The organism is Bacterioplanoides sp., assembly GCF_965219715.1.
Lineage (GTDB): Bacteria > Pseudomonadota > Gammaproteobacteria > Pseudomonadales > Oceanobacteraceae > Bacterioplanoides.
In genome coordinates this window covers 4646436-4761778 of the sequence record NZ_OZ244785.1, presented here as the reverse complement: position 1 = coordinate 4761778, position 115343 = coordinate 4646436, and the positions used below count along the sequence as shown (strand labels likewise).

Below are 115343 nucleotides of genomic sequence, written 5' to 3'. Positions count from 1 at the left end.
GAAACCAACCCAGTTGATATTACTCGAACTTAATGAATTCAGTTTGTACTCCATTGAGCAGGAGCTCAACCGAATCAATGATGAAGAGCGACTCAACGTTAAATTGATCTCTATCCTTGGGTCAGTACAGCGCCAGAATCGTTTGGAAACGATATTCAAGACCTTCAAAGTTCAGACGATCTACCACGCAGCGGCGTATAAGCACGTACCACTGGTAGAGCACAACGTAGTAGAAGGCGTCCGTAACAACGTATTCGGCACCTGGTACTGTGCTGAAGCCGCAATAACCGCCAGCGTGGAACGATTTGTATTAGTATCAACGGACAAAGCTGTGCGCCCTACGAACGTGATGGGAACATCAAAGCGCTTAGCAGAGCTGGTATTGCAAGCATTAAACGAACGCCAAAGTGAAACCCTGTTCTGCATGGTTCGCTTTGGCAACGTGCTAGGTTCTTCTGGCTCGGTTGTGCCTCTGTTTCGTAAGCAAATAAAGAGCGGCGGCCCACTTACGGTAACACACCCGGACATTATTCGATATTTTATGACGATCCCAGAAGCCTCTCAGCTGGTTATTCAAGCCGGAGCTATGGGCAAAGGAGGTGATGTATTCGTGTTAGATATGGGGGAGCCAGTAAAAATTACCAACCTTGCCAAAAAGATGATTCAACTATCAGGCTTAACAGAAAAAACAGAAGAAGATCCTAACGGTGATATTGAAATTCTATTTTCAGGCCTTCGTCCAGGAGAGAAACTGTACGAAGAGCTATTAATAGGAGCTAACGTAGAAGGCACCAACCACCCACGTATAATGACAGCAAACGAAGTATTCCTGAGCTGGCCTGAAACTCACAACCTACTCCATCGATTAGATAAAGCCTGCCATGAATTCAGGGTAGAAGATGTGATTAGTTTATTGCTAGAAGCTCCAGCGGCTTACAATAAACAGGGCGATTGTCCTGATTGGGTGATGAATGCAGGAAAATAAGGGAAAAGGCAGCGTTCAGCTAACTTTAAATCTGCTACCAGCCCCTATACAATTCAATAGCTGCAAAAAATTAAAATAATTTATGGTGGATAATGCCTAAATAATTTCGACGTCAGTTTGCGCCAGCAACTATGACATCGATACATCACCCTCGTTAATCTGGGCCAACACCATATACCAAGTCGCATGTCATAAACACTCAACGAATCTCGTGCTTCGATCAAGCTATACCAATTAAATGGCTCAAACTGGGCTCATTTCGCCTTTTAATACGATCCACAGCTGCGAAAAGTCATTTAGCTTGGTTTTAATAATAGATACCATGAACGCAAAATGGGCTTCCAACTGAGGGCACATCAACTTTTATTGCACGAAATTAAACAGAACAAACGACTTTTTATTACGCACAACCCGATCCCGCTTGAGCAAAAAAGATCCACTATCGGATATACCGATAAAATATTTAATTACAAATATAGGAAAACAGAAGATCTGCCTATATAAGGGAAAAATAAAATCAAACACTCGCAACACATAACTATTTCCTGCTATTAATATCAGCAACGGTCGCTTTAATGCCTTCTTCAATCGTGCAAGGTGGCCTCCAAGCAAGTAACTGCTGCGCTTTGGTACTATCCACTTGTAAGTTGCCCACTAGGCGATCCATAACAGCTGTTTTACCGATCAGCCTGCCAGCCAACTTAAACAACCAAACAGGTACGGGAAACAACAACGCAGGTTTATTTATGGCTTTACGAATGGTTCGAATCAGATAACTTAGGGACAAATCTTTCCCGTCCGAGATGAAAAAGGTTTGATTAGCGGCATTAGGGTGGTCAACACACTGAATAATAAAGTCCACCAAATTCTCCAAGTAAACCATACTTCGCTGATTATTCACTAAAGCGAATGGGAGAGGAACGGACAGCTTGCATAGTTTAAACAAACTAAGAAAGTTAGCCTTAACGCCCGGGCCATAGACCAAGGGTGGGCGAATAATTACCAGTTCAATCCCAGTTTCTGCAGCAATTCTTTTTAACGCTTCTTCAGCTTCATACTTAGATTGCCCATAAGCGTCTTCAGGCGCAGCAGCCATAGATTCATTGTAGGCATTCTTTCCGCTGGTGCTTTCTCCCGATACTTTTACAGAGCTGATAAAGATAAAGCGCTTAACACCAGCAACTGCAGCCTGGCGAGCGAGATTTTCACTACCAGCAACATTTATTTTCCGGTATTCGGTTAAAGGATCTGCCACTTCTTCTTCCATAATATGCGCACGGGCTGCGGCATGTATAACAACGTCAATACTGGGTAGCACCTCGCTAAAATCAGTATTAGAGTCAATATTGCCGACAGCTCTAGCATTCTTGGGAGAATATTTATTTATTTTACGGACCATTGGTATGAAGCCGTAATTCCTAATATCGAGCTGTTCACTAATAGAAGTTCCGAGAAAACCATTAGCACCCGTTAGTAGAACTTTCATTCAGTCCCTCTTATTAAAAAAGCATGTATTTAGAACACCCCAACTTCAGCAACTAAATCATTGACAAACTACTGATTGGCACGCACTCCAATATATAAACGTAACAGCGGCTCTGTATTCGAAACCGGATGTCCATACACCACTCCGATAATTCAAGACTACACGGGAACACTCATACGTTCCGCCAACCAGTAACAACGGAATAATACGGCTATCACAATAAGCAAGTCACAAAAATAATGGTGATTATGCCCCAGCGTATTTGTCTTTTAAACGAACGATATCATCTTCACCTAAATATGAGCCCGACTGAACTTCTATTATCTCCAAAGGAATGACCCCTAGGCTTTCCAGAGCATACACCTGCTCAATCGGAATATAAGTAGATTCATTTTCTGCGACCAGGTAAGTTTCTTCATCATGAGTCACACTTGTTGCTCCAGACACTACAATCCAGTGTTCTGCTCTGGTGATGCATTTGTACCGACAACTTTCCCCCAGGATTAACCGTAATGCGTTTGACCTGGTAACGCTCGCCATTGTCAATGGAGTCGTACTTACCCCAATGACGATACACTTCACGATGATTATGATGTTCCGTTCTACGCTGTTTTTTGATATCTGCGACGATATCTTTAATATTCTGGACTTTACCTTTATCTACAATTAATACGCATCGGGAGTATCAACAACAAGGTTTTCCACCCACCAATGTCGTAACTAAACGCTTTTCAGAAAAACAAAACTATTTTTTGTATCTTTTAAAACAGTATGATTCTTAACGTTTTTACCCAGCAGAGCGTTGCCGTCTTCGCATTTTTCTGCGATTTCCCATAATGCAGCCCAGCACCAACATCACAGGAGTTTCTTCAGTGTTAGCGTTTAGCAAATGCAATGCCGCCAAAGCAATCGCGGGAGCGGTATTACGACCAACAGGCTCTAACAAAATATCTGCATCGGACTTCTGCTGCCGCATTTGCTCAGCTACCAAAAAGCGATGTTCTTCATTAGTAATAACAATGGGCTTACCGGAGCTTAAGCCATCCAGTCTCGCGGCTGTTTGCTGTAACATTGTGAGATTGTTTCCCAATGCCAGAAACTGCTTAGGAAAAGCTGTTCGTGACATAGGCCATAAACGTGTGCCTGATCCGCCAGCCATAATGACAGGAATAATCATAAAAAACCTTTGTCCTTCTGAAAGTACCATTTACTGTGTATATGTACTTCTGGATTCGTTAACAACTCGGCTTCGCTCTGCCAGCAATAATCATTATGCTGCTGCTCTGGCAATGACATATCAGCAGAATCAACCACTATTTCAAAACCATTTACAACGTAGTGTGTGGAAACAAGCTTGCCTGCTTCGGTAAAAATACTGTCGTCATAAAAATGTTCGTATAAACCGAGATAGGTAGCACTACATATCTCCGACTCAATTCCTATTTCGTCTTTGGTTAGACGTGTGAAAGCAGATTCAAGAGATTCATTTTTACGAATACGCCCGCCAGGAACGAACCAATATCCCTGAGCAGGCCGGTTGTTACGCCGACCTAATAACACATGTCCATTCTGATCTCGTACGACCAGATCGATGGAAACCAAAGGGGCCGCATCAACGATAGCTTCAAAGGTTTCAGCAGGTAAAAAGTCGTGAACAACCCTCCCCCCGGATACATCAGCCACGGAAGTTATCCTGGTTATTTAGGAACCACTTATAAGTCATAGACAAACCATCTTTTAAACTGATGCTATATTGCCAGCCCAGCTCTTTTAAAGTAGAAACATCCATTAACTTGCGGGGTGCGCCATCCGGCTTAGTACTGTCGAATACCACCTCTCCCTCAAAACCTACAACCTCAGCCATAGTCAATGCTAATTCCGCAATGGTACAGTCTACTCCGGTACCAACATTGATGTGAGATAACATGTCTTCGGTGCAGTTTTTATATACCTCATCGCTGGCATTCATGACAAAGATACTGGCAGCTGCCATATCATCGACATGTAAAAACTCTCGCATCGGTTTACCAGAACCCCATACCACCACTTCTTTATCACTATTCAACTTTGCTTCATGGAAGCGACGCATCAATGCCGGGATAACATGTGAGTTTTCTGGATGAAAATTATCATTTTCACCATATAGGTTCGTAGGCATCACACTCCGGTAATTGCGACTATACTGACGGTTATAGGATTCACACAACTTGATGCCAGCAATTTTAGCAATTGCATAGGGCTCATTGGTTGGCTCAAGAGTCCCCGTTAATAAAGCACTTTCCTTCATTGGCTGTTCAGCCAATTTTGGATAAATACAGGAAGATCCCAAGAACAATAAATCATTCACACCAGCCTGATGGGCTGCATGCACAATATTGCATTCCATCATCAGGTTTTCGTAAATAAACTCAGCTGGGTAGGTATTATTTGCAACAATACCCCCCACCTTTGCTGCTGCCAGGTACACTTCATCAATATTTTGTTGCTGAAAGAAATTGTGAACCTGTTGTTGATCCAGGAGATTAAGCTCGGAGCGGTCACGGGTAATCACTTCAACATCACGGCCAGAAGCACGTAACTGGCGAACAATCGCCGAACCGACCATACCCTTATGACCAGCAACAAAGATGCGTACTGTCATAACTATTTAGCCTTCCAGAGATACATTTACGTCATAACCATGCTCTTTTAACAGAGCGTGCTGTTTAGCCTTAGCCAGGTCAGCCTGTACCATCTCAGCGCACATTTCTTCAACGGTAATCTCTGGCGTCCAACCCAGTTTTTCTTTGGCTTTAGTTGGGTCGCCTAACAGAGTCTCTACTTCTGCAGGACGGAAGTATTTGGGATCAACACGCACGATAACATCACCAGCAGAGACTCCCGTACAGGTATCACCGGTAATCTTAGTGATGGTCGCTTTCTCTTCTACGCCTTCACCGGAAAATTCCAGCTCAATGCCTAGTTCTTTGGCAGACAAACGCACAAAATCGCGTACAGAAATTTGCTTGCCGGTGGCGATTACAAAATCTTCGGGATTATCTTGTTGCAGCATCATCCACTGCATACGCACGTAATCTTTGGCGTGGCCCCAGTCACGTAAGGCATCCATATTACCGAGATATAAGCACTTTTCGACGCCCTGGGAGATATTAGCCAATGCGCGAGTAATCTTGCGGGTAACGAAGGTTTCACCACGGCGTGGAGATTCGTGATTAAACAGAATGCCGTTACAGGCGTACATCCCATAAGATTCACGGTAGTTAACCGCAATCCAATAGGCGTACATCTTAGCAACGGCATACGGAGAACGTGGATGGAATGGAGTAGTTTCCTTTTGAGGAATTTCCTGAACCTCACCGTACAATTCTGAGGTAGAAGCTTGATAGAAACGAGTCTTCTTCTCCATACCCAAGAAGCGAATCGCTTCCAACAGACGCAGAGTACCAATTGCGTCGACGTCTGCCGTGTACTCTGGAGACTCGAAAGAAACGGCTACATGAGACTGCGCACCAAGATTGTATACTTCATCAGGCTGAACTTCCTTTAAAATACGGGTTAGATTGGAGGTGTCTGTCAGATCTCCGTAATGCATAAAGAAGTTAACATTTGACTCGTGGCGATCTTGATAAATATGATCGACACGCTCCGTGTTAAAAGAAGATGCACGACGTTTGATTCCATGAACTTCATAGCCCTTCTCCAACAAAAACTCAGCCAGGTAAGAACCATCCTGACCAGTAACCCCTGTGATAAGTGCGCGCTTCATATGTCAATTAACTCCTTTAAAGCTCTTATTCAAATAATTTGAGATTGAAAAAATAGCAAGCATCCCGACAATCATAACCAGAGAAACTTCAAGATAATACTTATATTCAACCAGAAAAACCTTCGTACATATAAAAACCAGAAGATAAGCAAGACTAGCAAGAACAACAACGAAGTTAGTTGAATCCGTATAATTGCCGTAGTATGAGTATATGGCAAAAAAAAGTTTCGCCATATATATACCTGCAAAAAGAGCCACCTGCCAAAAACCCAGTAGATACAAGTAAGCTAATAGCAAAGCAACAAATATTATCGAAAAATAAAAAAAACTAGTTCTGAGATCAACTCCTCTACTATGAAACACATTCAATGCGACATTAATAGGAAACATTAAAGCGGCATAAAATTTTTCAGAAAAGTCGAGAAACACAAGCTCCTCACCAGATAGATATGCCAGATCATATCTAGTACCAAAATAGACTAATAAAACACCATTTAGAAAAAAAAGGAACTTAGGAACTAACTCTAAAGAGATACCATAGACTTTACTATTTAAAAAGGATCTAAGATGGAATGCAGAAAACAAGTAGGCCACTACAAATATCAAAAAATAGAAATATTTAAAATTCCAAAAAGCCATCATGAAAACCAAGACCTGCGCCAGCACGCAAATAAATATTGCTGCTAGTGAGATGGGAACTACAACCCCATTCGCTCTGCATATTGAGTCTACGGTATTAACAACGACAACCGAAAAAGAAAATATGAATATAAGAAAGAACAATACTAAAGACTCATCACCGGTAAATACAGCCACAACACTTTCGTAATATATATAAGTTGTGCAATAGCTCGCAAGTAGACACAAAGCAATACTAATATAAAAAGAAGGCCTCTTCTTTTTAACAGAAGCAATAACAGATAAACCAAAATCAGCGATTAGTATCGCCTGTAGAGGTAGAATCATCAGTATCGACTCTGCACTACCAAAGCCGTACAGAGCTCCCACAAATATTGACAATAAAGTTAGCCAACCAAACTTCGTTAGGGTATATATAACTCTAATAGAGTAATCTCTGAACACTAGAAAAACCGTTTCCGTAACTTAAAAACAATACGATGAATTGGGTAAAAAACGTTATATAGCATACTAAAGTTCACATGCCCGGCAGGCTCGCAATTAAAAGCTACATAGCGAAGCAACAAATACCAGTCGTACAGTCGACCAAAGCTAGTAAACAATAATGGGTGAGCTTCCCATAGCTGAAAACGCCCTTTCAGAACATTAGCCAAATTACGCGATATTCCATCATCAGATTTACTGTAAAATACATCTGCATTATAAACATGAAAAAAAAATCCATTTTCTAGCGCCCTAATCCACATATCCCAATCTTTACAAGAAGCTAGCTTTTTACTTTGCCCCCCTAGGCTAACATAGTCCTCTCTATTAAAAATCACGCCACTCTGAGCACCAAAAGTATTTTTCCTTAGCTTGCCAGAATAACTAGAAATAGAGCTAGTACGCTTAATAACTCGTCCTCCTGATATTGCTATACTTCTTGGAAGTAATATCTGTTTAGATTGAATACCGTCAAGTTCTTTTTCAAAACGCTTAACATCATCGATCGTGATAAAATCATCTGAGTCAATCAACATGATCTTATTTGTATCTACTATATCTATACCTTTATCTGTAGCCAGCGCCTGACCTACATTCCTTTCAAGATATATAATATCAGCGCTTTTTTTTATGTCTGATAAAACTCCCTTGGGATCTTCAAAAGGACCATCAACTACTACAATACATTTGATATTATAGCTTACTAAACCAAGGCATAGCTTATTAACTTCATCAAAGCGCCCGACTGTTGGAATAATTGCTGTCAAATCAAGCATTACAATTCCTCTTTCTACATATAATCAAAGCCAATGGAAACCAACTCAACCCTATAGTTGAGGATATAGACAACAGAAAAATCCCCAAATACTTAAAATAAAATCTTATTATAAAGATAAAGAACAAAAAACCCACTCCTCCTATGGAGTATATAATATTAGAAAGAGCTGAAGTTGACCCCAAACTGTCTTCCCGAAACCGGCCAGGGTAATCGAGTGAAAAATTTACCATCATACTTTTATATTCGGACATTCCTATAGGATTTTTAGTGAACGAATAATATATCTGACCCACATCGTAAATCCTTACCTGCTCTGAGCGATGAAAGTATTCTATAAAAACCATGAAAAGATCAGGGAACAATAGAAAGCACGCACCAAACGTAAACAATATAAAAAAAGAAGCCAAGTTTCCCAAAAAGAACAGTTTCTCTTTAGTGAAAAACAATAAACTTAGCTCTACAGCTACTGGAATTAACAGCAATAATAAGGCCAAATCACTTCCAAGTATGAAAGTCACAATAGAAGTTATAGCATACATTACCCTAAGCTTATAGTCTCCAAACCAAACAATTGCCGCATATATAGCAATCAACTGTATATAATACATACTTGGCTCTGGCGCAAATTGCGAATAATACTCATAATTTGAGTTCCGCAAAGATAGAGTTTCTCTGACCTCTCCCCAAAAATTCAAGTCTACATAGTGTATCAATGCTCCAACTAACGTAATAGAAAAATAAACCCACAAAGCTCTGGACAGTATTGCAAAGTCTACTCTACGGAAAACTTCAAATGTAACGACATATCCAATTATTGACACCAATACCTTTATTGTTAATTCATCAAAGAAAAGAATTGAGTAAAACAATAAAAATGTTAGCAACAGCATTGGCACAAATAACACCCGATCTGAAGATACAAAAAAGCAAATAGCACCGACAACAATAAATAAAGGCTGAATATCAGATACAAGGATTCCAGGGATAAAAGGAAACAAAAATGTCAGTATAAATATAAATCGCAAAAACGCCATCAAAGAAGAACATCCCAGCTATTAAATCTGATATCGTTCAAATATTTTAAATAATTATAAATCCTATCCTTAAGCTGTTCGCGCTCAACTTTTGAAGAATACTTGCTTCGTAGTAAATTCAAGCAATCAACATAAGCCTCTGGGCCTGAGTCAAACGGAACAATCATATCCTTATCAATTTTACTTAGTATATCGCTCGGACCATGTGGCGCATCTCTTGCTACAACCAAACATCCATTAGCTAAAGCCTCGATGATAACTAACCCATACCCCTCATAGTTTGATGTAAATAACAAAGCACTTCCTGCTAAATAAGGCTGATCCAGCCAACCAGGAAAATCTATATTTAAAGTGGAAGCTTTCTGCTTTATTTTATTTGTAAGATGGCCCTCTCCAATCATAGATAATTTAAGCCCAGTATCCGTTCGACTAAATTCTCGAAACACGTCAACTGCAAAGATTGGGTCTTTCTGATGGCTGATACGCCCAACAAAGGACAACCTTGATATATCATTAAAAGCTCTTATTTTATAATCGTCCAATACATTAGGGGAGAATGAAACAGCATTATAATTTGACAACTTATAACCTCTGACCTCATCAGCCAAAGACTCAGACACACAATATACCTTAAAGCGATAGGTACAAATAGCAACCAAACTTTTGAGAATAATTCTTTTAAATTGCTTTAGCTCATTATTTCCTTCAAGCGTGCAGTGCAGCTGATAAACAGCGTTAACTCTAAAAGGTATAAGCAACATACAAAGCAACGGAAATACACCATTGATAACAAACAAGGTCTGTCTTCTATTCTTATACCACTTTAATACTGAAAAATATATTTCAGTGAGTGACAAAGTTTCACAAGAGTTGCAAATGTAAGGATTATTATCCCCCCCCCCTTTTTGCACATATGCAGATACAGTTACCGAAAAATTACGTGAAAAGTAGTCCATAAGTTTCTGATTAGAAACCTCCATTCCACCGTAGTACCTCTTAGGCAAAACAAAAGTAACGTTATCGATCATCTTATACTTTCCGCTCTTTAACCCAAAGATAAACATCACCAATTACTTGTCGTATATCATCCATCGTGATTTTGGCTACAAGTCTGCTTTCACCTGCCGCCACTGATCTACCAATATCTCCTTCTGGTTTAGTCAGATCAAAATCCAAAACATACTTACCATCTGTTTTCGATAACAATATTTCAGCCACCTCTCTTATTGATGTACAAAATTCTGGGCCAACTTGGTTCCTTTTTTGGATTTTCTCCAAGCTTAAAGTATTCAAAATTGACTCAACAGCTAATTGAACTGGAACCAATGCCCTTCCCTGCTTACCACTCCCCCAAACCGTCAAAACCTTAGGCTCATCATCAGGTAAAGACAACAACCTATTAACAATGCTTGGCAACATTTGTGATCTCTCACTCCAAAAATCACACGGAGTTCCAATTAAATTATGAAAATATATTACACCTACATTATCTGCCTCATCATACAAATTAAATAAAGCAAGCTCACCAAATAATTTTGCCCAGCCATATGTACTTTCTGGATTAGCTGGAAATAAATCTTTTGAGATAGAAACTTTCGCATCCAAGCTCCTCTGACTTGCTTGATTGAATACACATGCAGTTGAGGCATACAATACTTTACTAGCATCAATCATCTTGGAAAGCTTAAATGCTGCAATATCTATACTTGTATTTTCTTCCAATATCGAAAACTGATTATTAAAAACATATCCAATACCTGCAACAACATCGGCCAGATGAACAAAATATATATCTCCATGCTTACTTAAAAGCTTATCAACATTATCCTTAGAAATCTCTCGAACATCCTCTTCTATTAAATCGTATTTATTCTCTCCCCAGAGATTAATTGCATAATCTTTCATTCCGCGAATGTTAGAATCAATGACAGTAATACTATCAAAGCGAGAAAAGCTAGCATTGACTAGATTCGAACCCAACATCCCAAGACCACCAGTCACGACCAAATGTTTCATATATCATCTCCCATCAAAACATCATCCAAAGATACATTATACTTGTCTGCCCAAATACAAACTCCACAAAGCAATTGCGCCCAACCTGGATAAGTTTTTGCAAGCCTATAATTTAGAGACACAAATTTCGACCTATACTTATAGACCGATAGCAGTGCGTATATACTTTCACTATCCCGCTGAAAAATTGAATCCATTCCTTGCTTTCCTCCGGGAAAACCTTCGTAGTCCAAGTACTTATTTAGATACTTCCTGAGGTATTCTTTATTTCGGCCCGGAGTAAATTTTTCGGCCAATTCCAATCTAGATAAGTATGTTGCAATATCTTTATCACAAAAAGGGAGGAAGACCTGCCCGCTCCCTTCGTAAGAAAAAGTTTTAGTATATATTTGAAAATTATCTAGAAAACGCCCTCTGGTATTAACCTTGTAGTCCTCTATACATTTATCAGAAAATCTGTTATCTACATAATTCCAATATTTTTCGTATTCAGAAGTCATATAACTATTTAGACCACGCACTTCTGAAGAAACCGGAAAGTAATTGTAAGTAAATATCAATGATGCAGGCCTTGCCAGAAACCGAAAACGAGCAGGAAGGAACTTATGCAAATATTTGAGTTTATTGCCAACTAAACGCTTTAAGTAATATTTAATCATATCGTTTCTAGAGGGAATATGGCCTGAATATAGATCATTTCCTGAGCCATCAAAAATGATACTCGACCACTTTTCTGCTGCTTTCTGGGCAACAATGTAGTTAGGTGCACTCAAGTCGCCACAAAAGTAAGTCATTGAAGAATATGCATCTACCGCCCCCTCCCAATCAACATCAATGACTTCCATTTCATAGCCCAAGCTATCAGAAAGAGCCTTTGCCCTTTCATACTCATCGGGATTATTCAAAAAGAAAAGTTTAACCTTTACGTCTGACCTCAACCTACTTAACAATAGAGCAATTGCTGTTGAGTCTTTCCCACCGCTATATAGTATTGAAACTTTGGATTCAACAGGCACATTGACCTTGAAATATTCGTAAAATATCTCTTCAAAGCGTGACATATTGAATTTGCAACCACTTTTTGAAGACTTCGGAAATAAATCAGAATAGGAATAATCAACTTTCATTTCATCAAACGGTGCTATTGATTTAACACCATCAATTAGAGAATATGGTGGCGGAACGAATCCATTCAATAACAAATGAGTAAAGCCCAGCTTACTATACCGAGAGTGCGGAAGAAATTTTGGCAAAGCCTCCTCAACCCCATCTGTGTAAACGGGTAAGTAATTACTATTTCTCATTATAGCCTTCTTATAAAAAACAACTTTAGAAATGAAGAAATACAGTATTTAGCCACAGCTAATGGGACTCCTGAACCGTGCCTTCTAATCTTCTTTTCCATACTCAATAGATTCTTAAGAGGCGACAACAAACTATTATTAGAAATACCACCTGCAGCCATAACAAAAGATTGATCATTGGTATACTTCATCTTTAACTTATCAGTATCTAAAGTATAAAACCAAGCAGAGTCAGCTCCAACATTACCGCCTACAGCGAAGTCTCTCATCCTACTAGAGAGCAAAACATCTCTTTTGTACACGCTTCCAAAATGTGGAGGTAAAACCACCCCTGCTTTAACAAAAAAGCCCGGTGGCCATAATCGTACTCTCGATTCTCCAACAATTCTAATTCTCTCGAAATATATATCTGGCTCAGAAGCTAAGGACTTGAAGCGAGAAAGAAAGTCATTATCAACTAACAAGTCATCAGCACCTTGGAGAAAATAGAAATCGTATTTATATTTATCAATACACTTATCTATTCCGTCAAATAGCCCCTCATCAGTTTCATGATTTACAAAAATAGAATCGCAAAGCCCCTCAAGATGAGAATATTCACCTAAAGGATCTTGAATAATAATTTTATCAAATCTAACCTTCTGCTTAAGCAAAGCTTTAACAGCGTCTACAATCCGGTCGTCTCTAAAAACCGGCAAGATAGCGCAGACAGTAGCGCCACTCAGTCCACCCATAAGTTCACCCTCACCTCTAAAAATCGTTCCACAGCGCTTCCAGCAACAAAGCACTAAGACTTATTCTTAACTAAAAAACCAATACAATTATACTTTATATCAATCACTACCAAACAAGTCACGAGCATAAACTCTACCAAAGACATAGCTAATTTCTTCGCACGGGCGATTCGCTCCAATAACATCCGATACCTCTAAATCAGTGATCGTTCGGAAATGAAAAAGCTTGCCTCCTTCCAGTACCGGCTCGCACACCCAACCTCGACACCTATAGTCTTAATCAGTTTTATCACACCTTGGATTGTGGATGCACGGTAGTTATCCGAACCACTCTTCATCACTAAACTGTAAGTACTCAGTACTTTCAGGCTACGCTTAAGAGCCAAGCCCATAATAAGGACTTTTCGTTTGGTATTGGGATCTATAATAGCGCGCTACATTGTCATCACTGTCGTCGAAATTAACCAATAACTGTTTGGTGCCTTTCGGCAAACAATGATCACCAGTTATAGGATCTAACCTCATACATTCAATACTCTGCTTCGCGTTCAGTCCATGGATTTCAGTGCAACTCTCCAGCTCATTAAAATACCTCACTCGCATCGTCAGATAAGTATTGGAAAATAATTTAACAACTTCGGCTTCCGTACTGTTAGTAAACAGAATATCAATATTTGATTTTACTACACCTTCGGCTAGTAGGTTTACAGAAATCCATGCTCGCTCGCTTCGTGAGCCAACATTAATCCGGGACGGGTTTATCCAATCAAATGAGACCCCTCCCTTCCGCAGAAATTCTGGCGAGAACATCAACCATTCACAGTTTAGCTCTTCCCTAATACGCCATGTATACCCAACCGGTACTATGGAGTTAATAACCATTACTGCCTGTGGGTTAATAGTCATTACATCTTTGAATACCGCCCCAACTGACGGAGTAATGAAGTAGTTCGTTTCTACGTAGTAATCCGCTGGGGTCGCAATCACCACATAATCACCACATAATCACCACATAATCACCACATAATCAGCATTTTGATAAGCATCCCGCTTGTCCAGAGTTACCGCAAAGTTCAACTCTCTACAGGCCAAGAAATCGTTCATTTTCCAAATAGACTATCGGTGATTACTTGCTGCTCAGCAACCCAGCCTTTTCTGCGAGCAGGTCAACTACTACCACTTCAATATGCCGTGCAAGCAACATTGATTTAAAAGACTGACATAGCCGGTTTCGGCACTTGCTATTTTCATTTCATTAAAGGCGAAGAGCAACCAGTAGTTCAACAGACACGCTACCGCCCTAAGGTTCGTCGCGAACTTTCCCTGTTGTCGCATCAGAATTTACATTGTCATAAACCTTATGCAGAGAGCTGCGTCAGCTCTACTGCAAGTTCCTGTTGCTGATTAAGCAAATTCAATAAAACAATGGCGCGTTTTTCACCATCGTATTCTTTAAACATCGCAAGATAGTCTTTAAATGGACCAGAGCTAATGCGAACATTTTGATTTTCTTTAAATACTTCTGCAGAAGCGTCGCAAAAACATTTGCTCTTCAAGCTTTCAATCAACTCTTCATGCACTACGACGGGCTCAATACCAAAGCGCAATAATGAGCGAGCGCCTGGCGTGGAGCGGACTTTGTTTAATAGTGGGGAACTACTACTGGTCTTAAGAAATAAGTAACCAGGAAACATCACATTCTGTTTTATTGTTAATGCACCAGAGCGTATTTTTTCTAGTTGTATATATGGAAGGAAAACCTCTCCCCCCTGCTCATGCAAATGCTGAAGTGCGCGCTCTTCCTGGCGTGGCTTAGTTAATACCACATACCAGTTTTCTTGTGCTTCCGTGCCAGACACAATCAAATACCAGTACTTAAACTTTCCAGAATATCATTACAGGCCAACGCAGGATCAGATGCCTGAGTAATGGGTCTGCCAATAACCATATAATTTACTCCAACAGCCAATGCTTGCTGCGGAGTTAATACCCGGCGCTGATCGCCTTGCTCTGAGCCTGCAGGGCGAATTCCAGGAGTCACCGTCAAAAACTCAGGGCTGCAATTATTGCGAATTAACTCGACTTCCTGCGCAGAACAAACAACACCATCTAAACCTGAATTCTGAGTTAGCAAGGCCAAACGGCGCACTTGCTCTTGTGGATCCAGATTCAAACCAATTCCAGCTAGATCATTCTGCTCCATCGAAGTCAGAACAGTCACACCAATCAACAAAGGCTGATGCGATTTTTTATCCAATTCGTTACGGGCAGCTTCCATCATACGACGACCACCTGACGCATGGACGTTTACCATCCAAACGCCAAGATCAGCTGCAACACCAACGGCTTTGGCGCAGGTATTTGGAATATCATGGAACTTAAGATCCAGAAATACGTCGAAGCCCAAAGCGTGTAATTTTTCTAAAATTACCGGACCAGAAGCAGTATACAGCTCTTTACCAACTTTCACGCGACACTGAGTCGGATCAAGTTGCTGAGCCATGTTTATCGCTAAATCCTGATTCGGGTAATCCAGTGCTACTACAACTGGTGACAAAGTAGTCATATATCCAATTTCACTTTTTGAGCCGTTGGTACAAAAGAGGTAACCGTTGCCCAGTTTTTACAACTCGGGCAGCGCCAATGAGGCTCTTTTGCTTTAAATCCACAATTCTTACAAATGAACTTAGGTTCATCTTCAACAATGCGCCGCAGAATATCATAGAGTATTAACAACTGCGACTTATCGAGCTGCTGTTTGTGACGCACAACCATTTCTACAAGAGAGAAAAAACCTGAGTTAGAAGGTTGGTTTTGTAGCTCCTGAAGAAGAGAGCCAATGGCCATTTCTGGCCCCTGCTCTTCAGCCAGACAATCTATTTTTGCCACCAATGCGGGAACGTAATGAGTTTCTTTCCAGTGCCTGGATAAATGATTCAATAAACCACTGGCATCACCGACATGCTTAAAAGAATCGACCAAGGGATCAAGAATGGATATCAACGCCTGAGGATCAATTTCCACCGCACGCAAATAACAACGAATAGCCTCATGATATTCTTTCTGACCAAAAGCCATATTCCCAGACACAACAAAGGCCCTGGCACAGGCATTGTCGATTTTTAACGCTGCACGAGACAGTTTTTGCGCTTCCAGAAAGTCACCGGCAGCGACGGCAGATTCTGCCAATTCACAAACGGCATGAGACACTCTTCTGGCTAACCCGGGAGAAATATGAATTTTTTTATTCAGATATAGGTCGTATATTTCCTGCCACTCACCTTCCTCCTCATACAACTCCACCAAATGAGAGGAAGCTTTTTCCCTAACACGCCCTTTTGCATCCAATAGCTCGGTGAAAAGGCGTTCAGCACGATCCAGCAAACCGGCATAAGAAAAATCGATCGCAAGCTCTAATTCAAGAGTTTGTAAAGTTGATTTTGAAAGATCAGTGCGGGCAAATAAAGACTGATGCAAATGGATCGCTCGGTCGACCTCTCCCTTTTCACGCAAGGTTTTGCCAAGCTTTAAAAACAGATCGATAGAATCATCATCAAGACTGGAAACATTTAAAAGGCGCTCAAGCGAAACATCACCCGCCTGCGCCAACAAATCTTCGACACTTGGCATCCAGTCTTCGGGCGTAGACTTCTTTACCTGCTTGGCAAAACGGTACCCCAATGTCCAGCCAATGGCGATACCCAATAAAAGCAGCACATAAACCAGTGCAGAATCCATCATATTCAGGATACCCGATCGAGACGCCGCTTGGTTTCTTCTAACTCTTTATGCAACTTACGTAATTTCATTTTCTGCGAAGCATTGGTTACACCAGTAATCAACCAGGCCAACAAGGCTCCTGCAGAAAAGAACAGCCCTAACCACAGAGCCATAGGCATAGCGACCTGCAAGCCCGCTAAGAAGTTGATGCTGATCGTGTCACTATTGTGCGCAGCGAAAGCCAATGTATAAGCCAACACCGCAAGAAACACTGCAATGCTCAGCACTAACTTAATCTGTTTCATGTTACTTCCTGCAGATTAATGCTCTTCAATCAGGCTATCGTTAACCTGATCCCTGAGTTCCTTACCCGGCTTGAAGTGTGGAACAAACTTTCCTTTCAGATCCACCGTCTCCCCTGTCTTCGGATTACGCCCAACACGAGGAGCACGATAATGCAGTGAGAAACTACCAAAACCACGAATCTCAATCCGCTCACCAGACGACAACGTCTGCGACATATGGTCAAGCAGGGTTTTTACCGCCAGCTCTACATCCTTAGATGATAACTGCGGCTGCCTGGATACAATTTTTTCGATCAGTTCAGATTTTGTCACCGTCATTCCCTCCTTGAGAACGTGCTTTTGTTTGTAGCATGACAATAAACCTAACTAAATCATGCAGTTAGGCGATTTTATTTGCAACCCCAGATGAACATTATTTAAACAATTGCGAAAATTAGACCACTTTCCAGCCCCGCTAAACGAAAAAACCCGCCAGAAGGCGGGTTTTTCTTAAGCTGATTTCTCAGAACAACGAACAATTACTTGTTCAGCTGCTCCTTGATCAGGTCACCAATAGTGGTAGGACCAGCTACTTCAGCATCAGCTTTAGCGCGCTGCTCTTTCAGAGCTGCTTTGTCAGCTGCATCGTCTTTAGCCTTAACAGACAGAGCTAAAGTACGGTTCTTACGATCAACAACAGTGATAACTGCTTCAACTTCGTCGCCTTCATTCAGAACGTTACGCGCGTCTTCAACACGGTCACGGCTGATGTCAGAAGCTTTCAGTACTGCTTCAACACCTTCAGCCAGCTCAACAGTAGCGGCTTTAGCGTCTACAGCAACAACTTTACCAGTTACCAGAGCACCTTTGTCGTTCTCAGCAACGAACTCGGAGAATGGATCGCTTTCCAGCTGCTTAACACCCAGAGAGATACGCTCACGCTCTGGATCGATAGACAGGATAACAGTTTCCAGCTCATCGCCTTTCTTGTAGTTACGAACAGCGTCTTCGCCGTTGTCGTTCCAAGAAATGTCAGACAGGTGAACCAGACCGTCGATACCACCGTCCAGACCAATGAAGATACCGAAGTCAGTGATAGACTTGATCTTACCGCTGATCTTGTCGCCTTTGTTGAACTTAGTACCAAACTCTTCCCATGGGTTCATGGTGCACTGCTTGATACCCAGAGAAATACGACGACGCTCTTCGTCGATATCCAGAACCATCACTTCTACTTCGTCGCCCAGTTGAACAACTTTGCTTGGGTGAATGTTCTTGTTAGTCCAATCCATTTCAGAAACGTGAACCAGACCTTCAACACCTTCTTCCAGCTCAGCGAAACAGCCGTAGTCAGTCAGGTTAGTAACGCGCGCTTTAACACGTGCGTTTTCTGGGTAACGCTCATTGATGTTAACCCATGGATCATCACCCAGTTGCTTCAGACCCAGAGATACGCGGTTGCGCTCACGGTCGAACTTCAGAACTTTAACGTCGATCTCGTCACCAACAGCAACGATTTCGCTTGGGTGCTTGATACGCTTCCAAGCCATGTCAGTGATGTGCAGCAGGCCGTCAACACCACCCAGATCTACGAATGCACCGTAGTCGGTCAGGTTCTTAACGATACCCTTAACAGACTGACCTTCTTGCAGGTTAGCCAGCAGCTCTTCACGCTCTTGAGAGTTAGCAGCTTCCAGAACAGCACGACGAGAAACAACAACGTTGTTACGCTTGGCGTCCAGCTTGATAACTTTGAATTCCAGCTCTTTGCCTTCCAGGTGCAGAGTGTCGCGTACCGGACGTACGTCAACCAGAGAACCAGGCAGGAATGCACGGATGTTTTTCAGGTCAACAGTGAAACCACCTTTAACCTTACCATTGATGATACCGGTAACCAGCTCATCAGCTTCGAAAGCTTTTTCCAGTTCTTTCCAGCTTTCAGCACGCTTAGCTTTTTCACGAGACAGTTTGGTCTCACCGAAGCCGTCTTCAACTGCTTCCAGGGAAACCTGAGTTTCGTCGCCGATAGCAACTTCTAACTCGCCTTTTTCGTTCAGGAACTGGCTGCGAGGGATAACCGCTTCAGACTTCAGGCCAGAGTTTACTGTTACCCAGTCGCTGTCGATATCAACAACAGTACCAGTAACAATAGAACCAGGCTGCATATCCAGTTCTTTTAAGGATTCTTCAAATAGTTCAGCAAAGCTTTCGCTCATGGTCATGATATATACCTATCTCGTTACGCGTGCTTCAAACTTGACCTTTGTTGATTAACGGTCAGGAAGCCGAAGTTAACGCTTGCCGGATAGCCAGTTATCCGGGGTTAGTTTATTTTCAAAACAAAACACTGTTGAGCCAGTCTTCAGCGATGTTTGCGCTTGTGACTGCACGGCCCACTGGCCAGTGTTTTATTTCAATCTCAGAGTACGCTGCTCTGTATACACACCTACTCAGGCCAATCCGGCTTTATTCACCAGATCCAGTACCTGATTGCAGACTTCTTCAATGGTCATAGAAGTACTGTCAATAACAGTGGCATCGTCGGCAGGCTTCAGGGGAGCCACAGCACGGTTGCTGTCTCGCTCATCCCGGGCACGTATGTCTTCGATAAGGGCGGGCAAACTAGCATCAAAGCCCTTTTCAGTCAACTGTTTATAACGGCGTTGGCCGCGCTCTTCGGCACTGGCAGTCAGAAAGACTTTTACCTGCGCCTGAGGAAATACTACGGTGCCCATATCCCGGCCGTCAGCAATCACGCCTGGCAGAGTCTGAAAGTCGCGCTGGCGCTGTAATAGTGCCGTGCGAACTTCAGGCAATGCTGCCACCTGAGAAGCCAGACTACCCACCTCTTCGGTACGAATCTGGTCAGTCACATCATCGCCTTCCAGAATCACTTTGACGCCCACCGGAGTCGGCTCGAAGCGCACATCCAGATTAGCAGCCACATCAGCAACGGCCGGCTCATCATCAAGCGCCAGCCCTTTACGATCAGATGCCAGGCCGGTAATACGATACAAAGCCCCACTGTCTAACAACTGCCAGTTCAATTCCTGAGCCAGGCGAGCACAGACGGTACCTTTACCGGCACCGGATGGACCATCAACTGTGATTACCGGAGCATCTGGATTAGCAACAGCCATAATTACACCTCTTCCACAGTCAGATTCATGCCAGCGCCATTAGCCAGCTCAACAAAGTTCGGGAAAGACGTTGCAACATTGGCACAATCCAGAATATTGATCGGCGCTTCGCTACCACGCAGAGAGGCAACGGCAAAGCTCATGGCAATACGGTGATCATGATGCGTAACGATCTCTCCACCACCAAAGCTGCCATCAGAGCCGAAGCCCTGGATGATTGCGCCGTCTTCAGTGCCTTTTGCATCAACGCCCAACGTGACCAGACCATCGACCATGGCCTGAATACGGTCGCTCTCTTTAACGCGTAATTCTTCTGCACCAGTCAGAACGGTTTCACCTTCGGCACAGGCAGCTGCAATAAACAGCGCCGGGAATTCATCAATCGCCAGCGGCACCTGATCTTCCGGAATATGAATCCCTTTCAGCTGAGCACTCTGAATGCGGACATCCGCCACCGGCTCGCCGCCCACTTCGCGTTCGTTCAATACTTCCAGATTGCCACCCATGGCTTTCAGAATATTGATCACACCGATACGGGTTGGGTTAATACCCACGTGCTCCAGAGTAATATCGGAACCCGGCATAATGCTCGCCGCGACCATAAAAAAAGCAGCAGAAGAAATATCAGACGGCACATCGATATTAGTCGCGGTTAGTTCACCACCAGACTTCAGAGTAACCTTATTACCCTCAACCTGAACGTCGTAGCCGAAGCCTTTCAACATACGTTCTGTGTGGTCACGGGTTGGTGCCGGTTCAGTCACAGAGGTTTCACCCTCGGCATACAAACCAGCCAACAGCACGCAACTTTTTACCTGAGCACTGGCCATTGGCAGATCGTAATGAATGCCTTTCAGAGAAGAGCCACCTTTAATCACCTCACTGCCTTTAATAACAAGAGGCGGACGGCCATTTTCAGCGGTTTCTACAATAGCGCCCATCTCTTTTAACGGGTTCGCCACGCGACCCATTGGACGCTTAGATAGAGACTCATCACCACTCATTTCAACATCAAACTTCTGGCCAGCCATCAGACCAGACAACAAACGAATCGTGGTGCCCGAGTTACCAACATATAACGCATTGGGTGGTGCCTGCAGACCATGTAAACCAACACCGTGAATAGTTACGCGACCACGATGCGGCCCCTCAATAACCACACCCATATCACGGAATGCCTGCAACGTTGCCAGAGCATCCTCCCCTTCGAGAAAGCCGGTCACTTCGGTTGTGCCGTTCGCCAGCGAGCCCAGCATAATTGAGCGGTGAGAAATGGATTTATCCCCCGGCACTCGGAAGCTGCCGGATAACGCCTTGCCCGGAAGGGCACGGTAAGTAATAGATGTCGCTTTCATAGGTTCCACATAGGCCCTGCGGGCGAGTATTTTTGAGAAGTGGTCACGCGCAACTTTGGCCCGGGTCAGAACCCCCATCACCTGAGTGGTATCGTCTTCCTCGATAGCCTGGCGCAAGAATTTGAGATCGTGCTGAAATAAATCCAGCGTTTTTAAAATCTGGTCTTTATTGGCAGAAAATATATCCCGCCACATTACCGGGCTACTGGCTGCAATGCGGGTAAAGTCGCGAAAGCCGCCGGCCGCGTAATTAAAGATTTCTTTATTTTCATGACTGTTCGCCAGCGTGTCCGTCAGCGAATAAGCCAATAAATGAGGCAGGTGACTGGTCGCAGCCAGCACCTCATCATGGTGCTCCACTGCCATATATTCCACATCGGCACCCACCGCACACCAGGCATTACGCACTAACGCCAGGGCCTGATGAGACGTATGATTTTCCGGTGTAATAATAACTTTGTGGTTGAGATACAGATATTCATCCGCAGCAGTCACACCACTGCGTTCGGAGCCTGCAATCGGATGGCCAAGGACAAAACGATTAAAATCAGCACCAAAGATTTTCGAGGCTGAAGCAGCCACCGAACCTTTAACCGAACCTACGTCGGTTAACACGGTATTTTCACCAATAACCGGAGCAATGGATTCCAGCACCGAATCAATCGCCAAAATAGGCACAGAGACAATCACCAGATCAGCACCACGCACAACCTGCTGGATATCCTCATCGTAGGAATCAATGATGCCGTGCTCTTGCGCCAACTGCATGGAGTCCAGGTTACGGTCATAGCCCGAGACCTGCTGCACGCAACCGCGCATACGCAGGCCCTTAACCCAGGAACAACCAATCAACCCCAGGCCAATCACCGCAATTTTGTTAATGCAAAAGCCTGGATTGACCTTTGTTACTGAACCGGTAATCGACACACTCAAGCGTTCACCTGCTCGGCTTTCACCTGAGCTAACACTTTTTCTAATGCAGCAACAAAGGCCTGGTTTTCTTTTGCAATACCAATAGAAACGCGCAGATATTCCGGCATTTCGTAATTGGCCACCGGGCGAATAATAACCCCTTCTCGCAGAAGGCCATCGTTCACCGCCATCGCATCAACACCGACTGGCATTTTCACGCTGATAAAGTTACCAACCGAAGGAATAAAATCCAGACCCAAACGGTTAAACTCACCTTCAAGATAAGCCATGCCGTTGTTATTTACCGCAATGCTTTCAGCAACGTAGTCTTCATCCAATACAGCTGCTTTTGCAGCGGCTAATGCAAACGAATTCACGTTAAACGGCGGACGCACACGGTTTAATAAATCGGCAATTTCCGGACTGGATACACCATAACCCACGCGCATCGATGCCAGGCCGTAGGCCTTTGAGAAAGTGCGAGTGACAACCAGGTTTGGATACCGGCTTAACAGTTCAATGCCGTTCGGATAGTCAGCTTCATCTACGTACTCGAAGTACGCTTCGTCCAACAACACCAGAACACGCTTTGGCACTTTATCCAAGAACGCAATCAGCTCGCCTTTTGTAATCCAGGTACCGGTAGGGTTATTTGGATTGGTCACAAACACGATACGGGTTTTATCGTTAATGGCAGCCAGCATGGCATCCAGATCGTGAGCAAAATTATTAGCTGGAGCAGCAATGGTTTCTGCCCCCACCATTTTTGCTACCAAACCGTAGATCGCAAACGCATGCTGAGAAACAACAATATTGTCGCCGTCATTCACAAACACACGAGTGATAAAATCTAAAATATCGGACGAACCATTACCCAGCGTGATTTGCTCTGGCTGAATATTCAGTTTTTCACACAGAACTTTTTTAAGTTCAAATCCTGCACCATCCGGGTAACGGGTTAATTCTTCCAACTCACCCTGAATTGCCGCCAGCGCTTTAGGGCTTGGACCGACCGGGCTTTCGTTACTGGCCAGTTTAACAATGTCTTTCTCGTTTAAACCCAGCTCGCGCGCCAGCTCATCAATTGGCTTACCTGGCTGATACGGGCGCAAACTCTGAACACCTTCAACCGCCTGACTTTTGTAATCTGTAGTCATAATTTAAAGCACCGCTTTTGGGTAAGAACCCAGACATTTAAAATCAACAGAGATATTGCGCAGATTTTCCAGCACTGGTGCGATATGCGCGTCGTCTGCATGGCCTTCAAAATCAATAAAGAATACGTAATTCCAGGTACCAGATTCAGAAGGACGACTCTCAATACGAGTCATGCTGATGCCCGCCTGATGGAACGGCTCCAGCACCTGATATAAAGCACCTGGCTGATTGCGGCTGGACACCAGAATTGAGGTTTTGTCTTCGCCAGAAGCCATGGTTTTTTGCGGACCAATAATCAGGAAACGCGTGGTGTTATCCGGACGATCTTCGATCTTGGCATTTTTCATCACCAGATCGTACAACTCCGCCGCGGCCTCTGAAGCAATAGCAGCTGCAGCTGGCTCTTGTGCTGCGCGCTTAGCCGCTTCGGCATTTGAGCTCACCGGAATACGCTCTACGTTCGGATAATTCTGATCCAACCATAAACGACACTGACCCAGTGACTGGGCGTGAGAATAAATCTTTTTAATCTCACTTTCTGTTTCGCTTTCTTTGACCAGCAAATGATGGTGAATGCGCAGAGCAACTTCGCCGCAGATATTCAGATTGGAATGAACAAAGGTATCCAGCGTATGAGTTACGACACCTTCAGTCGAATTCTCCACCGGAACAACGCCGTAGTTCGCATTACCGCTTTCTACTTCACGAAACACATCAGCAATAGAAACCTGACCAGTACACTGAACAGCATGACCAAAGTGCTTCACTGCCGCTTGCTGAGTAAAGGTACCTTCCGGGCCTAAATACGCCACGTTTAAAGGCTCTTCTAACGCCAGGCACTGAGACATAATCTCGCGGAATAAACGTGCCATTGACTCATCAGCCAGCGGGCCTTCATTACGATCCATGACTTTACGCAAGACCTGAGCTTCACGCTCAGGACGGTAAAACACCACATGCTCACCAGGAGCGGCGTATTTTTGTTTTACCTCTGCGACTTCCTGAGCACAGCGTGCGCGCTCATTAATCAGCTTATGGATTTCTTTATCCAGGCTATCGATTTTATTACGTAAAACCTCAAGTTCCTGCTGTTCACCCAAGACGGTTTCGCTCATGCCGCTTCCAATCCCATCCAGGCAGAGGAAGATGGTCTGTTTTTCATAGCAGCAACATGGATGTTGCGTGCTCATCAAAGGATGCAGGGACGCTCCTTGTGATGAGTGCGGCCGAATAACAGCCCACCTTTCTCGCCAATATTTATCTGATTATTCGCCACCAGCCATATAATTCTTCAGCCGCCGGATCAGTGTCACGTCCATGTGCCTTGATCCTAACGCGACATCCTGTCGCTGCTTTTGAAGAACAATATGACTAGGAGCTAAAATTTCTTTAATTTAAATCTATGAATTTTTAGCCGCAAACTCAGCCATAAATTCAATTAACGCATCCACGCCAGCTTCCGGCACTGCGTTATAAATACTTGCGCGCATACCACCAACACTGCGGTGACCTGCCAGATTTAACAAACCTGCCGCTTCGCTTTCTGCCAGGAAGGTTTTATCCAGCGCATCATCTTTCAGCGTGAAAGGTACATTCATGATCGAGCGATTGTTTTTAGCAACCGGGTTAGCATAAAAACCACTGCCATCGATATAATCGTACAACTTCTGAGCTTTGCGCTGATTAACTTCAGCCATAGCAGCAACGCCACCCTGCTCTTTTAACCACTCAAACACCAGACCAGCCAGGTACCAGCTATAGCTTGGTGGTGTGTTGTACATAGAGCCATTGTCAGCAGCAACCTTGTAATTAAACATGGTTGGTGTGCCTTCAATTGTTTCGCCTAATAAATCTTCGCGAATAATAACGACACACAGACCAGCAGGGCCGATGTTTTTCTGAGCGCCGGCGTAAATCATACCGAACTTAGAAACATCTACTTCTTCCGAAAGAATGGCCGAAGAAAAATCCGCCACCAGCGGCACATCGCCAGTTTCCGGAATATAATCGAACTTCACGCCACCAATGGTTTCGTTCGGGCAGTAATGAACGTAAGCCGCATCAGCGGATAAATTCAGCTCATCCTGGGTTGGCGCAGAAGAAAAACCATTGTCTTCGGTCGTCGCTGCAATATTGACGTCGCAATAACGTTTGGCTTCAGCAATCGCTTTTTTAGACCATTGACCGGTATTAATGTAGTCAGCTTTCGACTTGCCGCGTAGCAGGTTCATCGGAATCATCGCGAACTGACTGCTGGCACCGCCCTGCATAAACAGAACTTTGTAGTTATCCGGAATCTGCATTAAGTCGCGCAGATCCTGCTCGGCTTTTTCAGCAACAGAAACAAACTCTTTGCTACGGTGGCTCATTTCCATAATGGACAGGCCCTTGCCATGCCAGTCTGCCATTTCCTGCTGAGCGCGTTCTAAAACTGCTGTTGGCAAAGCCGCCGGGCCTGCACAAAAATTAAATGCTCGGGTCATATGCTCGATCTACAAATAGTTTGTTTGTATAAATTTTTTCACAAGAAGAAAACACCCGCTGTTGCGGGTGTTTTTCGGATGCTTACTCAGCGACTGGCGCATCGCCTTCAGCATCGCCATTGCTTTCAATATCAGGAGTATTTTCTACACCCTCTGCATTTTCAGCATCCAGATTTTCTTCATCTTCGTCAGCATCACAAATACGCTCAACACCCACCAGCTTCTCTTTTTCAGACACTTTAATCAGAGTCACACCCTGAGTATTACGGCCCAATTGAGAAACCTCATTAACGCGGGTACGAACCAATGTGCCCTGGTCAGAAACCAGCATCACTTCGTCGTTTTCGAATACCTGAACAGCACCCACCAGAGAACCATTACGCTCGCTGGTTACCATAGCGATAACACCCTGAGTGCCACGGCCTTTGGTTGGGAATTCAGTTACCGCAGTACGCTTACCGAAACCACGCTCAGAAGCCGTCAGAATGGTGCCGCCTTCTTCCGGAATAATCAGAGAGATTACATTCTGATCATCGGCAAGCTTGATACCACGAACACCACGTGCGGTACGACCCATTGGACGAACCGCTTCTTCGCTGAAACGTACTGCCTTACCAGCATCTGACATCATCAGAATGTCTTTCGAGCCATCAGTAATGGCAACGCCAACAAGGTGATCACCATCATCCAGTTCACAGGCAATCAGGCCTGTAGAACGTGGACGTGAGAACTGATCCAGAGAGGTTTTCTTAACCGTGCCTTTAGAAGTCGCCATAAATACATAACGATCAGCGCTGTATTCATCCACCGGCAGAATTGCGGTAATTCGCTCGCCTTCTTCGGATAAATTCAACACGTTAACAATCGGACGACCTTTGGCGTTACGGCCCGCTTGCGGAATATCGTAAACGGTTAACCAATAGACTTTACCGGCATCGGTGAAACACAACACGGTATCGTGGCTGTTCACCACCAATAAATGCTCAACAAAATCTTCGTCTTTCACCGAAGTCGCCGACTTACCTTTACCACCGCGACGCTGCGCCTGGTAGGTATCCATCGGTTGAGTTTTGGCGTAACCACCGTGAGACAGAGTCAGAACCAGATCTTCTTCCGGAATCAGATCCGCCATGGTCAGATCACGTTTTTGCGCGATAATTTCAGTACGACGGTCATCGCCGTATTCTTCACGAATCGCTTCTAATTCTTCACGAATAACCTGCATCAAACGCTCAGCGCTACCCAGGATTTCCAGATACTCAGCAATTTCCGCTAATTTAACCTGATATTCTTCGATCAGTTTTTCGTGCTCAAGGCCGGTCAGTTTTTGCAGACGCAAATCCAGAATCGCCTGAGCCTGAACCGGAGATAAGTAATAACGACCGTCACGGAAACCATACTGCTCTGGCAGGTCATCCGGACGACAGGCATCTTCACCGGCACGCTCCAGCATGTCAGACACATCACCCGGCTCCCAGGCGGTGTTGATCAATGCTTCTTTTGCTTCGGCAGCCGTTGGAGAGCGTTTGATCAGTTCGATTACCGGATCGATATTCGCCAGCGCTAATGCCAGACCTTCGAGAATATGACCACGCTCACGGGCTTTACGCAGTTCGAAAATGGTACGACGAGTCACCACTTCACGACGGTGTTTAACAAAGGCATCCAGCAGCTCTTTAAGGTTCAGCGTACGTGGCTGACCATCCACCAGTGCAACGGTGTTAATACCAAAGACCGTTTGCAGCTGGGTTTGTGCAAACAGATTGTTCAGAACCACTTCCGGCATTTCGCCACGACGCAATTCCACAACGATACGCATACCGTCTTTATCGGATTCATCACGCAGCTCGGTAATGCCTTCGATTTTTTTGTCTTTGACCAGCTCGGCGATTTTCTCAATTAGACGAGCTTTATTCACCTGGTAAGGAATTTCGGTGAAAATGATCGAAACTTTGTCGTTCTTTTCGTTTTCTTCGAAGTGGTGCTTGGCACGCATATAGATACGGCCACGACCGGTACGGTACGCATCAACAATACCGTCACGACCATTAATGAATGCACCGGTTGGGAAATCCGGGCCCGGGATATATTCCATCAGGCCATCAACATCCAGATCCGGATTGTCGATCAGCGCCAGCGTACCGTTCAGTACTTCGGTGATGTTATGAGGAGGAATATTGGTTGCCATACCAACAGCAATACCAGAAGAACCGTTTACCAGCAGGTTCGGAATACGGGTCGGCAGTACTTCCGGAATCTGCTCAGTACCATCGTAGTTTGGCACCCAATCAACGGTTTCTTTTTCAATATCACCCAGCATGCTATGGCTGATTTTCGCCATACGTACTTCGGTATAACGCATCGCCGCCGCAGAGTCGCCGTCGATCGAACCAAAGTTACCCTGACCATCCACCATCATATAACGCATGGAGAAGTCCTGAGCCATACGCACGATGGTGTCGTATACCGCAGAGTCACCGTGAGGGTGGTATTTACCGATTACGTCACCCACCACACGGGCGGATTTTTTGTACGGCTTATTCCAGTCATTGCCCAGTACGTTCATGGCATGTAACACACGACGGTGTACCGGTTTTAAACCGTCACGCACGTCTGGTAATGCACGGCCAACAATTACGCTCATGGCATAATCAAGGTACGACTGCTGCAGCTCGTCCTCAATGTTAATTGGCAGTACTTCTTTGGCTAACTCACCCATAGATATCCGACCTGTTCCTTTTTAAAGGGTTAACGCTCTGCTTGAACGTTAAATACAAAGCATCGGAGCATATCACAGTTGCCAACCAAAAACCGAAGAAAAACAAGGAAATACCCGCTGAGAGCTCCTGTATCGCGCTCTCAGCGATTTTTGCTTTCAGACACCTGTCTAAATCGCTCAAAAAACAGACAGAAAATTCCTTTCCTCCAGAGCCACAACAAGCTCTGAGAGATTGGTAAAAATCGGATATACTCTCCCACCACTTTGATTAGCAGATCCGGAACCCTGATACATGCAGGCCGATATTCAGATTAACGCACGCTGGGTCGCACCATTAAGTGCATCCCACAGCCGCACCGTACTGCACAACCAGGCGGTATTTGTGAAAGACGGTAAGATTCTGGCCATTCAGGATCAACAAGCCACCAGCCATGAAGCTGATCAGGTTGTTGAGTTAAATGACCATATTTTATTGCCAGGCTATGTGAACGCCCACGGCCATGCAGCGATGTCATTATTCCGTGGTTTGGCCGATGACCTGCCGCTAATGACCTGGTTAAACGAACACATCTGGCCTGCGGAAGCCAAATGGACAACCGGTGAGTTTGTTCTGGACGGCACACGTTTAGCTATTGCAGAAATGCTGAAGTGTGGCACGACCACCTATTCCGATATGTATTTCTATCCGCATCAAGGCGCACAAGCGGCGGTCGAATCCGGCATCCGTAATGTCAGCTTTACGCCGATTCTGGATTTCCCGACGAACTTTGCTCAGAACGCCGACGACTACATTGAAAAAGCCGTCGCTGCACACAAGCACTATCACAACCAACCGCGTATTACGCTGGGTCTTGGGCCACACGCCCCATATACCGTTTCCGATGCGCCATTAAAAGAAGTCACCACACTGGCAGATCAGCTGGATATTCCGGTTCAGATTCATTTGCACGAAACCGCTTTTGAAGTCGCACAAAGCCTGGAAGAAAAAGGCAAACGTCCAACTCAGCGTTTAGCCGACTTAGGTTTTTTAACCGAGCGTGTCAGCTGCGTGCATATGACGCAGATTTCTGACGACGATATTCAGATTCTGAAACAAACCGGCGCTTCGGTTGTGCATTGTCCGGAATCCAACTTAAAACTGGCCAGTGGTTTTTGCCCAACCGCCAAGCTGTTAAGCAATGGCATTAATTTAGGTTTGGGAACCGACGGTGCCGCCAGCAATAACGATTTAAATATTCAGGGCGAAATGAAAACTGCCGCAATGCTGGCCAAAGCCGTCGCTGAAGATGCCGCAGCCCTGCCCGCCTGGCAGGCTTTGGAAATGGCCACCATTGGCAGCGCCAAATCTTTGGGCATTGATGACCAGGTTGGTTCGCTGGACGTTGGCAAGTGGGCTGACATGCAGGCAGTGAATTTATCTCAGCTGGGCCAGAACCCACTGTACGATCCAATTTCGCAGCTGGTTTATACCGATTCGAGTCGTGCCACCGAGTACGTTTGGGTTGAAGGCAAAGCCTTGTTGGAAAAAGGCCAGTTAAGCGAAGCCAGCGGCCTGGATGAAGAACAGTTAATTGCCAATGCAGTGCAGTGGCAGAAGAAAATTTCGCAAAATTAAAATTAATTTAAGGAGTTCAAAGCAGACACTTTTTCTACCGTCGCCCAGAAGGCACGTCCATGTACCTGCCGGGCGATCGCAACATCCTGTTGCTGCTCTCGAAAAAGTCTCTGCTTTAAACTCTGAAGATATGTTCCCGGCGGCTTAATTACTCCGGCGACTTATTCCTGAGAATTAGGGAAAAGATATGAGCACTGAAAAAGCGCAGAATGTAGACAGCGCAGAAATCGCTAAATTTGAAGCTCTGGCCACTCGTTGGTGGGACCTGGAAAGCGAATTTAAACCGCTTCACGAAATTAACCCACTGCGGACTAATTACGTCGATCGCATCGCTCATCTGGCTGGCAAAAAGGTGCTGGATGTCGGCTGCGGCGGTGGCATTCTGTCAGAAGCGATGGCTCAACGTGGTGCTGATGTTACCGGTATCGACATGGGTCAGGCTAATCTGAACACCGCGAAACTGCATGCGTTAGAAAGCGGCGTAAAAGTGGACTACCAATGTATCCCGGTAGAAGAACTGGCAGAACAACAGCCGGAATCCTTTGACGTGGTGACCTGCCTGGAAATGCTGGAACACGTTCCAGATCCGCTTTCCATTATTAAAGCGTGCCACAAACTGGTTAAGCCTGGCGGCAAGGTGATTTTCTCCACCATTAACCGCAATCCGAAATCTTATGCCTTCGCGATTATTGGTGCAGAATATTTACTGCGCCTGGTTCCAACAGGCACCCACGATTATCACAAGTTTATTAAGCCAAGCGAAATGACCCGCTGGTGTCGTGAAGCCGGTTTAGCCGTTACCGATATGACGGGTATGGTTTATAACCCAATCACTAAGATTTACAGCCTGAAAGATAATGATGTCGATGTTAACTATCTGATGGCCACGGAAAAAGCGGAATGACACCTTCTCGCATGAAACCTGAGGCAATCTTATTCGATTTAGACGGCACCCTGGTTGATACCGCCCCGGACTTTTTTGCTGTGGTTAATGGCCTGCGTAAAGATCAGGGCAAACCAGAACTGGCGGACGAAAAAATCCGCGAGCAGGTTTCTAACGGCGGCTCTGCCCTCACCCGTATCGCCTTTGACTATCCGGATCAGGCCGGTCGTGATTTAGCGACAGCTTCCAGTGTTTTTATTGAGCACCGTCAGCAATTACTGGATCGCTACTTCGACAATATCGGCACACTAAGTGGCTATTTCCCGGGTTTTGAGACAGTCATTGCTGAGCTGGAAAAACAGGAAATTCGCTGGGGTATTGTGACCAACAAGCCCCGCCTTTACACCGACGAGCTATTAAAGAAACTGAATATTCAGTGTGATGTGGTGATTTGCCCGGATGACGTTTCCAAAGCAAAGCCTGATCCGGAACCACTATTAAAAGCCGCAGAAATCTTGGGTCTGAAAGCCGAGCAATGCTGGTACGTTGGCGATCATATCCGCGACATACAAGCAGGCAAAGCCGCTGAGATGTTCACCCTGGCAGCCAGCTTCGGTTATATCGAAGCGGACGATAGCGCTGAGAACTGGCAGGCGGATGCCATTATTGAAACGCCCGAGAAACTCTTAAGCTTCATTAAGCTTTAACCCAAATAAGAGGGTTGTAGCGTCGGAATGTTTTTCTGAGCAGCGACAGGATGTCGCGGTAGGATCGAGGGCCATGGATGGCCCACCGATCCGGCGGGAAAAATATTCTGATGTTGCAGCCCGATCAAATATTTAAATTACGAAGCAAGCACAATGATCGATATTAGCCAATTAAAGCCTGTTGCACAGGCACAACAAGAACAGGTTTTAAAAGGCCGCGTCATTCTGGTGACGGGTGCGGGTTACGGCATTGGCCGCACCGCTGCGTTAACTTACGCTCGTGCCGGGGCAACTGTTCTGCTGCTGGGTCGTACTCAGGAAGCATTAAACGACACCTACGATTTAATTGAAGCAGAAAACCTGCCTCAGCCTGCAGTACTGCCATTCGATTTAGAAGAAAGTGACGAAGATAAATTCCGCGAACTGGCGAATTTAATTGAAGAAAACTTCAACCACTTAGACGGCGTATTATTAAACGCCGGCGTTCTCGGTCAACGTACCCCGTTGGACAATTACGACTGGAACACCTGGCAAAAAGTGATGCAGATTAATGTGAATGGCCAGTTCGTATTGATGAAGCACCTGATTCCACTGCTGCGCCAGGCACCCAACGATGCTGCGGTTATTTTCACCACCTCCAGCGTGGGCCGTAAAGGCCGTGCTTATTGGGGTGCTTATTCGGTATCGAAATTTGCCACCGAAGGTCTGATGCAGGTTCTCGCAGAAGAACTGGAGAACACCTCCGATGTACGCGTGAACTGTATTAACCCGGGCGGTACCCGCACACAAATGCGCGCTTCAGCCTATCCGAACGAACATCCACACAGCGTTCCGGAAGCGGATGAAATTATGCCGCTGTATATGTACCTGATGTCGCCGGATTCCATCGACGTTAATTGCGAAAGCATTGACGCTCAACCGAAGAAGGCTCCGGGCGCACGCAGCGGCGAATAAGCGGATCTCGTTATTACTGGAACGCTCTCTGGATAAGGTCGTTCCCGCCTGCACGCTTTACCCGTGCAGGCTTTTATTATCTAATCGACTAAACTTTTCGTTTTTATTTTTACCAATTTGCAGGAGACAGCATGGCTGGCTTACTTCCGGATCTGGATCCAAACGGCTTATTAGAATATTCCGTTGTATTTACCGATCGCTCTCTGAACCACATGTCACAACAGTTCCAGACTGTAATGAACGATATCTCTTCCACTCTGAAATCAGTTTATAACGCTGATGCTGTGGTTGTAGTGCCTGGTGGCGGCACCTATGGTATGGAAGCGGTTGCTCGTCAGTTCGCCCAGGACAAAAAGACTCTGGTTATCCGTAACGGCTGGTTCAGCTACCGCTGGACTCAGATCTTTGAGATGGCCAACATTCCGGCTTCCAGCACCGTATTAAAAGCCAAGCGCATCGAAGAAGGCCCACAAGCACCTTTCGCTCCGGCTCCAATCGACGAAGTGGTTGCCACCATTAAAGCTGAAAAGCCTGAAATGGTATTCGCGCCACATGTAGAAACTGCGTCCGGCATGATTCTGCCAGACGACTACCTGAAAGCCGTTGCTGACGCTGTTCATTCGGTGGGTGGTTTATTCGTTCTGGACTGTGTTGCTTCCGGTACGCTGTGGGTTGATATGAAAGCCATCGGCGTTGACGTATTAATCAGCGCGCCACAAAAAGGCTGGAGCTCTTCTCCGTGTGCCGCTCTGGTGATGATGAACCAGGCCGCTCTGGATACAATGGAAAATACCACCAGTACCAGCTTCGCAGCCAACCTGAAGCAATGGCACATGATCATGCAAGCCTACGAAAACGGCGGCCATGCTTACCACGCCACCATGCCAACCGATGCCCTGACTAAATTCCGCGATACCATGATGGAAACCAAAGAATACGGTTTCGACAAAGTACGCGAAGAGCAGCTAGAGCTGGGCAAACGTGTACGCGAAATGCTGGAAAGCAAAGGTATTAAGAGCGTTGCCGCAGAAGGCTTTAAAGCCCCAGGCGTAGTGGTTAACTACACCACCGACGGTGAAATGCAGAGCGGCAAAAAATTCGCTGCTCAAGGCATGCAGGCTGCAGCCGGTGTACCACTGATGTGTGACGAAGGCGACGACTACCAGTCTTTCCGTATCGGCTTATTCGGCCTGGACAAACTGCACGATGTTGAAGGTGCGGTTAGCCGTCTAGAAAAAGTGATCGATCAGATTCTGTAATTCCTGATCGATACAGCTTAAATAAAAAAGCCGGAGATGAATTATTCAACTTATCTCCGGCTTTTTTATATCTGAATTACAGCCCAAGAAACAGCCGCCGGTTCAGCATAATCAGATTAAGACAACTTCACATTCATAGTGATATCAGCACAAAACACTTCTGTGCCTTCGGTATCAAATGCAGAAACATGCACCGGAATTTCACCACCCTGGGAGAAATCCACATCTTCAACGTTACTCACCACCTTTAAATCGGTTTTCGCTTTAGCCAGATATTTCACCGTCATCCCCTGCGGAATCCAGCGCGCACCTTCAGGCACAGACACATCAGTGACAACACCCGCCGCCAGCTCCGCAGCATTACACATGGCAATGGCGTGTACCGTACCAATATGATTTTGCACCTTGGTTTGTTTCTTCAGAAAGACTTCGCAATAACCTGGCTTTAAATCAACCACATGCGGGTCAATCGTAGAAAAATACGGCGCCACCTGGCTGATGCCTTTAGAAAACATCTCAGGACCCAGCTGGTTAAACATTTTCAGATACTGGCTCATTGTTATTCTCGCTCTGTTACTCTGCTTGGTTTTACTTAATTGTTGCTTGGTTAATACTTAAAATCGTCAATCATTACGTTCAGAAAACGTGCGACCGTTTCCAGCTCTTCATCACTGAACTGAGCGCTGATTTTATGATTCAATTCTTTAATCAGAGGAAAAACCTCCAACAGTTTTGACTGCCCTTCAGCGGATAAATACAAACGTGAAGCACGACCATCCTCTTCGCAGGCGCGCCGATCAATCAGATCGTTTTTCTGCATACGACCGATCAACCCAGTAATCGCAGACTGGTTCTGCCCCACTACAGCCGCCAACTCTTTCTGCAAACAACCTTCATTCTTGGCGATAAAAATCAGCGCCGTCGCCTGGGTGACCGACAACCCCAGACGCTCCTTACACTGCACATCGGCAAACTTAAACATCCGATGTTGGGCCATATTGATCAGAAAGAAGAATCTCTTATCCATCTTCGCAACTACTTCACATGTGAAGTATATATTTTTAACAGCGACCCCAATCCTTTGCAAGAGAAAAATAAAATCCCACAGAGAACCCTGCGGGACCAACAAGCTGTCAGATAAACGGGATGTTGGATACAGTGAGATACGAAGAGAACAGCAGAGCCTGGTACAAACAGGCTCTGCCCTGATTTAAGCCAAACCTGCGCTGGCCCGCTGAGCAAGCCAACTGACACTGATCAGCAAAACACAGCTCAGACCAAACATCGGGAATAAGATTGCCAAACCAGCAATCAGCAACAACAGAATCTGCCCGACCCGGAAGGATTCCGGTACCTGAGGCAATCCCCAACGGCCTTCGGGTTTACGTTTCAAATAACTGATTAATCCTGCCAACGTACTTAACGCAAATAATGCACTGGCAATGAATACGATCCACCAGTTCCAGCGGCCGTACTCCCCCTGATGCAAACGCATAAATATCTGACGTAATTCCATCAGAATTCCCACATCATCCCAGGTATGACGCTTTACGATTTCACCGGAATATTGATCAAAGTGAATTACCTGCTGATCTTCCAGCCAGAAAGCGCGATTACGTAGCGTAAAAACGGAATCCGTTTTTTGCGGCAATGTTAATACTAACTTACCCGCCAGTCCCTGCTGCTGTGCCACTTCAACCATCTGATCCAGAGTCAGTGGCGACTTATTAAAGGCCAGGCCATTGTCTGTGTTTGAAAACAAACCCGAGTCACGACGCCAGGTTGTCGGATAGCCGCTGTCGGTGTGTTTTTGCACCCACTTTAAACCACCACCAAAAACATCGGTCCAGGGCATGGCACCGGCAATAATGATCAACATAATCACCGACATCCAAAACCCGAAGACCACGTGAAGATCGCGCCAGAGAATTCGACTGCCACGGTTAAAGCGAATGGTAAAAAAGCCCGCTGAAGAAAAGCGCCGTGCCGGCCACCAGACATACATGCCGGTAATTAATAACACCACAAACCAGCTGGCTACCAGTTCAACCGTCAGAGTGCCCGGCTTATGCAACAACAGCTCTCCGTGTAATTTACGGATGTCGTACATCAGGGTATCTTTCTGATCGATTTCGCCGGTAATTTCGCCCGTATACGGATTGGTATACACCATGTGCCGGGCATGACCTTTTTCAAGCAGACGGAAGCCCAGCGGCTGGTCAGGCTGTTGTGGCAAATACACCTGTTTTACCGCCTGATTACTGGCTACCAGCACCCTATCCAATTGCTGCTGGTAGCTAACGGTTTCATCAGAGATTGTCACCGCTGGCAGCTGCAACACTGACTGGTAGCGCCAGTCGATATAGTCCTGCTTAAACAGATAAATAACGCCGGTAACACACAACAAAAACACAATGGGCAGTGTCGCCAGGCCTGCAATAATATGCCAGCGCCAGAACCAGCGATTCAGATCTTTGGATTTAATTAATGGCCGCATCAGAACTGATACCCAACACCGGCGTAATAGTTACGACCCGCCGCGGTACGGAATTTCAGCTTGCCACGGCTATAACTGGCGCGGTCTTCCAAGGTATCTGTGAGGTTCATCGCGTTAAACCAGAAGCGCCATTGCTGCACTTCGTAAGTTAACCGCAGATTAATACGTTCATCACGGGTAAATTTCCCGGCACGGCTGTTGGCATCGTCGCTGTAATAACTGCTGTAGAAATCGCCCTCCAGTTCTGCGGTTAAACCAATAACCGGCAACCAGGCCAGGCGCACGTTAACGTGGTTGAGTGGCGAGCGACTCATGCGGTTACCGGAAAAATCGCCTTTTACGCTATCGAAATCGTCGTATTTATTGTACGCCAGGGTGTGGGTAAATCCGGCGCGCCAATTGGCACTGGCCGGAGCGTATTCCAGTACGGTTTCAATACCCTTGACCGTTACCTGACCAGCGTTGGTGGTCCGTTCAAATTCGTTACCGTCTTTTTCGAATTCCTGAGTCACCAGGTAATCACGAATACGGTTGTGATAGAAACCGGTATCGTAAACAAAATCTCCGCTAATACCACGCACGCCCAACTCGATATCCAGTGATTTTTCCTGCTTCAGATCCGGGTTGCCGTTATCTTTATCGAATAAATCATCACTGTCCGGCGCATAAAAACCCTGAGCAATGTTGGCCCATAACATATGGTTGTTATTGATGGCGTAATTCAGCCCCAGCTTGGGCGCAAAGTTTTCAAACTCCGCTTTTTTATCGTAAATACTCGATTCATGGCGAATCTCTTCGTATCGCCCCCCCGCAGTCAGCGTTAACTGCTCCGTGGGCTGCAACCGATATTGAGCAAAATACGCATTAATCGAAAATTGCGTATCAAATGTGTCAGCATCACCGGTTAAATTTACGTCTTTGCGATCATATTGTTTTACGTCGTTTTTACCGCGATAACTATCCAGACCCAGCGTCAGATCAGACTTCGCCAGCAGCGTATTGCTGTTGTGAGCTTGGGAAAAATCGTAGTTATATAACAACCGGCCCTGATAGTTTTTATCCACGGCATCCTGCGGGCCACGAAAACGCGATAAACCAATGGTGTCTTTCTGGCGAACCACAAACACCGCATCCAGATAATGCTGCTGATTACGATGCTCCAGCTTCAGCGCTGCAGACTTCTGATTCAGTTCCGTGGCCGAACTCAGACCAGCCGCCTGGGTTTTATCGTCTTTTAATTGTTGCTTGGTTAAATCGCCCCGGGTTTCCTGATCGTGTTTAAAATATTCCAGCCGGGTCAGAATCCGTGTTTTCTGATCTACCGCGTACACCAACTTGCCACTGAACTGATTACGGTTATCTTTTTCACCGTCACGTAAACCGTTTAATCGCTGGCGGTTAGCGTCGAAGAAATACCCTAACCCTTGAGCAGCACCGGAGTTCACCGTACCTGACGTATTCACCCCGCTGCGATGACGACCCAGATTACCCGCTTCCGTCCACACCTCGGTTTCTGAAATCGGCGCAGGCTCACGACTGATCACATTCACCACACCACCTAAAGCGTTATTTCCATAGAGTGCCGACGACGGCCCTTTAATCACCTGAATGCTGTCGATGTCTGCGGTGTTTACCCGGTCCAGCCGCTGAGTTGCTCCCTCATACGGGTTTTCCAGCGGTATACCGTCCACCATCGGAATGGTGTACCCCTTGCCACCGGCGGGAATGCGCAAATTACGCACCTGAGTCTCACCCGGAATCCGATCCAGCACATCATCCGGATCAACAAATTGCAGACGCGTAATATCAGAGCGATTAATCACATAAGAATTCAGCGGTAACTGGTACAGCGGGGTGCTGCCCAACGAAGACGACTGAGAAGCCGCATCACCAATAACCGTTACCGAGCCAAGGGGCACTTCACCTTCTGCGTTCAGCACCTGATCTTCAGCCTGTGGTGCTTTATCTTCAGCCTGTGGCACCTGATCCTCAGCGTATAAATGGGTTGTTGCCACTAAAGACGTTAACACCATGGTTACTGATAAAGCCGAGCCGTAATTCATCACTCTCTCCTGATTCCGCTTTTTGCTTACGCTTAATGCACCTGTTATTTCAGGCGGCGCGGATATTAGGAAAGTTAAAAAAGACTGTCGCGAGGCAGATTGTCACGCGTGGCAGAATGTCGCAGCCAACATAAACGCTTGGTTAATATAAACGCATAGCTAACATAAACACACCGACATAAAAAAACCGCCATCGTCATGACAGCGGTTTTAAAAAGAATCACACGGCTTAGACAATAAAGCCGGAATCAGTAATCAGAACGGTACGTCGTCATCAAACGCAGGACCGGAAGACGACGGAGCAAAACCGCCCATATCAAAGTTCTGAGCCGGAGCGGCATCACCGGCGCGGTCTACTTTCCATGCCTGCAGACTGGTGAAGCATTTTTCCGGCTTACCTGGCGCATTCCAGAGGCGACCAGACAGGTTAAACGTCACCATCACCTCATCACCTACCTGATAGGCATCCATCAGTGCACACTTGTCTTTAATCAGCTCCAGCGCCACATAGTTCGGGTAATCCGGGTTTTCACCTTCACCGCTCAGCTTGATGACAAACTCACGCTTGGTGAAACCGTTCTGACCGTATTCGCGGGTCTGATCGATGGAGTGAATGATTCCCTGGGCTTCGAAGCTCTTAGACATATGGCTACCTGATGGCTGATAAATTGAATGGCCGCCATCATACCACCTTACCTTCCTCTTGTGGGTGGCCTCTTAGCTTCCCACCATTTGTGGGTGGCGCTGCGCTTACCCACCCTACAAAACAAAACGGTCCGTAGGCCGGATAAGCGAAGCGTCATCCGGAAATGCTTGATAAGCGAAGCGCCATCCGGAAATGACGATAACCGCTGTAGCTGCGAGATTCCCCAAACTGCCTTACAATGCCGGCCTTTCAGAATCTGAGTTGTATCTGAGCCCAATATGTCATCTTTGTATGCCCTGATCGTGCTGGCAATCAGCACCCTGCTGTTCGTTTCCCAGGCTTCTGCCGAGCCGCTCACCTTCCGTAAAGCAAAAAAACAGCTGAAAGCCCTGTATCAGGACGAGCACCAAACCAGCTTTTATTGCGGTTGTGACTTTCGTTATCAGGGAAAAAAACTGATTCCAGACCTCAACAGTTGCGGCTATCAGGTACGCAAACAGCAAAAACGCGCCAGCCGTATTGAATGGGAGCACATCGTCCCGGCCTGGGCCTTTGGGCATCAGCGCCAATGCTGGCAAAACGGCGGCCGCAAAGCCTGTAAAAAAGACAGCGTATTTCGCCTGATGGAAGGAGATATGCACAACCTGGTGCCCACCATTGGTGAAGTGAATGGCGACCGCTCGAATTATCGCTTCAGCGATTGGAACGGCTTCCCGCAGCAATATGGCCAGTGCGCCATGGTGGTCGACTTTAAGGGCAAACGCGTACAGCCAACGCAAGAAAGCCGCGGCGCCATTGCCCGCGCTTACTTATATATGGCAGAAAAATATTCCCTGCGATTATCGAAAAAAGAACGCAAACAATACCAGGCGTGGAATAAACAACAGCCACCAAGCCGCTGGGAATGTCGCCGCAATCGTTTAATTGAAAAAATTCAGGGTAACTCGAACCAATTTATTGGTGAGTGTTAAGCGGGAGCCACGTAAACGATCAGAACATCGACAAATCCAGCGCCACCGGATCTCCCAGCCAGTAGGCATAAGTCGTATGATCAGCCAGGTCATTACCCGTTAATGCATGAACCAGCACACTTAAATTGCCGCGCTGCTCATCCAGCCAGGGAATAAACACATCAAACGACTTTTTGCCAAAGGTAATCTGGCAACTCCAACGGGTATGAGGACCGATGGGCTTGCGATGAACGCGACCCACCCTCAAACCAAACAACTCCCCTGCTTGCTGGCACAGCTGAGTGGCGAAATCGACCGTCGCTTCATCGAAATACACATGGGCGTGGTAAGCCTTGTGCCGGTTTATAGGAAAAAGTACAGGGCGTTGCACCTGGCCTTCCGTGGGAAATTGAGAAGCTGACATTAACGACCGCCTTTGATTTTTCGCCATAGCCACATAAAAGGATAGCCAATAACCACAAACGGATACATCAGCGGCGGGTACACAGAGAACACCACCGCCATTAATGGCAGACAGAACAGCACAACCACATTGAAGGTACCAAGCTCAGCAAATACACCGTTGATACCACCCGGGGACTCTTCCAGGTACAGAGTGAGTTTACTGGCACCAATGGTGAGTAGAATGAGTGCAGCGAAGTAAATCAGGGCTTTGGAGAGTCTCATAGGAGTTTAGGGAGAAATGAAGAGTAGCGATTTAAATTCTACCACAGCTGAGATTAATCAAGGTAAGGCTCCATAGCAACGTTAAGGAAGTATATTGTGCTGCGAGGGGAGCAAGTAATAACACCTAACAAGCCAGTACTGCCTCTGCTAAAGCCAAATATGCAACCCTTTTCCAGTGGTTCACGAATTCAACCTCTATCCAAACTGAAAACGCATCATCAATGGCTTCTTGAATCGTTAGTGAAGGATTCCTTTCTCGATATTTCTCAAACAGGCGAATCCCCCCTGCGACTTCGCGCTCCGCTCTCTTTCGTAATCGTTGTTCTAACTCCAACTCTCGGAAATGATAGTCGACTCTTCTTTTATCATCTTCATTCCAACTATCTGGAGGATCAACAAAGTACTCCAGATCACCTGCTCCCATGTTATATGTCGCAAAGAGCCACTGATTCTGAAAAAAATGATCTGCATCTGTATAAGGATGTAAAAACTGCTCTCCAAGCTCATCCGAGGAAGCGGCTTGCATTATACGATTACAACTAGAGCAAGAAGGAACAAGGTTTACAGGAAGAATTGAGAAACGAGGATAAACTTTCTTAGGTAAATAATGATCAAGTGTATCAACATCTGAACTAAGTCCCGCACAATATGGACATTCATCTTCAGCTAAATTCTGGATCGAATCATAAATAGCTCTAGGCTCAGTTTTTTTTCGAAAGTAATCCTCATATAGAGCAATCATATTGCTTTTCGTCAAACTACCCAAAACCCCCTGAGGATTTTGATTAGTACCGACATTGCATCTGTGCAAAGTAGTTAAATTCCCTTGATTGGCTGAAGTAGTATAACTATTTTCGACTAACACCCATGTTCGTCTTTCCAACTCATCTTCAATTATTGGCCGTAAAGTACTCCTATCGATATCCATAGAATCCTTTACGACTTGCGCGACATGCTGATGACTATATGGAGGGCGGTTCATTCTCTTCATTATTTATTTGAGCTCCTAGAGCTAATTAATGCTTTAAGAACTAAGCGGGCCTCTACACCTAACTGATCATCAAACTCAGAAACAATCTGATCAAATGATTCACCTTCACTTATAGCTTTCTCAAGTTCAGCAATAAAACCAGACTTATTGACATCCAACCCGAAAACCTCCTCTGTCAAAGTTCCGATATTTTCGCCATATGTTTCTATTTTTGGTCTATTAGCAAGGAAAGAATCTCCAGTTCGATAAATTTTCCATACACAAGACTTTGGGAGCTCCTGCAATACGACAGGAGAATGAGTAGCGACTACTGCCACTCCATTTCGCATATGAAGGATTTTAGAAATTATCCTAATCAATGCAGATAACAAAGGAGGATGCAAATGTGTTTCGGGCTCATCTATTAAGACCAGTGTTTTAGTCTCTATACGCCTCAGTAATTCAACAACAATGCGAATCACAATAAAATGACCTGAACTTAAAGATTCTAACAATGGTCTAATTTCACCTAGAAATTTCGTCGAGAAGCCATTTTCATCATTGTCCAAATAGCCGTATGCACCACCTGCACGTTCAAAAGCATTGAAAATCTCCTCAAACTCAAAACCATTAAAGTTATTTGACTTAGACAGGTCATCGGATACGTCCCGCCACTCGCCCAAACTAGCCACATCCGAAAACATCACTGAGATTGACTGGACAAACTCCGTATAAATCTCATCATGAGTCTTTAGTCTTCGACCTCTTTGGTCGATCAAGCCGAGATATGAATAGCATGGACCTTTTGCTGGAAAGTCATCATCTTCTGGATAATTAAATGTATCGAATGCGCTAAATGAAACAGACAATACTCTACTAAAATAACCAACCTCTAATCTTTGGTTTTCTTTTTCAAATATTGAAATTCCTTGTAGATTATAGAAATAGCTATTTTCCGACTCATCCCGACCAACCGCAGCTTCGACCATGCGATTAAATAAAGTCGTCTTCCCTACACCATTTTTACCAATAACAGCATGTACATTACTCGGTGGTAATGATTGCTTAATTACATCAAACTCAAGTGAATAAGAGCTTTCATTATCTCCTTCGCAATAAAATCCAAATTTAAAGTCGGTTAAAATTGGTAGGCCTGCCAATACACGGGGGTATTCTTCCTTCACTGTAGTAATTGATGCTGAACGAAGTAAAGAAACGTTCAATACATCTTCATCACTATATTCATCAATAAGCTTAGGATTTAACACAATATCATTTAACTTCGACAATATTTCTTCACATTCAAATAACTCACCTGAATTTTGGTAGTATTCTGCTGAAACACCTAATGAGAAATAGCCGGCACCTAGCTCTGAAAAACATTCAGGCAAGACATCAAATATTTTCTGACTATGGGTCTGCCCCTTAAAACCTATCCTTACCCTACCAATTTCATGTTCAACTGATTCGTCATCATAATATTTGACTATAAATGTTGTGTAGAAACCATAGTCATTCCAATCAATAGCTTTCAGTACTACTAAATCTGACAACCAATCATTCGATTCCCCTGGTATCGATATAGCCTGCCCAGGTTTAAACACATAGAAATCCATAAAGATCGTCCAAATCCATTAAAATTAAGCCATACAACGTAATAATTAAAACCAACTAATTACTATATTTCCCTTTCAATCATCACAAGACAACAAGAAGCTCACCTATCACATTTAAACTATCGATATCGTTTTCAACAACAATCGATGAATAACCATAAGCATTGGTTTCTGGTTTTAGGAATATATGCTGATTAACCAACATACCAGCTTCTTCTATTTTTTCGCTGTGATACTTTTTAACTGTATATGTGCCACCGTGATCCGGATCTTCAATATCGCGATGCTGTACTAATACAATTTTCCCATTGCGAGTGCCGCCAGGATTGGCTTTAAACAAGCACCAAGAACCGTTGATAATTCGTTTATTCATAGACTCACCTACTACACGTGTAACAAACATCCCTTGTGTAGTTTTGATGTGTTCTGGTAACTCTACCCAGTCATGCTCTTCTTGGTTATCCAACCCTTGTTGATCACTAAAGCCACCAGCAGCAACTTCTAAGTCAAAAATAGGTACATAGCCTTCGTAAGGAATTGCTTTTTCAAAACTTACAACAGGTAGATCTAAACCTTTATAAGTTGTGTTTTCCTCTACTTCTAATCCCTCATCGCCGTCGATTTTTCGGCTAGCTATCTTATGGAAATACTCTCGGGTTTCTTGGTCTGTGCAGTATATAAAGCAGCCTTTCTGACCACGAGTCATAAGTGTGCGGTAGGTATTCTTAATCACTTCCGTTGCCGCAGCCAAAGCTGCTTTAGGTTCTTCCTTAAGCCAACCACGAATACCACTCAGAGCTTTGTCTCGACTAGGGTGCTCCAATGGTTGTATGATGACTTCACCGTTTCGAATTACAAAGTCGTCACCTATAATCACGCCAATGTAGTCCAGTTCTAAACCTTGGCAGGTGTGAATACAACCAATTTGTTCTACAGATTTCTCAGCAATCAACCACAAACTGCCATCATCGGTTAAATTCCATTGCGCTTCAAAACGATGCTCGGGAATGAAGATATCCATAGCACCTTTATCTTTTTTGCTAGCCCACTCCCAGCAATAACCAGCAACCATGCGTGCTTTGTTATTCAAACGGTTTTTCTTAAATATGGCTTTGCGTAGTTCATTGGGGTCATCGAAGACTTTTACGTCGTAGTCTATGTCTTCTAAAGTTGTGTTTGCGGTTTCTCGAATTTGTAGGGTGTTATCAATCCAAGCTAAGTAACCATCGCTGCCATTGCAGCGAAATTGCGATGATAGATCCAGTTCAGTGACCGTAGATTGAAGCTTATCTGCCCAATAGTTAATAGTTTCGACACTGCCTATGTCTTTTAGCGTGACGCGTTGTGCTTCATCGATAAAAAACACATTGAAGTGGCTGGCGTTGATAAGCTCTTTTATCTGATTTTCGCCGAGGTTGCTGTAAAGGCCAGATTTTTCGTTTAGCCGATGAGCTTCGTCCACCAGCAATGCTGCAAAGGTGTTTTTAGTTGTGTCTATGTAACTTCCCGAGCCTTTAAATAGGTTGTCGATATGAGTTTTCTTACGGCTACCAGTGAGTACTTTTTTAAAAACTTCCCGAGGGGCAGCATTTTTAGACACGTATTGGGTTAATAATTCACGCTTGGTAAGTTCGGCCAATAAGTTGATGGCTACGACGGATTTTCCTGTTCCAGGCCCACCTTTCACGATAAGAGTTTGCTTGTTGCCATTTTGGGCTTTATGCGCAAGATCAAGGGCAGTTTCATAGACTAGCTTTTGCTCGTCTATCATCAGAAATTCCGGATTGCCGTCCAGCATTGAAACTAAAGCATCAGCCAGGTTTTTACTAGGTTTTATTTTGCCGTGCTCGATGCGATACATGATGTTATCGCTATCGCCATACTTTACTGATTGTTTTAAAAACTCCGCTAGTTTTAGTGCATCAGGCGAGATAAATACCGGGGCTTTAGAAGTATGTTCGGCGTAGAACTTATCGTTAATAGCATCAGCGGATTTCATATTGTGCAGATAAGCACAAGGTTGCAAGGAAATGGCCTCGTCACGCACAGTTTGGTTGTAGTCTTCTATCAGCGCAGCATAAGACCAAGCCTGATACGACGGATGATTGGTTTCCTGCTCACCGTGCTGAAAGCGGGTTTTCACGATGGCGTCTTTGTTGGTAACTTTAGCTTCTTGCCACTGTTTTAGTTCGACAATTACAGCGGTATCTTGGCGATTTTCGTCTTTACCAGTAAGGATAAAATCGACGCGCCGATTGGTTAAAGGAATATTGTATTCGATAGATACCCCAGCCGAGGCTGGAATATCCGGGTCGTGCAATACGTTGAACATATATTGCAGAGAATTCTGCCACGAGATGAACTCATTTCGTGGCGAGTTACGGTTCAGCTTTCGGGCCACCTCACCTTCTATGATGTCAGCAATGGCATTTGCACGAACGTCATCGACGAATTGCTGTTTCGTAGCTGAATAGACGATCATGTGCTTTTATCCGCCAAAGGATCAGCTTTTGGTTCATTCACCTGCTGGTATTCGGTGTATTTCTTTGAGCTGCCCTTCACCTTATCTGCTGGGTACTTGGCTTCATTCTTTACTGTTTTCTGCGCAATAGCATCACCGATGTCGATATTCAGTTTGTCTGCTAACCTCGCCAGGTATATCTGTACATCCGCAATTTCATCAATCACGGCTTCTCGTTGCTTATCGTCCAGCGTGTAAGACTGTTCTTCAGTTAACCACTGAAAGTTTTCCAGCAGCTCACTGACTTCAACACTCAGAGCCATCGCAAGGTTTTTGGGGGAATGAAACTGATCCCAGTCACGTTCTTTGGCGAATTGGCGCAGGTACTCCTGCAACTGATTAAGATCTTGCATGGTAGCTACCTGACAATACTTCTGATGGGGACACTTCGCTTCCTTACGACTGCAGATTCCTTAAATGACACGATTTCAGGGCTCTGCTCCTGAAATCAGTGAGTTGATTATACGAATTAATAACTAATTTAATAGTGTTAGAAAGGTCAGTTTTATCTGATAAAGGTCAATCACGGCCAACAAAAAAGCCGCCATGGCTCTCACCAAAGCGGCTTATCATCTCGCACTCAGCGGTTATTCCGCCACCATTACCCATTCGTTGGTGACTTCATCCATCATTAACACCACTTCGGCATTTTCGCAGCTGGTGTACAACACCTGCTTATCGCGATCCACGGCAATCCCCTGAATGCGCTCCGCCCAGGAGTTGGTGGAGGTGTTGGCGTCGTATATTAACGCCTGGCGAGCACCGCTCTCCAGGTTCACTTTAAACAACGCCGAGGCGCTGTTATCACCCACGTACACGTGTTTGCCATCGCTGGCCAAAGCCAGTGCTTCCGGGTCTTTTAAGCGCAGGGCGTTGCCATCGTCCGGCGTGGTGCTATCGGTAATTACCCGTGCTTTGCCGCTGGCGATATCAATGGCGTACACCCCGGCATTGCTCGAATCGTCGGTGACGTACAGCGTGCTGTTGTTCTGGCTGATTTCCATGTCTTCCACTTCTAACCGGTCCGGCACACCACTGAGGTTAACGTTGATTTCGCTGCGCTGGCCGCTGCTCAGGTTGGTGCGGTAATAACGCGATGGCGAGCTGGTATCGTCGACCACTATGCCGGATTCTGCGTCCAGGCTTACCCAATCCCACGGGCGATTTAATTCTGAGCCAGTGTCTTTGGCGTTGTCGGTAATGACTGTTTTTGTGCCATCAACAGCGCTGTATGCCCAAACATAGCCAGTGGTTTCACGAGTATTATTGTCGCGCTGATAACCGGTAATAATCAGCGCATTTTGTTGCGCATCAAATCCCATCGAATCAATGGCGTTGCTGGAATAATGCTCGTCGCTTAACGCAAGGTTATCGATAAACACTTCACGTGCGCCGCTAGCCAGGTTCACACGCACAATCTGCTCATCGTCCGTTTCCAGATACAACTTGCCGTTTTTGGCATCCAGCGCGTTACGGGATAATTCATCGAATAATTGTGGCTGTTGACTGATTGTTGGATTGGTATTGCTGAATAACAGCCGATAATTTTTCTGCGAAATATCTACCGCAACTATCGATTTTGCGCGATCGGCAGAAATTAACAGTCGCTGTTTTGATGGCTGATAAAACGTCCGCGCTTCGTCTTTAATGGCACGTTGATTTTGCACCGTACTGCTATCAACAATCAGATTTAATGACTTGTCTTTAATGTTCAGCTGATAAATTCGCAGCGCACTGTTGTCCGGATTTAAATCGGTAATTAATGCGGTAGTGGCGTCCTGCAGGCTGATGTCCTGAATACGATTCAGACCTTTGTCCGTCGCCAGCAGAATTGTGCGCTTACCGAAATCAGCACTTTTAGCATCGATATTGACGGCCAGCACCTGACTGCCATCACCACCATTACCGTCGTCCGACACAATTAAACGCTGGTTATTGCTGTCGAGCACCATGCGTAAATTGGCATAACGGCTGAACGGGTTGGTGGCATCAGGAGTGCTGCCATCCGATAACAGCTGCACCTTGCTGCTTGGTGTTGCACTGGTCCAGTAAATCGCGCTCTGGGTCGACAGATAAAAACGCTGCTGTTGGGCGTCGTATACCAGGCTATCGACATTGCGAATTAAATCGTCGCTGGAGGCAGCAGCCTGAGGGTCGAGAATTAAACTGCGACTGCCGTTTTTCAGATCAACGGCCATAATGCCGCTGTAACTTTCGTTACTGCTCAAACCTTTGATATAGCGCGAGGTGAGATACAGCTTTTGGTTGGTTTCATCCAGTACCAGCCCGGCCATATTGCCAAAGGCATAGTTATCTTCGGTGGTTGCAGCCGACAATAATTTTCGTGCACCGCTGGCCATATCGATCTCCAGCACCTGACGACGGGAATCGTCGATCATATACAGAATGCTTTCATCGCTGCTCAGTACGATGTCTGCCGGACTGTAGAGTAATTCGTTGGATTCTATTTTTGCCAGGGCTAACTGCTGGCTTTGCTCGCCCTCGGCAATGGTGGCGGTGAGTGTGTTCAGCCCTGCGGTTAACGGCACTTTTACCTGCCAGTTGGCAAAGTTGTCGCTGCTGGTTGCCGCAACCCCGTTCACTGTTAACGCGGTGATTTGATCACAGCCGCTACGTCCCCGCAGTGTGATACTGCTGGCTGAAGTGGCGCTGTATGGCGCCGGAAAAATCAGTTGGGTATCTGCACCACAAGGTTTAGGCGTTTCCACCACCGGTGGTTTTTCGCCGCCCGTTTGATCATCAGGCTGACCAGCCACCGGATTGCTGTTGTTTTCAGAGTCGTCACTGCCACAACCGCTCAGGCCTGCCACAGCAACCAGAATCGCAAAAGAAAGAATCGACGGAGAGAATACGTTTTTCATATCGGACTGCTTAACTCGATTTAAATTCAGATACCAATATCAGGACGGGTTCCCGATTTCTGCCTCAAGGGTAAAACAGTCGGCCACAGCCAGATAGCCACAATCAGGACAAATTCGTCGATTAGCGCACAACTGTGGGATTTATTTTGCAGAAACAAGACATTGTCGAACGTTTGTAAGAAAATGGCGCCAAACTTTTTGGCCGCACGATTCGACCTGTCATAACCGGGTCAACAAGATCACGATGCAGGCCACACGATTTAAATACTCCAAGGAATGAAGATGTTTAACGATTCTGTTCTTACCCTGTTTGCCGCCAGCGAAATCAATGGCGAAGCATTAAAACCGGTAAAGTTTGGCACCTCTGGCCATCGCGGCACTTCCCTGAAAGGCAGCTTTAACGAACAACATATTATTGCCATTGCCCAGGCGGTGGTTGATTACCGTAAAGAAAACCGTATTAACGGCCCGCTGTTTGTCGGCCGCGACACCCACGCCCTATCCAAACCCGCCTGGGAGATTGTGGTGCAGGTTCTGACTGCGAACGACGTTGATGTCCGCATCGCCCAGGACAATGAAGTCACAGCAACACCACTGGTAAGCCATGCCATTCTGACGGCAAACACCACCGCCACCGAGCAACTGGCCGACGGCATTATCATTACTCCATCCCACAATCCGCCGGAAGACGGTGGCATTAAATACAACACCCCGGACGGTGGCCCGGCCGACGGTTCGGTAACTGGCTGGATCGAAAACCGCGCGAACCAGTATCTGCAGAAATTACAGCAAAATAATGATGCCGACATTCAGCGTCTGACACTGGATGAAGCCCTGGCCAAAACCAGCACCTATGATTTTGTTGGCATTTATGTTGATGATCTGAAACGTGTGGTGGATCTGGATGCCATCGCCAACAGCTCCCTGAAACTGAGTGCCGATCCGATGGGTGGTACTGCATTACCGGTATGGAACAAGCTGGCGGAAAATCCGGCGTTTAACCTGAAAGTGGTGAACGATCAGATTGATGAATCCTTTGCTTTTATGCCGCCAGACCACGATGGCCGCATTCGTATGGATTGCTCCAGCACCGCCGCCATGGCCAAGCTGCTGGATATTCGCGATCAGTTTGATCTGGCCTTTGGTAACGATCCGGATGCTGACCGTCACGGTATTGTTGATGCCGCAGGTCTGATGAACCCAAACCACTACTTATGCGTGTGTGTCGATTATCTGATGAAGCACCGCCCGCAGTGGTCGCGCGATTTAAAAATCGGTAAAACCCTGGTGACGTCATCAATGATGGACCGTGTGGTATCCGCTAACGAGCGTGTGCTGTACGAGGTGCCGGTTGGCTTTAAATGGTTTGTTCAGGGTTTGTTCCATGGCGAGCTGGCGTTTGGTGGTGAAGAAAGTGCCGGTGCCAGCTTATTAACCTTCGACGGTAACGCCTGGAGCACGGATAAAGACGGTGTGGTGCTGTGTTTATTAGCGGCAGAAATTACCGCCGTGACCGGTTTAACGCCATCGCAATATTATGCTGAGCTGGTGAAGCAACACGGCAACCCGCATTACAAGCGTGTCGATGCCGCCGCAACCCCGGAGCAAAAAGCGGCCTTTAATCAGTTAACCGCCGAAAGCGTAACTGAAAGCGAACTGGCGGGTTACGCCATTACCTCGGTTCATACCAATGCACCGGGTAACAACGCAGCCATTGGTGGTTTAAAAGTGTGTACCGAGCAAGGCTGGTTCGCCGCCCGTCCAAGTGGTACTGAAGATATTTATAAAATCTACGCGGAAAGCTTCCAGGGTGAAGCGCATCTGCAATCGCTCATTGAAGAAGCGCAGAAGCTGCTTAGCCAGATTCTGTAGTTCCCTTTTCACGATTTGCAATAACGAGGTAAGAAGGATCCTTTCCTGCCTCAGATCAAGACATCAAATCGCCACTCGCGGTTTGATGTCTTTTTGTTTGTGGATCTGCCATGCCAACACCATCCGGTTTTTCCATCTGGCACATTGCCTTCCGCCCCTTCTTTCTGTTTGCCAGTCTGTTTGTATTTGCTGCCCTGCTGTTGTGGTTGCTAGTGCTCAGTGGCGAAGTCGGAAACTTTCAGCCTTACAGTGGTTGGTTTATCTGGCATGGCCATGAAATGGTGTTTGGTTTTGTTCAGGCGATTGCCGTCGGTTTTCTGTTAACCGCATCGCGCAACTGGACCGGACAGCCTGGTGTGTCCAAACGCTTTATTCAGATTCTGTTTATCGTCTGGTTATTAGCGCGTCTTGGCTGGTTGTGGGCCGGCATTCCTGCCTGGCTGTTAGCATCGCTGGATGTTATTACGCCGCTACTAGCCGCTGCCGGACTGGCGAACACCTTATCTGCCGGAGAACAGGCCAGTCACAGCGACAACCAAAGCCACAACTGGCCGTTTGTTGGATTATTACTGGGGCTGGCAATCTTTCAGGCGATTTATCATTACCTGCTGTATTTCCACTCTCCTTATATCGCCACACTGCAGCGGGTTGCGGCTCTGATCATGATGGCCATGACCTTCTGGGTCAGCGGTCGTGTTGTACCTTTTTTCACCCGGCTGCGATTAAAAACACCGGTGGTAGCGATCCCTGAATTGCTGAAACACACCACCATGACACTCACCTGGCTGCTGGTGCCGGTGTACTTATTACAGGCACTGTTGCAACAAATGGGCATTCATGAGATCGCCCAATTACTGGAATATGCTCTGGCGTTATGTGCAGTATTGGCGGTAACCGGGCACCTCGGACTATTGCGCTTGTTTTATCAGCGCGGCGTTTTCTCCGAGCCGATGCTGTGGTCCTTGTATCTGGCCTACCTGTGGCTAATGGTTGGTTTGCTGTTACTGGCCTTAACGCCCTGGGCGGCAACGCCGTGGCTGCATGCGATTACCATGGGTGGATTGTTTGCCATGATCCTGGCGATGATGGCTCGCATCAGCCTTGGCCATACCGGCCGGAAAATAACCGCGCTCAGAGGTATGTCGCTGGTGTTTGTAGCCATTCAATGTGCGGTGGTGATTCGTTTATTGCCCGATCTGGGGCTGGCTGCGGTTATCGACCACCTGACGGCTTACCGCCTGGCAGCCACTCTTTTGCTGGTTGGCCTGGCTACTTTCCTCTACCACTATCTGCCGATTCTGTTGCGCCCGCGGGCCGACGGCAAACCCGGCTGAAGCAACCGGCAATAGCGGCAACCCGCAACGCCTGTTATTGCCGCTTTTACGCTGTCGGCCTGGTGATTGCCGCTACCTGGGTATGAATTGTTGGTGTTTAGCGCGGATGAAACTCAGTCTGACAGCTTAGACAGGTCAGGTTCGACGGATATCTGCCACATACCTAAGTGTTACAAGTCATTTTCTTGGCTAAACAACTGATAAACTGATCGTCAAATATCCAGCCTTTCCTCTGAAACTCTGTCACAAATATTTAACTTGTTGTTTTTAAAGGAAATTATCTTCAGGAAAACTCTGGCACAGAAATCGCTTAACAGCTGATATGAATTTTTTGCCAGAACGAGGTGGCTCATGGTGAGTCCATTACACAGCAATGGTCGTGCACAACTACGAGAAGAAAAATCAGTTACCACCATTGGTGAGTTAGCACTGAAGCCCGATCTGCGCCCGGAAGTGTTGCTAAAACTGTCCGGCAAATTGCAGACCACGCTGGAATTATCACAACTGCTGGAAATCTTCTTTGAGGAAATTCAGCAGGCAGTACTGGTCGACGGCTTAACCTTCAGCCACCCGGCGAACAACCTGCTGATCAGCGAAGGCAAAACGTCGCCGCATTCAATCAGCTACCGGTTACAGACTCAGCAGGATTATATGGGTGACCTGACGTTCCATCGCTCTACCCGCTTCCGCGAGCATGAGCTGGCCAACCTGGAAGGATTACTGTCGACGCTGGTGTATCCGATGCGTAACGCGCTTCGGTATTTCGAAGCACTGGCGGCGGCATTCCGCGACCCTTTGACTGGCGCAGGCAACCGCGTTGCTCTGGATAAAACACTGGGCCGTGAAGTGGAACTGGCAAAACGCCACGGCCAGCAACTGTCGGTACTGATGATTGACCTCGACCACTTTAAACAAGTGAACGATGAGTTTGGTCACAGCATGGGTGATAAGGTATTAAAAGACGCCGTAAGCTGCATTACCGCCTGCATTCGCCAAACCGATATGTGTTTCCGCTACGGCGGCGAGGAATTTCTGGTGATGTTATCCAGTGCCGATCAGGCCGGAGCTTTACGCATCGCTGAGCGTATTCGCATGGGAATTGGCGCGTTACAGTTTGAAAACAGCCGCGGCAAATTACAGGTAACCTCAAGCATTGGCAGCGCAACATTGCGCGGAACCGATTCCATGGACAGCCTGGTACAACGTGCCGATAACGCGCTGTACGAAGCCAAAAACGGTGGTCGCAACCGGGTAATCAGCGATGCCGATACCGCCTTTACTGCGCTGGAGCGTAATTAATCTGAATTAATCGTTCTCCACAGCAAGCTTGCCGATTCCGAATGCACCCCGGAATCGGCTTTTTTATGCCTGTGTTTTATTAAAAATAACAGACGAAAAAACCGCGTTTTGCCTGCTCGTCGCCGAGCGCAAAACGCGGTTTTTATTTTTCCGGATTAATTGTTAGCAATTAATCCAGGAATGCAAAATGCTCTTCTTCCATCTGCATCAGCGACTTAGGATCACGCACCATCATTTTGGCGTGGCCTTTGGCACGAGGCAGAATGCGCTTGAAGTAGAATTCAGCGGTCTGAATCTTAGCCTTGTAGAAGTTCGCATCGCCTTCGCCTGCTTCGATTTTGGCGTAAGCGGTTTCAGCCATCAGCGCCCAGTAGTAAGACATGGCGATATAACCGGCGTACATCAGGTAATCAACCGAAGCAGAACCAACCATGTCGCGGTTTTTAGACGCTTTATAAGCAATGCGGTAGTTGTTCAATTTCCACGCCAGCATGTTGCGCTTCAGTGACTTAACCATCTTCTTCATTTCCGGGCGCTTGTTCTCTTTGGTGAACTCGCTAACCAGATCTGCGAAGGTGTTGAACGACTTAAACTTACCTAACAGCATCTTACGGCCTAACAGGTCGAGTGCCTGAACGCCGGTAGTACCTTCATACAGCTTGGAGATCTGAGCGTCACGAACGATCTGCTCCATACCCCATTCTTTAATAAAGCCGTGGCCACCGTAAACCTGAACACCATGGTTCGCTGCTTCATAGCCCAGCTCGGTCAGGAAAGCTTTCAGGATAGGCGTCAGGAAGCCCAGCTCATCATCGTATTTGTCATACAGTTTCTGATCGCCACGAGTGTGCGCAGCGCCCATCAGATCCGCCAGACGTGCAGCGTGATAAACCATCGCACGACCACCTTCCGCAATTGCTTTCTGAGTCAGCAGCATACGACGTACGTCTGGATGAACCATCAGAGTATCAGCCACTTTATCCGGATCTTTAGTACCGGTTAAAGAACGCATGGAACGACGATCTTTGGCGTATGGCAATGCGCCCTGGAACGACAGCTCAGCAGAAGCAACACCTTGGATAGAAGTACCGATACGTGCGGTGTTCATGAAAGTGAACATGCACATCAGGCCTTTGTTTTCAGGGCCAATCAGGAAACCTTTAGCGCCGTCGAAGTTCATTACACAGGTCGAAGACGCGTGGATGCCCATCTTCTCTTCGATCGAACCACAGCTAACCGGGTTGCGATCGCCCAGAGAACCGTCTTCGTTCACGTTGAACTTAGGCACAATAAACAGCGAGATACCACGAGTACCTTCTGGTGCGTTTGGCAGACGTGCCAGTACGATATGCACGATGTTTTCGGCCATGTCGTGCTCACCGGAAGAGATAAAGATCTTCTGACCGGTGATGCTGTAAGAACCATCTGGGTTTGGCTCGGCTTTGGTTTTCACCTGACCCAGATCAGTACCACACTGAGCTTCGGTCAGACACATGGTGCCGGTCCAGCGACCTTCCGACAGAGGTACGAAGAATTCTTGCTTCTGAGCTTCGGTGCCGTGCATCCAGATGGTGTTCATCGCACCCAGAGAAAGACCCGGGTACATGCCCCAGGACCAGTTTGCGGTACCAATCATTTCAGACTTAGCCAGTGCCAGAGACATAGGCAAGCCCTGACCGCCGTATTCAACCGGCGTCGCCATCGACTGCCAGCCGTTTTCTACGTACATCTGGTAGGCTTCTTTGAAACCTTTTGGCGTTTTAACTTCGCCACCTTCAAAAATACAGCCTTCATCGCCGCTCTGGTACAGAGGTGCGATCACTTCTTCAGAGAAAGAAGCCGCCGCTTCTAAAATCATGTCGACCATTTCGTCGGTCGCTTCTTCACCACCTGGGATGGTTTTGTAATGATCCTGGAACTTGTAAACGTCGTTCATCAGGAATTTGATGTCTTTAACCGGAGCCTTGTACTGAACCATGGTGCTTCCTAATCAAATAAAAACTGAATGTTATTGTTAGTTGGAACGGCGCCATTCTTACAATTGGTTACATAGGGGCCATTGGCTTAACGGCCGGTTAGCCGTGTCAGTTCGGTCTTTTAACGTGGAAATTGATGGGAATCAGGATTTAAAAGGATCGGGATTTAAGTTATTCCGGGGTAGCAAAAACAAAAACGCCCGCTAATCAGCGGGCGTTTTTAATGATTCAAAGAAACAAGCGATTATGCAGGCTCAGCTGCGCGCTTGGCTTCCTCTTCGTCTTTCAGTTCACGACGCAGAATCTTACCAACCGGAGTCATTGGCAGTTCATCACGGAACTCAACGTAACGAGGTACTTTATACGCCGTCAGGTTTTCACGACAGTAGTTACGGATCTCGTCAACGGTAACGTTTTCGTCGGTTGCAACGATAAACAGCTTCACAGCTTCACCGGTTTTCGCATCCGGAATACCAATCGCCGCGCAGTTTTCGACAGCTGGGTGAGCCGCTGCTACGTCTTCAATTTCGTTCGGATATACGTTGAAACCGGAAACCAGAATCATATCTTTGATACGGTCAACGATCTTAACGAAGCCATCTTCGTCCATTACCGCAACGTCACCAGTACGTAACCACTTACCATCAGCAGTGAAAGAATCGGCAGTTGCTTCCGGACGGTTCCAGTAGCCTTTCATTACCTGAGGACCGTTAACACACAGCTCGCCACGCTCGCCCAGTGCGACTTCGTTACCTTCGTCATCGATACATTTCAGTGCGGTACCTGGTACTGCTTGGCCTACGGTGCCCATACGTTCCAGGCCAGCTGCCGGGTTCATGGTTACTGCAGGAGAACATTCGGTTAAGCCGTAAGCTTCGGATACACCAACACCGGTCACTTCTTTCCAGCGCTTAGCGGTATCGTCCATCAGAGCAGTACCACCAGACAGCGTCAGACGCAGCTTGGAGAAATCCATTTCGCGGAATTCTTTGTGCTCCAGCAGCGATACGAACAGAGTATTCAGGCCGATGATGCCGGTCAGCTGGTGTGGCTTCATCATACGCACGAACATGTCGGTGTCACGCGGGTTAGCAATCAGGATACTGTGGTCACCGGCTTCAAACAGCGCCATCAGGTGAACAGTGAATGAGTAGATGTGATACAGCGGCAGCGGTGCAACAATCTTGGCGCCGGTTTCCGGCTTCATTGGCTGACCCTGATCATCGGTCTGCTGCAGCATCGCGTGTGCCTGCATCATGTTGGCAACCAGGTTACGGTTGGTCAGCTCAGCACCCTTAGCTACACCGGTAGTACCGCCAGTGTATTGCAGAATGATGGTGTCGTTCGGGTTCTTGATGTAGTTCGGTTCGAAGCTGTTGTACTTAGCACCTTGTGCCAGTGCCTTACGGAAAGGAATCGCTTCAGGCAGGCTGTATGCCGGAACCATTTTTTTGATGTACTTAGCAGCACTGTTGATCAGAGTACGCTTCAGGAAAGGCAGCATGTCTGCCAGAGACGTCACAATGATATGCTTCAGACCGGTTTCATCTTTGATGTTCTGTACCGATGCAGCAAATACGTCCATACACACCAGCGCTTTTGCACCGGAGTCGTTGAACTGGTGCAACATCTCACGTTCGGTGTACAGCGGGTTGGTGTTTACCACAACCATACCGGCACGCAGTGCACCGTACATAGCAATCGGGAATTGCAGAATGTTTGGCATCTGAATCGCGATGCGATCGCCTGGTTTCAGGCTGGTGTGATTCTGCAGGTAAGCAGCAAAAGCAGCGGAGTACTCATCGATCTGACGGTAAGTCAGAGTGTAACCAATGCTGGTGAAAGCCGGACGGTCGGCGTAACGCTTAAATGAGTTTTCAATTACCTCAACAACGGCGTCGTATTCGTTCAGGTTAATGCTGTCAGGCACGCCAGGTGCGCGCTTACCATCCCAGAAAGATGCTTCCACGTGTAGTCTCCCCAAATGCGGATTTCGAAGAAAAAACCAAACACCAACCCGATTCACCGCGTTATTTTTGGCTTGGTGAGGGTTAGCAGAAGGTCTGCTTGTTTTTTTATTGGCCCGAACTATGAACGAAAGTGCAATTGAGTTAAAGAGGAAATCGTGACATGATTCCGGTCATTCTACGCCAGAGAGCAAAAACTGCCTGACCATTATGTCTAATATCAGCGCAGCATCGCGCCCCTTTATTGCCACCGAATACCTGTCGCAACTGATTGATTTGTTAGCCCAGCAAGGCATCAATGCTGCCCAGCTGGCACACGGTACCGGCCTGAGTGCCGCGACACTGACCTCCCCTCAGGAGTACATCTCTCCGCTGCAGTATCACAAGGTGATTGAGAACGCACTGGCATTGAGCGGCGACCCGTTACTGGGGCTGGAACACGGCAAACGGATGAATATTTCCAGCCATGGCTTTCTTGGCTTTGCCATCATGGCTTCCGACACATTGGGCGATGCTCTGTCTCTGGCCATTCGCTACGCCCGCACCCGCACGCTACTGGCAGACATTCGTTTTATTCAGGAAGACGACACCGCGATTATTCAGATCAATCGTCTGGCGGCGATGCCCACCACCTTTACCTTTGTGGTGCAGAACATTATCTCGACCTTTGTCACCATTGCCCGCTTCCTGACCCAAAGTCATGATGAGTTGACTGCTGTTGTTAAATTCACCGATTCGCCGGCCCGACCGGAGTCCTGTTACGAAGGGTTGATCGGTTTACCGGTGATGTTTCACCAGCCGCATAATCAGTTGTGTTTACCGGCCTATCTGCTGGATACGCCGGTATCCACCGCCAATACGACTGCGCGCCGAATGGCCGAAGCTGAGTGTGAGAAATTGTTGGCGGAACTGGATCGGGGCCAGGACCTGGTGACTCAGATCCGCCGCCATCTTGAGCAGATGAAAGCCTTCCCAACGCTGACGGTGATGGCCGATAAACTGCAGTCAAGCCCACGCACCATTAATCGCCAGCTGGCCCAGTTAAATACCACCTACCAGAAAATCATCGATGAGGCGCGCCGTGAACAGGCTATGCAATTGCTGCTGGAAAGCAGCACGTCGGTTGAGGAAATTGCTCACCAGCTGGGTTACAACGACCCATCGAACTTTGGCCGGGCCTTCCGTCGTTGGCTGGGGATCTCGCCACGGGCATTCCGTAAAAAAGCGCGTGAGCAGAACGAAAAATACGTTCCCGACCTGTAACAGCACGGCATTTGCTCGTGCTTGACTGATCTGACGCAAGTTATAAGTTGTACGAACGTTTTATCAGCGCGTTTTTTCCGTTAGGATTAAGCCGATTTTACGAAGACTCAATAATAACAATGAATTCGATCCACTTTCCAAGCGGCCAGCGTGCCGTATACCAGGGACTGTCAAAAACGGTTAACCAGTATTTTAAAGATCAGAGCAGTGCAAAAACCGGTAACCCGGCTCTGTATCGTAAAGCGTTAACCATCGCCACCCTGTTTATTTCCAGCTTTGCTCTGATATTCATATTGCCGCAGGACTACAATTGGCTCGCCTGGATTGGCCATGGTCTGGCAACGGCGCTGGTTGGTTTTAATATCATGCACGACGGCGCCCATGAGTCGTTCAGCAAATCACGCAAAATTAATCGCGTTGCCGCATTAACGTTTAATCTGATTGGTTCAAACCGTTTTTACTGGGCACAAAAGCACAACCGTAATCACCACACCTTTACCAACGTCGACGAGCTTGATGAAGACATCGATGCTTTTGGCCTGTTCCGTATGAGCCCACGGCAGAAACGATTCCCCTTTCATCGCTGGCAGCACATTTATGCCTGGTTCCTGTATCCGTTAACCAGCCTGTTCTGGTTTTTTGCTCTCGATTACAAAGCCTATTTCACCCAGAAAATTGCCAGCCGTGAGTTCAGTCATAAGATGAGTCTGGCGGATCATATTGAGTTCTGGTTTTCCAAAGGCTTATACATCAGCTTGTACCTGCTGTTACCAGCGAGCGTTTTCGGTTGGGAGAACACGCTGACCGGCTTCTTTATGATGCATGCAATTCTGGGGTTCTTATTTGCCGTGGTGTTTCAGCTTGCGCATGTGGTGGACCAGGCGGAATTTCCGGCACCACAGCAAGGTGGCGATCACGACGGTGAAATGGCCGATGAGTGGGCCGTACATCAGTTACGTACCACGGTCGACTTTGCCACCGATAACCGATTTGTTACCTGGGCATTAGGCGGGCTGAATTTTCAGGTCGAGCATCACCTGTTCCCACGCGTAAGCCATATCCACTACCCGAAACTGCACAAGATTCTGCAACCGGCTTGCGCCGACACAGCCTACCCGATTCGCAGCTATGCCACGGTAAGCTCGGCACTGAAAGGCCACTATCAACATCTGAAAAATCTCGGTCAGGCATAAACGCCGGCCGGGATTCTGCCATCTCTCGCCAATAGTAAACATTTGTTAACCGCTACATTCATATCTCGTAATCCCTGCTAAACTTTGTACTGATTGTCATGTAAATAATGGCGGTGTATTGCCAGTACCTGTTACACGACAAGGTTGTTCAATCACAAGAGAGTGAGCATGCATCGAGTATTGAAACAGCAGATTGCACAGTATCTGGCTGGGGAAATTCCTGACCATCTGTCGCCGCTACTGGATGCCGTGAATGCCGCCTACGAAAAAGCCGACCTGGACAGCGCCGAGTTAAAACGCTCACTGCGCACCACCTCCAACGAACTGCTGCTGCAAAACAAAAAACTCAATCTCAACCTGGAAGAACAAAAAGCCGCTCAACGCGAGCTTAGTCGCTCTTTCAGTATCATTAATGCCACCCTTGATGCGTCGCAGGAAGGGGTTCTGGTAATTAACCACGATGGCATTCCGATTCTATTTAACGACCGCTATCTGCAAATTAATCAGCTGACTGAGTCGCGTCTGATGTCGATGACACATCAGGAATTGTTACAGAACTCAATGGATCGGATTACCGAACCCGAGCGACTGAAACTGCAGATGACGTCATTGGCGGGAGAATCTGGCGGTGATAATCGCGGTATCTATCAAAGCCATGATGGTCACTGGGTTGAAGCGTATGCCTGTAACGACCCGGTGGCGGGCTTTATCTGGGTGTTGCGCGACATTACCGAGGTGCGCGAAAAAGAAGCCACCATTGCTCATCAGGCGCAACACGATGCCTTAACCGAGCTGCCCAATCGCACTCTGCTGCTGGATCGAATGGAAAACGCCATCAATCGGGCGCATCAGAATCATCAGCGCTTTGCTGTCTGTTACCTCGACCTTGATGCCTTTAAAACCGTGAATGACAGTCTGGGTCACGACGCTGGCGATCAGCTGTTAATTAAAGTCAGTAAACGCTTAAAAACACGTATTCGTGAAGGCGATACCATCGCTCGTATCGGTGGCGATGAATTTGTGATTGTGCTGGATGACATCAGTCATCAGGAAGAAGTGTTGTATATGGCCGAGCGCCTGCTGATGGCGCTGAACGAGCCCATTATGTTGGCTGGCCGTAAATTTTTTGTTGGCGCGTCCATGGGGATCGCCATGTACCCAAACGATGGTGAAGAGCCCGGAGTATTATTAAAAAATTCCGATATTGCCATGTACCGCGCCAAGCAGAATGGCAAAAACCGCTTCCACTTTTTTACACCGTCACTGGAACGTGTCGCTCAGCACCGGCTGGCGATGGAAACCAAGTTACGCAAAGCGATGGAAAACGAAGAGCTGGAATTGTACTACCAGCCGAAGGTATACCTGGCCGGCGATGGTAAACAGCAAACCGGTACCCTGCACAGCTTTGAGGCTTTGTTACGCTGGCCACAACCCGGCGGTGGTTTTATATCACCGGAAAGCTTTATTCATATCGCAGAAGACGCCGGTATGATTGGTCATATCGGCAACTGGGTACTGGAACACGCGGCGGTTCAGGCCAAAGCCTGGTATCAGCAAGGTCTGAAAACCAATATCAGTATTAATATTTCGCCGAAGCAGTTTCTTATTCCGGATTTCGAACACGACATTATCGATACGCTTAAGGCACTCGATACACCTGAGAATCTGATATCACTGGAAATTACCGAAAGCCTGTTAATGCAGGACCTGGAAAGTGCCCGCCATGTACTGGAGTTTTTCCGCGAAAATGGCGTAAAGATTTATCTCGATGATTTTGGTACCGGCTTTTCTTCGCTGAATTATTTAAAAAACCTGCCGGTAGACTCAATTAAAATTGACCGGACGTTTGTCAAAGACCTGAGTAATAACCCAGCCGACCAGGCAATTGCTTCTTCGATTATTGCTCTGGGTAAAAACCTCGGCATGAGCATTGTTGCCGAAGGTGTGGAAACACAAGCCCATGCGAATATTCTGATTGCCCACGGCTGTGATCTGGCACAAGGCTATTATTACGGTCGCCCGGTCAGTGCCGCTGAAGCGGAGCAGTTTTTTCCGAGCAGGCTGTAAGAGTCTTGCCAAGGTGCTGATCAGACCTTACATTGCGCTCATCTGTAAACCGCGTAAAACCAAGATTGAGGTCTGTTATGCAATATCCACACTTTCTTGCCGTTGATGGCAGCTCCTGGGAAGAACAGGCCCACCCGATTGCTATCGCCTGGTCACTGGCCGATGGCAGCATCAAAACCACCATGATTCAGCCAGAAGACGACTGGGATGACTGGGATTTCGCTCTGGAAGATCTGCACGGTATTAATCAGGACACTCTCTACCAGCGTGGTGAAACCTGTTATTCCGTTTTGCGCGAGCTGGAGCACGATCTGGAGCAACCTCGTGTTGCCACAGATGATCGCGAGCGTTGTGAGCTGCTGCTTGAAAAGTTGTATGAAGGTTGCGGCCGGGATGTCAGCCTGGAAATCGATGATTATCTCGATGATGTTCAGGACACATCACGTATCGAAGAAGTACGTGACCAATTGCAATTATCACAACAAATGTGCGAAGACCGTGTGCGGTTAATGCTGGAAGTGTGGGCCAGAGAGAACGGTTAAGTTCTCTCTTTTAATTATCAAAAAAATCTTATCGCTGAAATTTTATCGATCAATATCCGGCTCAGCCTGCAAACTTTCTATCACTGCCGCCATAAAACGTGCAGCCTCACCACCGGTGACCACTCTGTGATCAAATGTCAGAGATAACGGCAGCGCTTTTCCGGCGAATAATTCTCCGAGCTGAGCCATGGGTTTTTCCATGACTTTTCCCGCGCCCAAAATCGCTACCGTTGGCGGCACCACAATTGGTGTGCCGTAACGCCCTGCCAACGCGCCATAATTGGATAAGGTAAAAGTGGCTCCCTGCAATTCTTTTGGCGGAATGGTTCGCGCCTGAACATCTTTTTTCAGACGATTTAATCCGGCCCGTAAATCATCGGCGCAGCGGTTAGCAACATCACGTAGCACAGGTACAAATAAACCGTGCTCGGTATCTACCGCAATGCCTAAATCAATTTTTTCGATTAATCGCCGGGTTAATTGTTCGCCATTAAACCAGACATTTAAATCCGGTTCTTTGCTGCAGGCGTAAGCAATCGCCTGAACCAATCTCACCGTGGTATCTTCACCATCATTCCACTGGCTGACATTCGCTTCATCAAACAAAGTAACGGGAACCACTTGTTGGTGTGCCATGGCCATATTTTTCGCCATGGATTTACGCACGCCGGTTAATCGTTCACCGCTGCCATGTTGCTGATTTAAGCGACTGGCTTTTTCAACATCGTCGGCAGTTATACGCCCTTCCTGTCCGGTAGCCACTACCTGTTCAATATCGACGTTAAGGCGTTTTGCCAATGCCCGGACACTGGGCGTTGCTTTGACCTTTCCGGCAGCTGAAGCCTGTGGAGCTAACGAAAACTGATCCTGAGTAACGGTTTGCGCCTGGGGAATATCACCCACAACCGTGCCGCTGTCTGTCGCAGGCGCGGCCGTAGCAACATGATCAGACTGGTCATCGGTAATAAATTCCACCAGCGGCTCACCAATGTTTACTGTATCCCCTTCATCACCAAAACGATGAAGAATTTTTCCGGCACAGGGAGACGGCACTTCAACAATGGCTTTGGCGGTTTCGACCGACACTAATAACTGGTCGACCTGAACTTCATCCCCTTCCGCCACATGCCATTCAACAATGTCGGCTTCCATTAAACCTTCACCTAAATCCGGCAATTTAAAGTAACGCATCGGCTATCCCCTGCTCAGTCATTAAATCGATTTTCTGATCGTTATGAGTCATAAATTCGTTATGGCTAATTAGCGATAATTCAGCGTGGCCTGGACCGCCGCCATCACATCAGCCGCGTTTGGCATATAGAGATTCTCCTGGCGAAAATACGGCATTGGCGTATCAAACCCGGTTACCCGACTCACCGGCGCCTGCAAATATTCCAGACTGTGCTCTGCCAGTTGCGCGGAAATATCAGCACCAATACCTCCGGAGCGAGCCGCTTCATGAACAATCACACAACGACCGGTTTTCTCCACCGACGTACGGATACTGGCCATATCCAGTGGTGAAACCGTCGCCACATCAATCACTTCCGCACTGATGCCTTGCTGCGCTAATTGCCCGGCAACCTCCAGCGTTTCCTGCACACAGGCGCCCCAGGTCACCAGCGTGATGTCGGTGCCTTCGCGCAGAATAAAACAGCGATCCAGCGGTAAGCGTTCACCGTCATCGGCGATGGGTTGTTTCACCGCACGATAAATCCGTTTTGGTTCAAGAAATAACACCGGGTCCGGGCTGTCTATGGCACTCAACAACAGGCCATAAGCTCGTTTGGGTGAAGACGGAATCACCACGCGAATACCGGGAATATGGGCAAATAACGCTTCTGTACTTTCGGAATGATGCTCTGGTGCATGAATGCCACCACCAAATGGCGCCCGAATCACCATAGGGCAATGCAAACGCCCCCGGGTGCGGTTGCGCATCCTGGCCGCATGCGTCACCAGCTGCTCCATCGCCGGGAAAATAAATCCCATAAACTGGATTTCCATCACAGGTTTCAGTCCGTGCACCGCCATACCAATTGCGGTCCCGGCAATCAGGGTTTCGGCCAGTGGCGTATCCATCACCCGTTGCTGACCAAATGCTTGCTGCAGGCCAACGGTTGCGCGGAACACCCCACCATTAACACCAATATCTTCACCCAGCATCACCACCGAATCGTCGTGTTTCATCGCATGGTGAAGTGCCAGATTTACCGCTTCGACCAGGGTCAGATCCTGAGTCTGAACTGTATTAACACTATTCATCACTCTGCTCCTATATCCTGATTTATTGGCCTGAAGCCCGGCTTTGTTTGGCGGCAAACAGGTCAAGCTGATCATCAAGGTTGCCCGGCCATTCGGCGTACAAATGATCAAACATGGCTTCGTCCGGCTGTGGCGGAACCGCCTGATACTGTTCAACGGCTTTGCTGACGGCGGTATGACAATGATCCTGCCAGCGTTGCTCCATGGTGTCGTTCCAGGCGCCCTGGTGTTGCAGGAACTGGCGCATACGCAGCATAGGCTCACGCTGCCAGGCGGATTCCACATCCTGCTGATCGCGATAGCGGCTGGCGTCATCGGCCGTCGTATGATCACCGAGACGGTAACTGATGGCTTCAATTAAGGTTGGGCCCTTACGATCCCGGGCCCGCTCCAGTGCGTCCTGAACCACATCCAGCATGGCAATCATGTCGTTGCCATCAACCTGAACACTGTGAATACCGGCACCGATGCCTTTCTGGGCCAGGCTGGCCGCGCCACTCTGTAAATGACGTGGCACCGAGATCGCCCATTGGTTGTTATTGATGATAAACACCACGGGTAAATGCCAGGTGCCGGCAAGATTGAGCGCCTCGAGAAAATCTCCTTTGGAGGAACCACCATCACCAATGGAGCACAGCACCGCTTGTTGTTCGCCACGGATTTTCATCGCACTGGCAATGCCCACTGCATGACCAGCCTGGGTGGCAATCGGAACGCAAATCGGCAAGTCCTGAGCTGGTCCGGCATTACTGCCACGCTCATCACCGCCCCAGTACAACAGCAGTTCATGAAGGTTATAACCACGCACCAGCTGAGCACCATGATCGCGGTAGTAAGGCACCAATACGTCGTTATCATCCAGCGCCATACCACAGGCCACCGCTATGGCTTCCTGACCGAGACACGACGGATAAGTACCAATCTGACCGGTGCGTTGTAATGCCACGGCTTTCTGGTCAAAGGTACGGGTTAACATCATCCACTCGTACGCCTTCACCAGATATTCCATATCGTGGGCCCACATCGGAACTTCCCGGGTAGGAACGCCATCGCTGGCGAGATACTGCAACATACCGGAATTGGCTGAATACGGATTCATAACCTTGCCTCCTGGCCGAACACAGATAAAAGGATCGGATGAGTTAAGCGGTGAGTTTCAGATGATCTCTGGCGAGTGTTTCGATGGCCTGATCAACGGCAATCTGATGCACACCACAACCACGACTCTGGGCCGCAACAAACAACCGCAACAGACTGTAGTAAATCTGCTGCAGACGCCGTTCAATCTGATCGGCATTGTGCTGGTCATAACGACTGGCGGCATAAATCAGCCCACCGGCATTAATGACAAAATCCGGTGCGTAGAGAATATCCCGTGCAACCAGCGCATCTCCCATGGCGTTATCCGCCAATTGATTATTGGCACAGCCAGCAACGATTTTGCAGTTGAGCAGAGGCAGGGTTTCAGCGTTGATAACCGCTCCCAGGGCACAAGGTGCAAACACGTCGGCGGGGAGACGATAAATATCCTCCAGCTCAACCACTTCGGCGCCCATTTCAGCGGCTTTATGACAGGCCTGAACATTCGGATCAGTGACCCAGACTTTGGCACCGGCGCGCATTAACAGCCGCGCCAGCTCCAGGCCGACATGGCCTAAGCCCTGAATCGCAACACTGGCATCACGAATTTCTTTATGCAGCCGAAATTCCAGTGCGGCGCGAATGCCGTGTAAAACGCCCTGTGCGGTAAAGGGGGATGGGTCACCAATTGCGCTGTGGCTGGCAACGTGTTGTGTGCGGCTGGCGATTAAATCCATATCGGTCACCTGAGTGCCGGCATCCATAGCGGTGATATAACGGCCATTAAGACTATCGACACAATCGGCAAACCAACGAAATAACGCCTGTCGGTCGTAGGGCTGTTTGGGCTCGATAATTACCGACTTGCCTCCGCCATGGGCGATATCGGCCAATGCGGCTTTGTAGCTCATGCCTTGTGCCAGGCGCATGGCATCGTTGAGCGCAGCCTGCTCATTGCTGTAAGGCTGCAAGCGACAACCTCCGAGAGCGGCACCCCGGTCGGAGTTGTGCAACACGATAAAAGCGCGGAATGGTACAGACGATTGAACAGAACTGAAGCAATGCACGGATTCGCATTGCATTTCTTGCATGCGTTTAAACATAGCGTTTCCTCCGGCTTGTGGCCCTGGGCAGTTTCACTGCTGGCACTGACGATGGGCTTTTGGCCCGTCAGCACAATTAACGCGAATGTTTAACTAATTAGCGGAAGAATCGTAAAAAAGGAAAGTAAAAACTGATCTTTAGATATTAAAAAAATAAAACCAGCATTTCTAAGACAAAAATCTTGGAATTACTGGCACGTATTTTTATGTATCAAAACAATAAAGCACGCTTTAATGTTTAAGACGAATCGACAATGTCAGATCCACAGCCGCAAACAGCGCTGTTGGATTATGGGTAATTTCCAGCAACGGGCTGTCTTCATCCGGCTCCAGCCCTTCTTTCATCAGGTATTTTCCCATCGCCTCCCAGGCAGAGAAATACCCCAGAGTCGAAGTCAGGCTGATACGGGTTAACAGGTAGTTCCCTTCCGGCATAACAAAGTTCTGTTTCGCCTCGTCACAGGCATCCCCCACCCAGACGTCCATATCTTCAAACGCCATGGACTCACCTTCGGCAAAAGTCAGTGCAACCATTTCACCGTTTTTATCCGGAGTGTTGTTTTTCCAGACTTTATAGGAATTATCAAACGTCGCTTTTTCAACTTTTTCGCAGTAGAAATAGCGGTCCGGATAATGATGAACTTTAAATTCCAGCTGTTCGGCCATTTTCTGCTCCTGGCTAAGAGTCTGATCACTGCTGCTTGGACGACCAAGGCGACTGTGCAACGTCATCAGTACATCCATTCCCGGCTGTGACTTGGCCTGACGAATTTCCGTCGGCGTCATACCGGTTTGTTTTTTCAGAGCTTTGGCCAATGCCTGTGAAGACGAAAAACCACAATCGAAGGCAATGTCGGTAATCGCGTCTTCCGTTTCCATCAGGTCAGAGGTCGCTTTGATTAACCGGGCACGACGAATATAACTGCCCAGCGACTCTCCAAAAGCAGAGCCAAACATGCGATGAAAATGGTAAACGGATAAATGTACCTTTTCCGCCAGCTCCTCTACCGGCAATGGCTGATCAAGGTGTTCCCATATATACATTGCAAGGTCATCAAAACGCTTGCTCCATAATGGTGACACCTCATCGAGCACCTTAAGCTCCGGGCTTAATAACTGAGCTTCCGAAAAGGGATGTTCACTCATAGCAGACTCCAGTAACAACTGCTATCAGTGTATCACCCCGTTCTATTTTTTCTCAGCGAAACGAGATTTTCTGCATCAGTAGCTGATACGTAATCCCAGACCAAGAGTTGAGTGGCTTTTGTTCACCTTAATACGCTCTTCTTCCATAATGGTCGCGGTTGGCACCAAAGCTACATTTTCGTTGATGTAAATAGGCAGATTCAGATCGAGCGCCACCTGGTCACCAATGCCCTCCACCCGTGCTTCGAACTCCAGACCTTGTTGCCACATCGCCTTACGCACGCCAAATTCCCAGGCGAATTCAGTCTCTTTCACATCCAGGTCATCTTTGCTTCTGTTGCCGTTGATTTCCAGTGAACTGTCCTGGCTGAGACCACCAATACCACCAGCAATAAACAGATCAAGACCGTCAGCAACAGCAAAAGCACCACCGATCAACACTGAGTAATTAATTTGAGTGGTATCCAGTTCAAATTCCAGCGGGCCAAAGCGTTTATCACCATTACCGTTGAGGTAATTAACATCCAGCGTGCTGTAAATATTGTCGGTGATCATTCCTGACCAGCGTCCGGCAAAATTGGTGGTGCGAATATCTTCGCGGAAGTCGTTATTTCCTGCCGGTACTTCAACTCCCAGCTTGCCAATACTGCCGTTAAGTTCAACATAATCGTAACCGAGAGAGGCTGGCGCAGCCTGAACACTGCCTGCAATTAATAACGCGGATGCGATAGTACTGATCTTTTTCATCTTTCATCACCTGATATTCACAACATCTGAGCCGGTTTGTCCGCTCAGCAGATGGGCTCAATATATCGCTGTGCCGGATTACCAGCGTGTCCAGAATTGCGGGGCCAGACAAAAGCTCTGAAATGTGGCGTCAGCTGTAATAAACTGACAGCTTAGCCATCTTATTCAGGACATCTTATGGCCTTGTCTGCCACCGTTTTTAAGTGCCAACTCTCGGTTTCTGACCTTAACCGCCACCACTATCAGGATTACAACCTGACCATTGCGCAGCACCCATCCGAAACGGAAATGCGGATGATGGTGCGTATTCTTGCTTTTGCTTTATTCGCCCACGAACAACTCGAATTCAGCCGTGGATTGAGTAATGACGATGAGCCGGATCTGTGGCAAAAGAACCTCACCGGAGATATCGAAAACTGGATCGAACTGGGGCAACCGGAAGAAAAGCGCATTCGCAAAGCCAGCGCCTTATCCGATCAGGTGGTTGTGATTAACTATCAGCAAAATGCATCGGATATCTGGTGGCAGCAGAACTCAGGAAAGCTGGCACGGTTTAAAAATCTGCAGGTAATATCGTTATCGGAAAATGCGGTTGAACGGCTGGCGTCGCTGTGCAGCCGGGGAATGCAACTGCAGGTAACCATTGAAGACGGCACCTTGTGGGTAAACAATGGCAGCGAAAATCTGGAAGTGGAATTCTCTCAGCGCGACTGACATCGCCAACTCTGTAAATGTTTCAGGCTCACGGCATCAGCAATGAGCCTGGATCACAATCAGTTCAGTGGTGGCCACCAGCTGACATCATTGTCGTCGCCACTGGTCTTATCGTTATAATCTTTAACACAGTCGTCGAAATCTTTGCCCGGGTTTTCATCACATTCAACCGCAGAAACAAAAACTTCAGTGCCCTGTACATAACCCACCAGCAACAACAGGTTATCACTGTCTATGGCCGAGTTAATTGCAGCGCAGCGGCTGTCACAAGCCAGAATCTGACCACCGTCGTACATAGCAATTTTATTGTCGCTGTTGGATTTACTCAGGAATGTACCATTTAAAACAAAGGCAAAACTGTTGGCAGTATCGAGTTTGTCTTCCGGTGTTTCGTCATTTGTTTTTAATTTTGCCGAGACTAACTGGCCACCGTTACTGACGGTTTTTTCCACCTCAATATCGTATTCTTTACCCCAGTCAGGAGTGAAGCCACTGATATTGCCATCATCGGTACGCAACAGTTCCCAGTCGTCAGAACTGTTGACCCGATAAATCAAACACAGGTTGCCACTGGATTGATTGCAGTCACTCTGGAAATGAGCAATACGCCAGGTTGAAGTACTGGTTCCTTCACAATTCGCTGCGAAATTATCTTCCGCCGCAGAACACTTCACCTTCGTCAGGGTCAGATTATTATTCGCGGCGGTAAATTCCAACTGAACTACTTTTTTATCACTGACCGCCGCTGCAATCGCACTGCCTTGTTCTGCAGTGGCAGTGAAATTTTTCTCGCCGGCTAACGACCAGTTAGTCTGATCAGAGGAGGTCAGAATATTCGTTGCGGTATACAAGGTCAGAGAGAAAGCGTTGCTGTCCGCCTGTTCACTGGCAACCGAGCGGAACTGATACTGGTTTGGTTTGCCATTTTTATCGAAAGAGGTTTCAACTTTCAGGCTGTAGCGGGTGCCCCACTGAAAAGAAGAAAAGCCGTTCAGGTTTTCAAAAACCGTGTAATCACTTTTTTCATTTTCGCGGGTCACAAAGCACAGTGTTGCTGATGTTTTATTACACTGCTGCTTGTAATGACCCACTTCGATGGTTTGATTTTTGTCGCTGTAGCTGACCCCCAGGTCGAGGCAGCCAGCCAAAGATAATGCAAACAGTGGTATCAGCACGGCTGATACGCCCTGGAAGATAACACTCATATACAGAGTTTCCCTGTTAGGTTTTATTGGCCTCCAGTAACAGAGGCGCGGCATAATTTTCCAGCAATCGTTGTTGTACGGCGCTGCTCTGATCAGCAATACGTTGATTAAGGGCTTCGATGTCTTTACTCAGATCCAGGCTGGAATCAACCGGATGCTGACGGAACTGGCCGTTCTGCTGCTGCAATAATTGCAACGCCGCATGATGTACCGGTAGCACCTCAATCATGTCGCGAAGTTGCTGATCAATCTGGTTGGCCATTATATCAGCATCCTGCAATTGTTCAGCGATTAACGGCGTACCGAAATTAACTTTTACTTTACCTTTAGCTCCGGTAAGGCCAGTGAGGATGCTGCGCACATCTTCTTCATCATCTTTTTGATAGTCATCGGCACTGGCACGACTGACCAGTTCCTGGGCTTTCATCAGGTCACACGGATCCCATTCATACTGAATCGAAACCGGAACCGGGTTTAATGCCTGCATGGTTTCAGCAAAGCTTTCCTTGCGCTCTCGTCCGTGCAGCGCCAGCATCTTTAACACTGCGGTATCGGTTTTATCGATATTGTCTTTGGCACGCCCTTCGCGCTGGGCAATCCAGATCGATTGCCCTTCTTCGACAGAATGGCGGATATACCCGGACAATCGCTGCAATTCGCGCAGTTTCTGGCGCTTGTTTTCGATGCTGCGCTTCACAATAAAACTTTTGTTTAACCGCATGATGTCGGCCACATCCGGGTTATTCAGCAGGTTATCGCCTATGGCAATACGGCTGGTAGGCCAGCCAGCCAGGTGCAGCGAGTAATTAATCATGGTCGGGTCCATCGCAATATCGCGATGGTTCGAGATCCAGACATACGGCGTTGCCGGATCAAGCTGATCAAGCCCTTCAACAACAACCTCTGTGGTAGAACGTTGCAGCAGCTGCTCAACTTTAGGCTCCAGCCACAGCTGAAATGCTTCAATGGAGTCGACCTGAGAAAACTCTTTTTTTACCCGGGCAGAAAATACCGGCTTGGCCAACGGCTTAACGATGCCAGGCAATGAGGGAAAACGATAATTCAATAAAGCTCCGAGTAACTCATCAGAAGTCAGCAAACGCTTTAACACAGCGGTTACTTCGTCATCGTTAAAAGGACGAATATCAGAGTAATTGTCAGTCATATAACTTCTCGTGTTCCCAATCTGGCCATTATCCATTATCTAACCGCTATGACGGCGACAAGTCTGGCCATTTTCCTGTCTGTTTTGGGCCGTTCGCAGCCTCAGTCGCTTTAGTATATCCTTGCCGCTTTCTCAGAGCGAACAAGGTAATTTGTAATGGTTGATACATGGCAACCTGCCGGTGGTGGAACCACAGCACCTGACTTGACAGTACTGAAAACTCTGGCGGAGCTGCACCAGCAACTGGAAACATCCACGGATCTGAGTGCCGCAATCGATGACCAGAATCTGGCACGAGCCCGCAGCTGGATTCAGCTGGCGGAGGATCAGTGGCAAACCGTAATTAATGAACTGGAGCCACAGGAACGTCTCAATCTGGCTACCTTTTATACCCTTGCAGAGATGAAATTAAGCGGCTGGGAAGCCCGGGATAAGAACCCGGCTATCTGGATTTACCGTTTTCTGAAGAAAACCAAACAACTTCCGGAAAAAGACATTATCAAAGCACTCAAAAGTAAAACGGATAACCGCTTTATTCCATACGGCAGCGTGTTGTAACTTCACCGCTTTATCCGCCCGCCATTATTGAGTGCGAGCTGGGTGTTATTCACGCCAGGTACTGCTGCAGCGCCTGGCGCAGCTCATCAAATTTAACCGGTTTAGCCAGGTAGTCATTCATTCCGGCTTCAACACAGGCTTTTTTCTGTTCGGCCATCACGTCCGCCGATAACGCCAATACGGGCAGATCAAGATTCAGTTCGTGACGAATTTCCCGTGTTGCCTCGAGACCATCCATAACGGGCATATGGCAATCCATTAACACCAGATCAAAGCTCTCAGACTGCAATTTCTGCAACGCTTCTTCACCGTTATTGGCGATGATGATGTCACACCCCATGCGTTTCAGCATATGACTGGCGACCTTCTGGTTAACCGGATTATCTTCCGCCAGCAGAATGCGCTTACCATTCAATAGCTCATCATCCTGAAGCGCCGGTTTCACAGCCCGGCGATAAGGACTGATCAGTTGTTGCCGATCCTGATTCAGCGCCATATTGGTTAATAATTGGGCTAAATGTTTCTGGCCAATTGGCCAGTCCCAATAAGCGCTGATGCCGTTTTTCAGCAACTCACTCGGATCGAAGTTAATCGTATCCGGATAAGTCACAGCAATATGGATCTGCTCTTGTTGCAGTAACGCCCAATCATCCTGCAAAGACTCAAATAAACGTTTCGACAGAATCAGAATGGCAGGCCGCTGATTCTTTAATGCCTCCAACAACGTTTCTTTATTTGAAAACTCTTGCTGCGGTGCGCCAAGGCCGCGAGCGACCGACACCACCAGCGCGCGATTGACCCGTAATTCATCGGCAATCCAGATGGGAAGTTCTGCAAACGCCACCGGACTGTCGGTGCTGGCTCCAATCACCTCACGACTGGCAACATCCAGATGCAGGTCCAGCCAGAAATTCGAACCAACTTCGGGGGTGCTGATCACACCAACTTTGCCACTCATTAACTGCGCTAAGCGTCGGCTAATACTCAGGCCCAGTCCGGTCCCTCCCTCCATCGTCGACAGCTTGCCATGGGCAAAGGTGTATTCATCAAACAGGTGCATCGCTTTGGAAGCTTCGATACCAATACCACTGTCTTCGACGGAAAAACGCAGATGCACATTCTCCCCCTGACGCGACACCACCACCAGGCGTAATAACACATGACCGTGGTTGGTAAACTTGATCGCATTGGTCAGAAAGTTCATCAGAATCTGACGAATTCGCACGGCATCTCCCATCAGAACGTCAGGCATGCCATCTTCCACAAATGACTGCAACGCCAGCGATTTTTCCTTCGCCTTGGCAGACACCATGCCTAGCAAGTCATCCACCATGGTGCGGACGTTAAACGCCTCTTCTTCAATCGCCAGTTTGTTGGCTTCGATTTTGGAGATATCGAGAATATCGTTGATCACAGCTAACAGGTGATCCGAAGACGACTGAATGACTTTCAGGAAACCCAGCTGTTCTTCATTCAGTGATGTCTGCTCCATCAGAGACACCATCCCCAGTAAGCCGTTCATCGGCGTACGGATTTCGTGACTCATACTGGCAAGAAAACGGCTCTTCGCCAGATTTGCCTGTTCAGCATCATCACGCTGCTGCTCAAGCACTCCCCGGGCCTGAATCTGTTCGGTCACATCGGTACTGATCACCAGCAAGTTCTGTAACTCATTGTCCACCACCACCGGTATCAACTGATTCGATAATACCGCCCGGCTGCCGTCGGCCACCGGAATACTCATTTCGTAAGATTGTGGTTGACGGGTTTCAATCGCACTCTTCAGGCGAGCAAGAAATACTTCGGCAAATTCTGGGGAAAGATGATCGGTACTCAGACTGCCGATCAGACGCTTACGTTCGTAACCATTGATGATGTTGTTCACATCGAGAATACGGCCGTCGCAATCAATTTCAGTAACAATATCGGGGAGGTGTTTCCAGAGAAGAACAAAACGCTGGCGTTCTTTATTGACCTGTTCCAGCTCTTTGCGGGCCCTTTGTAAGAACCCGGCAATCGTGACACAGAGCAGCGCCATTAACAGCGTCGACAATTGCCAGATCAGATCCATTCACTCGGCCTCATGTCATTAATCGCGCTTACAAAGAGTGCCTGTTATTCAGGCGGCGACATCACTGGTTAATCCGTTAATCAGCTCTTGCTGATCCTGAGGCCAGTTATAGTACATCCAACTGTGGCTGTTTGCTGCTTCTTTATTAACAGGCACATCAAAACACAGACACATAATGTCGCGGCCTTCGACGTCCTTAATGACTTTTTCGACGGAATGACGGTCTCTGTCGGCGGTTACTGCAATAGCACCAGGTTGATGCTGGGCAATCTGATAGCCAAACTGAACCGGGTCGGAGGTGACAATCACATCCCAGCCAGCACGACGGACAACCGATGCAATCTCAATCGACTTTTCATTCGATTCCGACAACAGCAACAGGGTTTTACCGCCCATCATCAGATCATCTGGAACCGGCATGTTGTTGCCTTTGAGAAAATTCACAAAACTGTCGACCGGGATCCGGTTATCACCACGCCCCGGAAGCTTGTAAGCCTCCAGGTGACCACGCTCAATCCAGCGAATGACGGTCCGGAAATTAACACCACAATATTTGGCGACTTCTCCGGTTGTTAAAGCTTGTTTATCCCTCACTGCGCACTCTCAATCTCTGCATGACACTTAGTTCCAGTATAGATAGCCCTGAGGCTTTTCAAGGAGAAAAAACGTAAATAGAGAAAGGGATATAAAAAAGCTGGCTTCAGTAGCGTTTTAAACTGAAGGATTTTTCGCAAGCAGTTGCATTCTTTTACAAAGCGCTACATTTTACAGGTAACAATAAGAACAGCAGGCTCAGATAAAGCCTAGTCTTCAATAAGGATATACGGATCAGTGAGGTGATCTATGCAGTGGAATTTGTTGTTGGTGGATGATGAAGTCGGCATTTTGCAAGCCATTCGCCGTATGCTGAGGCCGGAACAATATACCTTGTTCGAGGCCAGCAACACCGCTGAAGCGCTGGAGATCCTGCATGAACAGGATATTCACTTACTGATTACCGATTTTAAAATGCCGGGTGGTGATGGCCTGAGCCTGTGCCGCCAGGTACGTCAGACTTCTCCTGCAACCTACCGCATTCTCTTGTCTGGCCAGGTCGACTATCCGGAATTGCAGCAAGCCTGGCGTGACGGTGACGTGCACCGCTTTGTCGCCAAACCGTGGGACAACCTGCTGCTGACCAGCGATATCAAAGAAGGCCTGAAACAACATCAGCTATTGCGTAAAGCCCAGCTATTACGCCACACGGTTCAGGATGAACAGCCCTTACTACTGACCGACGTTAACTGGATTGTGCGCCTGGTGAACCGCCCGATGTGTGAAGCATTGGGCCTGAACGAGCAGGAGCTGATTGGCAAAAACCTGTTTGCTCCGAACATTTCAGCCATGCCGGTTGAGCTTGAAACCGAGGTCACATTGCAAGTCGAGGCCGATCACTCATGGCTGGGATTTTTTAATTTCCTGCAAAAAGATCAGCAAAAGGTGCCAAGCTGGATGACGGTGACCTCCGTCAGCGACCAGTTCCGCGTGTGTTTGTGCCGCTTTGTTGGCGACGATATCAGCCCACCGTCAGACTTTAAGGATGAACTGAAACGGTATTCAGGCAGCCATCACCTCAACCGCCTTGAACGTGACGCCCATGATTCCGACGACACGCTGGAGCTGCTGGTCGTTAGTTTTGATCCTCAACAAGTGGATAACAAAGACCTGTCTTCGATTTGTTACGAACGATTGCAAGCCGCGACTAACGAACAATTCGAAATTTATTCACCGCAGCTGCACGTATTTCTGATTCTGGTTCCGGCCCGCGAAGGCATTGCGGTCGCCCAGCAGCAACACATCAGCGATGATTTTAAAGACCCGATCAAATTCCGTGGCGAACGCCTGATCGTTCAGCCGGGGGTGGTGATCGAACAAAAACGCGATGACAGCCTTGATTGGGATGAATGGCTACGCCAGAGACTCGGATTAATTCCGGAAGCGATGCAGCAGGAACCACAAAAGCCCGCACTGCGGTTGAGCGAAGCGGCAAAAGCAACCTCGCCATCACAACCAGAACACCAGGCACTGCTGTTGTTCAGCCAGCGCGGTGAACTGGTCGCACTTAAACCAACAACCAAAAGTCATGACACAGAACACTGGCACGACTGGTTAACCACGATGAATACCGCCTGGAAGGCCAGTTATCCGGGCCATATGACGGTTATTTACGACGCTCAGGATGTTCCCCTTGAGCACTGCCGCGCTTACCTTAATGCCATACAAAGCTTCAGCAAAGAGCACGATCTGCGCAGCGTTGTGATTCTCGATGAGAACCAGCTTTTATGCCAGGACAGTGACGAACAGACACTGCGCTCCGAGCTTCATCAAACCAACTGCCAGTTGTTTATGGCCAACTTTGGCCGCAGTTTCCTTAACTCGCGTCAGGTGCTGTCATTGCCGATTCAGGGCGTGATGCTGGCACCGGAGTTTTTATCGAATATGCGGCACAGCAAATCGCTGCCACAAAGCCGTCGCTTGTTGCAGCGTATCCACGACCACGACCTGCTTATTTACGCGCCGGAAATCAACATTACCGAGAGTCTGGCTGCCGCCCATCAGAGCAATGTCGACTGGCTCAGTGGTGACGTATTGTCTCGCCCACTGAGTGCCGACCAGCTTCATTGGTTCGCGCAATAAGCCGTTGTTTTATAAGGGCCTGATCTGAATGATCAGGCCCTAACACTTTCCGACACGTTAGCCCTTCTCATTAGCAACCGCTGCGTTATGATAGACAGCCGTAACAGCCGCTGAATGTGGCTATGTGTTGTATCAGGAGTCCGTTAGTGAACAAAGACCAAGCCTACCACCAGATTGCCCTAGCCTGTCTGAAATCCCTGCGTGAATCGAATGCTGCCAACAGCAAAGATCAGGCACAGGAACTGTATGACGCAATTGATCAGGGCTTTCAAAGCCAGTTCGCACTGGTAATGGCGGAACTTGAAGATGCCAAACAGCGTCTTGACCTGATCAACCAACTCGACCCCAAACAGCATTCTCTGGCCGATGCACAGGCCATCATTAATGCCCAGGGAACGGCGCACTGATCGCCGAATAAATATCACAGCGTAATGCACAGGAGCTGACATGCTGTCACCCCGTTATTGGACCTTCTTACTTATCGTCTTTGCAGCGATCGCATTTTCTATGTACAAAAAACTGAACCAGCCAGACCTTATCGTTAGTCCATCGGATGCCTACGATTACCGTTATCTTGAGCTGGATAATGGCTTGCGAACGTTATTAGTACAAACACCAGAATCAGAAAAAGCCGCTGCTGCAGTGTCGGTTGAAGTGGGCAGTGGTGATGACCCGAAAGGTCGCGAAGGTCTGGCACATTTCCTTGAGCATATGCTGTTTCTTGGTACCGAACCTTTCCCGGATGCCGGCGAGTATCAGGCGTATATTTCACGTAACGGTGGCTCGCATAATGCCTTCACGGCTTATGGTCAGACGACGTACTTTTTCGACATTAATAACAGTGAAATGAAAGGCGCACTGGATCGATTTGCACCTTTCTTTATTTCTCCGACGTTTGACGAACAGTTTGTTGAACGTGAAAAGAACGCCGTACATGCGGAATACAAATCGAAATACAAAGATGACTTCCGTCGTATTTATTCGGCAGAAAAACAAGCCATGAACCCGGAACATCCACTGGCATCATTTGCCACCGGTAACCTGGATACCCTTTCCGATCGCGAAGACAGCAAAATTCGTGATGAATTATTAAAATTCTACGACGAGTACTATTCATCAGACCGGATGACACTGGTGCTGGCCGGTAATTATTCCCTCGACCAACTGGAACAATGGGCGGTTTCTCATTTTTCCGATATCCCTAAGCGTGATACTCAGCCGGTTAAATCCAAAGCACCGTTATTTACTGAAGGTCAGTTACCGCTGGATATGAACATTGAGCCGGTCAAAGAAATTCGTCGCCTGCAGTTCACTTTCCCGCTGCCGCCATCCAAGCATCTCTATCAATTTAAGCCGATTCAGGTCATCAGCAACTTACTGGGCCATGAAGGTGAAGGCAGTCTGCTGGAGTTCCTGAAAGAAAAAGGCTGGGCAGAAAGTTTAAGTGCAGGTCGCTCATTTGCGACGGATAATGAGACTACCATGGTGGTGCAGGTCAGCCTGACGAAAAAAGGCCTGCTGCACACAGAACAAATTACCCAGGCGTTGATGTATTACATCGACCTGCTGAAAGATCAGCCTCTGCCGGGTTACCTGATCGAAGAGCAGGCACAGCTAAGTGAGCTGTCGTTCCGCTTTCAGGAACAAAGCCGGTTATCGGACTATGTGGTTCGCCTGAGCAGCAACTTGCTGGTGTACTCAGCCCACGACAGCATTTACGGTGACTACAAATGGCAGGCCATCAGCCAACCAACACTGAAGCCATTTCTTGATGCCCTGAATTCAGAGAACATGCTGCGTACTTTAATCGCGCCGAATGTTCCGACGGATATTCAGGATCCGTGGTACCAGACCAATATTCGTCTGCGTCCAAGCCGCTACAGCAGCCAGGATATCGAAACCGCAGGCCTTGATCAGATGCACCTGCCGGCGGCGAATCCATTTGTGCCAGAAAACTTTGAGCTGATCAGTGCCGCAGACCACAAATCTCCTCAAGCGCTGATCGACGAAGCCGATCGTTCACTGTGGTATTACGCCGAAACCGACTTTAAACAGCCTAAAGCACACGTTCGTGTATTGCTTGAGCAACAAGCTGTACAAAACTCAGCGCGCCAACGCGTACTGGCCCGTTTATACAGCCGCACCGTGAATGAAGCCCTGAATACCTACAGCTACCCGGCCTACCTAGCGGGTTTGAGCTATAACCTGAGCACCACAGGCCAGGGCCTGCTGCTGCACATTGGTGGTTATCAGGATAAATTACCGGAATTATTAAGCCGTATTCTGAAAGAAATGCAGACGGTTGAACTGGATGAAGATGCCTTCACCCGTTATAAAAACTCGCTGCAACGTGGACTGGAAAACCAGTTAAAAGGCAAACCTTATCAACGTACGCTGGAAGAGCTGAAACACTGGTTATATGAGCCAAGCTTTAATCAGCAACAACTGTTAACCGAGCTTGCGACGGTTAAACGCGAAGACGTACTGGCATTTGCTGAAAACTTCCACCAAAAGCTGGCCCAGGAAATTTATGTTCACGGTAACCTGAATGAACAACAGGCCCGTGATATGGCCGCCATGGTGAACCAGTACTTCCCGGCTAACAGCCCACAATTGTCACCGGCAGAAGTACTGCAGGCACCGGTTGGTGAGTACCAACAACAACTGCAACTGGATCATCAGGACAACGCCTTTACGCTGTATATTCAGGGTGATGATACCAGTGACCGCAGCCGCGCAAGTTTCAGCCTGTTGGGCCAGATTTTATCGGCGCCGTATTATCAATATATGCGTACCGAACAGCAGCTGGGCTATATCGTATTTGCCACGCCTTATCCGCAACAAACGGTTCCGGCGCTGGCGTTTATAGTGCAGTCTCCGGACACCGAGCCTCAGCAGTTGCTGCAGCACAGTGAAACCTTCTTCAAACAATACAAAGAAAAACTAGCCGCATTAACGCCTGAGGAATTCAGCAGCTTTAAGCAAGGTCTGATTAATCTGTTGCTGGAAAAACCGAAAAATCTGGCAGAAAAAGCCAGCCGTTTCTGGCGCGAACTGAACCAGCACCGCTACCAGTTCAACACCATGGAGTCGATTGCCAAGGAAGTTGAAACTCTGACACTGGAAGACATCACCACTCTGTACAAGCAAGCCATCAGCGACAAACAACGTCCTTGGCTGATGATGATTCAGGGCGGCGAATTGCAAGATGTCGCGCAGCTGTCTGACGTTAAACGCAACGATCTGGCGCGCTTTGCGCTGCCACAGCCGGGTAAAAAAGTAGCGACCAACGAAAAATAACGCTACTTAAGGACCTCTCCGGAAACCTGCACAGATTCAGAGTGCAGGTTTTCCGCTCTCCCCCCTTATCCCGCCTAATGCATTGCTTTATTCTCAAGAAAACCAGCGGCAACTTATCGATCGCTTTTAATGACGCCATATCGGCGAATCCAGCTTTGTGGGCAAGTTTTTGCTATCCGTTTGATCAGGCCAATTTGAACCTATCGACCTGACCCCGATGGCTCTACAATCGGGTTGCTTAGTCAATAACAATCACACCAAGCCATCAGCCTGGCGTCACAATCAAACAGGGAATCAGCATGACACAAACCGCATTTATCACGGGTGCCGCCTCCGGTATTGGTAAAGCCACAGCAGAAGCTCTGTATCGCCGCGGCTGGTCACTGGCATTAGCCGATATCAATCTGACGGCTCTGCAGCAGCAAACTCAGGACTGGGATCAGCAACGGGTTTGTTGTTACCAACTGGATGTGACGAATGCCGATCAATGCCAGCAAAATATTCGCGACTTTGCCAAACAACACGATCAACAGCTGAATCTGTTATTTAATTGCGCCGGTATCTTACAAATAGATCGCTTCGAAGAAATCAGTAACCAACGTCACCAGCAAATTATCGACATTAACGTTATGGGCGTTATTAACTGCTGCCAGGCCGCCTTTCCCTACCTGAAACAAACCGATAATGCCCGGGTCATTAATATGAGCTCGGCGTCAGCAACCTATGGTGTACCTATGCTGGCGTCGTATTCGGCGTCTAAATTTGCGGTTCGCGGCCTGACCGAAGGCTTAAGAATCGAGTGGGAAGAATACGGTGTTAAGGTGTGTGATGTGATGCCACCGTTTGTGAATACCCATATGCTGCAATCGCAACAAAGCTCTGCACCGGTGCTGGAGAAACTGGGTGTGCACATCGGTGCCAACGACGTTGTGACGGAAATTCTGAAGCAAATTGAGCAGCCCAAAACACATCGTGCCGTCAGTCTGCAATTCAAAATTGCTTATTTGTTCAGTGAATTATTACCAACCAGCATCACCGGCGGCATTATGCGGATTTTACATCGTGGCTGATTACTGAGGCTGATGTACCTGAATTGATAGTCAGCAGCGGTTCTGTTAACAGATCCGCTGCTTGGCTTACTCTGCGGAGTTACTCTTCCGGTGGCTGGGTGTTTGGTGGATTAATATCCAGCAGGAAGTGACCATAAACACGCTTTTCGCTGAGATCGATCACAATCACCATCGCCAGACCTTTGTACTGGCTGTTAATCAGAATGTGCTCATATTGGTCGCCCATACGATACACATGGCTGACTTGGCCTTCGCGGCAATCAGCAACACCAAAATCTTCTGAAGGAATGGATTCGACATAGGCCCAGAAGTCCATCGGCGGCTCACCACCTTCAACTCGCTTTGGCTCACTACGGGTAGCATCAAATTCTGCTTTGCTTAATAAACGGGTTTGCATACGACACCTGAAACGTTGTTTGCAGGGCATTTTATTGCAGCGAAATAATGATGCAATCAAATCCGCCGTTCTTTCGTCTGTTCTTATAAGCCGTCATCACCCGGGTGTGAGCGATGGTCAGCGCGATCGCATTCAGCGCCCGCATTACTTATGAGGAATTCATGATGAATAACAAACTACTGCTCTCCGCCACCTTAGCTGGCCTGGCGACTCTGACCGCAGCTCCTGCACAAGCGGTACCCGACACTCCCAAAGCCTGGGAGAAGTGTGCCGGTATTGCCAAAGCAGGTATGAACGATTGCGGCGCACTGGATGGTTCACACGGCTGCGCGGGTCAGGCAAAAATGGACAATATGGACACTGAATGGGTCTACGTTCCCAAAGGTACCTGTGAAAAAATCACCGGTGGTCGCGTTGCCAAAGTGAAACCGGCGAAGTAAGACACGGATGATGAGCGTCAACGGCACTCAGGTAACCGATGTGGAAGGCGTGGGCCTAGGCCTGCGCATTCCCCATTTGAGTTATATCCTGCAACACCGCCCTGTCATCAACTGGTTTGAGGTACATATCTGCAATTTTCTCCGGGCACCTCTCAATCGTCATTTGTTGCATCAGATCGGCGCCGATTACCCGCTGAGTTTCCACGGCGTGAGTCTGAATCTCGGCGGTACCGATGAACTGAAGCTGGAATATTTATCGGCACTGAAACAGGCAATCGATGAGTTTCAACCGGCCCTGGTGTCTGAACATGCGTGCTTTACTGCGCATCAGGGACAAAATTTTCATGATTTGTTACCCGTCCCCTACACCCAGGAGGGAATACAACACTTTGTTGAACGTATTGATCAGGTACAAAACATTCTTGGCCGCCAGATTCTGATTGAAAACGTATCACGCTATTGCGGCTACTCTGAAAGCAATATGAGCGAGGCGGAATTTCTCGCAGCCATTTGTCACCACAGCGGCTGTGGGCTGTTACTCGACCTGAATAACATCTATGTTAATCAGATGAATTTTAGCGATGACCCGACCTTATCACTGCAACATTTTATCCGGCATATCCCATTAGATAGCATCGGTGAAATACACCTGGCTGGCCATAGCCGCCAGGGAGAATATCTGGTTGATACTCATGGCAGCGAAATTTGTGATTCCGTCTGGGATATTTATTGTGATTTTCTCGGTTACTGGCACAACGAAAAGCAAACCAAAACACCACCACCCTGTCTGATTGAATGGGATAACCATTTACCGGAGTTTCCGTTATTGCAACAACAAGGAAATAAAGCGCAACAGCTGATGGAGCGTAGCCTGGTTGCAACTCAAAGTAACCACCAGCCAAGCAACATGACGGAGCTGTTGTTATGAGTGCCGGGTACCAACAAAGCCTGGATCAATTTTGTCAGCAAATGCTGGCACAACACCCGGTGTACGCCAATAATCAACGGGCAAGCCATTGCCAGGCATTGGCAAGTAATCTGCCACTGACTCATCACCTGTGCGGCGATGAATACTTTTATCCCCTGGCAGAATGTTTCCGACAGCATAATGATCAGAACCACTGGGACATTAATACTTATGGCGAGCAGTTCGCATCATTGCTCGATAGCCAGCAATACGGCGTCAAAGCCGAGCACAAAGACTGGTCGTTACTCAGTCAGGTAGCAACATTCGAATATCAGTTAATTGCGCTGTATTACCAGCAAAAATCCGTTTGCAGACAACAACCCTTACCACACGCGGAACAGTTATTACCTGCGTTGCAGCATTTTCATTCTTATCTGGATATCAGCGCAGCGAACCTGCAGTACACAACTTTTGATTTAATTCACCATCTGACCGATGATCATTTCAGTATCCGTGTCGAAAACTCTATAGCGACTGGAAATTCACATGACTGAAAAACAGCAAAGCCGACTGCTACCGCAAGAACTGCAACAGCTGTTTCAGTACGCGATGGTATTGTGCCAGCAGGCGGACAACGCTCAGGATCTGCTGCAATCTGCCGTGGAGCACTATCTGATTGAATTACGCCGGGGAAAGTCCATCAACAATAAAATGGCTTATCTTCGCAGCACTATCCGTAATCGATTTATTGACTCGTTCCGTCATCAGCAGCGTTGGCCTAACGAATCTTTTGAAGAGCAGCAGGATTACGACATTTCTCCGGTCGATCTGGAGCAGCTGCATATTGACCAACAGATTTTACAGCAGGTATGGCAAACACTCGCCCCTCAGGATCGGGATATTCTTTATCACTGGGCAGTACTCGGTCACAGTACTGACGAAGCCTGCGACATTCTGAACATGCCCCGGGGCAGCTTTTTGTCGAGAATTCACCGTTTACGGAAGCGCTGTGAGCAACTGCAACAATCGATAAATGAGCCACAAACCATCAACAATCAGCAACCCTATGGAGGAAAAGGCGAATGAAACCAACACAATCCCCTCCAGGTAATACATCGTTGCGCGACAGTGTTCGCCAGATTTGTCAGCAGCCTGAATTAGAGCCAGAGAAATTACAGGATTTATTGCAACTGCAGGATGAATTATTAGGCGCAGAGCCCGGCCACTCCTTCGATAAGCCAGATCCTTCCACCGAAACAAATGTTGCCGATAAAAAAACGGTGTCGTTGTTCGACTGGATAAAATCACCGGTCAGTGGCTGGGTAGCCTCTGCAGTCATCGTTATAGGCCTGGCAATAGTGACTTTTCAGCCCAACAACTACAGCGAAGAAATTGCCTATGAAGTGGTTAAAAATCACCTGAAGCTCAAACCTCTGGATGTACAAACCAATACCATGGCGGATATTCAGGGCTATTTTACTCAACTGGATTTCTCTCCAGCCCGCTCAAGTTTGCTGGAAACCACATTAAAGTTACCTGAAAAATTTATGCTGGGAGGCCGCTATTGTTCGATTAAAGGCGTCACTGCGGCACAATTACGTTACCGTAAAAATGACATTCAGACGTTGTATCAGGTGCCCTACGACGAAGCATTACATGGAGATATTGCCGATATTCAACAACAGCCCGAACCACAGACATTACAACTTAAAGGGTTGGAAGTGCAGCTGTGGCGGGAACATGGTTTGTTAATGGTGTTGGTAAAGAAGCCATAATACGTCCATAAAAAAACGGCCATCAGGCCGTTTTTTTATGCTTTATGAAAACCAGCTCAAAACAAGTTCTTAAGCTTTTCTTTCGCTTTTCGCTCCAGCTCTTTCTGCTTTTGCCTGGCTTTCTCTTCAGCTTTGCGTTTTTCTGCTTCCAGCTTACGCTTTGCCTTCTCTTCTTCGGCTTTGGCCTTAGCTTGCGCTTTAGCACGCTGCTGAGCCTCAAAGTCTTCCAGCCGGCTGTCTGCCATTTGTTGCAGTTCGGCGGTTTTATCATCAAGCGAACTGTCGAGGGAGTTCAGTTGTTGCAGATCATCCGCATAGTCCCCGAGATAAGACTGCATTTTTTCCTGCAAACGTTTTTCCAGTTTCGCTTCCAGTTCATTCTGCTTGTCTTTCAGGCGCTGTTTAAACGCCTGGTTCAGTCGCTTATCCAGATCAGAACCCAGCTCAACATCCGGAGCGGTAATTTTGCCACTTGCCTTCGCGTTAATATCGAACTGGTTAATCTTCGCCAGTGCCAGATTGGTTTCTTTCGCAAAGGTGGTTTTACCTTTGCCACCAAATCTGGCCTGGGAAGCTTGTGCGTCAGCTTTTGCCTGTAAGGTTCCGGATGACACCACGGCCAGTCCCTGTACCTGGAACAAAGCGCTGTCGAGTTTGCTGCCAGCAATGCCGAGATTAATATCACGTACCGTCCAGTCTTTAACCGTCAGGGTAACGTTATCGCGATTGACTCCCTGGCGATGATCCAGTACCACATCGATATTCAGATCTTCGATATCCGTCAGCTGTTGCCCTTGCAATGTGATGTGTGCAGGACGTCCCAACACATCTTGCTGGTGCGTAATATCCAACGCATTAATCTCCAGAGATCCACCTAACATAGGTGCACTCATGGTTGCTTTGCGAATCAGGAATTCCGGCCATGGATCATCCGATGGGAAATGAATAAACTGCCCTGCAGCGCGCTGTTCAGCAGCTGCAGCAGTGGCATCCTCTGCTTCCTTTTCATCAGAAGCCAGATAAGGCTTCACTTTCTCATACCAGTAAAGTGCTTTGTTTGCCCATTCGCCAGCCTGGTCACCAAACAACAGAGCACTCAGATTGGCAGCACCCTGGGCATCCAGCTGGTATTTATTTTTGATGGTCGCAACATCCTGACCCGGTGCTTTTTTCAGCTCGCTCAGTTTGTCGGCCAATTCACGGCGACTGTTACTGATCACAGCTTTGGCTTGTGCCACCGCTTCTTTGTCTTGTTTAAATTGTTTCTTCAGCGCATCCAGCTGCTTTTTACGTTGCTTAAAGTCATCCAGCGATTTGATATCGGTCGACAGCAGAGCTTTTAATTCATCTTCATAACGTGCCAGCGCCTTACTGTCCGGAACCGCGGCGGTTGCCTGATCAATAGCCTGCTTACTGTTGTCAAATGCCTGCTGAACCTCTTTACCGGCTTGCTCTGTTTTTAATGGTTCACGTGCCAGAATTTCATCAACGGAAGGAACGCTGGCAACTGATGGAGACGACTCTTTATCGGCATTGTTACCATTGGCTTCGCTGTCTTTTGAGTCGTTATCTGCCTCTTTAACCTCGTCAGTTTTTTCAAGCTTGCCGGATTCAGAACGAGCAGTATTAAACTGCAGGTTATTAACCGATAAATCCTTCACTATTCCCTTGCCCAACAACAGCGGAGCAAGTTCCAGTTGCGCAACAGCCTGATCAAACTGAACCAGGTTTTCCATCGGTTTATCGGCGTCCGCAACCTGTAAATTATCCAGTGTTACACCTAAGGGACTAAGGCTGACACTGACGTCGTCAACGCTGACTTTTGCACCGGCAGCCTGGCTGCCAAAATGTTCAATACTGCCTTTAATGATGGGTCCGGCAGCAAACAATAAAAATGCAGCCAGCCCACCCAGGGTGACCACAAATCCAATTAATCCTGACCAGCGAATCCACTGTTTCATGTATTACTCCTTAATCCGCCAGTGACTTATACAAACTGTAAAACTTACTGGCTTTTAACATCTGAGCAATTTTCAGCTTCTCAAACCAGGCCAGTAATTTATCGCGATAGGTATTAACCAGAATGCGGGAGACAATAAATACCGGAATAAAAGCCACCAGCGATAACAACAAACCACCCAATGTCAGCGTGTTGTTAAAGGCCGTCATACGCCACCAGTCATTCTGATAAAGCTCGGTCCAGGTCGGTACCAACTCCGGATTCTGCAGCAGACTTTCACCCAGTTTCACCGAATATGGGTCGATCAGATATCCGAGGCCGGAGAAAAATGCCACACCGAGAAAAAACGCTGACAGGTTAATGCGCAGAATAAAAGCCAGCAGCAATACAATCACATTATGAAAACTTAAAATCGGGGTCAGTCCGACAATCACAGCCAGTGCGAATGCCAGAGCAATCTGTCCCGGCGCAGACTCTGAGTTCAGCGCCTTAAACAGCTTGGCTAACATGGTGAGCATAAGAGCATCCTTGGAAGTTCGGTTATGCGGAAACTATAACGCCATATCATCAGAATTCCAGCGACTGACAACCGCTGCAGCGAAGGATTTACCGCTTTTTACGCTTTCTGGCTATTACACATCCACTCAAGGTGAAATCAGGGTGCAGTAGCACGACGGAAAAAGGTAGATAAAGCCACACCGGTAATAATCAACGCCATCGCTGCCAGCGCTTGCTGACCCAGGGTTTCGCCGAGAAAAAACATGCCCATCAATAGCGCAATAACCGGTACCAGTAACTGGAATTGCGCCGCTTTGCTTAATCCCAGCTTGGGTAAAATACGATACCAGAGGAAATAGCCTAAACCTGAAGCCACAACACCCGATAACAATGCCAGTAGCCAGGGCATCCAGTGCCAATGCAGCCACTCCTGCAATAACACAGGGAATAACACCAGCGTGATTGCGGAGGCGGCCATAAAGGCTTGTTGCACATCCTGCAGTGGCTGTTGTGATTGCTTGCCCAGCATCACAAACCAGCTCCAGCCCAGGGCCGCAATAAACATCAGCCCGGCGGAAAACAGATCCGAAGCCGCTGCACCGGGCAGTAATAACCAGCCCAAACCGGTAAATGAAATGATGATGCCGACCCATTGCAACGCGGATAAGCGATCTCCCAACCAAAACGCGGCAAACTGCATCACAATCTGAATGGTGGCAAATAAAATAAAAGCACCAATACCGGTATCAAGCCGTAGATAGGCCCAGGAAAAACCCAGAGCATAAATTGCTAAGGCCGCACCCAGCTTCCAGAAGCGCCGCTCGCGCCAGGGCATGATATTGACCTTACTGCCCGGCGGTGCAAAACGACGCAGCAGAATGCTCAGAATAACGGCTCCACTGGCCAGGCGAATGAGAGAAAATAACGCCGGATCAAACTGGTGAACATCCAGCGCCCAGCGACACAACAAAGAATTTGCGGCGAATGCCAACAAAACAATGGTTAACTGAAAATACAGCATAAAAATTTCCGGAAGATCTCAGCGACAGATTACAGCAGAGCACTATGAACCGGAAATTAACCAGAAGTTCAGCCAAGCGCTTAACTAACTGCTCAGCCAAGCTAAAAAACTAAGCGACCTCAGCTTTCCATTTCTGCCATGGCCAGTCGCTCAACCAGATCATCCTTCATATCCAGATACTCATGATTACCAATCGCCAGATAATCGATTGCTTTATGAACCAGCTTATTCAGCGCCTCTCGCGATTCAAAATTCCAGTAACTCTGGTATTCGGCGCTGATATCTTTCGCCAGAATCAACAGGCTGTTGGCCGATAACACTTCGTCACTGACCGTGGCGTTACCCATCAACGCAGCCTGGGCATGAGCCTGTAACAATAACGCTTCACTGACGTCGTCCGGCATATACCATTCTTTCGCCAGTCGTCCGGCAATTTCAAATCGATCCGTAGCAAAACTGTTACGCTCTACCCGGCGAATAAACGCCGCATTACAACTGTTGGCATCGCCACTGACAACGTCGTAATTCTCGAAGCTGCCACGCATCACCGCCACGCCAATATCATGCATCATGCCCAGCGTATACGCCGAGTCAGCAGGCATACATTGAGTATTGTGAGCCAGCTGATGGCACAGGGTCGCTACCTCGGTGGCGGCTTCCCAGAAACGTTGCCAGCGTCCATCCGGGTCCATAGAGGTTCGCATCGCAACCGCCTGGACCAAATTAGAAACCCGCTGAATCCCCAACGTGGCTACCGCATGTTCAACCGATTCAATTAGAAACTGACGGCGAAACAAAGGGCTGTTAACCGTCGACAACAGCACCGTATACAGGGCAACGTCGCGGCGGATCAGACGAATAAGCTCGGAAGTCTCCGGGTTGGCATGAGACAACAACTGTTGAATGTCGATTAACAGGTCCGGGCGTGGTGGAATAATAAGCTTATCATTCATAATGTTATTGATTTGTAATTACTTCTATCAGGAATACTGTAGTAAAAATTCCGCAAAAGATAAGACTATTTTCTGTTTTTTGTGGTTAAGGAAGTTAATCTTTATGACGTATTTTTGTCGTCAAAAGCCAGTCAATGGCGCCAGTTAAATCAAGGCAGCCAATTTGTAGAGACCAGGGTCATTAGGGAAGATGTTTCAATTCAAGCCAAACAAGCGAATAAAGCCAATAAAGCCAATCGGGTAACCCGAATAACCGCTTCTGCCATTGCTTTCTTAACTGAATTCACAATACTGTCGTCGTATAGTCATAATTAAAACAAGGCTTTGGCTGTGAAAATGAAAGTGTTATTCACTATCGCCATTTTTCTTTCTTCATTCTCGTTGCAGGCGCTCACCCTCGACGGCGTGGAAATCCGCAATGTTATTGCAGCAACGGCAAATGCTCCGGAGCTGCAGCTTAAAGGTGCGTCAATTCGCAGGGCTTACGCCATTGTTGATACCTATGTGGGTCAGCTTTACGTTGAAAATGCAGAACTAGATGCAGAAGCACTGATTGCCGCCAATGAAGCACGCCGTATGGTATTTCATGTGGTTTCCAACCGGGTCAGCGCCCGCCGCTTTACCAACGCCATTAACGAAGGCTTATCGATTAATATTTCTCCGGAACAAATGGCCGATATCAAACCTCGTGTCGAACGACTGGTGGATTTATTCGATCATAAATTCGTAAAAGGTACGATTGGCTATATTCAGTGGTATCCGAAAACACAAATGAGCCACATCGTGATTGATGGTGTTGAGAAAGGGTCCGTTCCGGGCAAAGATTTAAACGATGCCATGTTAAAAATCTGGATTGGCGACCACCCGGTCAGCGAACGTTTTAAACGCGAAGTACTGGGGCTATCCGAGCCGGATTATGATGAAGACGAAGAAGATGATGATGACGACTTCTGATTCACCTGCCGCTGAATAATCAGCGGCAATTTTCCTTCATTTGTTGTTTTAACCGATCACGTTTTGCGTGCTTGTTACGCAAGCTGCTGAGACTGCTGGCGCTCAGTGATTTCACCTGATTACTGCGATATTTTGACCTTGCGTTTTTACAGCGACGTTTTTTCGCTGCCATACGTCGCTCTTCCCTCTCACGTTCCAGACGCCTTTGTTTCTTGCGCGATTTAGCCGCCGCTTCTTTTTCCCGCCAACGACCAGTTGATGTAAAACCCGCTTTTGGTTTTACCGACTGAATTTCACTGATGGGTTCAAGCTTAATGGTTTCGACTTTGGGGCTGGTTTTTCCAAGCTGTTGTGGAGGTGGCGAATCTGAAAATTGCAGTCGCCCATGTTCATCACGCCATTGATATACTTCCGCTATTACCGGCTTCAGTAACAGCAGCAAAAACATCCCTGTTAACGCTTTCATGCTCAGACATTTCCTTTGTCAGTTTCCAGATATCTTATCAGTAGTTGTACGGTAATCTGCCCGCGAAATTCATTCACGTCCAGCTGAAATGCAGCCGTTACCTGATCAATATTCAGGTTTGGCCAGCGCTGCGGGTCAATATTAAACTGAATGGCATCCAGCAGCTGATCGCTGCCATGTGGCTGCAATACCATTTTTAAATGGCGTTCCCCAACAATACGTTGTTGCACTAAGCGGAAACGACCATGAAATACAGGCTCGGGAAAGTTCTGCCCCCAAGGGCCAGCCCAGCGTAATTGCTGCGCCAGTTCCAGCGTATATTCCGATGCCAGCAACTCGCCGTCACTGTCGATATTCTGCTCCAGCTGACTGCTGCTGAGATGACGCTGGCATACCTGGTTAAAAGCCGTGCTGAACGCCTGATAACAACCTGGGTTTAACGTCAGACCGGCAGCCATGGCATGGCCACCAAACTTTTTAATCAGACCCGGATACTGTTTGTCCACTTCATCGAGAGCATCACGCATATGCAAACCGGCAATTGAACGGGCGGATCCTTTCAGTTCAGGTTCCGCATCGTCGTTATCTGCGGCAAAGGCAATCACCGGACGATGAACTTTATCCTTAATACGGGAAGCGAGAATTCCGATAACACCCTGGTGCCAGTCGGGCTGGTACAAACACACACCAACCGGCAAATTATCGACATTAAAATCTTTAAGGTACTGCATGGCTTCATGCTGCATACCCTGTTCAATTTCACGCCGACTGCGATTCATTTCATCCAGTTCCTGGGCCATGGATAACGCCAGAGACGGATTATCGGTCAGCAGGCACTCAATCCCCAGAGACATATCATCAAGGCGGCCAGCAGCATTTAGACGCGGCCCGAGAGCAAAACCAAAATCCGACGAAACAATTGTTTGTGGCACCTTACCAGCCACCCGCAATAACGCATCCATACCTGCCTGAACCTGACCGGCACGTATACGGCGCAGCCCCTGCTCAACCAGAATGCGGTTATTAAGATCCAGTGGCACAACATCAGCAACGGTAGCAAGCGCCACCAGATCCAGCAGCTGAGCCATATTGACCGGCTGACTGAGACAGTTCATATCGTTCAATCGTGCCCGTAACGCCAGCATCAGATAAAACACCACCGCACAGCCACAAGCAGACTTGCTGGCAAATTCACACCCGGGTTGATTCGGATTAACAATCGCGGCGGCATCCGGCAGCTGCTCACCCGGTAAATGATGATCGGTAACCAGCACCGGAATCCCATAGCTTGCAGCAGCGGCAACACCGGAAACCGAGGCAATACCATTATCAACCGTCATGATCAGATCAGGGGATTTCTGACGCGCCACCTCAACCAGTTCCGGCGACAGGCCATAGCCAAAATCAAACCGGTTTGGCACCAGATAGTCGAGATTCACCGCACCAAATAAACGCAATGCGCGAATGGCTAATGCGGTACTGGTTGCGCCATCAACATCAAAATCACCAACCACCAGCAGTTTTTTTTGCTGCAGAACAACCGGCAGCAATAAATCTACGGCAGCGTTGATGCCTTTAAGGGATTGCCAGGGCAGAAGCTGCTTTAACTGCAACTCCAGCTCACTGGCATGAACAACACCGCGGGCAGCATAAATCCGCTGAAGGCGTTCGGGAATATCGCCAAGTTGCCACTGTTCGGGCACTGGCCGGGTAATAATTCTGGTCATCGCGCCAGTATATCACTCAGGCAATCGCTGCCGTAAGAAACGTGCAAAACGCGGCAACCCGGAATTCGTCATACCGTTAAACGAAAAGGTCACCTGACTGCCAATCTGGGGGGGATAACGCCGTTCATGATCACTGAAGCCAGTTCCCAAGCGGAATTCACGACCATCGCTGTCTCTCACCAGCAAGGCCCCCATCATGCCGTGGTATTTTCCTTCACCGGGAATATGCGCCAGTACCGTTGCTTCAGCGTCATACAAGGGTTTCAGTTTGAGTAAATCATTGCTGCGATTGACCTGATAATAAGCCCGCGCATGCCGTAACATCAGACCTTCGCCACCACCCGCAACCACTTGCGCCAGCCGGTCTTTGAGTTCTTGTTCCGAATTCAGCTTTTTCTGATCAACCGCTTTCAGCCAGGGTTTGCGTTGCTCAGCAACCAGCGTGCGTAAAACCCAGAGTCGTTCGTAAAACGGAGCCACCATATCCGGCAGGTCATAAACCATATAACGAACGTCAGCCCAGTCAGCGTCTTTTGGCTTTTTACGCCGCACTAAACCACTGACTTCATCAAAGCGTCCCCGCCCGAGCCAGAGTTCACCATCTAAGCGATTTTTGGGTAATGCGGCTAAAAACCACACCGGCGCTGAGATTTTCTGACCAGAACGGGTATACAACTGCTGACCATCCCAGTAAGCCCGCACACCATCCAGTTTTTCACTAACAAAATATTTATTAACGTCGATCCCCTGAATGTACTGCTGCGCCAACATCAATGGTGGCGCAACCACCTGATTGGAGACTGCGTAAATGGGCCATAAACTGGCGAGAAAAAATAACAGAATCGTTAAATAGGTTTCCATGGTGCTGCCCTCCCTGACAATCCATGACGGCAATCGATATCACTCGACGCCCTGATTTGTTAATCTGGCAGTCATAAAGATGAGACTCTAGGCCTCCAGGCAAGATTCAGACTTTTTGCCGAGAGCTTTTTACAGTTTTTTTATTTTTAACTGATGGTTGTTATTAACCATTCAGGAAAAATGCCCAAGACGGAATAATCATGAGCTATTTTTTATTAGGTTTAGGCAGCAATATTGAACCAGAGAATAACCTTAAAAAAGCTCTGGAATTATTACAGCAGCAGGGAGATGTAATTTCCGCGTCGCCGGCTGTTACAACCGCGGCGGTGGGTGATACTTTCCATTTTCCGTTTATGAATCAGCTGGTTATTTTACACAGCGAGCAACAGCCGAATTTTCTTAAAATAAAGCTACAGAATATTGAACGTACGCTTGGCCGGGAAGCAAAAACCCCCGCCAGAAAAGAAAAAGACCGCACAATTGATATAGATATTCTGTATCGCTCTGACGAGCTGAGCCATTGTATCAATGCCGAACTTGAAGACAGCTACAATCAACAAGTTCAGCAATTATGGCGGGAGCAGAGCAAGGTTACTCAGAACTGAAAGTCTGGGTATAACGGTTAGCAACAAAACGGCCACCATCAACCCGCATCACATTGCCACAAACCGCCTGGCTGTTAGCCAGGTAATCACATGCTTCAACAATCGCCTGATATCCCAGTTCATGTTTGATTAACGATTGAGACAGCACTTTATTACGATAGGCTTCATTGTGTTCCGGTAAAAACTGGATCGGCCCCGGCTGAATAATATTGGTACGCACCTGAGGCGATAAGCGCTGCGCCATACTTAATGCCCAGTTCTGCAATGCCGCTTTGGATGCACAATAAACCGCGAATTTTTCGTTCGGAATTTCGCTGTAAATATCCGAAATCACCGTCATCCAGCTGTTATCAGCCCAGTGATTCTGCAGCGCTTCAGTAATCGCCATGGGTGCCTGTACATGCACTGCAAAATGTTTTTGAAAATGACTCGACAAAGGCTCACCCGCCTCCGCCGCAACATGATCAGCAACAAAACACGAAGCATTATGAATCACACCGGTATAAGGCCCATATTGTTGCAGTTGCTGACAAAGATCTTCCAGCTGCTGTGGCTGCGATAAGTCCGCCTGAATACAGGTTAATAACGGATGATCCGGTAATTCATTCACCGTATTAAAATGAGCGATTACCCGGTACTGCTTAGCCAGATAATGCTCTGCCAGCTGTTTACCCAGTCGCTTACCCGCACCGGAAATAAATACTGTTTTTGTCATGCCGCCCCTCAAATGAAAGCTGCTGGAAAGAAAACCCCAGAAAAGAAAACCCCGCAACGGACAAACCGTTGCGGGGTTATTATGGCTTGGCGGCGATTATTCAGCCACCGCTTTTATGACGTTAACCAGCGCTATTCACTGACGGCTTTCAGCAGCGTCAGATCTTTAAAGTGCGCTTTCACTTTTTCATCCGAATTAAATGGTAAATTGCGGTTCTTACGACTCAGCCATAAATCGATGCCGTCATCGTAATGTGGCGACGCCGGGTTACCCGACTGGCCACCCGCAACCACTAAACTGAGCGGCTCTTCCTGGCTGAAGTCCACAATCATACGCATTGCCGGTACATTCCAGACCTTATAATCCGTTCCCAGATCATGCCCTGCGACGTTCAGCGTATTACGGTTGCCACCCGCCGGATACGGGCCACGATCGGTATATCCGGCCAGCTTACCAACCGCATAAGCTTCTACACCGGACAGGTATTTCTGAAACTTGGTTGAGTTGGTTTGCCAGTGATAAGTCAGAAGCTTACCCCACTGCCAATCAGCAACCTCATCTCCGAGCTGTTGCTCAAGATGTGTATATGCGTCCGCTGCAGCACGCACGATAATATCGGCTTCCTGCTCTTCAACCTCTTCGGTGGAAACATCATCCCAGAACGGCGCGCCTTCACGACCCAATACATGATCCTGGTACGCCGAATACGCACGGCCATTCACCGACATAAATACGTGCCACAAATGGCTGTCATCCGGGCCTAACTCATCGAGGAAGATCGCACGTGTCAGGCTATGCTCCAGCGCGCCCCAGATTGCTGCATTGGCTGAGGTTTCACGCATTTCACCGTTAAATTCCATCATACGTTCGAGAATAAAGCGGGCATTTTCCTGCTCATCATCGTCAAGCTGCTGTAATGCCGTTTCGATATTCTTCCACTGATCTGCATCCGCCCAACGTTGCTGAACCTTGGCGATAAATACGTCGCGACGATCAGCCTGCATCGCTTCCATGCTGGCGTAATTATGTTTCTTCGACGTATTTAACATCTGAGCGATACGTTCATAACGTTCCGGGTAATACCAGGAGCTGGTCAGAGTTGGAGAAAAGCCCGGCTCAACCGTTCGGTGATTACCGGTGCCCAACCACCCTTGTTCAGGGTTAACCTGGCGAGGTGTATTTTCACCACCCCACGGGCCAGTCCAATCATATTCACCAGTCCAGCCCGGGCTTGGGAAATGACCGGTGCCTTTTTTACGCAGCGGGTAAGTTCCGGTTACCTGCCAGCCAATACTGTCGGCATCGCCGTAAATCACATTCAGGTGAATAAAACCAACGCCGTTTAATGCTTCTTCAACCTGCTTTAGGTTTTTCGCCTGACCAAGGCTAAAAAACGATTCAATGGTTTTGTCGGCATATTGTGCGGTCCAGGCCAGCGCTAAACCGTATTCACTGTGAATCTGTGGCGGTACAATTTCATGCTTGGATTCGCCGGCCAGTGCGGTATTTAACAGTGGACCATGACGCGTCGACTGCACAATCAACTCAACGTCATCTTCACCTTTAACTTTAATTACTTCTGTCCGTTCGGTTACCGGATACCAGCTATCCTGATACAGATATTCCGTTACGCCATCGTTATCACGCAGCTTTTCCAGAAAAACATCCATGGTATCGGCCATCACCATGGTTTCACCCCAGGCGATATGACCGTTGTAACCCGCCACCAGCGCAGGCACCCCCGCCAGGGTAATACCAACGCCGGAATACTCCGGACTTTTAACCTCCATTAAAGTCCAGGTCGACGGATGGGTTAACAATAAGTGTGTGTCATTGGTCACCAGAGAGGCGCCGTTTTGCGTTTTGTTTTTATGCACCGCCCAGTTATTGGATGCAGCTATTCCCTGACCATTAACAGACTTTAATTGCTGCTCGACGGCTGAAATACGTTGTAACTGCTGGTTCAGCGCAGCGACCGTTTCGTCACTGAGCTGCAATTGGGAAATCTTTTCTGCTTCGGCAAAATCGATCTTTTCATCCGGGTAAACCGGTGCCAGATAAGCGGCCTTTTGCCAACCAAACTTCTGAGCAAACTGCAGGAAACCCAATTCTTCGTGCAAATTAAAACCAACACCGAGGTTCAGTAATACAAAAATACCGATGGTGTTGCTGGCGTGCCAGGCTTCCGGCTGATAATCGCTGAGCGTCAGCTCCAGCGGTAAACGATCTTCGTGCGAATCAATATAGGCGTTTACCCCTTTGGCAAAACGCTGCAAATGCGCTTTTATATCGGCGTCCAGGTCGGCGTACCGTTGCTCGATAACCTGGGTTACGCCCAAAGTGCGCATGTAGATATCCATCTCCAGCGCCATCGGACCCGCCATTTCGCTTAAACGGCCACGAGATAGCAGGTTCATTCCCACCATCTCTGCGAGCCGATCCTGCGCCATGGAATACCCCATGCCGTAAGCAAGATCACCAATACTGGCCGCTTCAATCATAGGTACACCGTAAGCATCACGGCGGATTTCTACGTCTTCAGCAACACCACTGGTTTCGATTTCGATGTTAACGTCGTCAAGATTTTTTTCTGCGATATGGTTAAACAGGCCATCACAACCAACTAATGTCGACCCTAATGCCACTACCCCAACAGCACGGCTGATTTTATTAATCAGACTCATGGTGAATTCCTTGTTTTATCTAATTATTAGCGCCGGGCATTATGCACTTTGGGTTATGGCGATCACAGGGTGAATTCAGACAGAGTGGCTAACAAAAAGCAGGGAGAAATGGCTGATTAAAAAGTGTCGCTGACGACGGGATAGCCCTAACCTACTACCCTCAAGGAGTGAAGAACTCGCCATCAACGGCTAGCTGATCTGATAATAAAGGGCTGACAATCGGGATGATTGCCGGATAGAGACAAGAAAAAGACAATTTGTGCCAGGAAAGATTCACTTTTCAGAGGCGAAGGATTCGTTGATGCCTGGCACAGAGGGATAATTCAAAGACTTTTGTAGGTTGCCTGGATTGTAGTGTTTAGGTATCAGGCACCTGTGAGTGATTTAAGGGCGTCTGATTATCGGGGCAAGATCATCCTTTTGGTTTAGGCACTTGTTAGTTGCCTATTTAATCAAATTTAGATTGCCATCCACGAACCCAACAGCAAATGCTTTTGCTTGCTTTAGTTTACCTGCATTAACGTAATTTGATTTGAAATAACCACGAGCCATATTAACAATATTTTGCTCTGCAACTTCCCAAGTGCTGCCAAGTAAATCGTTTGAAACCTCAATAGAACGAACTTTAGGAACCCAATCTTCGTTGCACGCCCAATCTTCATCTTCGGCATCGAATTCATTGGAGCCAACAATTTCAACAATAAATGGTGACTCATAAACGTTAATATTAAACGCAATTATGTGCGCCGGTATTTCAACACTGAGCTGGCTATCTAACCAGCTTGAAAAGTCCTTCTCGTTTCGAATCATGTACCTAATTCTCCTCGGCAACTAACGCTTGCATTTGGGGCCGAAGTGAAGCGCAGCGGAACGGAGGTACCAGCCCCGCAGGGGCGAACAACATGCACTTGTTATACGCTTACGATTTTGGACGCTCAAACTTCATTACCATAAATGACATTTCTGGCTTGCATGTTGGTTGGCAGGTAAAACCCCATATAGTTTCTGGTGCCAGTTGAAAGAGATAGACCTTTTGAGTTACACCTTTCTGATTAGTGGCGACGATCTCAATGGTTTCAGGCGCTTCTTTTGGTATTTCATCGAAGCCTTGGCCAAAGCCTTTATATATTTCAGCGGCTTCTTTTTGACTTAGTTTCTTTGCTGCAACAGAAGTGAAGTGAAATTCATTATTTACTTTTTCTGGCTGGGCTCGAACCATTTGGGCTGGAATTATTACTGGGGCAAAGCCACCAGGATAGTTCCAAAGGACGCCTTCCGAACCAGTTATAATTTGACCGTAAATTGTGCATTTAACACTTGCTAGTGCTTGAACAAGCTTCGGAACCTCCGTGACCATTTCCTTAGGGCCATCTTGGCAGGAAATCTCAAATTCTGGTTGCTTTTCTTCGGCCACAGCGAATAGCGGAGTTACTAAGGCCAGACTAACAATCAAATTCTTAAGCATGATGCTCCCTTTGCGTATAACGCCCAGCACACGGGCTGACAAATTGCGAAGCAGTTTGGCAGTCCTGCACAACGAAGTTGTGCTTAACGTGCTGCTTGTTATGCATTTTCTAAAATCTCTTTTATTGCAGGCAAAGTATATTTCTCTACTGGGTCTGCGTCATCGCCATGATTATATTCACCTGCGTCAAATGCACAGTAGATTTCATAGCAGGGTTCTAACAATGGGATGTCTTTCTCCATGATGTAATCTAGCATTATTGGCCATATGCCATTCATAGCAAAGTCACAATCTGTGTAAGAAATACTACCCTCATTGAATTTCTCTGCAAAATGCAGTGACAATTTATTAAAGGCACTTTCAATATCAGTACTGGATGATTTCGAATAGCTTTCAATATCTGTTATCGAAATATCTTCTCTAATAGCCTTTTGTACAAATTCTTCAATGTTCATAAGTGTGCATAACGCCTTGCACACCAGCCCAGCGAAGCAGAGCTAGCATGTGGTAAGTTTGCGCAGCAAACCACATGCTAGCGGCGCGTAGCTGGGTCTGCGTGCTGCAACTTGTTAGTGCATTAGTCATTGCTGAAATGGTAGTACCCGTGCTCTTCCGCATAAGCATCCATAGCGTCTCTATCGTTTGGATCTACAAGCTCATAGAATTCTTCGGGCGTATAATGCACGCGGTGAGTAAAATGGTCAGCTACATTCGCGGCCATTAACTCACCATATCCATTCAACTTAAGGCCACACGCATCGCATGAAAACTTAGTTGGTATAACTGATTGCCGGACCACAATTTCATCTTCCTTATTTTCAATTTGCTCTCTCCCATAGGTATCACCTTGGACTGTAGCAACACATTTGCAAGCTGGGCATTCAACTCTATGATGTTTATGATGACTAAGCGAAAGCCCCTGCTTTTCTGATTCCTGCTTCAGGCTCTCTTGTTTATCCGGCTCTTTTTCACCAAAAACCTTTGCATAAGCTGCAATTCGACTTTTAACTTTACTAGTTACTTCATCCTTTAGTTCATCAATTATCTTCTCAGCTGTTTGTGCTTCTTCTCCGAGCAAACTAGTTAGACTTTCACCTTGTGCTTCTGCTAATACCTTGCAGCACTTATAAAAGCCACCAATCCACTTTTGATGTTTATATTCAACAAAAGCTGCTGTACCAGAATGAAGTTCTTCATTACGCCTACCAGCGAGAGCAAGGGCGATTGAAAGCTCATCATCTGTAAACTGAGGTATTAACTCTTTGCACAATCGAAGCACTTGATTTGTTGGGATCGATTTCCTTTGTGCCGTTGATGAGCCCAATCCAAGAGCAGTTAATAAGTTACGCTGATCCTTATCGGGTTCAGCTAGAAGCATTGGGCTAAAATTTGCAATTGTAGAGCGTGATAATAATTCCAACCCCATCGCACACCAGAGTCCAAAGACATCATCTGTTCTATCTACTTCAAATGAGCGTTCAAAATATAGTTTTGACTTTGCCCAAAGCGAATCTTTATCCCAACTCATCTAGCTCTCCAAGTAAACTCTTAACACTTCACGATCTTCGCCCTTGACAGCAGATCGGCTGTGTAAATATTTCCAATTATCAATAATAACTGCTTTGTTGCCCACCCATTCAATTCTTTCAGGCTCTGCGCTATTTATTGCTTCCTGCAGCTTCAAGTGAAAGCTACAGGCGTGCTTGCTCAAGGGTGTCATTATATTGGGGTCAAATCGTAACCCTAATTCTCCATTTCTATAAAATATTGGTAATGTGTATTTGCACCCCTCAAAAGTCTCGATTAAATAAATAGATTTTTGCCCCTCACGAACAAAATCACCTTTATAAAGATCGAATAGATCATCGATGGATATATAGTTAGTCGAGCAGGAACTCTTGTTTAACATGCCCATTACGATGTATCTTGCTGGCTCACCCCAAAATGAAGTATCTGTGTGAAACGGAAACGCAGATAACCCATAATTTTTGCTGAATGTTCCTGGTCGAGAATTGGCACCATTGCTTGATTTTAATATCGCCAACTTTTCCCCGTTTGGATGCCTTGCAATTCTTCCTAATGAATTGGCAAGCTCAACCATCTCTATCTGAGAGTATATTTTTTTCGTTATCACCATGCCTTTAGCATTTATACGGCCGAAATTCGACATATACGAGATTCCTTACCTGGACCGAGTGGAGCACTAACGCCCGCATATGGGGCGGCTGTAATATAGTGAGGAACGAACGAAATGTAAGCCGTCCCAGCAGCCGAAGGCTGCGATCATGATGCGCTTGTTATACGATTTTATACTACCAAGCATCATCTATAATTTCTTGTTTCCACTCATCTATGCTTTTAAAAAGGCTTGCAGGCGGCCAAGCAGGATCTGTCTCAATGCTCCATGTTAAATGCACTTCCGAATATTTGTACTCTGGATGTTTAATTAAAAATAGGAAGTCATCTCTGTCTTCTCTCCTAGCAATAGCCGAAGCATTAATGCCAAAGAGTACGTGACCAGATGGAACCTCTCTTTTAAGCTCATCGGAGAACTTTCGTTGCACCTCTGAATCTATTAGCTCCCAGTTTTCTGGCAATTTACTTTCTTCTAGATAGCTCATAATAACTCAATGATATTTACGTATAACGCTTCAATAACCGGCGCAGCTTTGCTGCGTCCGGCGCCGAAGGCGCGTAGTTAATTGACTTGTTATAAGCCATGCTGGGTAGAAAACTGATGTCTAATTTCTTTTGCCTGATATTCCATTTCAGGAAACAAGGTTGCTTCTCTTATACCAACATACTCCAACTCCTTAAGAAGAGTTGGCTTGTCTTTAGCCAAAATCTTAATTTTAAGTAAAGAATCCCCTGCGTAATGATCTTGTTCCATATCTTCAACCTTAATGAACTCTTCGCCATCAATGAACATGCCTCCATGAAACGTGAATAGACCATGCTGCTGGCGTATCCTTGGATTTAAATGAGGGGCTCTAAAAGGGACTATATTTGAGAAAGCCCTAAGAATATCTTGCTCCACATAAGGCAATGGATTTCCATTATGATCATTGGTATTAACAAGCTTCTGCTGAATAGTTAAGCTATTAAAATTAGCCTTGCTACCAGTTGAAAGGCCAAAGAACTCTTTTGAAATCATGATATCTTCTTTTATATCACCTACTCGAATATTGTTTATACGAGATTCATCATTAAGGAGATCTGGCACTCGGTACACAAGCCTTCTGAAAAAGTCTGCTCTGGTTTTTTCTTGAATCTGCATCTCCAATAGCTCATTAAACTGATAGTCCCTCTCCATATATGTTGGATCAAAGACATATAGAGCTCCATCGACCTCCTCATCTGAAATACAACAAAAATACAAACCAACTAAAAGATTACTGGACCAGTCAAGTAATCTTGTTGGAAGGCCATAATGCTGCATCAGGGTTAACCATTCGTAAGTGGTCTTATGATTAGATGACTGATCAGGGTACCTACGCTTAAATTCGTCGAACATCTTTTTTTCATTGAAACTAATCCCGAAGTCATTTCTCTGCCTAAAGATGCTTGGTAATAGCTTATGAGTGTAATTGGGCTGACCTCGAAACCAAGTGGCTTTAAAGTTATTGGCAGCATCATTGAGATTCGAGGTAATGGAGCTAATTGTCCCATCGGTAATTATTTCTTTCATAGGCTATTTCCATTTATCCAAGGCTTATAACGCCGCAATAAAAGGCGAGTGTTAGCGAGTCCAACCCGCGCATTTTGTGGGCGATTTTTAATTGCTTTGTTTGATTGTATCTTCAATAAATCCAACGATCTCAGCTACGGATATAGTAAATATGCCTGCCTCTCCAGCATCAAAAGCAGATTTCCAAGTGTGGTAGCCCTCTATATAGTCTGGATTCGGAGTAGTATTACCAACGAGCTTAAGAAGGCTTTTCTTCAAAGTTTCTTCAGATACTGGAAAATGAGGCAGCTCACTTGAAAAGCCACCGGCTATATGAGGGTTCTTAACTTTAACTTCGTTGAGACTAATGTGATAGATGTTTCCTAACTTTTCATTTGTCTCAACTTTATTAATTAGAACCGTTGATTTCTCTTCACCAGCTCTTGTTTTATAAGACCAAACCTGGCCCTCAGAATATTCCGCTGCTTTAGCGAAGCTGAACATAGAAAGTAAACCCAAAATTAAAGTCAATTTCTTCATAGTGGTGAACTCTAACGCCCGCATTTGCGGATGGTTTGGAGCACAGTGGAAAACCATTCCGGCAACATGCGCTTGTTACATGTATTCATATTTCGAGCACCGAACCATCAGGATTAAGCGCGATAATGGAATGCTTACCTTTAAAGACGACGTTCACTTGGCCACCATAAACATCATCAATTGCTAAATGGTTTGCACCTTCTAATTTCATTATTTCAGCACCTCCGATGGCGCGATTTATACCATCTAACTCTACGAAGTTCGCTTTGGACACTTCTTCCACTTCGTTGAGTTGCACAAACAAGTATGGCCAATCATCAACATGTGAAGTTCCTTCTTCTACTTCATCTGGCAACCAAACGGAGTCCCATTGAAATGCCAGCGTAACAGACCTATCAAATGCTACGTGATGAAATACACCGACCCAGAAAGAATCATGGAGAGTAAACTTACTCAAGAACTCTTCAAGATTATGCGGTGACTTTTGATCCCAAGGTAAGTCATCCTCAATTAGCTTCTTGTAAAGCCAATCTGGGTAAAACTGATCATCATCCAATGCTGATTATTCTCCTAGGCATGTAACATTTTAATAGTGTGCTCTTACAAGGTCGCGTACCTTGCAAGCTCCAAGACCTTGCAAGGTTGAGGGACTTTCCGGAAGGATAAGGACCAACATTGGATTTCAACCTGAAACCTTCCATAGCAAGACAATTCCCTTCTGTAACAGCCAGCGAAACCACCAGGCGAAGCCGCTGTTTCATTTGATGTCTAAATTATCACTACCGAATATTTTGAGCAAGCTGGCTGACGACCTGTAATAAAACGATAATCCAGAGAAATACCGGACACTCAGAACACAAAAAAGCCGGATCAGTCATCTGATCCGGCTTCTGTCGTTCAATCAAATACGTCCTAGCGGCAAAGCCTCACGATGCTGATAAGCCACCATCAATGGCGATCGCCTGACCCGTCATATAGGTGTTAGTCGGGGAACATAACATCAGCATGACGTTAGTCATTTCCTCCGGTAAACCCAGGCGCTTCATCGGACAACCCTGAGCCAGGGTTTCCTGCGCCGGAGCCAGTGCCGATTCGGTGATTAACGGTGTTGGGCTGAAAAACGGACACACCGCATTAACCCGGATATTTTGCTTAGCAAATTCAATCGCCGCCGTACGTGTAGCACCAATCACTGCGTGCTTCGCCATAGAATACGCACCAATGGTCGGTGCACCACCCAGGCCAGCCATTGAGCTGACATTTAAGATAGCGCCACCTTCACCCTGGTTCAGCATCTGATTGATCTGATGCTTCATACCGAGTGCAACACTTTTGGCATTAAGAGCAAACTGACGATCCAGCGTCTCTTCCGTCACCGTAGTGAGCTTACCCAGCGGCTGGCCACCTCCGGCATTATTAATGGCAATATCCAGGCGACCAAATTCAGCCACCGCAGTTTCCACCAGTAACTGACAGTCGGCTTCTTTAGTAACGTTGCATAAGCGGGTAACCACTTCGCCTGGCAGGCTTTCAGCCAGTTCATTTAACCCGGCTTCATTAATGTCGCCCAATACCAAACGTGCACCACGCTCAGAAAATTCCTGCGCCATAATGGCACCAAAACCACTGGCAGCACCCGTCAGCAATACCACTTTACCGCTAAAATCCAATAGTGGATCAAGAGCCATATCAACCTCCAAACCTTAAATCGTTAAACCGCCATCAACCACGATACATTCGCCGTTGGTGTAAGAACTTGCATCCGACGCCAGATACAACACGGTACCCGCCATTTCCTGCGGCTCCGCGTGACGCGCCATTGGAATATCTTTCACCAGGGTCTGATAACTTTTGTCGTCATCAAACAAAGCACCGGCAAATTTGGTTTTGGTTAATCCCGGCAAAATCGCATTACAACGAATACCAAAACGTGCGGTTTCTTTTGCCATGGCTTTGGTCAGGCTCACAACTGAAGCTTTAGTCATGGAATAAATGGCTTGTCCCATGCCAGGCTGTAAGGCATTAACAGAAGCGGTATTTACAATGCTGCCACCGCCGTTTTCACGCATTAATTTGCCCGCTTCAATCGACATAAAGAAATAACCACGGATATTTACTTCCACGGTTTTATTAAAGGCATCCAGATCGGTATCTAAAATATTGCCAAAATATGGATTGGTCGCCGCATTGTTCACCAGAATATCCAGCTTGCCGTGTTTTTCGCGAATCGCAGCAAAGGTATCCTGAATTTGCTGCATATCACCAATATGACACGCCAGACCTTCTGCACTGCCGCCATTCGCCACAATCGCGTCCGCCACTTTCTGGCAGTCATCCAGTTTGCGACTGGAGACGATCACATGAGCGCCCTGCTCGCCAAATAATTTAGCGATTTCTTCGCCAATGCCACGGCTGGCTCCGGTGACCAGAGCCACCTTGCCGCTCAGATTAAATAGTTGAGTAGACATCATCGGCTCCTTATTGGTTGGTTACGATATTCAGGCCAGTGCTCGCCAGCGGTTGCACCATAGCGCCCACCGATCCGGCTGCTTTATTCGACGCATTACCGTCGGCAGCACGTTTAGCCACACCCTGAGCAATCGCCGCCAGACGGAAGAAGCTGAAGCCCAGATAGAAATTCCAGTTTTCGATTTCTGAAATTCCCATACGCTGGCAATATTTCGCCACATATTCTTTTTCACTGGGAATACCCAGCGCTGCGGCATCCAGCCCCATCAGGCCCGACAAGGTATTCGGCTTATCGCTCACCGGTAAACGCAGACCCATGCATTGATACGCCAGATCGGCATACGGATGGCCAAGGGTTGAAAGCTCCCAGTCCAGTACCGCAATCACTTTATTATTGCCCTGATCGAACATCAGGTTATCGAGACGGAAATCACCATGAACGATGGATACCTTGCCATCGTCTTCCGGCAGGTTATCGCCGAGCCACTGAATCAGTTGATCCATTTCCGGAATTGGCTGTAATTCCGACGCTTTATACTGCGCCGACCAACGCTCAAACTGACGCTGGAAATAATTACCCGGCTTGCCGTAATCGCTCAATCCGGTTTTTTCCAGATCAACCGAATGAATTGCCGCTAATACCCGATTCATTTCATCGTACATGGCGCCACGCTGCTCATTGCTGGCGGCATTTTTTAATGCCGCGTCCCAATGAATCAGACCGTCGCAGAATTCCATCAGATAAAACATTGAGCCAATCACATCGCGGTCCTCACACAAGTGATACACCTGCGCCACCGGCACATCGGTGTCTTGTAATGCATTAAGAATGCGATATTCACGGTCCACCGCGTGGGCCGATTTTAATAATTTACCCGGCGGCTGGCGGCGTAATACATATACGCCGGACTGTGCTTCAATTTTAAAGGTCGGATTAGACTGGCCACCGGCAAACTTGGTTGCGGTTAATGGTCCTTTAAAACCATCAACATGTTGCTCCAGATAGCTGGCAAGCTTTTCTTCATCCAGCTGATCAACTGCCTTTGCCTTTGCTGTTGCTGCCGTCATGATTAAGACTCCGCCGTTTCGAAGCGTTTGGCGATATCACGACCGAGTTGCATCATATGCACCTGATCCGGGCCGTCTGCCAGTCGCAGTGTGCGCTGTCCGGCAAACATATGCGCCAGGAAGGTATCCTGACTGACACCCACAGCACCATGAATCTGAATGGCACGATCAATCACATCCAGCGCCATGTTAGGCGCCACAATTTTAATCATGGCGATTAAATCTTTAGCCGCTTTATTACCGGCCTCATCCATTTTCTGAGCGGCTTTTAACGTCATCAACCGCGCCTGTTCAATCTGACAAGCGGAGCGGGCAATATCTTCACGCACAGATTGTTGTTTAATCATCGGGCGACCAAACACCACACGTTCGTTAGCGCGTTTTGCCATCATTTCCAACGCACGCTGGGCAGCGCCAATGCTGCGCATACAATGGTGAATCCGACCCGGGCCTAAACGCCCCTGTGCAATTTCAAAACCACGGCCTTCACCGAGAATAATATTCTCCGCTGGAACCCGAACGTTTTCGAAAATAACTTCCGCATGGCCTTCCGGTGCATCGTCATAACCAAACACCGTCATTGGTCGGGTAATTTTTACCCCGGGTGTATTGGTTGGTACTAAGATCTGCGATTGCTGTACATAACGGTTGCTGTTATCCGGGTCGGTTTTACCCATCACAATCATGATTTCGCAGGACTTACGACAAGCACCACTGATGTAAAACTTTTTGCCATTAATAACGTAGTCGTCACCGTCACGTTCGATACGGGTTTCAATATTGGTGGCATCACTGGACGCCACCTCCGGTTCGGTCATGGCAAACGCTGAACGGATTTCCCCGTTTAATAAAGGCTCCAGCCATTGTTTCTTTTGTTGCTCGTTACCGTATTTTGCTAACACTTCCATATTGCCGGTATCGGGCGCTGCGCAGTTAAACACTTCGGACGCCCACATCACCTTGCCCATTTCTTCAGCAAGCGGAGCATATTCCAGCGTGGTTAAACCCGGGCTGTATTCACCGTAACTTTTTGGCAAAAAGAAATTCCACAGGCCTTTTTCTTTCGCCTTGGCTTTCAGCTCTTCCATAATTGGCGGAGTGACCCAGGGCTCTGCTTTTACCTGATCGTGAAATAGCTGTTCGTTGGGATAAATATATTCATCCATAAAATCACGAACCTGCTGAACCAGATTTTTTACTTTGTCGTTGTATTCAAAATCCATAACTTAGCTCCGTCGTCGGAAAATTCTTATGCTTAGCACTGGGTGATGTTTAACCCTGTTTCTAACTAACCATAGGTAATGTGTTTACGCCGCTCTGCGGTATCCAGATGCGGTATTGAATTAAATTGACTCAGGCGCATGGCCTGGCGATTAAAAAAGAAGTGGCTTAAACCGGTGTTGATACTCTGCAGATTCAGTTCAATCATGGTTTGTTGTGGCGCCTGCAACACCTGCGATAGCCACATGGCATTAGCGCCGCCGGAACTGACCACCAGCACCTTACCGCTGCAAAGCGTCTGAATATGCTGATAACTCTGACTGACCCGTTGCTGAAACTGCTGCCAGGTTTCGGGGAGCGGCGACCCATCTGCCTGATGACCCAATTTATCTTGCGACCACGCCTGCAACGCCTGCTTCAGCAAACGATAATAATCAGCAATGGATTGAGGCTCCTGAGTGTCAGCACAACCGTGACGATAGGCACTGACCAGCGCCTTAAAATCAAACTCATCCAGCCCCGGCATGATCTGTTCATCCGGACAAGCCGAACCCAGCGCCTGGCGGATGCCTTCCAGCGTCTGACGATGTCGGGCCATATTGCCGCAGAACACATGATCAAACTGCAATTGTGCATCGGCCAGGTAGTCTCCCAGCCAGCGCGCTTGCTGATAACCCAGCTCGGATAACTGGTCGTAGTTTTCAGCACCTAAAGAAGCCTGAGCATGGCGCACCATAAATAGCTCTGACACGGCATCACTCCGCTTAATTAATGATGCAGTCAGCATAAGAAAAAACGACTCATTCTATAAATTTATTATCTGAATGTATTATTATTTGATTTATGAATGATGATTACGCCGGGTAATAACACTGATGTCGCTGCACAACGTCGACCTGAACTTATTTGTGGTATTTGATGCCATCTACCAACAACGCAACCTCACCCGGGCATCCGAGGTGTTGTTTATGTCGCAGCCAGCGGTCAGTAATGCTTTAGCGCGGCTGCGTGAGTCACTGAATGACCCGCTGTTTGTCCGCGCCCCGGGCGGTATGCGGCCAACACCACTGGCTGAAAACATCATTGAACGGGTACAACAGGCGCTGACCCTGCTGGAAAACAGCGTCGCGGAAGGCGCCACCTTTGACCCCCAAAGCAGCCGTAAGACCTTCCGTATCAGCATGAATGACATGAGCCAAAGCCGCTTATTACCGGAATTACTGGATACCCTGAAACAACAGGCGCCGGGCATTAAGCTTGAGTGTTATTACGTCAGCCGCCACGATCTTGAACGCGAACTGACCGCCGGCACCGTTGATCTGGCATTGGATGTACCGCTGGTTTCCGGGCCTCAGGTGTGTATGACACCACTGGTTAAGGAGCGTTATGTCTGTGTGGTGCGTCATGACCACCCACAAATTGGCGACAGCATCAGCCTGGAGCAATACCTGCAGCTGGATCATATTCAGGTGTCGAATCGCCGCAGTGGCGCCAGCTATGAAGATTACGCATTGCAGCGCCTGGGCAAACGCCGCAACATCAAATTACGGGTGCCACACTTCCAGGTAGCACCCAAACTGATCGCTCAGTGCGATATGGTGCTGACCATGCCCTACCACCTGGCACTGGAAAATGATCTGAAGATTCTGGAATTGCCGTTTGAACTGGCAGAATTGGACTGGAGCTTATACTGGCATAACAGCGCCGATCAGGATCAAGCCAATCGCTGGCTGCGTGAGCTGATCAGTAATGTCTATAGCCGTTAGTTTATTTCAGGCATAAAAAAACCAGCTCGCGGCTGGTTGATTTGAAAATTGGTTGCGGGGGCCGGATTCGAACCGACGACCTTCGGGTTATGAGCCCGACGAGCTACCAGGCTGCTCCACCCCGCGTCAATTTTGTAGTCGATACTGTTAGCTGAACAGCTCATCTTAACAGTGGTAGTGAGCAAACTACCCGACGTTGTCTCTCTGAACTTATAACTTCTTTCAAGTTACCTTTCTAGGGCAATTTGAAATTGGTTGCGGGGGCCGGATTCGAACCGACGACCTTCGGGTTATGAGCCCGACGAGCTACCAGGCTGCTCCACCCCGCGTCAGAGGCTGCGCATGTTACGGATAACCTACCCCCGTGTCAACACTAACTTTTTGAAAAACCAAGTTTTTTTCAGGACGGTAAGTAGTTCCCGCAATTAACTTATTACACAATTACGGTATTTCAGAAAAATCTAATAAAAATGCCTTTACCCGACTGGCCTAATACGACATCTGGTGGTAGCTTATTTCCAACCACTAAAGAATAACAATAATGACAAAAGCATCATATTAATATGAGTCAAAATACACCCAATACAATGACAACGGCGGCACTCCAGCCTTTGTTCCGACTATTGGAAAGTAAAGGCTTTTCCAGCAGTGAATTGCTGACTTCTGCAGGCCTGGATGCCAACGCCGTTACCGGTTCCAATCAGCGTATCTCGATCCATAACTTTGATCGGATGCTGGAGCAATGTAGCCGACTATTAGACGAACCAGCCATCGGCCTGAGTGCCGGACAACGCCTGGAATTACCCAGCTTCTATTTATTAGGTTTTCTGGTAAGTAGTTGCCAGACCGGCCGCGAAGCGCTGGCGATCCTGCGTCGCTACTATTCATTAATCAGTGACTCACGCTCACCGGATTTCTATATCGGCCAGGAGTCGGTCAAAGTTGTGTTTTACGTCACCGACGGCAGCACCTTTGGTAATCAGGCGCGAGCTGAATTTATTGCCGCTGGCATTCACAGTGTTGGTAAGGCCATTGGCGGTAATTATTACAAATTGCAGGGCATTGGTTTCCGCTGCCCTCCTCCGTCTTATCGCGATCAGTTAGACGAGTTTTTTGGTGTGAAGGTTGAATTTAACCAGCCACAAAACTGGATCAATACCTGCGGTAAACATCTGGATGCACCACTGGCTTATGCCAACCCGGTATTGTTTAACGCCCTGCGCAGTCAGGCAGAACAAGCGATTTCCCGCTTCAGTCGATTGCAGGCTTTCAGCCAGAAAGTGATGCATGTATTGCATCAGTGGCCGGAATCCGTACCAATCACCAAAGGCGCGGTTGCCGAATTATTAAATACCAGCAGTCGCACCCTGACTCGTCGCTTACAGGAAGAAGACTGCCAGTTTTCGTCTCTGGTTAAAGAAGTGCGACTGGAGAAGGCGAAACAGGCTTTGCAGAACGATCACACCGATGTTCAGCAACTGGCGCTGGATCTTGGCTTCTCCGATCGTCGTGGTTTTGAACGAGCCTTTAAACAGTGGACCGGAGAAACACCGGCTTCTTATCGCCGTAACTATCGTTCCGGCGCCCGTGAAGAGGTTGCTGTTGCCAGCTGAGGCAGCTCCACTACTGCAATCCTCAGCACTACGACCACAACACGGCAACTCCCATATAAAACAGCCCGGGCTTATCCGGGCTTTTTTGTGTTCAGCTGGCAGTGATCAGCGGCGACTGGTTATGGCGACCGCGTTTTGCGTAGAGCTCATCAACGATAAACTGACGAAACCACTGATGGAACGGATCTTTATGCAGACGTGCATGCCAGAACATAATCACTGCCATATCCGGCACTTCAAACGGTGGTGGTAACACCACAAAGTCATCCCGGTTCACGTAACGTTTTATAAAGTGCTGCGGCACCAGAATAATGTGATCGGTATTGGCGATAATGCCAAGTGCGGCAAAGAAGTGAGAAACCCGCACCGCCACTTCCCGCTGTAACCCCTGCTCTTTTAACAAGCGATCAACCTTGGTTAAGCCATGCCCGGTTGAGCTGATAATAATGTGCTTCAGCGACAGATATTGTTCCAGGTTGATACCTGCGGCAAACGGATGACCCTTGCGCACCAATGCGTATAAAGGTTCACGCACCAATACCCGCTGGTAGATCTCGCCGCCGGAAACATGGCCGCCACCAATAATCAGATCAACCTTATTCTGTTCCAGATCGCTGAGTGTGTCTTTTGGCCATTCCAGTGCCGTTAACTGAACCCCCGGAGCCGCATTGGCCAGCATCGGGATCAGTCTGGGTAACAAGGAATGAGTGCCATAATCGGACGTCGCCAGACGAACGCTGCCCTGAAAACTGTGGGGGTCAAAGGTTTGTGGCTGTAACAAGGCCTCAGCCTGGCGTAATAAATCATTTAAGGGTCCAACCAGCTCGGTGGCAGCCGGAGTCAGCGTTAATTGCTTACCAACACTGACCAGCAGCGGATCATCAAATGCCTGGCGCAGACGAGCCAGACTGCGGCTGACCGCCGACTGAGTCAGATTCAGCTGTTGTGCCGCCCGGGTCACATGGCGTTCATCCAGCAACACCTTGAGCACCACCAGCGAGTTCAGATCAAACTGCCGCAACAAACGTAAATCCATCGGATACCCACCATCATGATTCAAAGTCATGATGATAATACCAATTATGAATTTCACTTATCCATTATTTCCCCTGACAATGGCAACCACTCAGTTATCAAGAAGACGGTTTATGAATCAGGCTCTCTATACCAAACAGTTTGAAGTTCGCTGGGCAGATTGTGATGCGAATAATCACATGCGTCACAGCGCCTATGCCGACATGGCCGCTCACGCCCGGATTGGTTATTTAACCGAGATTGGCATCGGCCCGGAGTGGCTCAGCGAGCACAATGTGGGCCCGGTATTATTTAAAGAAAGCACGGAATATTTCCGTGAAGTTCATATGAATGAGGTGCTGTCCATCTGCGTGGAAGCCGGAGAACCAACCGGTTCCGATAAAACCGTAACTCTGGTGAACAATATCTACAAAGAAAACGGCGAACTTGCGGCACGGGTCAGTGTGTTATTTGCCTGGATGGATATCGTTGCCCGTAAAGTGATTGTGGTGCCGGATATTGTTCGTCAGGCAGAAGCGTTTAAACACCTGGCAGAGACGGTATAGCCGCTAACTGCTAAACCTTGAACACAAAATCTGGAATACCCAAAGCAAAAAAGCCCTGATGTTTTCACATCAGGGCTTTTTCGTGACACGTCTGGCTTGTTTTAATGGTATTGGTTCAGCTGTGTTAGTTCAGCGCTGATGTTTCAGCTACGAAACACCAGCTTGTCACCTTCAACGTCGGCTTTGATGGTTTGTCCGGCAACAAACTTGCCGCCAAGAATATCCTGAGCCAGCGGGTTTTCGATCCATTGCTGAATCGCGCGCTTCAGTGGTCGGGCGCCAAATACCGGGTCATAACCCACATCCACTAATTTACTGATGGCCGCATCGGTTAATTTCAGCGACAAATCACGCTCGCGCAAACGCTGATGCAACAGCTGCAGCTGAATCTCTGCAATGCCACGTATCTGCTCTTTCTGCAGCGGATGGAACACCACCGCTTCGTCGATCCGGTTAATAAACTCCGGACGGAAGTGAGTACCAACAATACCCATCACGGCTTCGCGCATCTCTTCGTAGCTGGATTCGTTACCCTCTTCGACTGACGCACCCGCCAGGGTCTGAATCACATCCGACCCCAGGTTAGAGGTCATCACCAATACGGTGTTTTTAAAGTCGACTTTGCGACCCTGACCGTCAGTCAGCTGACCGTCATCCAACACCTGCAGCAGGATGTTAAAGACATCCGGATGGGCTTTTTCCACCTCATCCAACAGGATCACGGAGTAGGGTTTACGACGTACGGCCTCGGTTAAATAACCGCCCTCTTCGTAACCAACGTAGCCCGGAGGTGCACCAATCAAGCGTGCCACCGAATGTTTCTCCATGTATTCCGACATATCAATACGCACCATGGCGTCTTTGCTGTCGAACAGGAAAGTGGCCAGCGCCTTACACAACTCGGTTTTACCAACACCGGTTGGCCCGAGGAACAGGAACGAACCATTCGGACGATTCGGATCACTTAAACCCGCACGGGAACGACGCACGGCATTGGATACCGCAGCAATTGCCTGCTGCTGACCAACAACGGAATCGTGTAATTCCTGCTCCATACGTAACAGCTTATCGCGTTCGCCTTCGAGCATTTTGGTTACCGGTACGCCGGTCCATTTCGACACAACTTCGGCAATTTCATCTTCCGTCACTTTATTACGCAACAGGCTGAATTCCTGCGCGCCAGCGGCTTCAGCTTCGTTGGCCGACGCCAGTTGTTTCTCCAGCTCAGGAATGGTGCCGTACTGCAATTCCGACATTTTCTGTAAATCTCCGCTGCGTCGTGCGGCTTCCAGATCCAGCTTGGCCTGCTCCAGCAACTCTTTCGATTTCGACGCACCTTCAAGCAAGGCTTTTTCTTTTTTCCAGACTTCCTCTAATTCAACATAAGCACTGCCGGCTTTGTTAATTTCTTCATTGAGGCCGGATAAACGCTTACGTGCGGCGTCGTCTTTTTCTTTCTTCAGCGCCTCGCGTTCAATTTTTAACTGAATTAAACGACGCTCCAGCTTATCCATTTCCTGCGGTTTGGAATCGATTTCCATACGAATCACAGACGCCGCTTCATCAATCAGATCAATGGCTTTATCCGGCAGCTGACGATCGGTGATATAACGTTGCGACAGCTTAGACGCAGCAATAATGGCGCTGTCGGTAATCTGCACACCGTGGTGAACTTCGTAACGCTCTTTTAAGCCACGCAGAATCGCCACTGTGTCTTCTTCCGATGGCTCATCCACCAGCACCTTCTGGAAACGACGCTCCAATGCGGCATCTTTTTCGATGTATTCGCGATACTCATCCAGCGTGGTGGCGCCAACACAGTGTAATTCGCCCCGGGCCAGCGCAGGCTTCAGCATATTGCCCGCGTCCATGGCACCGTCGCCTTTTCCGGCGCCCACCATGGTATGTAATTCGTCGACAAACAGGATGATACGACCATCGTGTTTCGCCACGTCTTTTAATACCGCTTTTAAGCGTTCTTCGAATTCGCCCCGATATTTAGCACCGGCAACCAGCGCCCCCATATCGAGCGACAGAATACGTTTGTCTTTCAGGTTTTCCGGGACTTCGCCGTTAATAATGCGCTGCGCCAGACCTTCAACCACGGCGGTTTTACCCACCCCCGGCTGTCC

At 47.3% G+C, this 115343-nt stretch carries 106 protein-coding genes, 2 tRNA genes and 1 pseudogene (2 of these 109 cut by a window edge); 31 read left to right on the top strand and 78 right to left on the bottom strand.

Features of this window, described 5'->3' with window-relative positions; genetic code table 11:
• Positions 1-985, top strand: the 3' portion of a protein-coding gene (locus ACOQOZ_RS21990) for a polysaccharide biosynthesis protein (protein WP_420590295.1). The gene continues 902 nt to the left of window position 1, outside the view; only the last 985 of its 1887 coding nucleotides appear in the window; its start codon lies beyond the left edge, outside the window; it ends in the stop codon at positions 983-985.
• Positions 986-1523: 538 nt separating this feature from the next.
• On the opposite strand, the gene ACOQOZ_RS21985 is transcribed toward ACOQOZ_RS21990, so the two are convergent.
• Both ACOQOZ_RS21985 and ACOQOZ_RS21980 read right to left on the bottom strand, forming a co-directional pair.
• Positions 1524-2471, bottom strand: a complete 948-nt coding sequence (locus tag ACOQOZ_RS21985; protein WP_420590294.1) for a UDP-glucose 4-epimerase family protein — start codon at positions 2469-2471, stop codon at positions 1524-1526.
• Between the two features lie 246 nt (positions 2472-2717).
• Positions 2718-3018 (bottom strand): annotated as a pseudogene (locus ACOQOZ_RS21980) (cupin domain-containing protein).
• Between ACOQOZ_RS21980 and ACOQOZ_RS21975 the strand changes: the two are divergent.
• Positions 2950-3141, top strand: a complete 192-nt coding sequence (locus ACOQOZ_RS21975) for a hypothetical protein (protein WP_420592451.1) — start codon at positions 2950-2952, stop codon at positions 3139-3141. The pseudogene ACOQOZ_RS21980 and the gene ACOQOZ_RS21975 sit on opposite strands and share 69 nt — an antisense overlap.
• 117 nt (positions 3142-3258) lie before the next feature.
• On the opposite strand, the gene ACOQOZ_RS21970 is transcribed toward ACOQOZ_RS21975, so the two are convergent.
• The 24 genes from ACOQOZ_RS21970 to gyrA form a co-directional block, all read right to left on the bottom strand.
• The gene (locus ACOQOZ_RS21970; protein WP_420590293.1) at positions 3259-3648 is read right to left on the bottom strand and encodes a sugar phosphate nucleotidyltransferase; all 390 of its coding nucleotides are present in this window, start codon (positions 3646-3648) and stop codon (positions 3259-3261) included.
• Positions 3645-4154 carry a GDP-mannose mannosyl hydrolase gene (locus ACOQOZ_RS21965; protein WP_420590292.1) on the bottom strand — a complete coding sequence of 170 codons (510 nt, stop codon included), beginning with the start codon at positions 4152-4154 and terminating at the stop codon, positions 3645-3647. The genes ACOQOZ_RS21970 and ACOQOZ_RS21965 overlap by 4 nt, the downstream gene beginning before the upstream one ends.
• On the bottom strand, positions 4147-5112 hold the full coding sequence (gene fcl / locus ACOQOZ_RS21960; protein ID WP_420590291.1) for a GDP-L-fucose synthase: 966 nt from the start codon (positions 5110-5112) through the stop codon (positions 4147-4149). Before fcl ends, ACOQOZ_RS21965 begins: the two co-directional genes overlap by 8 nt.
• A 6-nt stretch (positions 5113-5118) precedes the next feature.
• Positions 5119-6237, bottom strand: coding sequence for a GDP-mannose 4,6-dehydratase (gene gmd / locus ACOQOZ_RS21955; RefSeq protein WP_420590290.1), 1119 nt, complete (start codon positions 6235-6237; stop codon positions 5119-5121).
• A 3-nt stretch (positions 6238-6240) separates the two neighbouring features.
• Positions 6241-7320, bottom strand: coding sequence for a hypothetical protein (locus ACOQOZ_RS21950; RefSeq protein WP_420590289.1), 1080 nt, complete (start codon positions 7318-7320; stop codon positions 6241-6243).
• Entirely contained in the window at positions 7320-8135 is an 816-nt protein-coding gene (locus ACOQOZ_RS21945) for a glycosyltransferase (protein ID WP_420590288.1), read from the bottom strand. Before ACOQOZ_RS21945 ends, ACOQOZ_RS21950 begins: the two co-directional genes overlap by 1 nt.
• Positions 8128-9174, bottom strand: coding sequence for a hypothetical protein (locus tag ACOQOZ_RS21940; protein ID WP_420590287.1), 1047 nt, complete (start codon positions 9172-9174; stop codon positions 8128-8130). The genes ACOQOZ_RS21945 and ACOQOZ_RS21940 overlap by 8 nt, the downstream gene beginning before the upstream one ends.
• Positions 9171-10199, bottom strand: a complete 1029-nt coding sequence (locus ACOQOZ_RS21935; protein ID WP_420590286.1) for a glycosyltransferase — start codon at positions 10197-10199, stop codon at positions 9171-9173. The genes ACOQOZ_RS21940 and ACOQOZ_RS21935 overlap by 4 nt, the downstream gene beginning before the upstream one ends.
• A gap of 1 nt (position 10200) precedes the next feature.
• Positions 10201-11187, bottom strand: coding sequence for an NAD-dependent epimerase/dehydratase family protein (locus tag ACOQOZ_RS21930; protein WP_420590285.1), 987 nt, complete (start codon positions 11185-11187; stop codon positions 10201-10203).
• Complete coding sequence (locus tag ACOQOZ_RS21925) at positions 11184-12491, bottom strand: DUF7411 family protein (protein WP_420590284.1); 1308 nt, start codon at positions 12489-12491, stop codon at positions 11184-11186. The genes ACOQOZ_RS21930 and ACOQOZ_RS21925 overlap by 4 nt, the downstream gene beginning before the upstream one ends.
• The gene (locus tag ACOQOZ_RS21920) at positions 12491-13225 is read right to left on the bottom strand and encodes a hypothetical protein (protein ID WP_420590283.1); all 735 of its coding nucleotides are present in this window, start codon (positions 13223-13225) and stop codon (positions 12491-12493) included. Before ACOQOZ_RS21920 ends, ACOQOZ_RS21925 begins: the two co-directional genes overlap by 1 nt.
• A 375-nt stretch (positions 13226-13600) precedes the next feature.
• Entirely contained in the window at positions 13601-14215 is a 615-nt protein-coding gene (locus tag ACOQOZ_RS21915; protein WP_420590282.1) for a hypothetical protein, read from the bottom strand.
• Positions 14216-14583: 368 nt separating this feature from the next.
• Positions 14584-15084 carry a transcription termination/antitermination NusG family protein gene (locus ACOQOZ_RS21910; RefSeq protein ID WP_420590281.1) on the bottom strand — a complete coding sequence of 167 codons (501 nt, stop codon included), beginning with the start codon at positions 15082-15084 and terminating at the stop codon, positions 14584-14586.
• A gap of 2 nt (positions 15085-15086) precedes the next feature.
• Positions 15087-15791: an orotidine-5'-phosphate decarboxylase gene (gene pyrF, locus ACOQOZ_RS21905; RefSeq protein ID WP_420590280.1), complete on the bottom strand. Its 705-nt coding sequence runs from the start codon at positions 15789-15791 to the stop codon at positions 15087-15089.
• Positions 15788-16966 (bottom strand): tetratricopeptide repeat protein, encoded by a 1179-nt coding sequence (locus ACOQOZ_RS21900; RefSeq protein WP_420590279.1) that lies wholly within the window; start codon positions 16964-16966, stop codon positions 15788-15790. Before ACOQOZ_RS21900 ends, pyrF begins: the two co-directional genes overlap by 4 nt.
• 2 nt (positions 16967-16968) lie before the next feature.
• The gene (locus ACOQOZ_RS21895; RefSeq protein WP_420590278.1) at positions 16969-17250 is read right to left on the bottom strand and encodes a LapA family protein; all 282 of its coding nucleotides are present in this window, start codon (positions 17248-17250) and stop codon (positions 16969-16971) included.
• Between the two features lie 15 nt (positions 17251-17265).
• A complete protein-coding gene (ihfB, locus tag ACOQOZ_RS21890; protein ID WP_420590277.1) occupies positions 17266-17562 on the bottom strand; it encodes an integration host factor subunit beta in 297 nt (98 codons plus the stop codon).
• Positions 17563-17768: 206 nt separating this feature from the next.
• Positions 17769-19445 carry a 30S ribosomal protein S1 gene (rpsA, locus tag ACOQOZ_RS21885; protein ID WP_420592446.1) on the bottom strand — a complete coding sequence of 559 codons (1677 nt, stop codon included), beginning with the start codon at positions 19443-19445 and terminating at the stop codon, positions 17769-17771.
• 234 nt (positions 19446-19679) lie between these two features.
• Positions 19680-20369: a (d)CMP kinase gene (cmk, locus tag ACOQOZ_RS21880; RefSeq protein ID WP_420590276.1), complete on the bottom strand. Its 690-nt coding sequence runs from the start codon at positions 20367-20369 to the stop codon at positions 19680-19682.
• 2 nt (positions 20370-20371) lie between these two features.
• The gene (locus ACOQOZ_RS21875; protein WP_420592445.1) at positions 20372-22651 is read right to left on the bottom strand and encodes a bifunctional prephenate dehydrogenase/3-phosphoshikimate 1-carboxyvinyltransferase; all 2280 of its coding nucleotides are present in this window, start codon (positions 22649-22651) and stop codon (positions 20372-20374) included.
• Positions 22652-22653: 2 nt separating this feature from the next.
• Positions 22654-23793: a histidinol-phosphate transaminase gene (gene hisC / locus ACOQOZ_RS21870; protein ID WP_420590275.1), complete on the bottom strand. Its 1140-nt coding sequence runs from the start codon at positions 23791-23793 to the stop codon at positions 22654-22656.
• Positions 23794-23796: 3 nt separating this feature from the next.
• Positions 23797-24909 (bottom strand): prephenate dehydratase, encoded by a 1113-nt coding sequence (gene pheA / locus ACOQOZ_RS21865; RefSeq protein ID WP_420590274.1) that lies wholly within the window; start codon positions 24907-24909, stop codon positions 23797-23799.
• A gap of 285 nt (positions 24910-25194) precedes the next feature.
• Entirely contained in the window at positions 25195-26277 is a 1083-nt protein-coding gene (gene serC / locus ACOQOZ_RS21860; protein WP_420590273.1) for a 3-phosphoserine/phosphohydroxythreonine transaminase, read from the bottom strand.
• A gap of 82 nt (positions 26278-26359) precedes the next feature.
• Positions 26360-28996 (bottom strand): DNA gyrase subunit A, encoded by a 2637-nt coding sequence (gene gyrA, locus ACOQOZ_RS21855; RefSeq protein ID WP_420590272.1) that lies wholly within the window; start codon positions 28994-28996, stop codon positions 26360-26362.
• A 292-nt stretch (positions 28997-29288) separates the two neighbouring features.
• Between gyrA and ACOQOZ_RS21850 the strand changes: the two genes are divergently transcribed.
• The 5 genes from ACOQOZ_RS21850 to ACOQOZ_RS21830 all read left to right on the top strand — a co-directional run bounded on the left by ACOQOZ_RS21850 (position 29289) and on the right by ACOQOZ_RS21830 (position 34414).
• Entirely contained in the window at positions 29289-30611 is a 1323-nt protein-coding gene (locus ACOQOZ_RS21850; RefSeq protein WP_420590271.1) for a TRZ/ATZ family hydrolase, read from the top strand.
• Positions 30612-30798: 187 nt separating this feature from the next.
• Entirely contained in the window at positions 30799-31515 is a 717-nt protein-coding gene (gene ubiG / locus ACOQOZ_RS21845; protein WP_420590270.1) for a bifunctional 2-polyprenyl-6-hydroxyphenol methylase/3-demethylubiquinol 3-O-methyltransferase UbiG, read from the top strand.
• Positions 31512-32201, top strand: a complete 690-nt coding sequence (locus ACOQOZ_RS21840; RefSeq protein WP_420590269.1) for an HAD family hydrolase — start codon at positions 31512-31514, stop codon at positions 32199-32201. The genes ubiG and ACOQOZ_RS21840 overlap by 4 nt, the downstream gene beginning before the upstream one ends.
• A 153-nt stretch (positions 32202-32354) precedes the next feature.
• Positions 32355-33155, top strand: a complete 801-nt coding sequence (locus ACOQOZ_RS21835; protein ID WP_420590268.1) for a YciK family oxidoreductase — start codon at positions 32355-32357, stop codon at positions 33153-33155.
• Between the two features lie 131 nt (positions 33156-33286).
• On the top strand, positions 33287-34414 hold the full coding sequence (locus ACOQOZ_RS21830) for an aminotransferase class V-fold PLP-dependent enzyme (RefSeq protein ID WP_420590267.1): 1128 nt from the start codon (positions 33287-33289) through the stop codon (positions 34412-34414).
• A 116-nt stretch (positions 34415-34530) separates the two neighbouring features.
• Here the strand turns inward: ACOQOZ_RS21830 and ACOQOZ_RS21825 are convergent, their stop codons facing one another.
• The 5 genes from ACOQOZ_RS21825 to ACOQOZ_RS21805 form a co-directional block, all read right to left on the bottom strand.
• The gene (locus tag ACOQOZ_RS21825) at positions 34531-34971 is read right to left on the bottom strand and encodes a hotdog fold domain-containing protein (RefSeq protein ID WP_420590266.1); all 441 of its coding nucleotides are present in this window, start codon (positions 34969-34971) and stop codon (positions 34531-34533) included.
• A 50-nt stretch (positions 34972-35021) separates the two neighbouring features.
• The gene (locus ACOQOZ_RS21820) at positions 35022-35441 is read right to left on the bottom strand and encodes a MarR family winged helix-turn-helix transcriptional regulator (RefSeq protein ID WP_420590265.1); all 420 of its coding nucleotides are present in this window, start codon (positions 35439-35441) and stop codon (positions 35022-35024) included.
• A 183-nt stretch (positions 35442-35624) separates the two neighbouring features.
• Positions 35625-36911 carry a PepSY-associated TM helix domain-containing protein gene (locus tag ACOQOZ_RS21815; protein ID WP_420590264.1) on the bottom strand — a complete coding sequence of 429 codons (1287 nt, stop codon included), beginning with the start codon at positions 36909-36911 and terminating at the stop codon, positions 35625-35627.
• On the bottom strand, positions 36911-38974 hold the full coding sequence (locus tag ACOQOZ_RS21810) for a TonB-dependent receptor family protein (protein WP_420590263.1): 2064 nt from the start codon (positions 38972-38974) through the stop codon (positions 36911-36913). The genes ACOQOZ_RS21815 and ACOQOZ_RS21810 overlap by 1 nt, the downstream gene beginning before the upstream one ends.
• Positions 38975-39229: 255 nt before the next feature.
• Positions 39230-39619, bottom strand: coding sequence for a DUF3127 domain-containing protein (locus ACOQOZ_RS21805; RefSeq protein WP_068655550.1), 390 nt, complete (start codon positions 39617-39619; stop codon positions 39230-39232).
• Between the two features lie 279 nt (positions 39620-39898).
• Between ACOQOZ_RS21805 and ACOQOZ_RS21800 the strand changes: the two genes are divergently transcribed.
• Positions 39899-40591, top strand: coding sequence for an endonuclease (locus ACOQOZ_RS21800; RefSeq protein WP_420590262.1), 693 nt, complete (start codon positions 39899-39901; stop codon positions 40589-40591).
• A gap of 19 nt (positions 40592-40610) precedes the next feature.
• On the opposite strand, the gene ACOQOZ_RS21795 is transcribed toward ACOQOZ_RS21800, so the two are convergent.
• The 7 genes from ACOQOZ_RS21795 to ACOQOZ_RS21765 all read right to left on the bottom strand — a co-directional run bounded on the left by ACOQOZ_RS21795 (position 40611) and on the right by ACOQOZ_RS21765 (position 49246).
• Complete coding sequence (locus ACOQOZ_RS21795; RefSeq protein ID WP_420590261.1) at positions 40611-40994, bottom strand: DOPA 4,5-dioxygenase family protein; 384 nt, start codon at positions 40992-40994, stop codon at positions 40611-40613.
• Positions 40994-41257, bottom strand: a complete 264-nt coding sequence (locus ACOQOZ_RS21790) for a hypothetical protein (RefSeq protein WP_420590260.1) — start codon at positions 41255-41257, stop codon at positions 40994-40996. The genes ACOQOZ_RS21795 and ACOQOZ_RS21790 overlap by 1 nt, the downstream gene beginning before the upstream one ends.
• 124 nt (positions 41258-41381) lie before the next feature.
• Complete coding sequence (locus ACOQOZ_RS21785; protein ID WP_420590259.1) at positions 41382-42185, bottom strand: HNH endonuclease; 804 nt, start codon at positions 42183-42185, stop codon at positions 41382-41384.
• Between the two features lie 62 nt (positions 42186-42247).
• Entirely contained in the window at positions 42248-43843 is a 1596-nt protein-coding gene (locus ACOQOZ_RS21780) for an AAA family ATPase (protein ID WP_420590258.1), read from the bottom strand.
• Between the two features lie 82 nt (positions 43844-43925).
• On the bottom strand, positions 43926-46325 hold the full coding sequence (locus ACOQOZ_RS21775) for a DNA/RNA helicase domain-containing protein (RefSeq protein WP_420590257.1): 2400 nt from the start codon (positions 46323-46325) through the stop codon (positions 43926-43928).
• Positions 46322-46717, bottom strand: coding sequence for a nucleotide pyrophosphohydrolase (locus ACOQOZ_RS21770; RefSeq protein WP_420590256.1), 396 nt, complete (start codon positions 46715-46717; stop codon positions 46322-46324). The genes ACOQOZ_RS21775 and ACOQOZ_RS21770 overlap by 4 nt, the downstream gene beginning before the upstream one ends.
• Positions 46718-46951: 234 nt before the next feature.
• Positions 46952-49246 carry a YncE family protein gene (locus ACOQOZ_RS21765; protein WP_420590255.1) on the bottom strand — a complete coding sequence of 765 codons (2295 nt, stop codon included), beginning with the start codon at positions 49244-49246 and terminating at the stop codon, positions 46952-46954.
• A 282-nt stretch (positions 49247-49528) separates the two neighbouring features.
• Here ACOQOZ_RS21765 and ACOQOZ_RS21760 point away from each other — a divergent pair, with 282 nt between their 5' ends.
• The 3 genes from ACOQOZ_RS21760 to ACOQOZ_RS21750 all read left to right on the top strand — a co-directional run bounded on the left by ACOQOZ_RS21760 (position 49529) and on the right by ACOQOZ_RS21750 (position 53751).
• A complete protein-coding gene (locus tag ACOQOZ_RS21760; RefSeq protein WP_420590254.1) occupies positions 49529-51118 on the top strand; it encodes a phosphoglucomutase, alpha-D-glucose phosphate-specific in 1590 nt (529 codons plus the stop codon).
• 110 nt (positions 51119-51228) lie between these two features.
• Positions 51229-52452 carry an NnrS family protein gene (locus ACOQOZ_RS21755; RefSeq protein WP_420590253.1) on the top strand — a complete coding sequence of 408 codons (1224 nt, stop codon included), beginning with the start codon at positions 51229-51231 and terminating at the stop codon, positions 52450-52452.
• A gap of 351 nt (positions 52453-52803) precedes the next feature.
• On the top strand, positions 52804-53751 hold the full coding sequence (locus ACOQOZ_RS21750; protein ID WP_420590252.1) for a GGDEF domain-containing protein: 948 nt from the start codon (positions 52804-52806) through the stop codon (positions 53749-53751).
• A gap of 169 nt (positions 53752-53920) precedes the next feature.
• Here the strand turns inward: ACOQOZ_RS21750 and ACOQOZ_RS21745 are convergent, their stop codons facing one another.
• Positions 53921-55729 carry an acyl-CoA dehydrogenase C-terminal domain-containing protein gene (locus ACOQOZ_RS21745; protein ID WP_420590251.1) on the bottom strand — a complete coding sequence of 603 codons (1809 nt, stop codon included), beginning with the start codon at positions 55727-55729 and terminating at the stop codon, positions 53921-53923.
• A gap of 242 nt (positions 55730-55971) precedes the next feature.
• Positions 55972-57696 carry an AMP-binding protein gene (locus tag ACOQOZ_RS21740; RefSeq protein ID WP_420590250.1) on the bottom strand — a complete coding sequence of 575 codons (1725 nt, stop codon included), beginning with the start codon at positions 57694-57696 and terminating at the stop codon, positions 55972-55974.
• Between the two features lie 208 nt (positions 57697-57904).
• On the opposite strand from ACOQOZ_RS21740, the gene ACOQOZ_RS21735 reads away from it, so the two are divergent.
• From ACOQOZ_RS21735 to ACOQOZ_RS21720, 4 genes are all read left to right on the top strand, one after another.
• The gene (locus tag ACOQOZ_RS21735; protein WP_420590249.1) at positions 57905-58957 is read left to right on the top strand and encodes an AraC family transcriptional regulator; all 1053 of its coding nucleotides are present in this window, start codon (positions 57905-57907) and stop codon (positions 58955-58957) included.
• A 119-nt stretch (positions 58958-59076) separates the two neighbouring features.
• A complete protein-coding gene (locus ACOQOZ_RS21730) occupies positions 59077-60150 on the top strand; it encodes a fatty acid desaturase family protein (protein ID WP_420590248.1) in 1074 nt (357 codons plus the stop codon).
• Positions 60151-60318: 168 nt separating this feature from the next.
• Positions 60319-62217 (top strand): putative bifunctional diguanylate cyclase/phosphodiesterase, encoded by a 1899-nt coding sequence (locus ACOQOZ_RS21725; protein WP_420590247.1) that lies wholly within the window; start codon positions 60319-60321, stop codon positions 62215-62217.
• A gap of 77 nt (positions 62218-62294) precedes the next feature.
• Positions 62295-62759, top strand: a complete 465-nt coding sequence (locus tag ACOQOZ_RS21720; protein ID WP_420590246.1) for a hypothetical protein — start codon at positions 62295-62297, stop codon at positions 62757-62759.
• A 42-nt stretch (positions 62760-62801) separates the two neighbouring features.
• Here the strand turns inward: ACOQOZ_RS21720 and ACOQOZ_RS21715 are convergent, their stop codons facing one another.
• From ACOQOZ_RS21715 to ACOQOZ_RS21690, 6 genes are all read right to left on the bottom strand, one after another.
• A complete protein-coding gene (locus ACOQOZ_RS21715; RefSeq protein ID WP_420590245.1) occupies positions 62802-63950 on the bottom strand; it encodes a dihydrolipoamide acetyltransferase family protein in 1149 nt (382 codons plus the stop codon).
• A gap of 69 nt (positions 63951-64019) precedes the next feature.
• Positions 64020-65024, bottom strand: a complete 1005-nt coding sequence (locus tag ACOQOZ_RS21710; protein ID WP_420590244.1) for an alpha-ketoacid dehydrogenase subunit beta — start codon at positions 65022-65024, stop codon at positions 64020-64022.
• A gap of 22 nt (positions 65025-65046) precedes the next feature.
• Complete coding sequence (gene pdhA, locus ACOQOZ_RS21705; protein WP_420590243.1) at positions 65047-66123, bottom strand: pyruvate dehydrogenase (acetyl-transferring) E1 component subunit alpha; 1077 nt, start codon at positions 66121-66123, stop codon at positions 65047-65049.
• 43 nt (positions 66124-66166) lie between these two features.
• Positions 66167-67207, bottom strand: a complete 1041-nt coding sequence (locus ACOQOZ_RS21700; protein ID WP_420590242.1) for a Leu/Phe/Val dehydrogenase — start codon at positions 67205-67207, stop codon at positions 66167-66169.
• A gap of 231 nt (positions 67208-67438) precedes the next feature.
• Positions 67439-68353 (bottom strand): helix-turn-helix transcriptional regulator, encoded by a 915-nt coding sequence (locus ACOQOZ_RS21695; RefSeq protein ID WP_420590241.1) that lies wholly within the window; start codon positions 68351-68353, stop codon positions 67439-67441.
• Positions 68354-68428: 75 nt separating this feature from the next.
• Positions 68429-69100: an outer membrane beta-barrel protein gene (locus ACOQOZ_RS21690; RefSeq protein ID WP_420590240.1), complete on the bottom strand. Its 672-nt coding sequence runs from the start codon at positions 69098-69100 to the stop codon at positions 68429-68431.
• A gap of 177 nt (positions 69101-69277) precedes the next feature.
• Here ACOQOZ_RS21690 and ACOQOZ_RS21685 point away from each other — a divergent pair, with 177 nt between their 5' ends.
• A complete protein-coding gene (locus ACOQOZ_RS21685) occupies positions 69278-69814 on the top strand; it encodes a YaeQ family protein (protein ID WP_420590239.1) in 537 nt (178 codons plus the stop codon).
• Positions 69815-69873: 59 nt separating this feature from the next.
• On the opposite strand, the gene ACOQOZ_RS21680 is transcribed toward ACOQOZ_RS21685, so the two are convergent.
• On the bottom strand, positions 69874-71019 hold the full coding sequence (locus ACOQOZ_RS21680) for a hypothetical protein (protein ID WP_420590238.1): 1146 nt from the start codon (positions 71017-71019) through the stop codon (positions 69874-69876).
• A 16-nt stretch (positions 71020-71035) separates the two neighbouring features.
• Positions 71036-72184: a 1-acyl-sn-glycerol-3-phosphate acyltransferase gene (locus ACOQOZ_RS21675; protein WP_420590237.1), complete on the bottom strand. Its 1149-nt coding sequence runs from the start codon at positions 72182-72184 to the stop codon at positions 71036-71038.
• Between the two features lie 156 nt (positions 72185-72340).
• Here ACOQOZ_RS21675 and ACOQOZ_RS21670 point away from each other — a divergent pair, with 156 nt between their 5' ends.
• Positions 72341-72742, top strand: a complete 402-nt coding sequence (locus ACOQOZ_RS21670) for a hypothetical protein (RefSeq protein WP_420590236.1) — start codon at positions 72341-72343, stop codon at positions 72740-72742.
• Positions 72743-72791: 49 nt separating this feature from the next.
• Here ACOQOZ_RS21670 and ACOQOZ_RS21665 read toward each other — a convergent pair whose 3' ends face one another.
• Entirely contained in the window at positions 72792-74813 is a 2022-nt protein-coding gene (locus ACOQOZ_RS21665; RefSeq protein ID WP_420590235.1) for a response regulator, read from the bottom strand.
• Between the two features lie 48 nt (positions 74814-74861).
• Positions 74862-75407, bottom strand: coding sequence for a helix-turn-helix domain-containing protein (locus tag ACOQOZ_RS21660; protein ID WP_420590234.1), 546 nt, complete (start codon positions 75405-75407; stop codon positions 74862-74864).
• A gap of 249 nt (positions 75408-75656) precedes the next feature.
• Here ACOQOZ_RS21660 and ACOQOZ_RS21655 point away from each other — a divergent pair, with 249 nt between their 5' ends.
• From ACOQOZ_RS21655 to ACOQOZ_RS21640, 4 genes are all read left to right on the top strand, one after another.
• Positions 75657-77489 (top strand): response regulator, encoded by a 1833-nt coding sequence (locus ACOQOZ_RS21655; protein WP_420590233.1) that lies wholly within the window; start codon positions 75657-75659, stop codon positions 77487-77489.
• Between the two features lie 146 nt (positions 77490-77635).
• A complete protein-coding gene (locus tag ACOQOZ_RS21650; protein WP_420590232.1) occupies positions 77636-77896 on the top strand; it encodes a hypothetical protein in 261 nt (86 codons plus the stop codon).
• Between the two features lie 40 nt (positions 77897-77936).
• The gene (locus tag ACOQOZ_RS21645; protein WP_420590231.1) at positions 77937-80789 is read left to right on the top strand and encodes an insulinase family protein; all 2853 of its coding nucleotides are present in this window, start codon (positions 77937-77939) and stop codon (positions 80787-80789) included.
• Between the two features lie 299 nt (positions 80790-81088).
• A complete protein-coding gene (locus tag ACOQOZ_RS21640) occupies positions 81089-81859 on the top strand; it encodes an SDR family oxidoreductase (RefSeq protein WP_420590230.1) in 771 nt (256 codons plus the stop codon).
• 79 nt (positions 81860-81938) lie between these two features.
• Here the strand turns inward: ACOQOZ_RS21640 and ACOQOZ_RS21635 are convergent, their stop codons facing one another.
• The gene (locus ACOQOZ_RS21635) at positions 81939-82256 is read right to left on the bottom strand and encodes a hypothetical protein (protein WP_420590229.1); all 318 of its coding nucleotides are present in this window, start codon (positions 82254-82256) and stop codon (positions 81939-81941) included.
• 113 nt (positions 82257-82369) lie between these two features.
• On the opposite strand from ACOQOZ_RS21635, the gene ACOQOZ_RS21630 reads away from it, so the two are divergent.
• The 5 genes from ACOQOZ_RS21630 to ACOQOZ_RS21610 are packed head-to-tail and all read left to right on the top strand — an operon-like array spanning position 82370 to position 85378.
• Complete coding sequence (locus ACOQOZ_RS21630; RefSeq protein WP_420590228.1) at positions 82370-82696, top strand: DUF2282 domain-containing protein; 327 nt, start codon at positions 82370-82372, stop codon at positions 82694-82696.
• 7 nt (positions 82697-82703) lie between these two features.
• A complete protein-coding gene (locus ACOQOZ_RS21625; RefSeq protein WP_420590227.1) occupies positions 82704-83624 on the top strand; it encodes a DUF692 domain-containing protein in 921 nt (306 codons plus the stop codon).
• A complete protein-coding gene (locus tag ACOQOZ_RS21620; protein ID WP_420590226.1) occupies positions 83621-84157 on the top strand; it encodes a putative DNA-binding domain-containing protein in 537 nt (178 codons plus the stop codon). Before ACOQOZ_RS21625 ends, ACOQOZ_RS21620 begins: the two co-directional genes overlap by 4 nt.
• Complete coding sequence (locus ACOQOZ_RS21615; RefSeq protein ID WP_420590225.1) at positions 84150-84689, top strand: RNA polymerase sigma factor; 540 nt, start codon at positions 84150-84152, stop codon at positions 84687-84689. Before ACOQOZ_RS21620 ends, ACOQOZ_RS21615 begins: the two co-directional genes overlap by 8 nt.
• Positions 84686-85378, top strand: a complete 693-nt coding sequence (locus tag ACOQOZ_RS21610) for a hypothetical protein (RefSeq protein ID WP_420590224.1) — start codon at positions 84686-84688, stop codon at positions 85376-85378. Before ACOQOZ_RS21615 ends, ACOQOZ_RS21610 begins: the two co-directional genes overlap by 4 nt.
• 56 nt (positions 85379-85434) lie before the next feature.
• Here ACOQOZ_RS21610 and ACOQOZ_RS21605 read toward each other — a convergent pair whose 3' ends face one another.
• The 4 genes from ACOQOZ_RS21605 to ACOQOZ_RS21590 form a co-directional block, all read right to left on the bottom strand.
• Complete coding sequence (locus ACOQOZ_RS21605; protein WP_420590223.1) at positions 85435-87339, bottom strand: TIGR03545 family protein; 1905 nt, start codon at positions 87337-87339, stop codon at positions 85435-85437.
• Between the two features lie 10 nt (positions 87340-87349).
• On the bottom strand, positions 87350-87856 hold the full coding sequence (locus ACOQOZ_RS21600; protein WP_420590222.1) for a TIGR03546 family protein: 507 nt from the start codon (positions 87854-87856) through the stop codon (positions 87350-87352).
• A 137-nt stretch (positions 87857-87993) separates the two neighbouring features.
• Positions 87994-88857 carry a DMT family transporter gene (locus ACOQOZ_RS21595; protein WP_420590221.1) on the bottom strand — a complete coding sequence of 288 codons (864 nt, stop codon included), beginning with the start codon at positions 88855-88857 and terminating at the stop codon, positions 87994-87996.
• A gap of 119 nt (positions 88858-88976) precedes the next feature.
• Complete coding sequence (locus tag ACOQOZ_RS21590) at positions 88977-89810, bottom strand: HDOD domain-containing protein (RefSeq protein ID WP_420590220.1); 834 nt, start codon at positions 89808-89810, stop codon at positions 88977-88979.
• A 336-nt stretch (positions 89811-90146) separates the two neighbouring features.
• Between ACOQOZ_RS21590 and ACOQOZ_RS21585 the strand changes: the two genes are divergently transcribed.
• Complete coding sequence (locus ACOQOZ_RS21585; protein WP_420592444.1) at positions 90147-90764, top strand: chalcone isomerase family protein; 618 nt, start codon at positions 90147-90149, stop codon at positions 90762-90764.
• Between the two features lie 19 nt (positions 90765-90783).
• Here the strand turns inward: ACOQOZ_RS21585 and ACOQOZ_RS21580 are convergent, their stop codons facing one another.
• From ACOQOZ_RS21580 to ACOQOZ_RS21570, 3 genes are read right to left on the bottom strand one after another with little or no spacing between them, the layout of a single operon-like run.
• The gene (locus ACOQOZ_RS21580) at positions 90784-91230 is read right to left on the bottom strand and encodes a DUF4124 domain-containing protein (protein WP_420590219.1); all 447 of its coding nucleotides are present in this window, start codon (positions 91228-91230) and stop codon (positions 90784-90786) included.
• 2 nt (positions 91231-91232) lie between these two features.
• Positions 91233-92957, bottom strand: coding sequence for a single-stranded-DNA-specific exonuclease RecJ (gene recJ / locus ACOQOZ_RS21575; RefSeq protein ID WP_420590218.1), 1725 nt, complete (start codon positions 92955-92957; stop codon positions 91233-91235).
• A 12-nt stretch (positions 92958-92969) separates the two neighbouring features.
• Positions 92970-93818 carry a DNA ligase gene (locus ACOQOZ_RS21570; RefSeq protein WP_420590217.1) on the bottom strand — a complete coding sequence of 283 codons (849 nt, stop codon included), beginning with the start codon at positions 93816-93818 and terminating at the stop codon, positions 92970-92972.
• Between the two features lie 200 nt (positions 93819-94018).
• Between ACOQOZ_RS21570 and folK the strand changes: the two genes are divergently transcribed.
• A complete protein-coding gene (gene folK / locus ACOQOZ_RS21565) occupies positions 94019-94423 on the top strand; it encodes a 2-amino-4-hydroxy-6-hydroxymethyldihydropteridine diphosphokinase (RefSeq protein WP_420590216.1) in 405 nt (134 codons plus the stop codon).
• Here the strand turns inward: folK and ACOQOZ_RS21560 are convergent.
• The 16 genes from ACOQOZ_RS21560 to ACOQOZ_RS21485 all read right to left on the bottom strand — a co-directional run bounded on the left by ACOQOZ_RS21560 (position 94410) and on the right by ACOQOZ_RS21485 (position 109003).
• A complete protein-coding gene (locus tag ACOQOZ_RS21560) occupies positions 94410-95138 on the bottom strand; it encodes an SDR family NAD(P)-dependent oxidoreductase (protein WP_420590215.1) in 729 nt (242 codons plus the stop codon). The genes folK and ACOQOZ_RS21560 overlap by 14 nt on opposite strands.
• A gap of 131 nt (positions 95139-95269) precedes the next feature.
• Positions 95270-97822 carry a penicillin acylase family protein gene (locus tag ACOQOZ_RS21555; RefSeq protein ID WP_420590214.1) on the bottom strand — a complete coding sequence of 851 codons (2553 nt, stop codon included), beginning with the start codon at positions 97820-97822 and terminating at the stop codon, positions 95270-95272.
• Between the two features lie 444 nt (positions 97823-98266).
• A complete protein-coding gene (locus ACOQOZ_RS21550; RefSeq protein ID WP_420590213.1) occupies positions 98267-98632 on the bottom strand; it encodes a hypothetical protein in 366 nt (121 codons plus the stop codon).
• Between the two features lie 109 nt (positions 98633-98741).
• Positions 98742-99287 (bottom strand): hypothetical protein, encoded by a 546-nt coding sequence (locus ACOQOZ_RS21545; protein ID WP_420590212.1) that lies wholly within the window; start codon positions 99285-99287, stop codon positions 98742-98744.
• 98 nt (positions 99288-99385) lie between these two features.
• The gene (locus ACOQOZ_RS21540) at positions 99386-99742 is read right to left on the bottom strand and encodes a hypothetical protein (RefSeq protein ID WP_420590211.1); all 357 of its coding nucleotides are present in this window, start codon (positions 99740-99742) and stop codon (positions 99386-99388) included.
• Between the two features lie 122 nt (positions 99743-99864).
• Entirely contained in the window at positions 99865-100815 is a 951-nt protein-coding gene (locus ACOQOZ_RS21535) for a hypothetical protein (RefSeq protein ID WP_420590210.1), read from the bottom strand.
• Positions 100816-101457 carry a hypothetical protein gene (locus tag ACOQOZ_RS21530; protein ID WP_420590209.1) on the bottom strand — a complete coding sequence of 214 codons (642 nt, stop codon included), beginning with the start codon at positions 101455-101457 and terminating at the stop codon, positions 100816-100818.
• A gap of 142 nt (positions 101458-101599) precedes the next feature.
• Positions 101600-101908 (bottom strand): hypothetical protein, encoded by a 309-nt coding sequence (locus ACOQOZ_RS21525; protein WP_420590208.1) that lies wholly within the window; start codon positions 101906-101908, stop codon positions 101600-101602.
• 89 nt (positions 101909-101997) lie between these two features.
• A complete protein-coding gene (locus ACOQOZ_RS21520; RefSeq protein ID WP_420590207.1) occupies positions 101998-102975 on the bottom strand; it encodes an FRG domain-containing protein in 978 nt (325 codons plus the stop codon).
• An 87-nt stretch (positions 102976-103062) separates the two neighbouring features.
• The gene (locus ACOQOZ_RS21515; protein ID WP_420590206.1) at positions 103063-103494 is read right to left on the bottom strand and encodes a hypothetical protein; all 432 of its coding nucleotides are present in this window, start codon (positions 103492-103494) and stop codon (positions 103063-103065) included.
• A gap of 85 nt (positions 103495-103579) precedes the next feature.
• Entirely contained in the window at positions 103580-104050 is a 471-nt protein-coding gene (locus tag ACOQOZ_RS21510; protein ID WP_420590205.1) for a hypothetical protein, read from the bottom strand.
• A 370-nt stretch (positions 104051-104420) separates the two neighbouring features.
• Positions 104421-105182: an SDR family NAD(P)-dependent oxidoreductase gene (locus tag ACOQOZ_RS21505; protein WP_420590204.1), complete on the bottom strand. Its 762-nt coding sequence runs from the start codon at positions 105180-105182 to the stop codon at positions 104421-104423.
• A 15-nt stretch (positions 105183-105197) separates the two neighbouring features.
• Positions 105198-105962: an SDR family oxidoreductase gene (locus ACOQOZ_RS21500; protein WP_420592443.1), complete on the bottom strand. Its 765-nt coding sequence runs from the start codon at positions 105960-105962 to the stop codon at positions 105198-105200.
• 10 nt (positions 105963-105972) lie between these two features.
• Positions 105973-107031, bottom strand: a complete 1059-nt coding sequence (locus ACOQOZ_RS21495) for a phosphotransferase (RefSeq protein WP_420590203.1) — start codon at positions 107029-107031, stop codon at positions 105973-105975.
• A gap of 2 nt (positions 107032-107033) precedes the next feature.
• Positions 107034-108254: an acyl-CoA dehydrogenase family protein gene (locus tag ACOQOZ_RS21490; RefSeq protein ID WP_420590202.1), complete on the bottom strand. Its 1221-nt coding sequence runs from the start codon at positions 108252-108254 to the stop codon at positions 107034-107036.
• Positions 108255-108319: 65 nt separating this feature from the next.
• Positions 108320-109003, bottom strand: a complete 684-nt coding sequence (locus ACOQOZ_RS21485; RefSeq protein WP_420590201.1) for a histidine phosphatase family protein — start codon at positions 109001-109003, stop codon at positions 108320-108322.
• Between the two features lie 124 nt (positions 109004-109127).
• On the opposite strand from ACOQOZ_RS21485, the gene ACOQOZ_RS21480 reads away from it, so the two are divergent.
• Positions 109128-110018, top strand: coding sequence for a LysR family transcriptional regulator (locus ACOQOZ_RS21480; protein WP_420590200.1), 891 nt, complete (start codon positions 109128-109130; stop codon positions 110016-110018).
• A 49-nt stretch (positions 110019-110067) separates the two neighbouring features.
• Here ACOQOZ_RS21480 and ACOQOZ_RS21475 read toward each other — a convergent pair.
• Together ACOQOZ_RS21475 and ACOQOZ_RS21470 are read right to left on the bottom strand one after the other, a co-directional pair.
• Positions 110068-110144: transfer RNA gene (locus tag ACOQOZ_RS21475), tRNA-Met, on the bottom strand.
• Positions 110145-110270: 126 nt separating this feature from the next.
• Positions 110271-110347: transfer RNA gene (locus tag ACOQOZ_RS21470), tRNA-Met, on the bottom strand.
• Between the two features lie 234 nt (positions 110348-110581).
• Here ACOQOZ_RS21470 and ACOQOZ_RS21465 point away from each other — a divergent pair.
• Complete coding sequence (locus ACOQOZ_RS21465) at positions 110582-111631, top strand: AraC family transcriptional regulator (protein ID WP_420590199.1); 1050 nt, start codon at positions 110582-110584, stop codon at positions 111629-111631.
• 91 nt (positions 111632-111722) lie between these two features.
• Here ACOQOZ_RS21465 and ACOQOZ_RS21460 read toward each other — a convergent pair whose 3' ends face one another.
• Positions 111723-112697 carry a LysR family transcriptional regulator gene (locus ACOQOZ_RS21460; RefSeq protein WP_420590198.1) on the bottom strand — a complete coding sequence of 325 codons (975 nt, stop codon included), beginning with the start codon at positions 112695-112697 and terminating at the stop codon, positions 111723-111725.
• Between the two features lie 82 nt (positions 112698-112779).
• Between ACOQOZ_RS21460 and ACOQOZ_RS21455 the strand changes: the two genes are divergently transcribed.
• Positions 112780-113211: an acyl-CoA thioesterase gene (locus tag ACOQOZ_RS21455; RefSeq protein ID WP_420590197.1), complete on the top strand. Its 432-nt coding sequence runs from the start codon at positions 112780-112782 to the stop codon at positions 113209-113211.
• A 143-nt stretch (positions 113212-113354) separates the two neighbouring features.
• On the opposite strand, the gene clpB is transcribed toward ACOQOZ_RS21455, so the two are convergent.
• A protein-coding gene (gene clpB, locus ACOQOZ_RS21450) for an ATP-dependent chaperone ClpB (protein ID WP_420590196.1) crosses the window boundary here: on the bottom strand, positions 113355-115343 show its 3' portion. The gene runs 615 nt beyond the window's last position; the window shows 1989 of its 2604 coding nt (coding positions 616-2604); the start codon falls outside the window, past its right edge; its stop codon occupies positions 113355-113357.

Coding starts and splice junctions, on each gene's coding strand:
- ACOQOZ_RS21830 (WP_420590267.1), top strand. CDS start 33,287: ATGGCTGGCTTACTTCCGGATCTGGATCCAAACGGCTTATTAGAATAT.
- ACOQOZ_RS21900 (WP_420590279.1), bottom strand. CDS start 16,966: ATGATGGATTCTGCACTGGTTTATGTGCTGCTTTTATTGGGTATCGCC.
- ACOQOZ_RS21835 (WP_420590268.1), top strand. CDS start 32,355: ATGATCGATATTAGCCAATTAAAGCCTGTTGCACAGGCACAACAAGAA.
- ACOQOZ_RS21920 (WP_420590283.1), bottom strand. CDS start 13,225: ATGGGTGGACTGAGTGGCGCTACTGTCTGCGCTATCTTGCCGGTTTTT.
- ACOQOZ_RS21480 (WP_420590200.1), top strand. CDS start 109,128: ATGTCGCTGCACAACGTCGACCTGAACTTATTTGTGGTATTTGATGCC.
- ACOQOZ_RS21850 (WP_420590271.1), top strand. CDS start 29,289: ATGCAGGCCGATATTCAGATTAACGCACGCTGGGTCGCACCATTAAGT.
- folK (WP_420590216.1), top strand. CDS start 94,019: ATGAGCTATTTTTTATTAGGTTTAGGCAGCAATATTGAACCAGAGAAT.
- ACOQOZ_RS21640 (WP_420590230.1), top strand. CDS start 81,089: ATGACACAAACCGCATTTATCACGGGTGCCGCCTCCGGTATTGGTAAA.
- hisC (WP_420590275.1), bottom strand. CDS start 23,793: ATGACTACAGATTACAAAAGTCAGGCGGTTGAAGGTGTTCAGAGTTTG.
- ACOQOZ_RS21805 (WP_068655550.1), bottom strand. CDS start 39,619: ATGTCTAAGAGCTTCGAAGCCCAGGGAATCATTCACTCCATCGATCAG.
- ACOQOZ_RS21560 (WP_420590215.1), bottom strand. CDS start 95,138: ATGACAAAAACAGTATTTATTTCCGGTGCGGGTAAGCGACTGGGTAAA.
- pdhA (WP_420590243.1), bottom strand. CDS start 66,123: ATGAATCCGTATTCAGCCAATTCCGGTATGTTGCAGTATCTCGCCAGC.
- ACOQOZ_RS21770 (WP_420590256.1), bottom strand. CDS start 46,717: ATGCAAGATCTTAATCAGTTGCAGGAGTACCTGCGCCAATTCGCCAAA.
- ACOQOZ_RS21590 (WP_420590220.1), bottom strand. CDS start 89,810: ATGAATGATAAGCTTATTATTCCACCACGCCCGGACCTGTTAATCGAC.
- ACOQOZ_RS21710 (WP_420590244.1), bottom strand. CDS start 65,024: ATGAATAGTGTTAATACAGTTCAGACTCAGGATCTGACCCTGGTCGAA.
- ACOQOZ_RS21700 (WP_420590242.1), bottom strand. CDS start 67,207: ATGTTTAAACGCATGCAAGAAATGCAATGCGAATCCGTGCATTGCTTC.
- ACOQOZ_RS21665 (WP_420590235.1), bottom strand. CDS start 74,813: ATGGATCTGATCTGGCAATTGTCGACGCTGTTAATGGCGCTGCTCTGT.
- ACOQOZ_RS21580 (WP_420590219.1), bottom strand. CDS start 91,230: ATGAAAGCGTTAACAGGGATGTTTTTGCTGCTGTTACTGAAGCCGGTA.
- cmk (WP_420590276.1), bottom strand. CDS start 20,369: ATGGCTGTTGCTAATCCAGATGCTCCGGTAATCACAGTTGATGGTCCA.
- ACOQOZ_RS21945 (WP_420590288.1), bottom strand. CDS start 8,135: ATGCTTGATTTGACAGCAATTATTCCAACAGTCGGGCGCTTTGATGAA.
- ACOQOZ_RS21645 (WP_420590231.1), top strand. CDS start 77,937: ATGCTGTCACCCCGTTATTGGACCTTCTTACTTATCGTCTTTGCAGCG.
- ACOQOZ_RS21930 (WP_420590285.1), bottom strand. CDS start 11,187: ATGAAACATTTGGTCGTGACTGGTGGTCTTGGGATGTTGGGTTCGAAT.
- ACOQOZ_RS21605 (WP_420590223.1), bottom strand. CDS start 87,339: ATGAAACAGTGGATTCGCTGGTCAGGATTAATTGGATTTGTGGTCACC.
- ACOQOZ_RS21610 (WP_420590224.1), top strand. CDS start 84,686: ATGAAACCAACACAATCCCCTCCAGGTAATACATCGTTGCGCGACAGT.
- ACOQOZ_RS21715 (WP_420590245.1), bottom strand. CDS start 63,950: ATGCGTTACTTTAAATTGCCGGATTTAGGTGAAGGTTTAATGGAAGCC.
- ACOQOZ_RS21500 (WP_420592443.1), bottom strand. CDS start 105,962: ATGTCTACTCAACTATTTAATCTGAGCGGCAAGGTGGCTCTGGTCACC.
- ACOQOZ_RS21675 (WP_420590237.1), bottom strand. CDS start 72,184: ATGACTGACAATTACTCTGATATTCGTCCTTTTAACGATGACGAAGTA.
- ACOQOZ_RS21780 (WP_420590258.1), bottom strand. CDS start 43,843: ATGGATTTCTATGTGTTTAAACCTGGGCAGGCTATATCGATACCAGGG.
- ACOQOZ_RS21625 (WP_420590227.1), top strand. CDS start 82,704: ATGATGAGCGTCAACGGCACTCAGGTAACCGATGTGGAAGGCGTGGGC.
- ACOQOZ_RS21785 (WP_420590259.1), bottom strand. CDS start 42,185: ATGGATATCGATAGGAGTACTTTACGGCCAATAATTGAAGATGAGTTG.
- ACOQOZ_RS21725 (WP_420590247.1), top strand. CDS start 60,319: ATGCATCGAGTATTGAAACAGCAGATTGCACAGTATCTGGCTGGGGAA.
- ACOQOZ_RS21595 (WP_420590221.1), bottom strand. CDS start 88,857: ATGCTGTATTTTCAGTTAACCATTGTTTTGTTGGCATTCGCCGCAAAT.
- ACOQOZ_RS21520 (WP_420590207.1), bottom strand. CDS start 102,975: ATGAAAGAAATAATTACCGATGGGACAATTAGCTCCATTACCTCGAAT.
- gmd (WP_420590290.1), bottom strand. CDS start 6,237: ATGAAGCGCGCACTTATCACAGGGGTTACTGGTCAGGATGGTTCTTAC.
- ACOQOZ_RS21810 (WP_420590263.1), bottom strand. CDS start 38,974: ATGAATTACGGCTCGGCTTTATCAGTAACCATGGTGTTAACGTCTTTA.
- ACOQOZ_RS21825 (WP_420590266.1), bottom strand. CDS start 34,971: ATGAGCCAGTATCTGAAAATGTTTAACCAGCTGGGTCCTGAGATGTTT.
- ACOQOZ_RS21465 (WP_420590199.1), top strand. CDS start 110,582: ATGAGTCAAAATACACCCAATACAATGACAACGGCGGCACTCCAGCCT.
- ACOQOZ_RS21655 (WP_420590233.1), top strand. CDS start 75,657: ATGCAGTGGAATTTGTTGTTGGTGGATGATGAAGTCGGCATTTTGCAA.
- serC (WP_420590273.1), bottom strand. CDS start 26,277: ATGACCCGAGCATTTAATTTTTGTGCAGGCCCGGCGGCTTTGCCAACA.
- ACOQOZ_RS21695 (WP_420590241.1), bottom strand. CDS start 68,353: ATGAGTGAACATCCCTTTTCGGAAGCTCAGTTATTAAGCCCGGAGCTT.
- ACOQOZ_RS21755 (WP_420590253.1), top strand. CDS start 51,229: ATGCCAACACCATCCGGTTTTTCCATCTGGCACATTGCCTTCCGCCCC.
- ACOQOZ_RS21505 (WP_420590204.1), bottom strand. CDS start 105,182: ATGGCTCTTGATCCACTATTGGATTTTAGCGGTAAAGTGGTATTGCTG.
- ACOQOZ_RS21985 (WP_420590294.1), bottom strand. CDS start 2,471: ATGAAAGTTCTACTAACGGGTGCTAATGGTTTTCTCGGAACTTCTATT.
- ACOQOZ_RS21635 (WP_420590229.1), bottom strand. CDS start 82,256: ATGCAAACCCGTTTATTAAGCAAAGCAGAATTTGATGCTACCCGTAGT.
- recJ (WP_420590218.1), bottom strand. CDS start 92,957: ATGACCAGAATTATTACCCGGCCAGTGCCCGAACAGTGGCAACTTGGC.
- ACOQOZ_RS21730 (WP_420590248.1), top strand. CDS start 59,077: ATGAATTCGATCCACTTTCCAAGCGGCCAGCGTGCCGTATACCAGGGA.
- ACOQOZ_RS21720 (WP_420590246.1), top strand. CDS start 62,295: ATGCAATATCCACACTTTCTTGCCGTTGATGGCAGCTCCTGGGAAGAA.
- ACOQOZ_RS21935 (WP_420590286.1), bottom strand. CDS start 10,199: ATGATCGATAACGTTACTTTTGTTTTGCCTAAGAGGTACTACGGTGGA.
- ACOQOZ_RS21570 (WP_420590217.1), bottom strand. CDS start 93,818: ATGGAAACCTATTTAACGATTCTGTTATTTTTTCTCGCCAGTTTATGG.
- ACOQOZ_RS21680 (WP_420590238.1), bottom strand. CDS start 71,019: ATGAGTGTTATCTTCCAGGGCGTATCAGCCGTGCTGATACCACTGTTT.
- ACOQOZ_RS21925 (WP_420590284.1), bottom strand. CDS start 12,491: ATGAGAAATAGTAATTACTTACCCGTTTACACAGATGGGGTTGAGGAG.
- ACOQOZ_RS21600 (WP_420590222.1), bottom strand. CDS start 87,856: ATGCTCACCATGTTAGCCAAGCTGTTTAAGGCGCTGAACTCAGAGTCT.
- ACOQOZ_RS21515 (WP_420590206.1), bottom strand. CDS start 103,494: ATGAAGAAATTGACTTTAATTTTGGGTTTACTTTCTATGTTCAGCTTC.
- ACOQOZ_RS21685 (WP_420590239.1), top strand. CDS start 69,278: ATGGCCTTGTCTGCCACCGTTTTTAAGTGCCAACTCTCGGTTTCTGAC.
- ACOQOZ_RS21790 (WP_420590260.1), bottom strand. CDS start 41,257: ATGAGACTCTCCAAAGCCCTGATTTACTTCGCTGCACTCATTCTACTC.
- ACOQOZ_RS21555 (WP_420590214.1), bottom strand. CDS start 97,822: ATGAGTCTGATTAATAAAATCAGCCGTGCTGTTGGGGTAGTGGCATTA.
- gyrA (WP_420590272.1), bottom strand. CDS start 28,996: ATGGGTGAGTTAGCCAAAGAAGTACTGCCAATTAACATTGAGGACGAG.
- ACOQOZ_RS21540 (WP_420590211.1), bottom strand. CDS start 99,742: ATGAACATTGAAGAATTTGTACAAAAGGCTATTAGAGAAGATATTTCG.
- fcl (WP_420590291.1), bottom strand. CDS start 5,112: ATGACAGTACGCATCTTTGTTGCTGGTCATAAGGGTATGGTCGGTTCG.
- ACOQOZ_RS21970 (WP_420590293.1), bottom strand. CDS start 3,648: ATGATTATTCCTGTCATTATGGCTGGCGGATCAGGCACACGTTTATGG.
- ACOQOZ_RS21895 (WP_420590278.1), bottom strand. CDS start 17,250: ATGAAACAGATTAAGTTAGTGCTGAGCATTGCAGTGTTTCTTGCGGTG.
- rpsA (WP_420592446.1), bottom strand. CDS start 19,445: ATGAGCGAAAGCTTTGCTGAACTATTTGAAGAATCCTTAAAAGAACTG.
- ACOQOZ_RS21670 (WP_420590236.1), top strand. CDS start 72,341: ATGGTTGATACATGGCAACCTGCCGGTGGTGGAACCACAGCACCTGAC.
- ACOQOZ_RS21550 (WP_420590213.1), bottom strand. CDS start 98,632: ATGATTCGAAACGAGAAGGACTTTTCAAGCTGGTTAGATAGCCAGCTC.
- ACOQOZ_RS21735 (WP_420590249.1), top strand. CDS start 57,905: ATGTCTAATATCAGCGCAGCATCGCGCCCCTTTATTGCCACCGAATAC.
- ACOQOZ_RS21490 (WP_420590202.1), bottom strand. CDS start 108,254: ATGGATTTTGAATACAACGACAAAGTAAAAAATCTGGTTCAGCAGGTT.
- ACOQOZ_RS21535 (WP_420590210.1), bottom strand. CDS start 100,815: ATGAGTTGGGATAAAGATTCGCTTTGGGCAAAGTCAAAACTATATTTT.
- ACOQOZ_RS21760 (WP_420590254.1), top strand. CDS start 49,529: ATGTTTAACGATTCTGTTCTTACCCTGTTTGCCGCCAGCGAAATCAAT.
- ACOQOZ_RS21820 (WP_420590265.1), bottom strand. CDS start 35,441: ATGGATAAGAGATTCTTCTTTCTGATCAATATGGCCCAACATCGGATG.
- ACOQOZ_RS21525 (WP_420590208.1), bottom strand. CDS start 101,908: ATGAGCTATCTAGAAGAAAGTAAATTGCCAGAAAACTGGGAGCTAATA.
- ACOQOZ_RS21545 (WP_420590212.1), bottom strand. CDS start 99,287: ATGCTTAAGAATTTGATTGTTAGTCTGGCCTTAGTAACTCCGCTATTC.
- ACOQOZ_RS21615 (WP_420590225.1), top strand. CDS start 84,150: ATGACTGAAAAACAGCAAAGCCGACTGCTACCGCAAGAACTGCAACAG.
- ACOQOZ_RS21630 (WP_420590228.1), top strand. CDS start 82,370: ATGGTCAGCGCGATCGCATTCAGCGCCCGCATTACTTATGAGGAATTC.
- ACOQOZ_RS21460 (WP_420590198.1), bottom strand. CDS start 112,697: ATGACTTTGAATCATGATGGTGGGTATCCGATGGATTTACGTTTGTTG.
- pheA (WP_420590274.1), bottom strand. CDS start 24,909: ATGAGCGAAACCGTCTTGGGTGAACAGCAGGAACTTGAGGTTTTACGT.
- ACOQOZ_RS21455 (WP_420590197.1), top strand. CDS start 112,780: ATGAATCAGGCTCTCTATACCAAACAGTTTGAAGTTCGCTGGGCAGAT.
- ACOQOZ_RS21530 (WP_420590209.1), bottom strand. CDS start 101,457: ATGTCGAATTTCGGCCGTATAAATGCTAAAGGCATGGTGATAACGAAA.
- ACOQOZ_RS21495 (WP_420590203.1), bottom strand. CDS start 107,031: ATGACGGCAGCAACAGCAAAGGCAAAGGCAGTTGATCAGCTGGATGAA.
- ACOQOZ_RS21775 (WP_420590257.1), bottom strand. CDS start 46,325: ATGATCGTCTATTCAGCTACGAAACAGCAATTCGTCGATGACGTTCGT.
- ACOQOZ_RS21690 (WP_420590240.1), bottom strand. CDS start 69,100: ATGAAAAAGATCAGTACTATCGCATCCGCGTTATTAATTGCAGGCAGT.
- ACOQOZ_RS21585 (WP_420592444.1), top strand. CDS start 90,147: ATGAAAGTGTTATTCACTATCGCCATTTTTCTTTCTTCATTCTCGTTG.
- ACOQOZ_RS21800 (WP_420590262.1), top strand. CDS start 39,899: ATGTCATCTTTGTATGCCCTGATCGTGCTGGCAATCAGCACCCTGCTG.
- ACOQOZ_RS21840 (WP_420590269.1), top strand. CDS start 31,512: ATGACACCTTCTCGCATGAAACCTGAGGCAATCTTATTCGATTTAGAC.
- ACOQOZ_RS21745 (WP_420590251.1), bottom strand. CDS start 55,729: ATGGTTCAGTACAAGGCTCCGGTTAAAGACATCAAATTCCTGATGAAC.
- ubiG (WP_420590270.1), top strand. CDS start 30,799: ATGAGCACTGAAAAAGCGCAGAATGTAGACAGCGCAGAAATCGCTAAA.
- ACOQOZ_RS21765 (WP_420590255.1), bottom strand. CDS start 49,246: ATGAAAAACGTATTCTCTCCGTCGATTCTTTCTTTTGCGATTCTGGTT.
- ACOQOZ_RS21815 (WP_420590264.1), bottom strand. CDS start 36,911: ATGCGGCCATTAATTAAATCCAAAGATCTGAATCGCTGGTTCTGGCGC.
- ACOQOZ_RS21795 (WP_420590261.1), bottom strand. CDS start 40,994: ATGTCAGCTTCTCAATTTCCCACGGAAGGCCAGGTGCAACGCCCTGTA.
- ACOQOZ_RS21750 (WP_420590252.1), top strand. CDS start 52,804: ATGGTGAGTCCATTACACAGCAATGGTCGTGCACAACTACGAGAAGAA.
- pyrF (WP_420590280.1), bottom strand. CDS start 15,791: ATGACTACTTTGTCACCAGTTGTAGTAGCACTGGATTACCCGAATCAG.
- ACOQOZ_RS21620 (WP_420590226.1), top strand. CDS start 83,621: ATGAGTGCCGGGTACCAACAAAGCCTGGATCAATTTTGTCAGCAAATG.